This window comes from Streptomyces sp. NPDC002669 (genome assembly GCF_042889165.1).
GTDB lineage: Bacteria > Actinomycetota > Actinomycetes > Streptomycetales > Streptomycetaceae > Streptomyces.
The window spans coordinates 194,660-308,949 of record NZ_JBIAQQ010000002.1 but is presented as its reverse complement, the minus strand read 5'-3'; the positions used below and the strand labels follow the sequence as shown (position 1 = coordinate 308,949).

The 114,290-nt window shown below is 71.5% G+C and carries 93 protein-coding genes and 11 pseudogenes (2 of these 104 running past the window's edge); 47 read left to right on the top strand and 57 right to left on the bottom strand.

The features are described 5' to 3' along the window. Together ACFYW1_RS03830 and ACFYW1_RS03825 are read left to right on the top strand one after the other, a co-directional pair. Nucleotides 1-423: pseudogene (locus ACFYW1_RS03830) on the top strand (transposase) (its annotated part extends 49 nt beyond the left edge of the window); the annotation flags it as partial. A 211-nt stretch (nt 424-634) separates the two neighbouring features. Beyond that, nucleotides 635-1,219: a DinB family protein gene (locus ACFYW1_RS03825; RefSeq protein ID WP_388986501.1), complete on the top strand. Its 585-nt coding sequence runs from the start codon at nt 635-637 to the stop codon at nt 1,217-1,219. Nucleotides 1,220-1,499: 280 nt separating this feature from the next. Here ACFYW1_RS03825 and ACFYW1_RS03820 read toward each other — a convergent pair whose 3' ends face one another. The 4 genes from ACFYW1_RS03820 to ACFYW1_RS03805 are packed head-to-tail and all read right to left on the bottom strand — an operon-like array spanning nt 1,500 to nt 5,956. Next, nucleotides 1,500-2,984, bottom strand: a complete 1,485-nt coding sequence (locus tag ACFYW1_RS03820) for an AMP-binding protein (RefSeq protein ID WP_388986498.1) — start codon at nt 2,982-2,984, stop codon at nt 1,500-1,502. Then, nucleotides 2,981-4,207, bottom strand: coding sequence for a thiolase family protein (locus tag ACFYW1_RS03815; protein ID WP_388986496.1), 1,227 nt, complete (start codon nt 4,205-4,207; stop codon nt 2,981-2,983). Before ACFYW1_RS03815 ends, ACFYW1_RS03820 begins: the two co-directional genes overlap by 4 nt. Then, entirely contained in the window at nt 4,204-5,136 is a 933-nt protein-coding gene (locus ACFYW1_RS03810; protein ID WP_388986493.1) for a fumarylacetoacetate hydrolase family protein, read from the bottom strand. The genes ACFYW1_RS03815 and ACFYW1_RS03810 overlap by 4 nt, the downstream gene beginning before the upstream one ends. A gap of 28 nt (nt 5,137-5,164) precedes the next feature. Further along, nucleotides 5,165-5,956 (bottom strand): cyclase family protein, encoded by a 792-nt coding sequence (locus ACFYW1_RS03805; protein WP_388986490.1) that lies wholly within the window; start codon nt 5,954-5,956, stop codon nt 5,165-5,167. A 141-nt stretch (nt 5,957-6,097) separates the two neighbouring features. Here ACFYW1_RS03805 and ACFYW1_RS03800 point away from each other — a divergent pair, with 141 nt between their 5' ends. Next, nucleotides 6,098-6,682, top strand: coding sequence for a TetR/AcrR family transcriptional regulator (locus ACFYW1_RS03800; RefSeq protein WP_388986488.1), 585 nt, complete (start codon nt 6,098-6,100; stop codon nt 6,680-6,682). A gap of 122 nt (nt 6,683-6,804) precedes the next feature. On the opposite strand, the pseudogene ACFYW1_RS03795 reads toward ACFYW1_RS03800, so the two are convergent. Both ACFYW1_RS03795 and ACFYW1_RS03790 read right to left on the bottom strand, forming a co-directional pair. Continuing rightward, a pseudogene (locus ACFYW1_RS03795) lies at nt 6,805-7,180 on the bottom strand (transposase family protein); the annotation flags it as partial. A 126-nt stretch (nt 7,181-7,306) separates the two neighbouring features. After that, nucleotides 7,307-8,188, bottom strand: coding sequence for an NAD(P)-dependent oxidoreductase (locus tag ACFYW1_RS03790; RefSeq protein ID WP_388986485.1), 882 nt, complete (start codon nt 8,186-8,188; stop codon nt 7,307-7,309). A gap of 96 nt (nt 8,189-8,284) precedes the next feature. Between ACFYW1_RS03790 and ACFYW1_RS03785 the strand changes: the two genes are divergently transcribed. Further along, complete coding sequence (locus tag ACFYW1_RS03785; protein ID WP_388986482.1) at nt 8,285-8,659, top strand: winged helix-turn-helix transcriptional regulator; 375 nt, start codon at nt 8,285-8,287, stop codon at nt 8,657-8,659. A gap of 170 nt (nt 8,660-8,829) precedes the next feature. Here the strand turns inward: ACFYW1_RS03785 and ACFYW1_RS03780 are convergent. The 3 genes and pseudogenes from ACFYW1_RS03780 to ACFYW1_RS03770 all read right to left on the bottom strand — a co-directional run bounded on the left by ACFYW1_RS03780 (nt 8,830) and on the right by ACFYW1_RS03770 (nt 10,365). Continuing rightward, nucleotides 8,830-9,375: pseudogene (locus ACFYW1_RS03780) on the bottom strand (YciI family protein). Between the two features lie 131 nt (nt 9,376-9,506). Next, nucleotides 9,507-9,593, bottom strand: a pseudogene (locus tag ACFYW1_RS03775) (TetR family transcriptional regulator); the annotation flags it as partial. A gap of 121 nt (nt 9,594-9,714) precedes the next feature. Next, nucleotides 9,715-10,365: a TIGR03086 family metal-binding protein gene (locus tag ACFYW1_RS03770; RefSeq protein ID WP_388986479.1), complete on the bottom strand. Its 651-nt coding sequence runs from the start codon at nt 10,363-10,365 to the stop codon at nt 9,715-9,717. A gap of 310 nt (nt 10,366-10,675) precedes the next feature. On the opposite strand from ACFYW1_RS03770, the gene ACFYW1_RS03765 reads away from it, so the two are divergent. After that, complete coding sequence (locus tag ACFYW1_RS03765; RefSeq protein ID WP_388986477.1) at nt 10,676-11,107, top strand: HIT family protein; 432 nt, start codon at nt 10,676-10,678, stop codon at nt 11,105-11,107. A gap of 635 nt (nt 11,108-11,742) precedes the next feature. Here the strand turns inward: ACFYW1_RS03765 and ACFYW1_RS03760 are convergent. Further along, nucleotides 11,743-11,991 (bottom strand): hypothetical protein, encoded by a 249-nt coding sequence (locus ACFYW1_RS03760; protein ID WP_388986474.1) that lies wholly within the window; start codon nt 11,989-11,991, stop codon nt 11,743-11,745. Between the two features lie 267 nt (nt 11,992-12,258). Between ACFYW1_RS03760 and ACFYW1_RS03755 the strand changes: the two genes are divergently transcribed. Continuing rightward, nucleotides 12,259-12,786, top strand: a complete 528-nt coding sequence (locus ACFYW1_RS03755; protein WP_388986471.1) for a helix-turn-helix domain-containing protein — start codon at nt 12,259-12,261, stop codon at nt 12,784-12,786. Between the two features lie 181 nt (nt 12,787-12,967). Here ACFYW1_RS03755 and ACFYW1_RS03750 read toward each other — a convergent pair whose 3' ends face one another. Beyond that, nucleotides 12,968-14,170, bottom strand: a complete 1,203-nt coding sequence (locus tag ACFYW1_RS03750) for an MFS transporter (RefSeq protein ID WP_388986469.1) — start codon at nt 14,168-14,170, stop codon at nt 12,968-12,970. Then, on the bottom strand, nt 14,167-15,054 hold the full coding sequence (locus ACFYW1_RS03745; protein ID WP_388986466.1) for an NAD(P)-dependent oxidoreductase: 888 nt from the start codon (nt 15,052-15,054) through the stop codon (nt 14,167-14,169). The genes ACFYW1_RS03750 and ACFYW1_RS03745 overlap by 4 nt, the downstream gene beginning before the upstream one ends. Nucleotides 15,055-15,137: 83 nt before the next feature. Here ACFYW1_RS03745 and ACFYW1_RS03740 point away from each other — a divergent pair, with 83 nt between their 5' ends. The 3 genes from ACFYW1_RS03740 to ACFYW1_RS03730 all read left to right on the top strand — a co-directional run bounded on the left by ACFYW1_RS03740 (nt 15,138) and on the right by ACFYW1_RS03730 (nt 18,054). Beyond that, nucleotides 15,138-15,740: a CGNR zinc finger domain-containing protein gene (locus ACFYW1_RS03740; RefSeq protein ID WP_388986463.1), complete on the top strand. Its 603-nt coding sequence runs from the start codon at nt 15,138-15,140 to the stop codon at nt 15,738-15,740. A 716-nt stretch (nt 15,741-16,456) separates the two neighbouring features. Then, nucleotides 16,457-16,972: a roadblock/LC7 domain-containing protein gene (locus tag ACFYW1_RS03735; protein WP_388986460.1), complete on the top strand. Its 516-nt coding sequence runs from the start codon at nt 16,457-16,459 to the stop codon at nt 16,970-16,972. A gap of 599 nt (nt 16,973-17,571) precedes the next feature. Continuing rightward, nucleotides 17,572-18,054, top strand: a complete 483-nt coding sequence (locus ACFYW1_RS03730) for a GNAT family N-acetyltransferase (RefSeq protein ID WP_388986457.1) — start codon at nt 17,572-17,574, stop codon at nt 18,052-18,054. A 467-nt stretch (nt 18,055-18,521) separates the two neighbouring features. Here ACFYW1_RS03730 and ACFYW1_RS03725 read toward each other — a convergent pair whose 3' ends face one another. Both ACFYW1_RS03725 and ACFYW1_RS03720 read right to left on the bottom strand, forming a co-directional pair. Beyond that, on the bottom strand, nt 18,522-18,863 hold the full coding sequence (locus ACFYW1_RS03725) for a hypothetical protein (RefSeq protein WP_388986454.1): 342 nt from the start codon (nt 18,861-18,863) through the stop codon (nt 18,522-18,524). Nucleotides 18,864-19,300: 437 nt separating this feature from the next. Next, nucleotides 19,301-19,891 carry a DNA-binding protein gene (locus ACFYW1_RS03720; protein ID WP_388986452.1) on the bottom strand — a complete coding sequence of 197 codons (591 nt, stop codon included), beginning with the start codon at nt 19,889-19,891 and terminating at the stop codon, nt 19,301-19,303. Nucleotides 19,892-19,993: 102 nt separating this feature from the next. Here ACFYW1_RS03720 and ACFYW1_RS03715 point away from each other — a divergent pair, with 102 nt between their 5' ends. Together ACFYW1_RS03715 and ACFYW1_RS03710 are read left to right on the top strand one after the other, a co-directional pair. Further along, the gene (locus ACFYW1_RS03715) at nt 19,994-20,446 is read left to right on the top strand and encodes a hypothetical protein (RefSeq protein WP_388986449.1); all 453 of its coding nucleotides are present in this window, start codon (nt 19,994-19,996) and stop codon (nt 20,444-20,446) included. A gap of 43 nt (nt 20,447-20,489) precedes the next feature. Continuing rightward, nucleotides 20,490-21,617, top strand: coding sequence for a serine/threonine-protein kinase (locus tag ACFYW1_RS03710; protein WP_388986446.1), 1,128 nt, complete (start codon nt 20,490-20,492; stop codon nt 21,615-21,617). 43 nt (nt 21,618-21,660) lie between these two features. On the opposite strand, the gene ACFYW1_RS03705 is transcribed toward ACFYW1_RS03710, so the two are convergent. Beyond that, complete coding sequence (locus ACFYW1_RS03705; protein ID WP_388986443.1) at nt 21,661-22,383, bottom strand: DUF4232 domain-containing protein; 723 nt, start codon at nt 22,381-22,383, stop codon at nt 21,661-21,663. Between the two features lie 717 nt (nt 22,384-23,100). Between ACFYW1_RS03705 and ACFYW1_RS03700 the strand changes: the two genes are divergently transcribed. Then, nucleotides 23,101-24,399 (top strand): sensor histidine kinase, encoded by a 1,299-nt coding sequence (locus ACFYW1_RS03700; RefSeq protein ID WP_388986440.1) that lies wholly within the window; start codon nt 23,101-23,103, stop codon nt 24,397-24,399. A gap of 25 nt (nt 24,400-24,424) precedes the next feature. Beyond that, nucleotides 24,425-25,138 (top strand): response regulator, encoded by a 714-nt coding sequence (locus ACFYW1_RS03695; protein WP_388986437.1) that lies wholly within the window; start codon nt 24,425-24,427, stop codon nt 25,136-25,138. Between the two features lie 550 nt (nt 25,139-25,688). Here ACFYW1_RS03695 and ACFYW1_RS03690 read toward each other — a convergent pair. Next, entirely contained in the window at nt 25,689-26,402 is a 714-nt protein-coding gene (locus ACFYW1_RS03690; RefSeq protein ID WP_388986434.1) for a hypothetical protein, read from the bottom strand. Nucleotides 26,403-26,479: 77 nt separating this feature from the next. Continuing rightward, entirely contained in the window at nt 26,480-27,370 is an 891-nt protein-coding gene (locus ACFYW1_RS03685; protein ID WP_388986431.1) for a hypothetical protein, read from the bottom strand. A 137-nt stretch (nt 27,371-27,507) separates the two neighbouring features. On the opposite strand from ACFYW1_RS03685, the gene ACFYW1_RS03680 reads away from it, so the two are divergent. Beyond that, nucleotides 27,508-29,823, top strand: coding sequence for an ATP-binding protein (locus ACFYW1_RS03680; RefSeq protein ID WP_388986428.1), 2,316 nt, complete (start codon nt 27,508-27,510; stop codon nt 29,821-29,823). A 367-nt stretch (nt 29,824-30,190) separates the two neighbouring features. Here the strand turns inward: ACFYW1_RS03680 and ACFYW1_RS03675 are convergent, their stop codons facing one another. Beyond that, nucleotides 30,191-31,207 carry a CorA family divalent cation transporter gene (locus ACFYW1_RS03675; RefSeq protein ID WP_388986425.1) on the bottom strand — a complete coding sequence of 339 codons (1,017 nt, stop codon included), beginning with the start codon at nt 31,205-31,207 and terminating at the stop codon, nt 30,191-30,193. A gap of 449 nt (nt 31,208-31,656) precedes the next feature. Between ACFYW1_RS03675 and ACFYW1_RS03670 the strand changes: the two genes are divergently transcribed. After that, nucleotides 31,657-32,100, top strand: a complete 444-nt coding sequence (locus tag ACFYW1_RS03670) for a hypothetical protein (RefSeq protein ID WP_388986422.1) — start codon at nt 31,657-31,659, stop codon at nt 32,098-32,100. A 310-nt stretch (nt 32,101-32,410) separates the two neighbouring features. Here the strand turns inward: ACFYW1_RS03670 and ACFYW1_RS03665 are convergent. From ACFYW1_RS03665 to ACFYW1_RS03650, 4 genes and pseudogenes are all read right to left on the bottom strand, one after another. Next, nucleotides 32,411-32,992: pseudogene (locus ACFYW1_RS03665) on the bottom strand (class I SAM-dependent methyltransferase); the annotation flags it as partial. Between the two features lie 200 nt (nt 32,993-33,192). After that, the gene (locus ACFYW1_RS03660) at nt 33,193-33,972 is read right to left on the bottom strand and encodes a response regulator transcription factor (RefSeq protein WP_388986419.1); all 780 of its coding nucleotides are present in this window, start codon (nt 33,970-33,972) and stop codon (nt 33,193-33,195) included. A gap of 31 nt (nt 33,973-34,003) precedes the next feature. Beyond that, on the bottom strand, nt 34,004-35,707 hold the full coding sequence (locus ACFYW1_RS03655; RefSeq protein WP_388986416.1) for an amidohydrolase: 1,704 nt from the start codon (nt 35,705-35,707) through the stop codon (nt 34,004-34,006). A gap of 479 nt (nt 35,708-36,186) precedes the next feature. After that, nucleotides 36,187-36,453, bottom strand: a complete 267-nt coding sequence (locus ACFYW1_RS03650; RefSeq protein ID WP_388986413.1) for a hypothetical protein — start codon at nt 36,451-36,453, stop codon at nt 36,187-36,189. 149 nt (nt 36,454-36,602) lie between these two features. Between ACFYW1_RS03650 and ACFYW1_RS03645 the strand changes: the two genes are divergently transcribed. The 3 genes from ACFYW1_RS03645 (at nt 36,603) to ACFYW1_RS03635 (ending at nt 41,327) form a co-directional block, all read left to right on the top strand. Then, on the top strand, nt 36,603-37,934 hold the full coding sequence (locus ACFYW1_RS03645) for a PP2C family protein-serine/threonine phosphatase (RefSeq protein WP_388986410.1): 1,332 nt from the start codon (nt 36,603-36,605) through the stop codon (nt 37,932-37,934). A 351-nt stretch (nt 37,935-38,285) separates the two neighbouring features. Then, complete coding sequence (locus tag ACFYW1_RS03640; RefSeq protein WP_388986407.1) at nt 38,286-39,833, top strand: hypothetical protein; 1,548 nt, start codon at nt 38,286-38,288, stop codon at nt 39,831-39,833. A gap of 606 nt (nt 39,834-40,439) precedes the next feature. Next, nucleotides 40,440-41,327 carry a septum formation family protein gene (locus ACFYW1_RS03635; protein WP_388986404.1) on the top strand — a complete coding sequence of 296 codons (888 nt, stop codon included), beginning with the start codon at nt 40,440-40,442 and terminating at the stop codon, nt 41,325-41,327. Between the two features lie 270 nt (nt 41,328-41,597). On the opposite strand, the gene ACFYW1_RS03630 is transcribed toward ACFYW1_RS03635, so the two are convergent. Then, nucleotides 41,598-42,548 carry an SDR family NAD(P)-dependent oxidoreductase gene (locus ACFYW1_RS03630; RefSeq protein ID WP_388986401.1) on the bottom strand — a complete coding sequence of 317 codons (951 nt, stop codon included), beginning with the start codon at nt 42,546-42,548 and terminating at the stop codon, nt 41,598-41,600. A gap of 302 nt (nt 42,549-42,850) precedes the next feature. On the opposite strand from ACFYW1_RS03630, the gene ACFYW1_RS03625 reads away from it, so the two are divergent. From ACFYW1_RS03625 to ACFYW1_RS03615, 3 genes are all read left to right on the top strand, one after another. Beyond that, nucleotides 42,851-43,495: an ABC transporter ATP-binding protein gene (locus ACFYW1_RS03625; protein WP_388986398.1), complete on the top strand. Its 645-nt coding sequence runs from the start codon at nt 42,851-42,853 to the stop codon at nt 43,493-43,495. After that, nucleotides 43,492-45,168: a hypothetical protein gene (locus tag ACFYW1_RS03620; RefSeq protein ID WP_388986396.1), complete on the top strand. Its 1,677-nt coding sequence runs from the start codon at nt 43,492-43,494 to the stop codon at nt 45,166-45,168. Before ACFYW1_RS03625 ends, ACFYW1_RS03620 begins: the two co-directional genes overlap by 4 nt. A 286-nt stretch (nt 45,169-45,454) precedes the next feature. Beyond that, entirely contained in the window at nt 45,455-46,600 is a 1,146-nt protein-coding gene (locus ACFYW1_RS03615; protein ID WP_388986393.1) for a serine hydrolase domain-containing protein, read from the top strand. 330 nt (nt 46,601-46,930) lie between these two features. Here ACFYW1_RS03615 and ACFYW1_RS03610 read toward each other — a convergent pair whose 3' ends face one another. Continuing rightward, nucleotides 46,931-47,542, bottom strand: a complete 612-nt coding sequence (locus ACFYW1_RS03610; RefSeq protein WP_388986390.1) for a TetR/AcrR family transcriptional regulator — start codon at nt 47,540-47,542, stop codon at nt 46,931-46,933. An 83-nt stretch (nt 47,543-47,625) separates the two neighbouring features. Between ACFYW1_RS03610 and ACFYW1_RS03605 the strand changes: the two genes are divergently transcribed. After that, nucleotides 47,626-49,131: a carboxylesterase/lipase family protein gene (locus ACFYW1_RS03605; RefSeq protein ID WP_388986387.1), complete on the top strand. Its 1,506-nt coding sequence runs from the start codon at nt 47,626-47,628 to the stop codon at nt 49,129-49,131. Between the two features lie 196 nt (nt 49,132-49,327). On the opposite strand, the gene ACFYW1_RS03600 is transcribed toward ACFYW1_RS03605, so the two are convergent. Next, on the bottom strand, nt 49,328-50,512 hold the full coding sequence (locus ACFYW1_RS03600) for a cytochrome P450 (RefSeq protein ID WP_388986384.1): 1,185 nt from the start codon (nt 50,510-50,512) through the stop codon (nt 49,328-49,330). Nucleotides 50,513-50,798: 286 nt separating this feature from the next. On the opposite strand from ACFYW1_RS03600, the gene ACFYW1_RS03595 reads away from it, so the two are divergent. The 6 genes from ACFYW1_RS03595 to ACFYW1_RS03570 are packed head-to-tail and all read left to right on the top strand — an operon-like array spanning nt 50,799 to nt 56,916. Continuing rightward, nucleotides 50,799-51,827 (top strand): 3-oxoacyl-ACP synthase III family protein, encoded by a 1,029-nt coding sequence (locus tag ACFYW1_RS03595; protein ID WP_388986381.1) that lies wholly within the window; start codon nt 50,799-50,801, stop codon nt 51,825-51,827. After that, nucleotides 51,824-52,564 (top strand): glycosyltransferase family 2 protein, encoded by a 741-nt coding sequence (locus tag ACFYW1_RS03590; RefSeq protein WP_388986378.1) that lies wholly within the window; start codon nt 51,824-51,826, stop codon nt 52,562-52,564. The genes ACFYW1_RS03595 and ACFYW1_RS03590 overlap by 4 nt, the downstream gene beginning before the upstream one ends. Further along, nucleotides 52,564-54,042, top strand: a complete 1,479-nt coding sequence (locus tag ACFYW1_RS03585) for a class I adenylate-forming enzyme family protein (RefSeq protein WP_388986375.1) — start codon at nt 52,564-52,566, stop codon at nt 54,040-54,042. Before ACFYW1_RS03590 ends, ACFYW1_RS03585 begins: the two co-directional genes overlap by 1 nt. Beyond that, a complete protein-coding gene (locus ACFYW1_RS03580; RefSeq protein ID WP_388986372.1) occupies nt 54,039-54,815 on the top strand; it encodes a glycosyltransferase family 2 protein in 777 nt (258 codons plus the stop codon). Before ACFYW1_RS03585 ends, ACFYW1_RS03580 begins: the two co-directional genes overlap by 4 nt. Beyond that, complete coding sequence (locus tag ACFYW1_RS03575) at nt 54,812-55,948, top strand: cytochrome P450 (RefSeq protein WP_388986369.1); 1,137 nt, start codon at nt 54,812-54,814, stop codon at nt 55,946-55,948. The genes ACFYW1_RS03580 and ACFYW1_RS03575 overlap by 4 nt, the downstream gene beginning before the upstream one ends. After that, entirely contained in the window at nt 55,945-56,916 is a 972-nt protein-coding gene (locus ACFYW1_RS03570; protein WP_388986366.1) for an NAD-dependent epimerase/dehydratase family protein, read from the top strand. The genes ACFYW1_RS03575 and ACFYW1_RS03570 overlap by 4 nt, the downstream gene beginning before the upstream one ends. Nucleotides 56,917-57,312: 396 nt before the next feature. On the opposite strand, the gene ACFYW1_RS03565 is transcribed toward ACFYW1_RS03570, so the two are convergent. The 4 genes from ACFYW1_RS03565 to ACFYW1_RS03550 all read right to left on the bottom strand — a co-directional run bounded on the left by ACFYW1_RS03565 (nt 57,313) and on the right by ACFYW1_RS03550 (nt 64,490). After that, nucleotides 57,313-58,977 carry an ADP-ribosyltransferase domain-containing protein gene (locus ACFYW1_RS03565; RefSeq protein ID WP_388986363.1) on the bottom strand — a complete coding sequence of 555 codons (1,665 nt, stop codon included), beginning with the start codon at nt 58,975-58,977 and terminating at the stop codon, nt 57,313-57,315. A 124-nt stretch (nt 58,978-59,101) separates the two neighbouring features. After that, nucleotides 59,102-59,770, bottom strand: coding sequence for a macro domain-containing protein (locus ACFYW1_RS03560; RefSeq protein ID WP_388986360.1), 669 nt, complete (start codon nt 59,768-59,770; stop codon nt 59,102-59,104). 150 nt (nt 59,771-59,920) lie between these two features. Continuing rightward, nucleotides 59,921-62,179, bottom strand: coding sequence for a PQQ-binding-like beta-propeller repeat protein (locus ACFYW1_RS03555; RefSeq protein ID WP_388986358.1), 2,259 nt, complete (start codon nt 62,177-62,179; stop codon nt 59,921-59,923). A 49-nt stretch (nt 62,180-62,228) separates the two neighbouring features. Next, nucleotides 62,229-64,490, bottom strand: coding sequence for a PQQ-binding-like beta-propeller repeat protein (locus tag ACFYW1_RS03550; protein WP_388986355.1), 2,262 nt, complete (start codon nt 64,488-64,490; stop codon nt 62,229-62,231). Between the two features lie 363 nt (nt 64,491-64,853). Here ACFYW1_RS03550 and ACFYW1_RS03545 point away from each other — a divergent pair, with 363 nt between their 5' ends. The 3 genes from ACFYW1_RS03545 (at nt 64,854) to ACFYW1_RS03535 (ending at nt 66,024) form a co-directional block, all read left to right on the top strand. Continuing rightward, entirely contained in the window at nt 64,854-65,147 is a 294-nt protein-coding gene (locus ACFYW1_RS03545) for a hypothetical protein (RefSeq protein ID WP_388986352.1), read from the top strand. After that, nucleotides 65,144-65,329, top strand: a complete 186-nt coding sequence (locus tag ACFYW1_RS03540; protein ID WP_388986349.1) for a hypothetical protein — start codon at nt 65,144-65,146, stop codon at nt 65,327-65,329. The genes ACFYW1_RS03545 and ACFYW1_RS03540 overlap by 4 nt, the downstream gene beginning before the upstream one ends. Before the next feature lie 71 nt (nt 65,330-65,400). Further along, nucleotides 65,401-66,024, top strand: coding sequence for a hypothetical protein (locus tag ACFYW1_RS03535; RefSeq protein ID WP_388986346.1), 624 nt, complete (start codon nt 65,401-65,403; stop codon nt 66,022-66,024). 38 nt (nt 66,025-66,062) lie between these two features. On the opposite strand, the gene ACFYW1_RS03530 is transcribed toward ACFYW1_RS03535, so the two are convergent. Both ACFYW1_RS03530 and ACFYW1_RS03525 read right to left on the bottom strand, forming a co-directional pair. After that, on the bottom strand, nt 66,063-66,539 hold the full coding sequence (locus ACFYW1_RS03530) for a hypothetical protein (RefSeq protein WP_388986344.1): 477 nt from the start codon (nt 66,537-66,539) through the stop codon (nt 66,063-66,065). Between the two features lie 236 nt (nt 66,540-66,775). Next, nucleotides 66,776-67,645 (bottom strand): annotated as a pseudogene (locus ACFYW1_RS03525) (MFS transporter); the annotation flags it as partial. Between the two features lie 528 nt (nt 67,646-68,173). Between ACFYW1_RS03525 and ACFYW1_RS03520 the strand changes: the two are divergent. Then, complete coding sequence (locus tag ACFYW1_RS03520; RefSeq protein WP_388986341.1) at nt 68,174-68,707, top strand: DinB family protein; 534 nt, start codon at nt 68,174-68,176, stop codon at nt 68,705-68,707. Between the two features lie 101 nt (nt 68,708-68,808). On the opposite strand, the gene ACFYW1_RS03515 is transcribed toward ACFYW1_RS03520, so the two are convergent. The 5 genes from ACFYW1_RS03515 to ACFYW1_RS03495 all read right to left on the bottom strand — a co-directional run bounded on the left by ACFYW1_RS03515 (nt 68,809) and on the right by ACFYW1_RS03495 (nt 74,994). Further along, the gene (locus ACFYW1_RS03515; protein WP_388987001.1) at nt 68,809-69,789 is read right to left on the bottom strand and encodes a phosphotransferase; all 981 of its coding nucleotides are present in this window, start codon (nt 69,787-69,789) and stop codon (nt 68,809-68,811) included. Between the two features lie 445 nt (nt 69,790-70,234). Further along, the gene (locus ACFYW1_RS03510; protein ID WP_388986338.1) at nt 70,235-71,863 is read right to left on the bottom strand and encodes an ABC-F family ATP-binding cassette domain-containing protein; all 1,629 of its coding nucleotides are present in this window, start codon (nt 71,861-71,863) and stop codon (nt 70,235-70,237) included. Between the two features lie 373 nt (nt 71,864-72,236). Further along, a complete protein-coding gene (locus ACFYW1_RS03505; protein ID WP_388986335.1) occupies nt 72,237-73,532 on the bottom strand; it encodes an MFS transporter in 1,296 nt (431 codons plus the stop codon). Continuing rightward, nucleotides 73,529-74,068: an ArsR/SmtB family transcription factor gene (locus tag ACFYW1_RS03500; protein WP_388986332.1), complete on the bottom strand. Its 540-nt coding sequence runs from the start codon at nt 74,066-74,068 to the stop codon at nt 73,529-73,531. Before ACFYW1_RS03500 ends, ACFYW1_RS03505 begins: the two co-directional genes overlap by 4 nt. A gap of 149 nt (nt 74,069-74,217) precedes the next feature. Next, the gene (locus ACFYW1_RS03495; RefSeq protein WP_388986329.1) at nt 74,218-74,994 is read right to left on the bottom strand and encodes an AraC family transcriptional regulator; all 777 of its coding nucleotides are present in this window, start codon (nt 74,992-74,994) and stop codon (nt 74,218-74,220) included. Between the two features lie 98 nt (nt 74,995-75,092). Here ACFYW1_RS03495 and ACFYW1_RS03490 point away from each other — a divergent pair, with 98 nt between their 5' ends. Beyond that, entirely contained in the window at nt 75,093-75,899 is an 807-nt protein-coding gene (locus tag ACFYW1_RS03490; RefSeq protein WP_388986326.1) for a sulfite exporter TauE/SafE family protein, read from the top strand. Between the two features lie 337 nt (nt 75,900-76,236). Here the strand turns inward: ACFYW1_RS03490 and ACFYW1_RS03485 are convergent, their stop codons facing one another. Both ACFYW1_RS03485 and ACFYW1_RS03480 read right to left on the bottom strand, forming a co-directional pair. Continuing rightward, nucleotides 76,237-77,220 carry a GNAT family N-acetyltransferase gene (locus ACFYW1_RS03485; protein ID WP_283856081.1) on the bottom strand — a complete coding sequence of 328 codons (984 nt, stop codon included), beginning with the start codon at nt 77,218-77,220 and terminating at the stop codon, nt 76,237-76,239. Nucleotides 77,221-77,281: 61 nt separating this feature from the next. After that, nucleotides 77,282-78,517: pseudogene (locus tag ACFYW1_RS03480) on the bottom strand (IS256 family transposase); the annotation flags it as partial. A 436-nt stretch (nt 78,518-78,953) separates the two neighbouring features. Between ACFYW1_RS03480 and ACFYW1_RS03475 the strand changes: the two are divergent. The 3 genes and pseudogenes from ACFYW1_RS03475 to ACFYW1_RS03465 all read left to right on the top strand — a co-directional run bounded on the left by ACFYW1_RS03475 (nt 78,954) and on the right by ACFYW1_RS03465 (nt 81,290). Next, entirely contained in the window at nt 78,954-80,012 is a 1,059-nt protein-coding gene (locus ACFYW1_RS03475) for a helix-turn-helix domain-containing protein (protein WP_388986322.1), read from the top strand. A 210-nt stretch (nt 80,013-80,222) separates the two neighbouring features. Next, a pseudogene (locus tag ACFYW1_RS03470) lies at nt 80,223-80,354 on the top strand (histidine kinase); the annotation flags it as partial. A gap of 255 nt (nt 80,355-80,609) precedes the next feature. Beyond that, nucleotides 80,610-81,290: an alpha/beta hydrolase gene (locus tag ACFYW1_RS03465; RefSeq protein WP_388987028.1), complete on the top strand. Its 681-nt coding sequence runs from the start codon at nt 80,610-80,612 to the stop codon at nt 81,288-81,290. Nucleotides 81,291-82,354: 1,064 nt separating this feature from the next. Here the strand turns inward: ACFYW1_RS03465 and ACFYW1_RS03460 are convergent. After that, complete coding sequence (locus tag ACFYW1_RS03460) at nt 82,355-83,011, bottom strand: TetR/AcrR family transcriptional regulator (protein WP_388986319.1); 657 nt, start codon at nt 83,009-83,011, stop codon at nt 82,355-82,357. Between the two features lie 75 nt (nt 83,012-83,086). Between ACFYW1_RS03460 and ACFYW1_RS03455 the strand changes: the two are divergent. Beyond that, nucleotides 83,087-83,311: pseudogene (locus ACFYW1_RS03455) on the top strand (NAD(P)H-binding protein); the annotation flags it as partial. Nucleotides 83,312-83,419: 108 nt separating this feature from the next. Here the strand turns inward: ACFYW1_RS03455 and ACFYW1_RS03450 are convergent. Together ACFYW1_RS03450 and ACFYW1_RS03445 are read right to left on the bottom strand one after the other, a co-directional pair. Then, nucleotides 83,420-84,382: a hypothetical protein gene (locus ACFYW1_RS03450; RefSeq protein ID WP_388987025.1), complete on the bottom strand. Its 963-nt coding sequence runs from the start codon at nt 84,380-84,382 to the stop codon at nt 83,420-83,422. Between the two features lie 144 nt (nt 84,383-84,526). Further along, complete coding sequence (locus ACFYW1_RS03445) at nt 84,527-84,985, bottom strand: hypothetical protein (protein ID WP_388986316.1); 459 nt, start codon at nt 84,983-84,985, stop codon at nt 84,527-84,529. A gap of 552 nt (nt 84,986-85,537) precedes the next feature. Between ACFYW1_RS03445 and ACFYW1_RS03440 the strand changes: the two genes are divergently transcribed. From ACFYW1_RS03440 to ACFYW1_RS03430, 3 genes and pseudogenes are all read left to right on the top strand, one after another. Continuing rightward, on the top strand, nt 85,538-85,732 hold the full coding sequence (locus ACFYW1_RS03440; protein ID WP_388986313.1) for a hypothetical protein: 195 nt from the start codon (nt 85,538-85,540) through the stop codon (nt 85,730-85,732). 294 nt (nt 85,733-86,026) lie between these two features. Further along, a pseudogene (locus ACFYW1_RS03435) lies at nt 86,027-86,491 on the top strand (transposase family protein); the annotation flags it as partial. Between the two features lie 434 nt (nt 86,492-86,925). Beyond that, on the top strand, nt 86,926-87,522 hold the full coding sequence (locus ACFYW1_RS03430; RefSeq protein WP_388986310.1) for a hypothetical protein: 597 nt from the start codon (nt 86,926-86,928) through the stop codon (nt 87,520-87,522). A gap of 51 nt (nt 87,523-87,573) precedes the next feature. Here ACFYW1_RS03430 and ACFYW1_RS03425 read toward each other — a convergent pair. The 6 genes and pseudogenes from ACFYW1_RS03425 to ACFYW1_RS03400 all read right to left on the bottom strand — a co-directional run. Then, a pseudogene (locus ACFYW1_RS03425) lies at nt 87,574-87,906 on the bottom strand (IS256 family transposase); the annotation flags it as partial. Between the two features lie 172 nt (nt 87,907-88,078). After that, complete coding sequence (locus ACFYW1_RS03420) at nt 88,079-89,455, bottom strand: B12-binding domain-containing radical SAM protein (RefSeq protein WP_388986307.1); 1,377 nt, start codon at nt 89,453-89,455, stop codon at nt 88,079-88,081. Between the two features lie 138 nt (nt 89,456-89,593). After that, a complete protein-coding gene (locus ACFYW1_RS03415; RefSeq protein WP_388986304.1) occupies nt 89,594-90,247 on the bottom strand; it encodes a hypothetical protein in 654 nt (217 codons plus the stop codon). A 685-nt stretch (nt 90,248-90,932) separates the two neighbouring features. Further along, nucleotides 90,933-92,243, bottom strand: a complete 1,311-nt coding sequence (locus tag ACFYW1_RS03410; protein WP_388986301.1) for an NtaA/DmoA family FMN-dependent monooxygenase — start codon at nt 92,241-92,243, stop codon at nt 90,933-90,935. 55 nt (nt 92,244-92,298) lie between these two features. Further along, a complete protein-coding gene (locus ACFYW1_RS03405; RefSeq protein ID WP_388986298.1) occupies nt 92,299-93,357 on the bottom strand; it encodes an LLM class flavin-dependent oxidoreductase in 1,059 nt (352 codons plus the stop codon). A gap of 329 nt (nt 93,358-93,686) precedes the next feature. After that, nucleotides 93,687-94,157, bottom strand: a complete 471-nt coding sequence (locus ACFYW1_RS03400; protein ID WP_388986296.1) for a nucleoside 2-deoxyribosyltransferase domain-containing protein — start codon at nt 94,155-94,157, stop codon at nt 93,687-93,689. 483 nt (nt 94,158-94,640) lie between these two features. Here ACFYW1_RS03400 and ACFYW1_RS03395 point away from each other — a divergent pair, with 483 nt between their 5' ends. The 3 genes from ACFYW1_RS03395 to ACFYW1_RS03385 are packed head-to-tail and all read left to right on the top strand — an operon-like array spanning nt 94,641 to nt 97,559. Continuing rightward, the gene (locus ACFYW1_RS03395; protein ID WP_388986293.1) at nt 94,641-95,987 is read left to right on the top strand and encodes a hypothetical protein; all 1,347 of its coding nucleotides are present in this window, start codon (nt 94,641-94,643) and stop codon (nt 95,985-95,987) included. Between the two features lie 34 nt (nt 95,988-96,021). Continuing rightward, nucleotides 96,022-96,540, top strand: coding sequence for a nucleoside 2-deoxyribosyltransferase domain-containing protein (locus ACFYW1_RS03390; protein WP_388986290.1), 519 nt, complete (start codon nt 96,022-96,024; stop codon nt 96,538-96,540). Between the two features lie 47 nt (nt 96,541-96,587). Then, on the top strand, nt 96,588-97,559 hold the full coding sequence (locus ACFYW1_RS03385) for a JmjC domain-containing protein (RefSeq protein WP_388986287.1): 972 nt from the start codon (nt 96,588-96,590) through the stop codon (nt 97,557-97,559). Between the two features lie 365 nt (nt 97,560-97,924). On the opposite strand, the gene ACFYW1_RS03380 is transcribed toward ACFYW1_RS03385, so the two are convergent. The 7 genes from ACFYW1_RS03380 to ACFYW1_RS03350 form a co-directional block, all read right to left on the bottom strand. Beyond that, on the bottom strand, nt 97,925-98,278 hold the full coding sequence (locus ACFYW1_RS03380; protein ID WP_388986284.1) for a hypothetical protein: 354 nt from the start codon (nt 98,276-98,278) through the stop codon (nt 97,925-97,927). 137 nt (nt 98,279-98,415) lie between these two features. After that, nucleotides 98,416-101,517: an ATP-binding cassette domain-containing protein gene (locus ACFYW1_RS03375; RefSeq protein ID WP_388986281.1), complete on the bottom strand. Its 3,102-nt coding sequence runs from the start codon at nt 101,515-101,517 to the stop codon at nt 98,416-98,418. Next, a complete protein-coding gene (locus ACFYW1_RS03370; protein ID WP_388986278.1) occupies nt 101,514-103,706 on the bottom strand; it encodes an NHLP family bacteriocin export ABC transporter peptidase/permease/ATPase subunit in 2,193 nt (730 codons plus the stop codon). The genes ACFYW1_RS03375 and ACFYW1_RS03370 overlap by 4 nt, the downstream gene beginning before the upstream one ends. Further along, entirely contained in the window at nt 103,703-104,281 is a 579-nt protein-coding gene (locus ACFYW1_RS03365; protein WP_388986275.1) for a hypothetical protein, read from the bottom strand. The genes ACFYW1_RS03370 and ACFYW1_RS03365 overlap by 4 nt, the downstream gene beginning before the upstream one ends. Beyond that, nucleotides 104,278-105,747 carry a SagB family peptide dehydrogenase gene (locus ACFYW1_RS03360; protein WP_388986273.1) on the bottom strand — a complete coding sequence of 490 codons (1,470 nt, stop codon included), beginning with the start codon at nt 105,745-105,747 and terminating at the stop codon, nt 104,278-104,280. Before ACFYW1_RS03360 ends, ACFYW1_RS03365 begins: the two co-directional genes overlap by 4 nt. Before the next feature lie 222 nt (nt 105,748-105,969). Then, nucleotides 105,970-106,719, bottom strand: coding sequence for a MerR family transcriptional regulator (locus tag ACFYW1_RS03355; protein WP_388986270.1), 750 nt, complete (start codon nt 106,717-106,719; stop codon nt 105,970-105,972). 427 nt (nt 106,720-107,146) lie between these two features. Further along, nucleotides 107,147-107,332: a hypothetical protein gene (locus tag ACFYW1_RS03350; protein WP_388986267.1), complete on the bottom strand. Its 186-nt coding sequence runs from the start codon at nt 107,330-107,332 to the stop codon at nt 107,147-107,149. A gap of 1,324 nt (nt 107,333-108,656) precedes the next feature. Here ACFYW1_RS03350 and ACFYW1_RS03345 point away from each other — a divergent pair. The 3 genes from ACFYW1_RS03345 (at nt 108,657) to ACFYW1_RS03335 (ending at nt 111,391) form a co-directional block, all read left to right on the top strand. After that, entirely contained in the window at nt 108,657-109,610 is a 954-nt protein-coding gene (locus ACFYW1_RS03345; RefSeq protein WP_388986265.1) for a hypothetical protein, read from the top strand. Between the two features lie 40 nt (nt 109,611-109,650). After that, complete coding sequence (locus ACFYW1_RS03340; protein ID WP_388986262.1) at nt 109,651-110,646, top strand: TauD/TfdA family dioxygenase; 996 nt, start codon at nt 109,651-109,653, stop codon at nt 110,644-110,646. A 223-nt stretch (nt 110,647-110,869) separates the two neighbouring features. Continuing rightward, nucleotides 110,870-111,391, top strand: a complete 522-nt coding sequence (locus tag ACFYW1_RS03335; RefSeq protein WP_388986259.1) for a ricin-type beta-trefoil lectin domain protein — start codon at nt 110,870-110,872, stop codon at nt 111,389-111,391. A 119-nt stretch (nt 111,392-111,510) separates the two neighbouring features. On the opposite strand, the gene ACFYW1_RS03330 is transcribed toward ACFYW1_RS03335, so the two are convergent. The 3 genes from ACFYW1_RS03330 to ACFYW1_RS03320 form a co-directional block, all read right to left on the bottom strand. Further along, entirely contained in the window at nt 111,511-112,362 is an 852-nt protein-coding gene (locus tag ACFYW1_RS03330) for an IS5 family transposase (RefSeq protein ID WP_388986256.1), read from the bottom strand. 103 nt (nt 112,363-112,465) lie between these two features. Further along, on the bottom strand, nt 112,466-113,125 hold the full coding sequence (locus tag ACFYW1_RS03325) for a DedA family protein (RefSeq protein WP_388986253.1): 660 nt from the start codon (nt 113,123-113,125) through the stop codon (nt 112,466-112,468). Next, nucleotides 113,122-113,865, bottom strand: a complete 744-nt coding sequence (locus ACFYW1_RS03320; RefSeq protein ID WP_388986250.1) for a class I SAM-dependent methyltransferase — start codon at nt 113,863-113,865, stop codon at nt 113,122-113,124. Before ACFYW1_RS03320 ends, ACFYW1_RS03325 begins: the two co-directional genes overlap by 4 nt. 133 nt (nt 113,866-113,998) lie before the next feature. Here ACFYW1_RS03320 and ACFYW1_RS03315 point away from each other — a divergent pair, with 133 nt between their 5' ends. Continuing rightward, nucleotides 113,999-114,290: the beginning of a sensor histidine kinase gene (locus tag ACFYW1_RS03315; protein WP_388986247.1), read on the top strand. The gene runs 863 nt beyond the window's last position; only the first 292 of its 1,155 coding nucleotides appear in the window; the start codon lies at nt 113,999-114,001; its stop codon lies off the right edge, out of view.

The window sequence follows — 114,290 nt, the reverse complement described above, 5'->3', positions numbered from 1 at the left end:
CCCTGTTCGTCATGGTCACCCCGGCCGACATGACCGACCGCAACGCGGCCAGGGAAGTGCTGTTCCGGCTGCGGCTGATGCACCCCGAGATCACCATCGTCTGGGCCTACTCCGCCTATGCCGGACAGCTCCTCGACTGGGCGAAGATCTCCCTGAACCTGACGATCAAGACCGTCAGCCGACCGAAGAACGTCCCCGGGTTCGTCGTCCTGCCCCAACGCTGGGTCGTCGAACGCTCACACGCCTGGGTCATGCACGCCCGCAGGCACCCGCGGGACTACGAACGGCTCGTCCAGCACTCGGAATCGCTCATCACCTGGGCCGCGATCACCCTGATGACCAGGCGAATCACCCGCCGAAACTCCCGCAGGAGCGGACAGCCGGCCTCCCGCGAGGCCCACCGCGACCGATCCTCTCGGCACTGACGGTCAGCAGTGCCACCCAGAGGTCACCGGCCCTCAGGTCCACCCAATTCTTTCACCACCACGGCGACTTCATCAGCGCAACCAGCACCATCGAGACCGGTGCCCTGTTGCCCGGAAAACCCAGGTCGCGCTGCCGGACGGCATGGCCGGAGTCGCCCTGCGGCCACCAGGTCGGCACGCTCTGCTCGACGGGTCTGTAGTGTGCCGAAATGACAAGAAGCAAGCGGCTCGCGGAGCAGTTGGACTGGTACTGGCGCAAGAACCTGCGGCCGCGGCTGGACGGTCTTACCGATGAGGAGTACTTCTGGGAGCCGGTGCACGGCTGCTGGAGCATCCGCCCACGTGGTACGTCGGCCGCACCGATGTCGGCAGGTTCGGGGAAGTGGACGATGGACTCCGCGTCCCCTGACCCGGTGCCGGCGCCGGTGACCACGATTGCCTGGCGGCTGGCGCACATCGTCGTCTCGTGCCTGGGCTATCGGGTCGGATGGTACTTCGGCGGCCAGGACGTCGACTCCCAGACATTCCCCTATGCGGGGACCGCTGACGAGGCGCTGAAACAGCTCGACGAGATGTATGGGAGATGGAACGCGGGGGTCCGCGAGCTCTCGGATGCCGACCTGGAGAATCCGCCCACGGTGGGTCCCGAGCGGTTTCCCATGGAGGGGATCGTCCTGCACGTCAACAGGGAGCTGATCCATCACGGCGCCGAGATTTCCCTGCTGCGCGACCTCTATCGCGGGCAGGACCGAGGAGCCGCCCCCGCCACCCAAACCCCGCCGTTCGAATTCTGAGCTGGGCAAATGCCCAGACACCACGGATGCCCACATCATGCCCGGCTCAGAAGCAGGCGCTTTGGCAGGTCACCCGCCGTCCGAACGCTGCCGGTATGCCCCGGTCGGCCGGGCCGAGAGCCTGAGCGTCTACGAGCGGAGGGGAACGCCCCCCTTCTTCCTGCGCGGCCGGGTGACGCGAGGCTCTGGAGGACCTGTCGTTCCCGGGACAGTCCTTCACGGTGTCGCCGGTCGGCCGTCGTCGGAGGAGGCGGGGGCGGCCTGCACTCCCGAGCCCCGTTCAGGGCTGGTTGCGGAGTTCCTTCTTGTCGATCTTGCCCAGGGCGGTGAGGGGCAACGAATCGGCGAACCGGAGCAGTTTCGGGGCCCAGAGTGCGCCCTTGCGGGCACGGACATGCTCCGTCAGGTCGGCCGGGGTGGCCTGCCGTCCGGGGCGCAGGACCACGGTGGCGGTGACGGCTTCGCCCCAGTGCGGGTCGGGTGTGCCGTAGACGGCGCTGGCGGCGACGGCCGGGTGTGTGGCGAGGGCGTCCTCGACCTCGCGCGGGTAGACGTTGAACCCGCCGGTGATGATGGTGTCCTTGATCCGGTCGATGATCGTGATCAGGCCGGTGTCGTCCCGGCGGGCGACATCACCGGTGTGCAGCCAGCCTCCGTCGAGCGCGATCGCGGTCTGCTCGGGCTTGTTCCAGTAGCCGTCCATCACGAGCGGTCCCCGGACGCACAGCTCACCGGGTTCGCCTGCCGGTACGTGCCGGCCGTGCGGGTCGAGCAGGGCGATCTCCACGCCGGGCATGGGCCGGCCGCAGCTTCCCAGGACGTGCGGGTCGTCGCGGTGCTGGGCCGGGTCCAGGACGGTCAGGGCGTTGGGGGCCTCGGCCTGGCCGTAGTGCTGGCTGAGCACGGGGCCGAGGAGCCGGTGCGCCTGGGCGAGGCGGGCGGGGTCGGCGGGTGCGGCGCCGTAGAGGACCCAGTTCAGCCCCGACAGGTCGGCCGCGGGGAGGCGGGGGTGGTCGAGCAGGGCGTACAGCATCGTGGGGACGACGAACGTGGCGCTCACGCCGTCGCGTTCGATCGCGTCGATGACGCGGTCCGGGTCGAAGGAGGGGTGGAGTTCGAAGCCGGCGCCGTGGAGCAGGCCGGGTGCGACGAGGAGCCCGGCGGCGTGCGACATGGGGGTGGTGATCAGGAAGTGGGTGTCCGGTGGCCAGGCCCAGGTGGAGGAGGCCCAGGCGTTGGCGAGCAGTGAGCGGTCGCGCAGCATCACGCCCTTGGGTTCGCCGGTCGTGCCACCGGTGTAGAAGAGGTGGAGCGCGGGGCCGCGCGGGTCGTTCGGACCGGGAGGTGTGTCGGCGGCGAGGCGGTCGAGTTCGGCGAGGGTGATCGCCTTGGTGCCGTCGGGGCGGGCGCGGGCGGCGAAGCGGGTGTCGTCCACGACCAGGCAGTCGGACGCGCTGTCGCGCAGAATGGTCCGGTCGGTGTCCGCGGTGGCGAGCGGGTGAAGGGCGGTGTAGCGCAGTCCGGCCAGGCAGGCGGCGGCCATGACGGTGAACGCCTGCGGGTTCGGGCCGCACAGCAGGGCGATCCCGTCGCCGGGCGTGAGGCCCAGCCGTCCGAACGCGGCCGCGGTGCGTTCGATCCGTTCCGCGGTCTCGCCGTAGGTCCAGGTCTGTTTTGTCCTGTTGTCGCCGGTGAAGCGGAAGGCGGTGCGCTCGGGCCGCCTGCGCAGCGCCGACAGGATCAGGTCCGCGTATCCGGGTGTCATCGTGTTCTCCCCAGGATGGTCACGGCGGCCACCGCCTCCTCGATTCCGTAGAGGCCGCCGCCGTTCTCGGCAACGGCGATGCGCGCGTCGGATACCTGACGCGCGCCCGCCCGGCCGCGCAGTTGCGTGACCAGTTCGTGGATCTGCGCCAGTCCGGTGGCGGACACCGGGTGGCCGCGCGATTCGAGTCCTCCGGACGGATTCACCGGGAGGGCGCCACCGAGTGCTCCGGCGCCGGAGGCCGACCACGGGCCGCCGTCGCCGATCGGGCAGAATCCCAGGTTCTCCACCTGCTGGATCTCGCCGAAGGCGGTGGCGTCATGGACCTCCGCCACGTCGACGTCCTGCGGGCCGACGCCGGCCTTCTCGTAGGCGGCGAGCGCGGCCCGGCACCCGATGTGCCGCCCGGCGTCGTCCACCGCCCGGTCGGTACCCGACAGCAGAACGCTGCTCAGCACCGCCACGGCCGACTCGTCGCGGGTGAAGTCGGCCCGCGTCACGACGACGGCGGCGGCCCCGTCGCTGACCGGTGAGCACATCGGCACCGTCAGCGGCCATGCCACCCGTCGCGCCGTCAGGATCTCCTCCGCGGTGAAAGCCCGGCGGAAATGGGCCCGGGGGTTGTGGACGGAGTGGGCGTGGTTCTTCGCCGAGACCGCGGCCAGATGGGCTTCGGTGGTGCCGAAGCGCTGCATGTGGGCGCGGGCCAGGGAGGCGTAGATCTCCATGAACACCGACCGGTCGCCGTCCACGGTCAATTCGGGCGGCAGCGGGTCGGTCAGGGCGGTGAGCGCGGCCAGGGTCTCCTCGCGGTGGGCGATGTCCATGGCTCCGTCGAACACCGCCAGTCCCCGGGCGGGGTCGGCGCAGACGAGCTTGTCCACGCCGACGGCCAGGGCGACGTCCGACAAGCCCGCCCGCACGTGGGCGATCGCCAGCCACAGGGCCGTGGCGCCGCCCGCGCAGGCGTTCTCCACATTCACCACGGGCATCCCGGCGAACCCGTGCGGGCGCAGGGCGACCTGTCCGGGAATCATGTGCTGGCCGTCGATCGCCTTCTGGCTGACGGTGGCGTGGAAGACGGCGCCGACATCGGCCGGAGCGAGCCCGGCGTCGCGCAGCGCCTCGTGCGCGGCCCGGCCGGCGAGATCGCCGGCGGAGCGGTCGGGGTGGCGGCCGAAGGGGGTGGCGCCGACGCCGAGGACGAGTGCTTCGCGGTTCATGACACCACCCGGTTGCGCAGCACGCCCAGGCCGGAGACTTCGAGTTCCACGGTGTCGCCGGGTTCCAGGAAGCGGCCGTGCTCCAGTCCGCAGCCGGTGGGGACGGTGCCCGAGCACAGGACCTCTCCGGCATACAGCCGGGTCGACCGGGAGGCGAAGGCGATCATGTCGGCGAAGGTGTGGTGCATGTCGGCGGACGTGCCCCGGCTGACCTCCTCGCCGTTGATGCGGGCGGTCATCGTGAGCCGGTACGGGTCGCCCAGTTCGTCGGCGGTGACGATCCACGGGCCCAGGACGTTCGAGTCGGTGAAGTCCTTGCTCTTGCTCAGGCCCAGCCCGGTGGCGATCTCCTCCAGCTGGGTGTCGCGGGCGCTGAAGTCGTTGAAGATCGTGTAGCCGAAGATGTGCGACTGGGCGTCCGCCTCGGGGATGTCCGTGCCGTCGCGGCCCAGCACACAGGCGAACTCCAGCTCGTAGTCCCGCACCGAGGAGTACGTGGGCCAGTGGATGTCGCTGTCGTGGCCGGTCACGGAGAGCCGGTTGGTCACGTAGTACAGCGGGCGTTCGAGCATGACGGCGGGAAGTTCGACCTGGTCGGCCGGGATGCCCTGGATCCGGGAGCGGGCGTTGCGGAAGTGATCCATGAAACTGCCGAAGTCCCGGATCTGCACGGGTCTGGGCAACGGGGACAGCCAGCGCACCTCGGACGCGGTGACGACCGCTTCGGGCGGGGCCTGTTCGGCGAGCCGCCGCAGGGTCTGCCGCACGGGTTCGCCGCCGTCGATGATCGTCTGCATGGTGGTCAGCGCGGGGGCGTGCTCGCCGGTCACCAGGCGGTGGGCGCGGTCGAGCAGCAGGAGGCGCTCGCCCTGGTCGAGTACGAGCGCGGTCCGCTCGACGCGGTCGTGCTCCACGGTTGCGAGTTTCACGGTCGGTTCCTCTTCTCAGCAGGGGGCGTCAGACGAAGGCCACGACGCGGGCCGGGGCGGCGCTCGCGCGGGCGATCTTGATCGGGAAGAACGCCACCCGGAACCCCGACGGGGGCAGCGCGGCGAGGTTCGTCAACTGCTGGACGATGAAGACCTCCCGCTCGCGGCCGGCCCGGTGGCCGTCCCACAGCACGGAGTTGTCGCCGCTGTCGCGGAACTTGCGTGCCATCACGGAGAAGCTCAGGTCCCAGCCCGCGGCGTCGGTGCCCAGGACCTTCGCCCCGAGATCGGCCAGGAACAGCGTCGACTCGCGGCTCATGCCCGGGTAGCGGAAGAACTCGGGGTCGGACAGCCCGTACCGCTCCTGGCCGGTGCGCAGCAGGACCGCTCCGCCGGCCGGGACCGGGGCGCCGTTGTCGGCGAGAGCGGACTCCAGCGCCCCGACGGTGATCGGGGCGTCGGGTTCGCACCGGCCGCGCAGGTCCAGCACGAGCGCCTCGCACCACAGCTCGTCCAGGGCGATGTCGGTGATGGTGCGGGCGGGCCTGCCCTCGCAGGTCGAGCCGTAGTGCAGCGGGGCGTCGACGTGGGTGCCGAGGTGGGAGTTGAAGTCGGTGAGCAGTTCCGCCCCCCAGCCCTCGCCGTCGGGCAGGTCCTCGACGCCGCAGTGCATGGCGGCGGCGAACTGCTCCCGGCCCTCGCCCGTCGGATGCGCGTAGGCCACGGCGGGCGCAATCACCGGGGCGAGGGGGCGCAGCTGCTCGGGGAGCCGTTCGCGGTCGGCGGGGTCCAGCGTCCTCGTGAGGTCGATCAGTTCCATGACGAGCCCTCCTCAGTTATTGGACGCTCAGCATAGAACTGGACGGCTATCATAGACAAGGGCTCGCCGGCCCCGGCGCCGCCCGGTCGGCGTGACAGAATCGGCCGCGTCAAGCCGCCGCAGCGTTGGGAAGGACACCCCGTGGGTGCGACCCGCAAGCAGGAGATCTCCGCCGAGACCCGGCGTCGGCTGGTGGCCGCCGCGTGGGAACTCGCCGCCGAGGGCGGGGCCGCCGCCGCGTCCGTCCAGGCCGTGGCGGACCGCTCCGGCATCAGCCGGGGCTCCGTGGCCTGGCACTTCGGCTCGAAGGACGGGCTGCTGAAGGCGGTGATCGAGGAAGCGTTCCGGTGGGGCACGGACTTCATGCGCGAACGGCTGACCTCCGCCGGGCCGGAGGCCGGAATCGAGGCGCTGATCGAGGCGAACTTCGCCCTGATGTCCCGCCCCGAGGCGCACATCTTCTCGACGCTCCTGATCGAAGCGGTGAGCCGCGAGTCCGCCCTGCGCACGACGTACGCCGAGGAGTACGCCAAGATCCGCGCCCTGTACGCCGACCACCTGCGCACGACCGGCACGCACATCACCGACCCGGAGGCCGCCGCGACGGCACTGCTCGGCGGCACCCTGGGCATCAACATCCAGCACCGCCTGGACCCGGCCCTGGACCGCCGACGGGCCGTGACCGCGATGGCGGACATCTACACCGACGCGCTGACCGGCACCTGATGGTTCGGGGCGCGGCGGGCGGCGCCTTCCACCGGTGCGGACAGGCGTCGGCCGGCTTCGCGGAACAGGACTTTGTCGTACAGGTTCTGCCACAGATGCCGGCGGTCGCCGGCCTGCACCGTGTGAGGGCGGCGCAGGGCGAAGCCATCGGCCCCGGTCAGCCGCGGGATCCGCACCGTCGGCGGGGGGGGGGATTGCCCACAGCGCCCGCAGGGCGGTGGCGAGCGAGACGGGCACGGCCGGTATCCGGGTGAGCCTGGCGGCCGCCAGGCCGCACAACACCTCGACCGCCCCGGAGCCCTGGCTGGTCAGAGGCTCGGTGCGGTGCTGAAGGCGCTCGATCAGCCCAGGGACCTGCTCGCGGGAGGTCCGCGGCCGGCAACCCGGGACCGGGCAAGCCAGACGTCGCGCCCGGACGTTGACCACGACCCGGCGGCCATCGACCGGCACATCCGCAACCGTCCGGACGTGGTATCCGCGCACCCTCCTCGTCGGCACCACCGACCATGGAACGGAGTCGAACGTTCGGCAGTCCCCGTGTCGTGGCGGTGCCGGTCACGGCGTCCTGCCGAGGACTCCGTGACCGGCCCTTCCACTTCGCTCCGTGGTGGCAGAGGTGGTCGGTCAGCGCACCAGCAGATCGATCACGCCTGTCAGGTCTTCCTCACCACTGCCTTCGGCCAGGCGGCGGCGCATCAACCCGAAGTAAGGGCTGAGCAGTTCCGGGCTCACGCCCTGCTGCTCAGCCGTACTCAGGAAAGTAGGCGTCCCGGCCACCTGCATGGCAAGGTTGGAAACAACACCCTTCGTGTAATCGCCGCTTCGCAGTTGGTCGGCGGTCTGGTGAACTGCCGGGGCCATCGCGACGAGCCAGTCGGCGAGCAGCGGGGCGAGTGACGCGGGGTCGATGTTCTCTTTGCGGATCAGGGCGAAGGCGTGCGCGGCACCGGCGAACATTCCGTACATGGCGCTGAGGAGGGCCACGTCGTGCAGGGCCGCGAAGCCCGCGTCCTCGCCGACGTAGGCGGTCCCGACCGGGACGTTCAGGGTTTTCCGGTGCCGCTCGAACAGGTCATGTGCGCCGCTGTAGAAGACGTAGCCGCCGGCTTCCGGGATGCCGATCATCGGAGGGACGGCCATGATCCCGCCGTCCAGGTAGCGGGCACCGCGTTCGCGGGCCCATTCAGCACGGGCACGGGCCTGGGCAGGGGTACTGGTGGTCAGGTTGACCAGGTCCTTGCCGGTCAGGTCGGTGTCGGCCAGCGCTTCGTCGACCGAGGTGTCGTCCAACAGGCAAACGACGATCAGGGTGTTCGCCGCGACTGCTCCGGCGGCGGTGTCAGCGACCTTCGCCCCTTCGGGGGCGAGTGCCTCGGCGCGGGCCGGGGTGCGGTTCCAGACGGTGAGCGGGTGGTCGGCGGCAAGCCAGGCGCGAGCCAGCGCGGTACCCATTGCGCCCAGGCCCAGCATTGTGACGGGAGTCTTCTCAACGGTGTTCTGTGTCATGCCGATCAGCCTGGTCACAGGGGTGGAGATGATCAAGTACGCACTTCGTGGTGGGTGGTTACCCTGGGGTGAGCAAGCACGTCGGAAGGGTGGGGCATGACAACGCTGAATCGGCCAGGTGCACCGGACGGGCATGTGTGCGGGATCGACACCGCGATGGAAGTGATCGGTGGCAAGTGGAAGGTGCTGATTCTCTGGGCGCTGCACGAGCGTCCCTGTCGTCGTTTCGGTGAGCTGCGTCGGCTGCTTCCGGGGGTCACTGAGAAGGTGCTTGCCTCTCACCTGCGTGAGCTGGAGGCGGACGGGGTCGTGCACCGTGTCTCCTATGACGAGGTGCCGCCCCGTGTGGAGTACTCGCTGACCGAGGACGGCAAGCGCCTCAACGACGCGCTCCAGCCGCTGGCTGCCTGGGGTCGTGAGCGGCCGGTCGCTCGTGGGCTGGAGGAGAGGACGGGCCAGGGGTCGTTGTGAACGTGCTGTTCACCGTTGCTTGTTGCTCCTGGTGTTGTGGTTTCCGGGCCTGGTACACCCCGTGATTCCACCGGCCGCCCGTCTGTGGGGCCGTCTACATCGTCATTGCCGCCGTTCCTGTGCCGGCTCGATGTGGTTCGGGGATGGCATCGGCCCGGTGCTTTCGGGGTTCATCGGCACCCGCCGAACTCCCAGGTGTGGACCTCGATGGCCGCGTACCGTCCGGGTCAGGATGGCGCGTGCCGTGTCCGGGTTCGGGGTCCTGAGCAGTGCGGCCGTGCCGATCCAGGTGTCGCCGTCGTCGGACAACAGGGGTCCGTAGGCGGTCGGTTCGTTCCGGTCGGGCGGTGGGGCGAGGTCTGCGGCCGGACCCTCGCCGAGGCCGAGCACCAGGTACCGGTTGCCGCCGCTTCGGCCGCCGGGGAAGGCCCACATGGTGCGCCCCCAGCTGGTTGTGCCATCGGCGCAGCAGTACGTCCCGGTATGCGCCGGCCCGGTGGTTGGGCTCGTCGAAGGCGAACGTGCGAGCGGCGGCGGGGTCGGGACGGTCGACGATGCGCATGCTCCCGGTGAGGGTCTCGCCCTCGTCGGTGAAGGGGGCCGCGGACGATCAGCTGCTTCGCCTACTGGTCCGTGTACGACCAGCGCTTCTCCCGTAGCTCCTGGCGCAACGCGAGGGAGCCGGGTCGGTCTCGGTGGTAGTAGAAGTACTCCATGGTCACAGCCCCTCCCTCCCCGAGGGCGGCATCTCAACCGGCTTTGTCGCCGGGGTCTCTGTGTTCCGGGCGGAGCGGTGTTCTGTCGGATGGTGCAGTCATTGTGGCCGCGTGGTCTCGGCCAGGGCGTGTCAGACCGTGGCGAGTCGGACCACCAGGAGTTTCGTTCTCGGTTCGGTGTCTTCTGGTGGCAGCCGCCCCGAGCGGGTCAGGGTTGCCGCTGCACCCCGGTGAACAGCCCGGACCGGCTCCCCCGCTGCTGCGCGGCCCTGGCCTGTCTGCTGATGCATGTCGGCTCGGGCGCGGGCTGTGGACGTGTGCGGGTACGCCGGTGGGTGGCTAGACCTGGCGGCCGAGGAAGGCCGGCAGTCGCGCATGCGGCGGCGCGGATTGGGGGGCCGGCTCCTGTGGCCCGAACATGCCGGGTTGACGGAAGGCGTCCATGTCCATCTGCCGCATGCGGGCGAGCAGGCCCTCGCACAGCTGCTGGTCGACCAGATCGGTCCGGTTGACCGCGATCGCCAGGTCGACGCCGTGGACAAGTACTTCGGTGAGGTGGATCAGTGCCGCCAGCGGTCCCGGGACGGGCCCGAATCCGAGGCGGACTGTGGCCTTGGCCAGGTCGGCTTCGGTGGGGGCCACGTGATGCCAGGCCGCGTGGTCGGCCTCGGCGGCTGCCTGGTAGGCGCCGGTGGGGTCCGTGCCGAGCCAGTCGTCGTGGTGCCGGCCTCCGGGGTCGGTGCCGGTCAGTTCTGCGGTGAAGATCCGCATGCCGCCGACGAGGTGGTTGAGCGTGGTCCGCGCGTCCCATTCCGGGCAGGGGGTGGGAATCGCCCAGGCGTCGCCGTCGTCGACCGCCTGGACCACCGAGCCCGTCATGGCCAGTGCCCGTTCGATGCGGCCGATCACCGCGGGGCGGCCGGCCATCATCCGGTCAGGCCAGTCGTGGCTGCAGAACGCCTGCGGGTTGTCGGTGCCCCCGGCGGGCATGCCGTGCCCGATCGCCCGCTTGAGGACGGGTGCAGCCGCGGCCGTGTCGAGGGTGGGGTCGTGAACCGCCCGAAGTCGGCGCCGCTGCAGGCGATGTGTCCGGGTATCGGCGGGGTCTCGTACCGGAACGAGGAGTTGTCGGGGACGAAGGTCGGTTTCACCAGAAGCTCCTAACGCAGCGAATGACAGCTTTAGCGCGACCGCACCCCCGACACCCGAACAAACGCAAGATTTCACTGCGTCAAGCTGGCTGCCGCGCTCGTGAGGTTCGGCTCGGGCGCCGGGGTGGGCCGTGGCAGAGTGGTGCGGCATGGACTGCGTCTTTTGCCGCCTCATCCGTGAGGACACCGCCCGTTGGGTGGCCCGGGAACCCGAGGTCTGCGCCTTCGCCCCGCTGGATCCGCTCGCGCCGGGGCACACACTGGTGGTTCCCACCCGCCATCACCCCGATGTGTTCGACACCCCGCCCGACGTCCTGGCCGCGTCGGCGGTGCTGGTCCAGCGCGTGGCGGCGGCCATGCGCACGGGGCTGGGCGCTTCGGGGGTCAACGTCCTGAGCGCGAGCGGGCCCGGCTCGGAGCAGTCCGTTGCCCATCTGCATTTCCATGTCGTCCCGCGGTGGGCGGACGACGGGATCTCCACATGGCCCACCGGCCGGTCCCGCCACCGCATTCCCGGCGACCCGGTCGCCCGCCTGGCCGGGGAACTCGACCACGACCGGCCGCCCCATCAAGGAAGTTGACCCCACAGCCGCCCGGTTTTTCCCCGGCCCGCACCCGCGCGCTCAGCCCGCGGGTGCGGATGTCGCGGCGCGTTCGGCGGCGCTGCGCAGGACACAGAACTCATTGCCCTCGGGGCCTCCGAACACACCGTTCCAGGAGTTCTGGAGCGGTGCCGGGAGATGGCAACAAAGCCGCTGGTCAGCGCAGGTGTGCGATCGAATCGCTCGGTAGCGCGCGTGAACACCGGCCAACTGCGCGCACTGTCCGCGCTCCGACTCAGCGTCCTCACGGACGAGACGACCAGCCCCGAGCGCCAGAGCGAGCAGCGAACGAGGGGGCAGCCAGCGCCATCGACGCAGAGACCATCGGGGAGGGGGAAGCTGTCGACCTGGGGGCGAGCGCCAGCAAGACCACTCCGCTTGAGCGGCCCGAGCTTCGTTCCTGGCTTGGCCGGAGCATGACCTGTGGTCCGACTTTGCCGACGCAGCACCGGACAGCGAGCAGAACGCCGACCGGTCACCCCGCCGACCGCAGAGAGGTGCGCGAGGCCCTGCGCAGGCCGGCCGACCTGGACAAGCCAGAGGCGTAATCAGCACCCCGCCCCGTACCCGCCACCTACCTGGTGGCCGGTACGGGGCTTTTCGAGTTTGTACAGCTACTTCCCGCTGTTGCCATTCTCCGGGTTGTCGCCATCCGATCTCATGGGCTCGCCAACTTTGGTCTTCAGAATCTCTTTCGACTCGTCGGCCACTGCTTCGCGGGCTGCTCTTCGAGCGTCCAAGGTGCGTTTCACAGCGGCTGCACCCCCAACTGCCGCTAGTGCGCCAGCCACTCCCAGCCGGACACCCTTACCGAACGCCTTTGACGCGGCAGCTTTTTCGATGCTGCTGATCAGCTTGTCCACGCCCCCCGCTTTGCCTGCTGCTGTCGTGAATTCCTCATACAGACCAAGGTTCCCCGCCATACGCCCTCCCTTGAACTTGCGCCCATTCCTGGCACGGAGCACCGATCATGCCCCCTCGACAGCCGGACGCGAACCCGGCTTGACCTAACGGAGTTGCTCCGCTACGGCGAGTGCGCACCCCGGGAACCGAGGTGAGTGCCGATGTCCGCAGGGTTGGCAGACCACGTCCGCGAGTACCGGCGCCGGCGAGGATGAAGCCAAGAGCGGTTGGCCGAAGAGTCCGGCCTCTCGCTGAGCACCGTGCGCAAGGTCGAGCAGGGCGGGCACGTCAGCATGGACACCCTTGCCTCCCTCGCGGCTGCGCTGGGGGTGTCGACATCCGACCTGTTCGCCGGCGAGGCGCCACAGCCGGTACTCGGGCAGCAGGATGAAGCGAACCGCAGGCAGGAACCGTACACCCGCCCCGGCCGGCTCCCGCAGCCCGGGCAGCGAGCCTCGACCGTCCGGGATCCGGCACCGACCCGGATCACGTCGCCGTCGTCCTGCACCGGCACCACCCTGATCTCCGGAGCCGACAGGAAGAGCAGCTCTTCCAACTGGAGCAGTGCCTCTCGCACAGCCCAGAACCATCAGCCCGAACGCCGCCGTCACCGGCCGTTTCCAGACGATCCCGGGAGATGCTCCGGCGAGATCAACGGTCACAGAGAGCAGGCGCACCACAGGAGTTGGACCAGAACCGACCCTGCTCGCCCAGGTGTCCGAAGCCCACCACCGGCTGGAACTCGTCTGGACTGACGGAGGCTGCACCGGCAGCCTCGTCGAGCTCGCCTCGGCGGATCTTCTTCGTCAGCCGGAGCGCTCCGAGTCCGTCGAGTCGGCGGGTCAGGGTCTGCATCGTGACGCCGGGCAGGACCCCGGCCTGCGGCCGGACCACGGACTGCCCGTCCCGGAACGCCCGGTTCCAGGGGTGGGCATGTCAGGTTTCTGCGTGCGTAGCCGGGAACGCCTGCGTTCGGGCGACGACGACGAGGAACGCTGCGATGGTCAGGCCGAGTGCGGTCCAGGCCAGGGCGGGGGCACTCGCGTGGGTGGCCAGGATCGCGCCGCCCACGATGCCGCCCCCGGCTACCGCCAGGTTGAACACGGTCACGAATACGGACTGGGCGGCGTCGGTGTGCTCGCCGGCCCGGTCGGCCAGGGCGGTCTGCAGCAGCGCGGGCGCGCCGCCGAAACTGAAGCCCCAGACCGCGATCGCGACAGCGATGAACACGGCTCCAAGGACCGGGGTGGCCAGGGCGAGGCCGGCTGTGGCCATGAGGGTGAGCACGCCGAGCACGGTTGCTCGTAGTGCCCGGTCGATGACCAGGCCGGTGGCGGTGATCCCGACGAAGGAGGCGATGCCGAAGATCGCGAGCCCGATATCGAGGCGCAGCCCGGTCGGGCCGAGCAGGGGCGCGATGTAGGTGTAGAGGATGTTGTGCGCAAGCACCCACACGAGTGCGACGGCCAGCACCGCCCGGATACCGGGCAGCAGGACCACCCGCCGCAGCGGCAGATGCGCCGACGGCTCCTGGCCGGGCACATCGGGCACGGCGGCGCCGATCCACGCGGCCAGGCCGGCCGCGGCCAGCGAGATCGCGGCGAATACCCACCGCCAATCCACGAGCGAGCCGGCGAGTGCCCCCAGCGGGATTCCGGCGGCCAGCGCGATGGGTTGGCCGATCCCGGTGATGGTGAGCGCGCGCCCTTGCTGGGCGGGCGGGACAAGGCGGCGGGCGTACCCGGCCAGCACACCCCACACGAGCGCGGCGGCCGCACCGGCGATGAACCGGGCCACCAGGATCAGTGGGTACCCGGGCGCGAGCGCAGTCACGGTATTGAACGCCAGCAGCGTGAGCACCGCGGCCAGCAGCACCTTCTTCCGGCTCGCCCGTCGGGTCGCGGCCACGAGCGGGATCGCAGCGAGCACCGACCCGATCGCGTACAGCGTGACCAGTTGCCCTGCTGCGGACTCAGAGACCCCCAGCCCCGTCGAAAGCTGTGGGAGGAGTCCGGCGGGGATGGTCTCGGTGAAGATCGCGAGGAACCCCGCCGCGGCCAGCGCCAGCAGCGCCGCCCACGGCAACCTCGCGTGTCGAGCGTGTTCGGACGTGGTGGTCGCGTGTGTTCCGGTGGTCACCGGCCGGCCTCGACGAGGGCGCGGTGGCGCTGCATATCGGCCAGCGAGGCCCAGTCATCCTGCCCGTGCCCGGCCTCGATCGCGTCGGTGAGCAGTTCGGAGAGCAGATCGGCCACCGGGAGCCCGAGCCCGGTCGACGCGGCCTGGCTGCGGGCCAGGTCGATGTCCTTGCGTCCCAGTACCGGGGTGAACCCGGCCGGGGAGTATGCCCGGCGAGCGATGAGCCCGCCATAGTTCGTGTACACCGGGCCCGGCGTGATCGTCGAAGTGAACAGCTCCACCAGAGTCTTGGCGTCGACATCGCCCCGCTCACCCATAGCAACGGCTTCGGCCATCGACTGGATCGCCGAGGCGATGAGCACCTGGCCGGCGAGCTTGACCACGTTCGCCCGCTGGGGCGCATCACCGACCGGCCACACACGGGCACTGACCGCCTCCAGTAGCGGGCGCACCCGCTCGGCCGGCTCGGACGCCCCCGCACTGACGATATTGAGCTTGCCCGCCACGGCGACCGGCACCCCACCGAACATCGGCGCGGCCACATAGCCGACCCCCTTGCCCGCATGGACCGCCGCTGCCTCCTCCGCCAGCGCCGGGCTGATCGTCGCGAGATTCACATGCACCACCCCCGACGGCGCAGCGTCGAGCACGCCGCTGTCGAAAAACACCTCCCTCACCGCGGCATCGTCGGCAAGCACCGAGAACACAACCGGCGAGGAGAACATCTCGACCGGCTGCTCCAGCCCCACCACCCCCGCATCCACCAGTGGTTCGAGCCGGGCGCGGTCCCGGTTCCACGCCGCCACCCGGTATCCGGCCCGCACCAGATTCCGGGCAATCGCCGCCCCCATACCGCCGGTACCGACCACGGTCACATCAGTCATCACGTCCGCCTTCCAACTTGGAACCGTCTGAAGCGGTTCCACCATACATGCCGCCCCATACTGGAACCACCTAAAGTGGTTCCATGACCGATCCCGCCGCCCCGAGCACCACCACCGCGAGCCGCCCGATGTTCCGGCTCGACAACGAGCAACTCGCGTTCCGCTTCACCGCCACCCTCAGCGATCGGTACGGCGCCCCGGTGGAGCGGCTGCCCGATCCGGGCCGGCTGGATGACTGGCTCGCCGCCAACGAGATCGTCGTCGGCAGCGAACACTCCACCCCGGCAGACCTCTACCTGGCCCAGCGGCTCCGTGAGGCGATCCACCGCATCGGCACCGCGGTCGCCCACGACGAGGCGACGACCGAGACGGATCGAGCAGTGCTCAACCGGCTCCTGCGCGACGAACAGCTCTGCCCCGAACTCACCAGGACCGGACTGCGCTGGCAGCCCGTCACCGGACACCATGTGCGCGGCGCGCTCAGCCGCATCGCCCACGACGCCGTCACCCTCCTCGGCGGTCCCCGACGCGGCCAGGTGAAGACCTGCCAGAACCCCGACTGCCGGGGCCTCTACGTCGACACCAGCCAGGGCCAGAACCGTCGCTGGTGCTCGATGAACATCTGCGGCAACCGCGCAAAGAAAGCCCGCTTCCGCAGCCCACGCACCACCGTCGGCAGCGACTGAACCCCCTACACGCAGGCCCTGTCCGCGCCGACACGAAGCAGCCGCGGCGTGCCGACCTCCTTCGCCGAGAAGTCGTGCCCCAGAACAGCACTCGCCGGTGTTCTCGCCACCGGGGGCTGCATGATCGGACTGCACAGCCTGATCGGCTGACCGGACGGGCGGGCAGGGAGACCCTGCCCGCCCATCCCAGGCTCTCGGACGCCGGGCTGCGCCGAACTCGTGGGCGAGACCGTCGCCACCGCTCCGTCCACCGCGGATCGTCCAGGACGGATTCGGGGGCGGCGATGTCGGCGCCATCGAGGAACACGACCGGGTCGTGGTCCCTGCAGACGGTGCCGAGGACCTCGTCCCGGCCGCTGCTGCGCACGGTGCCCCGCCGACCTCCCGGGATGGAGGGCCGGTACACGACGATCGGCGCGTCGGCCACGCCTCCCGACGTGCCCCGGCTCCGTCGGGGAAGCGAGTCGGGCCGAGCTCTTCGGGCGACGCGCGCCACGAGGGTGGTGGCGTTTTGTCCGCGGAACACCTCCGCGCCCCGGCGCACGCCCTTGCGTACACCCGTGCCCCGGAGCATGTGCCGGTGGAATTTGCCCCAACCCCTATTCGGGGGATGTGCGATGCGTAATCTCATGCTCACACCGAACCCCGGTCCGGGAAGGGAACCCACCTGCCCTCGGATGCCCTTCCGGTCCGGTTCGAACCCATGGGAGGTTTTTGTGATCCGAGCACTCAGGCTGCGCGCCGGGACGAAGCGGCCGCCGGTTCCCGAATCCGGCCCGCGTGACGTGCTGGCCGAACTCCGTCGATTACGCACCGGACTGCCGCTCGTGTCCGGTTCCCTGGTCGCCGGTACGGACGGCCTCGTCCTGGCCCATGACGCCCCCGAGATAGAGCCCGACACCGTCGCGGCCCTGGCCGCGAGCGCCCTCGACGTGGCAACCCTGATGACAAAAGCGGCCGACCGGGGCGGTTTCGGAGAGTTCCTCGTACGCGGCGAAACCGGATGCCTGGCCACGTACGCGGCGGGCGACTCGGCCGTGCTCACTCTGTTCGCCGAGGACCGGATCGACATCGGCCGCCTCCGCGCCGAGGGCCGCCGGGCAGCTGCCCGGATCGGCGCTCTGATCGATGCCCCGGCGTCCCGCGCCCACTGCCCGCCTCCGGCCGCCCCTTCGGCCCCCTCGGTGCCCTCCCCCCGACATCTGCCCCCGCAGCAGCCGCCCCGGCCGTGAGCTGTGAGCCGTAGGCCGCGTGGGGCCGACCGGCCCGGTGCCCCGGCCGCCCGCGTCCTGAAGGGCGGCCGGGGCTGCCCGGTTCTGGCAGTGCTCGCACAGGTCCGAGTGCGGCTCACGCGGCTGTGTCCAGCCGCGGTGGTCGGCGTGCTCCCAGCGGTCACCGGTGGACTTCTGCCCGCAGTCCGCGCATACCGGGCGCCGTACCTCCCGCTCCGCGCGGCGTCGTTCCTCTTCCCGGGCGGCCTGACGGCGGGCGAGGCAGGCATCCCGGCGCGGGTTGCCGACCGCGTTCAGCAGTGGCCGGCGGCGACGTCAGGGTCGACGGTCGTGGGCGTCGGCGTCGCGTCCCGGTCAGGGGCCGGCTTCCACGGGGAAGAAGGCGTCGAGCCGCGGTGTGCCGATCCTCGCCCCGGGCTCTGTGACGGTGGGCTCGCCCCCGGGCTTCGTCCATGCCGCCCAGGATCGCAACCACCACTGACACACCCGAGAGCCCCTGCGAGAACAGCAGTATCGGTGTTGTGGCTGAGCGCGGTGGCAAGGGCCGGGGGCTCGGAAACCAGTGGCGCTGGTGCAAGTGACCGGTTGAAGATGACGGGATGGACACGCAGCAGGTGACCTTGCGGAAGATGACGCCGGCGGAGTACCACGCGGCGGCTGAGCACCGTGAAGCGGAGTCGGTTCATGTGCTCAGCAAGTTCATGCCGGAAGAGCCGGCACGCGAGCGGGTCAGGCACGGCACGGCCCATTTCCTCCCCGACGGCCCCGACACGGCCGGTCATCATCTCGTGATGGCGGAGAACGGATCGGGCGAGGTGGTGGGGAACGCGTGGATCGGTCCGGATCCGGGCCAGGCGTCGGGCACCGCCGACTCCGCGTGGCTGTACGACATCAATGTCTTCGAGCCGTTTCGACGCCATGGATACGGATCCGCCATCCTCGCCGCAGCCGAGGAGCTCGTCGCTCGCGAGGGCAGGACAGCGCTCGCCCTGGATGTCGTCGGAAGCAACGAGGCAGCCATCGCACTGTATCGCCGCAGTGGTTACGAAGTTTCCTCGATGTCCATGCGCAAGAACTTGTAGTGGCAAGAACAGGTCGGCGACGTCCCACGGGTGACCGATTTCCTTGCTGGACAGCGGTGGGCCAGGTGACGAGCCAGGGTTGTCCTCCGGGCGCCGGGAAACCCGTGGACCGGAGCATCGAGCGTTTTGGTCATGCCGCCACCACGCCGTCGATCCGCCCGTCGACTCGCACCGAGTGGGCGCGGTTGCCGAACGGTCATCGGGTCGACGCCGGCCCGGCGCGGCCAGGTCTCCTGCCGGACGTCCCCGGCGTCGGTGGTGGGGCCGGGCATCTCGTAGACGACGGTGAACAGCAGGTCGCGGTGCGCGACGCACGCCCCGGTGGCCACGTCGACCGCCCTCGCCGCCGCCGGAGCATCCCTTCCCCGCCCTCGTGCGAAGCTCGCCGGGCCCCGCCGGACCCACCTTCCGGGAGTGGCTCGACGCCCGGCCCCACCCGTGCTCCGGCCTGACCCGAACGAAAGACCCTAGGAGATCGAGCGGATGAGCACCTCGCAGTCGGTGCCGAACTTCCACCAGCCGCTCTTCTTGTGGGTCCAGGTCATCTTCCCCTTCGAGCCGCCGAACGTGCACACGTAGGAGCCCTTGAACGTCTTGCCCTTCGGTACGTAGAGGGCGTCCAGGTCCTCGTCGGTGTCCGTGCCACGGGTTCGGCCGGGCTTCACGTACGACGTGCGGCCGGACTTGCAGGCCGCCTTCTTCTGGTATGCCTGATTGGTGCCGTCCTTGCCCCAGGCTTCGCAGATCTTGACGCGGGTCTTGGCCTCATTGCCGACGGTGCCGCACCAGAGGAGAGTGCATCCGCCCATGAGCCGGACATCTTCCCCTGTGCCGACGGGCCCGGCCTGGTTCACCGCGCCGACGGGTCCGGGTCGGCTCGCCGCGTCGGCGGGCTGGGATGCAGCGGGTCCCGCGACGGCCAGCGCCATGATTCCGGTACCGGCCACTGCGACGAGAAGTCGTCGTGCACGCATCCGTCTTCCCCGATTCCGCGCCGTTTCCCCGGGGCGGCGCATTTCCCCGTACAACAGGTCGCCACTCACCATGGAGGACGACCACCCCGCTCCGCGCTCTGTTTCGGCCGTGCCCGAAACAGCACGCCCAAAAGCACGCGGGTTCTCCGAGTCCTGCTCCTCGCACCCGGGGAGACGGCGGGAGCCCGGCCGCCGTCAGTGGCTTCGTGGCCGGCGCGATCCGCGCGTCGACGGCCCGCTCGAAGCGCGGGGCCTCAGTCGGCGGTTCTCCTTCAAGGGCGGGTGCGGCGGCTGTTGCGGACGAGGTTCACGGCCTCGTCGGTCCTTCCCGCGCCGCAGGTGCGAAGGAGGTCGGCGAGGCCGGGGTGGTCGGGTTCGAGGAGGGCCGCGGCTGCCAGGATCTCCGCTGCGCCGGCACGGGAGTTGAGCAGATCACGCAGCCGCAGGGCGAACCGTGTGTCCGGGTCCGGACCCTGGGCCGGGTCGTGGGCGGGGGCCGGTGCCGGGTGGGGAGGGGCGGGCGGGAGCGAGGCGGTGCCCAGTGAGTCCTGGCCGGGGGTTCGGCTGGTCCTGATGGTCGCCAGCGTCTCGCGTGCGGTCGCGGCCGGTACGGTACCGGCGCGGACGTCGTGGGCGAGGCGGAGCACCGCCGAGAGGCGGGCTGCGGCGTCGGGGTTGGCGATCCGGGCGCGCTGGGCGCGCATGACGAGGCTGAGCATGGCCGGTGAGACCCCGAGGATCTCCGCGAGGCCGGACTGGGTCACCGCGAACAGGGTGCACAGGTCCCGGCAGAGTTCACCGAGCGGAGCGCCGTACCACTGGCGCTGGAGTTCTTGGTTGCGCGTCATGGCGGCCTGGTCCATGGGGACACCCTACGAGCGGTTTTTACACTTGTCAAAGGAGGTTTTCATGTGTCAATCTCTCGTCCGGAAGCCCGACCGCTCTCGAACTGACGGGATGTCATCATGTCCTGGACGCGCACCACTTCGCTCGCCGCCGTCGCCGCCCTCGCCGTCTTCGGCCTGACCGCCTGCGGCAACGACGGCGACGAGGCCGAGGTCTCCGGCAAGCCCGCCGTCTCCGCCCCCGCAGCTGCGGACGACGCCACCGCCGGCGATACGGACGCCTCTTCGGACGACGCCACCGCCTCCGGCGTGAAGGCCCCGGACGACCTGCCCGCCGGCCTGCCGCTGCCGAAGGGGGAACTCACCTCCGTGACCGGGAGCAAGAACGCGTACGTCCTGACCTACCGTACGGACGACCCCGAGGCCACGCTCGACGCCTACCGGTCCTCCCTCGAAGGCGCCCAGTACACCGTGGTCGACATCGGCGGCACGTTCACCGCGAGCTCGGGCACGACCGCCGTACAGATCACCACCACCGCCGACACCGTGATCCTCACGCTCGCCGGCGCCTGACACCGGCGTACCGGCGCACCCCTGCGCCGGTACGCTACGGCGCATGGAAGCAGGGGCGATGCTCGCCGACCGGTACCGGCTGCTCGCGCCGATCGCGCGCGGCGCGCAGGGCACGGTCTGGCGGGCCGTGGACACGCGTCGCGGTGAGGACGTGGCGGTGAAGGTCACCGGCGGTGCCGACATCGAGTCGCTGCTGCGGCTCGTGTGCGAGCAGTCGGTACGCATCGGACACCCCCATGTCCTCGCCCCCGTCGACTGGTTCGTCCGCGACGGCGAGGCATGGCTGGTGCTGCCCCTGGTCCGCGGCGGCACGCTCGCCGGGCTCCTCGCCGACTACGGCGAACTGCCGCCCGCCGTGGGCCTGCTCCTGGCCGAACAGCTCCTGGACGCGCTCGTCGCGGTACATGCCGCCGGCCTCGTGCACCGTGACGTCAAGCCCTCGAACGTCCTCCTCGCCGCGACCGGGACCGCCCGCCCCCACGCCTGCCTCGGCGACTTCGGCATCGCCCGCGTCCTGCCCCACCTCCAGCTCACCGCTCCCGCCTTCGTCCCGGGCACGCCCGACTACCTCGCCCCCGAGGTCCGGGCCGGGGCCGACAGCTCCCCCGCCCAGGACGTCTACGCCGCCGGACTCGTACTGCGCGCTCTGGGCGCACCGCCGGCGCTGCTCGCCGCCATGACCGCGGAGCGGCCCGAGCACCGGCCCACCGCCGCGGCGGCCCGCGACGCGATCGCCGCCGCCCGCCTCGCCCTCGGGCCCGAGAGCTGGCCCCTGCAGTGGCAGGACGAGACCTTCATCGTCCCCGACCAGCTCGGCGACGCGCCCCTTCCCGCCGCCGACCGGTCCTCCCACCGCCGGCGCCCATGGCCGGCCCTCGCCGCCGGGGCCGTGCTCCTCGCGGGCCTCGCCACGACGGCAGTACTGCTCAGCGGCGGTTCCGGCGGCCCGACCACACCCGGCGGGAACAGCCCGTCGGGCGCCCCCACCCGCGCCGTTCCCCCCGACGCCGAGCGCGGTCCCGCCGATCCCGAAGGGCCTTCCGCCTTCACCTCCTGCCCCGCGGACCAGGAGTACGGTGTCGCCTTCAGCCCCGAGGGCTACGCCCTGTCGTGCGCGCACGTTCCCGACACACGACGCTACGAATGGCAGCCGCTCATTCCCGAGGACTGACCACGGCCGTTCCTTCCCGGCCCCGTGAGCAGGGGCGTGGGGATCACTCGGCGAGCGACTGCTTCACGGCCAGGTCCTCGCTGCCGGTCCAGTACGTGACCTCGGGGTCCTTGTCGATGTTCACGAAACCCGCTCCACCGGGCAGCGGGACGTTCTGCTCGTAACCCTCCAGGGAGAGGCTGACGCCCATCTTCTTCACCGCGGTCGTCGGCGCGTCGGTCCGGAAGAGGCGGACGCCCGCGTACGCCTTCTTGCCCGGCTGTACCAGGAACTCCTCCAGCTGGGACTTCATGACGCTCGCCTGATGGTTCGCGTCCTCGAAGACCACCGCGGGATATCCGCCCAGGACGCACGCCTTGTCGCCGGTGTTGGTGGCGGCGAGAAGGATGTGCTGGAGCGAGTCGTGCGGGGAGGTCGAGGCGGTGATCGTGAAGTTGTCGTCGGTGCACGGGGGGCCGGGGACGCCGTCGCCACCGACGTCGCCCCCGCCGTCACCACCGTCACCGCCCTTGTCGCTCGATCCGCCGGAGTTTCCGGATCCGGTGGTCGCCCCCTGCGGACCGCCGCTGCCGGGTGCGGTGGCGTCGGGTGCGGCGGTGGGGGTCACGCTCGCGCTTTTGCCGGGGTTCGCGCTCGCGGTGCCGGACGGTGTGCTCCCCGTGCCCTCGGCCCCGGAGTCGGGGCCGCAGGCGGCGGTCGAGAGCAGCGCGGCGACGGCCGCGGCTCCCAGGGCGCAGTTCCTCAAGGTCTTGCGTGCGGTACGCATGGTGGTTCCCCCGTGTGCGGTTGCGTGATTGCCGTTGCGTGATGCGGCACGCCCCGTCGAGGGCATGCCGGCGGCGACTTCCCCCGGTTCGTTTCCGATCGCGGCGCCGGTGGCCCTCCGGGGCGTCGTGATCTCAGAAGATACGGACCGCCGCCTGAGCCGACGTCCCACACGGGGTTGAACTTCCGCGCCAACTTCTGCCGTACCCCCGCGGTGCGCCGGTCCGGCGCCGTCACCCTCAGGTTGACCGCTGCCGCCCCTGGCACGGTCGGGGTGCCGTGCTGGTCGACCTTCGTGGGCCGGACTACTCCGGAAGTCGACGGGGCCGGTGAACCGCTGCCGGATGCCCGCCACGTCCGCCTTCTCTATGGTCGGCGTACCGGATGGACGGGGAGGGCGAGGGGATGGCGCCCTGGCCGTTCCACCGGGCCGGTCCGCTCGGCGGGGGGGGAGGTTCGGGCACGCCGGGCCACGGCTCGACACGTGCCGACCCGCGAAGGAGGCCGGCGACGGTACGGGCGGCAGGAGCGGCGACGGGGGGCGCTCCTGCCGCCCACGACCGGGCGGGCACCGGCACCTGCCGATGCCCGCGGTCCGTCGAAGGCGCCGGTGCCCGTGCCGACGCCGAGTGCGGCGCCCGTCACCGGCGAGGCCGGTGACCACTTTCGACTCACCCTGAGGAACGAGCAGTTGGGGACCCTCATCTACCATGTCCGGATGCCCGCGCTGCAGGCCCTCCGCCCACGGTCGGCCCCGGTGGCCCTGGCCGTCGGTTTCGCCGTCGCCGGCTGTCTGATCGGCACCTTCTACCACCCGGAGCCGTGGCGGCCGTTCGGCCCGGGGGCGTACCTGCTCACCCTGCTGATCGCCCTGCCTCTCGCACTCCGGGAGAAGCGGGCGTCCGGCGTGCTCGTGGTCACGGCGGCGGGATTCGCCGGATATCTGCTCCTGGGGTATCAGCCCTCGCTCAACTTCTGGTGCCCGACGATCGCGTTCGTCTCCGTCTGCGCCAGGGAACGGCGCGGCCGTGTCGTCCACGGTGCGGTGCTGCTGGCCGCGGTCATCGCTCTCAGCGGAATATGCGGCCGGCTGCCCTGGCCCGTGACGGTCGTACAGGCGTTGATCGTTCCCGCCGTGGCCTGCGCCGTAGGGCTCACCCAGCGCCGACTTGCCCAGCGCAACGCGGAGTTGAGACGGCTCACCGTCCTGCTCGACGAGCAGCAGCGCCAGGAGGCCCGTCGGGCGGTGCTCGACGAGCGTTTCCGGATCGCGCGCGAGCTCCACGACACGATCTCGCAGCACATGACCATCGTCACCCTGCAGACGGGCCTCGCCCAGTACACCTTCCACTCCGATCCCGCCGCCGCCCACCGGGCGCTCGGCATCGCCGCCACGGCCGGGCGGGACACCCTGGACGACCTGCGCCGGCTCCTGGTCGTGCTGCGTACGTACGATCTCGGCGGCGCGACGGGCGAGCAGGACCCGTCCGCGCCGATCCCCGACGACCTGCTCGCCGGCATCGACCGCATCCCCGCGCTCGCCGAACGCCTGGAGGCGGCCGGTCTGCGCGTCGTCGTGCACTTCTCCGGGGCGCGCCGCCCCCTGCACCCGGGCGTCGAGCTGTGCGCCTACCGCGTCGTCCAGGAGGCGCTCACCAACGTCGCGAAGCACTCCACGGCCCATGCCGCAGACGTCACCGTCGACTATCTGGACCAGGAACTGCGCGTGACGGTTCTGGACGAGGGGGCGCCGGATGCCGCCCCGGGGGCGTTCGCGAACACCCCCGGATCCGGGCACGGCTTGATCGGAATGCGGGAACGGGCGAAGATTTGGCACGGCTCGCTGACCGCCGGAGCACGCCCCGGGGGTGGATTCCAGGTACGCCTCCGCATCCCACTGGGGGAGGAAGTCTCCTCCCCCGTCCCAAAGGAGGACACGCTCCGGGGTCGGACCCGGGTTCAGGAGCCGGACCCGGATTCAGGATCGGGATCGGGGCAGCGGCCGACCATGACGTGAGCAACACCCGAGGGCGAGGAGCGCTGTGGCCCGCATCCTGGTGGTGGACGACCAGCACCTCATCCGTGCCGGCATCGTCACACTGCTGCGCACGGTGGACGGGCTGGGTCCGATCGTGGAGGCATCGGACGGCGAGGAGGCCGTCGCCGCGGCCCGCGAACACCGCCCCGATCTCATCCTGATGGACATCTACATGCCCCGTCTCAGCGGCCTCGCCGCCGCCGAGCAGATCCTCGCCCTCGGTCTCGCGCCGGCTCCGCGGATCGTCGTCCTCACCACCTTCGACGAAGACGAGTTCGTCTACGCCGCCCTGCGCACCGGCTGCAGTGGTTTCCTGTTGAAGGACATGCCTCCCGAGCAGCTGATCGGCGCCGTCAACGCGACCCTCTCCGCCGATCTCCTGGTCGCCCCGGCCCGCATCCGTCGCCTCGTCCAGAAGCATGCCGTCCAGGTTCAGCAGCCTCAACAGGCGGTCCTGTCCAGGTCCGACGCGACGAGCCTGCTCACGGGACGCGAGATCGAGGTGCTCGGTCTGGTCGCCCGGGGCCTGGCGAACGAGGAGATCGCCGAGCGCCTGTGCGTCAGCGATTCCACCGTCAAGACCCACCTCCACCGGCTGATGGCCAAGCTGAATCTCCGCAGCCGCGCCCAGGCGGTGGTGTTCGCGTACGAGTCGGGCATCGCGCGCGTCGGGGAAGGCCACGTGCTGCCGGACGGGCCGGGCGGACCAGGGGTGTGACATCGCCGCGCGGCGGTGCCGACTCGGTCATGTGCCGGTCGCCGGGCGGGCGCGTACCGACCGGATATCGGGCCGGGGCGACCAGCATTTCGCCGGTTCGGGCGCCCGGTGGGGTGAGGCACGGCAAAGGGTCGGCCGGTACCGCCCCGATGGCCGCCCCCGTCCGATATCGAGGCGTCGGCCGAAGCGCTGCTGGAGGATCCCGCCGACCGCCGTCCCACTCCGTCGCGGGCCGCCCGGGTCATGGCGCCCGTCTGCCGACTGCCCTCCGGTACGGGCGTCCCGCTGTCGCACCGGTCGTCCCCGGGGCGGCCCGTGCGGTCGTGGCCCGGGGCAGCACCACCTCGGTATCGGCGTCCACGGCCAACCGCCGCGCACCGTCCGGTACGTCATCGGCGCCGATGGGGAACCTTCGGCCGCTCCCCCGGGCAGGCGGGAACTCGCGCACCGCGGAAACGATCATGCCGCGGAACGCTTCGGGGCGTCCGGGACGTACGTGTGCCTCGCTCGCCCTGACGATCGCGCGTGGGGGGCGGGCATGTGGGTGTGTTCAGCGGTGAGCCCGGCCCCGTACGTAGGCGACGACCAGGGTGATCGCGGTGATCGCGCACGCCATCATGGCGAAGACCAGGAACATGATGCCCGTTTCACCGATGCCCGGTTCCGTGGTGACGTCCGTCAGGCCGCCGGCCAGGTGGTGGGTGCGGCGTTCGCCGGTCGCGTGGGTCGCCATGTAGACGATCATGGCGATGATCGCTGCCGTACAGGCCGCCGCGCCCGCCAGGAGCCAGGCTCCTGCCTTGGCGTACCGGGGGACGCGGGGTTTCAGTGCGATGTGCGGGCACCGCAGGAGCAGGACGCGTCCCAGCTCGGCGGCGTGCCGCGCGAGGCCGTCGGTGCGGAGGCGGGTGCCGTCGTCGAAGGTGATCTCGATGCGGTAGCCGTTGCCGAGGCGGGCGGCCAGGGCGTTCACGGCGTCGCCCTCGATGTGGAGGGAGGTGACGCGGTGCCAGGGCTGGCCGGTGGCGCCCCGGTGGGATCCGTGGACCAGGCCCTCTTCGTGTGTCTCGAAGTACTCGCCCCGCTCGCCGCGCAGGGCCCGGACGGTCTGGGTCACTGCGATGATCACCGCGCCCAGGGCGAGGCCGAGGAGGAGGCCGACCGCCTTGTTGCTGCCGGGTGTGCCCTCGCCGGTCGCGGACAGGCTCCATGCGCCGAGCCAGCCCGACGGAACGGCCACGAGCAGTGCGCAACCCGCGTTCACCCATCGTCTTCGGTGGTCCACCGGGTGCCGCCCGATCACCGGGCCGAGGTCGGGAAGCCTGTTCTCCCCCGGCCCGGTCACCGGTCGGCCGGGGCGGAGCCGTGGGCGAGAACGATGCCCAGTGCCGCGTAGTCCGATCCGGGGCGGCGGACGGGCGTGAAGACGTCCAGGCGGTCGCCTTCCGTGCTGTAGCCGGCCCTGGTCGCGCGGGGCTTCAGGGCCGGGCTGCCGACGTGTCCGGACAGGTCTCGTACGTCGAGGCGGACGCCGTTGTCCGGGCCGGCGGACACGAGGGCGATGCGGGACCAGTCCAGCAGGCCCGGGAAGGGCTTGAGCGTCAGGCCCTCACGGGTGAACGTCAGGGCGCCCCAGCGCAGCTCGCCGCCCGCGGCCAGTTCCTCCAGGTGCAGCGCCGCGACGATTTCGGCCACTTCCCGGGAGGCGCGTGTGGTGAACGGCCGGGCGTTGTCGACCGGGCCCAGGGTGGCCAGGCGCCAGAATCCGGATTCCTGACGGACCTTGACGTAGTCCAGGTCCCTGAGACGGATCGGGCGGCCCTCGTACGGGCGGAGGACGGTCTTGACCACGTCGTGGGAGTGGCTGAAGTTGATGCGGACGGACACCTTGGTCGTCTCGACGGAGGCGATCTCGTCCCAGGTGTGGCACAGCGTGCGGCGTCCGGGGCGGCGGAACTCGAAGCCGTGCTCGTGTTCGTGGAGCCGGATGCGGGTGTGCCGGACGCTGAGCGCGGCGCACCCGGCGGCCGCCAGGGGGATCGCCCAGAGGGCGAGGCGGAAGGAGCCCTCGTCGTAGTGGTCGTCGGCGATGGTGCACATCACGATGAACACGATGACGAGCGGGACGAACACGGTCAGGGGGCGCCTGGACACCGCTCCCTGGTAGGTCCACACCCGCTCCCCCAGCCGTCCGGCCCCCTCGCCGCGCCTCGCCGCCGCGTCTGCTGTCAACGCACACCTCACATGATCGTCCGGTTCCACGTCGTCGAGTGTCGGACCGGTGTGCGTGCGGGGATACGGGAGAACTACTCAATTGTGCCCGCTGGTCGTCCGGTTCCGGTCTTCGTACGACCGTAAAATGACTGCCCATGGGGACGGGGGAAGGCGAGCTGACGTCGTTGATCGGGCGGCGGACGGAGACGACGCGGATCACGAAGCTGCTGTCCGGTGCCCGCCTGGTGACGCTCACCGGGGTCGGTGGTGTGGGCAAGACGCGGCTGGCGCTGCGGGTGGCCTCGGACGTGGCGGGTTCGTTCCCCGACGGGGTGCATGTCGCCGAGCTGGCCGATCTGCGGGATCCCGAGCTGCTCGCGACGAGTGTTCTGGGGGTCCTGGACGTGGCCCGTCCGGGGCTCCCGGGTGCCGATGCGACGGCCGCACTGGTGGCCCGGCTGGGCGAGCGGCGGGTCCTGCTCGTCCTGGACAACTGCGAGCACCTGGTCGACGCCTGCGCCCGGCTCGCCGACACCCTGCTGCGCGGCGCCCCCGGGCTGCGCGTGCTGGCAACGAGTCGGCAGCCGCTCGGGATCGCGGGCGAGCAGGTGTTTCCGGTGGAGCCGCTGCCCGTGCCGGAGGCGGGTGACCTCGCGGGCGCGGGGCGCCGGATGCGTGCGCTGAGCGGCAATCCGGCGGTCGCGCTGTTCGTCGAGCGGGCCGCCGCCGTGCTGCCCGGTTTCGCGATGACGGAGGCCGACACCGCCATCGCCGTCGCCGTCGCCGAGCTGGTGCGCCGCCTGGACGGGCTGCCCTTCGCGATCGAGCTGGCCGCGGCGCGGGTCCGGAGCCTGACGCCGCGGGAGATCCTGGAGCGGCTCACGGACCGGTTCGCGCTGCTGACCGGGGGCAGTCGGGTCGCCGCCGACCGGCAGCGCACCCTGCGCGCGCTGATCGACTGGAGCCACGAGCTCTGCACGGAGCGCGAGCGGCTGCTGTGGGCGCGAGCCTCCGTGTTCCGGGGCGGTTTCGATCTCGACGGGCTGGAGCGGGTCTGCGCGGACGCCGGGCTGCCGGCGGCTGCGCTGCTCGACACACTCGACGCCCTGGTGGCCAGGTCGATCGTCAACTGCCGCCAGGAGAACGGCCGTTCGCTTTACCACATGCTGGAGACGGTACGGGAGTACGGGCACGAGCGGCTGGTCGCTTCGGGCTCGCTCGACGTGCTCCGCGCCCGCCACCGGGACCACTACGCGGAGCTGACGGCGCGGGCCGGGCAGGAGTGGTTCGGGGCCCGCCAGGTCGACTGGTTCACGCGGCTGCGGCTGGATCATCCGAACCTGCGCGCGGCCCTGGAGTTCTGTCTGGAGCGGCCCGGGCAGGCGCGGGCCGGGCTGGCCCTGGCCGTGTCGCCCCGGCACTACTGGCTCACGGCGGGGCTGCTGTCCGAGGGGCGCCGCTGGTTGTCGCTGCTGCTCGCCGCCGACCGGGCGCACGGCGGCCCGGACACGGATGTGCGGGTCCGGGCACTGGTCACCGACATGTATCTGGGCATTCTGCAGGGCGCCCCGGAGGCCGAGGTGCGAAGTGCGCTCGCCGCGTGCGAGGAGGCGGCACGGGCCGGCAGCCATCGGCGGGAGATGGCGTGGGTGTGGCATCACCACGGGATCCTCGCCGTCTGGCGCGAGGACTTCGCGGACGCCGTCGGGCTGTTCGCGCGGGCGTGCGACGAGTTCCGTGTGCAGGGGTGTTTCGACGCGGCGTTCGAGTGCCGGGTCAAGTTCGCCATCTCGCACGCCTACGGAGGTGACGTCGAGGAGGCCGCCGAGGCGTGCGACGAGGTCGAGGAGGCCGCGCGGACGCGGGGCGAGTCGTGGCTGCGCGGGATGGCGCTGCTCGCCCGTGCCCTGCTGGCACGGCGCGCGGACGCGCCCGCGGAAGCGATCGGACACGCCCGGGCGGCCATCGGCCTGCTGCGGCCGTTCGAGGACTGGTGGGACGTGGCCATGTGCGTGGAGGTGATCGCGTGGAGCACGCGGGACGCCCCGCGGCGCGCGGCCCGGCTGCTGGGTGTGCTGCACCTGTTGTGGGAGGCGCTGGGCGGGCGGCTCGGCTCGGCGCCGTTCATGCGCGGGCAGCACCTGCGCTTCGAGGCGGAGGTGCGGAAGTCGTTGCCGGGAGCGGTCTTCGAGCGGGAGTTCCGGCGCGGGGCGCGGGCGACGGTGGACGAGGCGATGGCATACGTGCTGGAGGACCCGGCCGGGAGGCCGGGCCTGACACGGCGTGAGAGCCAGGTCGCCGAGCTGGTCGCCGCAGGACTCACGAACAAGGACATCGCGGTGCGGCTGACGATCGCACAGCGCACCGCGGAGAACCATGTCGAGCGCATCCTCGGCAAGCTGGGGCTCACATCGCGTACGCAGCTGGCGGTGTGGACGTACGAGCAGCGTGACGTGACCACCGGGAACTGACAACGCGCGGCACCGGCCCGTCGGGCTCGCCGATCCGTAACAGCTGCACGGAGTACGAGCCAAAACTCGAACTCGCGGAGAAATGCTGTCCCTTGAAGTGAAGTGAACGAAGCCAGATGTCGGACGCGCAGGCGTCACCGTGACCGACGGCGAGCCGGGCGACGGGCGAGCGTGTCGGCGAGCGCGTCGGGGACGTGCTCGACGGTGCCGAGGTGGGCTCGTGGGCGAGGTGGGCCTCTCCCGCGCCGCATGGCAGGACCACCTGTTGGCGTTCGTAACCCGCGCCCACGCCCACGGCGAAGGTGCTGGGGAGGCAGTCGGCCGAGGCATGTCGGCGTGTCCCGGTCGGACACGTGACAAAGCCCTGCTATTGGAAGTCGGTACTGCCGTCATCGCGCAGTCTCCGCCAGAGCCGGGTGCGGTGCAGCGCGTAGAGGGCGATGAAAAGGGATACCGCCTGCAGTCCCACGGCGAGCAGCCAGAAGATGCTCCTGCTCTCCAACTCGTCGGTCAGGTAGGTGAAGTTCATGCCGAAGAAGCCGGTCAGGAAGGTCAGGGGCAGGAAGATCGTCGACACGATCGCCAACCGGTTGATCACGTTGTTCTGCTCGCCGGACACCAGGGAGGAGTAACTGGCGAAGGCACGACGGGCGGCGTTCTGGAGGGACTCGATGTCCGTGAGCACCAGCCGCGCCGTGTGCTGGTAGTCACGGGCGAGTTTCTGGCGCTCCTCGGGGAAGCCGGGGTTCATCATCCGGCGGGTGAAGATCTCGTCCGTCACCTGGAGGTAGGGCAGGAGCGCGTGGTGCAGGAGCGCCCCGCGCCGTCGCAGCCGGGCCAGCCGGTAGACCTGCTGGGGGTCCCGGTGCTGGAACATCTCGTCCTCCAGGTCCTCCACCTCCAGCAGTGCCTCCACCGCGGATCGGCGGAAGGTGGCCAGGGCCTCCTCCAGCAGCAGGAACAGCATGGCCACGCTGTCGGGGGGCCTTTCGTGCGGCAGTCCGGCGATGAGGCTCCTGATCGGCCCGGCCGGTCCCCGGTGCACCGTGATCAGGTAGTGCTCGGTCACGAAGGCGTGAACGTGTGTGATCCGGGCCCCCTGGAGCATGGGTACGACGAACGCGGCGCTGTCCCCGAGGAACTCGGCCCGCGCCGATTCGTCTTCCCTGCCGAGCCAGGCCACGCCCTTGGCCTCCAGTCCGAGAAGGTGGGCGAGCGGTTGCTCGGGTTCGGCGGGCCGCTCTGCTCCGGACGGTCTCCCGTCAGATGGTGGGCCCTCCTCTGGCAGTTCGATGTCCACGAGCAGGAAACGGGACGCCGCCAGATGCCTGCGTGCCTCCGACAGGTGGGTGCGAGTGACCGTTCCTTCCGGCATCGACACCATCGATACGATCATCATCCCCGCCATGGGTCACTGAGGCCGTCCACGGCCACCTTGTACGCCTCGCCGCCCGAGGCCGTGCCGGAATCCATCTTCACGGCGCAAGCACCGTGAACCGGACATACGCGCCGACCTCGGGGATTTTGAGACCGAGAGGGCCGTACAACGAACGCCCGCCCAGGCGGGTACGGCCGGTGCGGCGGCTGCACTCCGGGCAGGGACCCCGAAATGCCCCCTTACCGGCCCCATCAGATGACAAGGCCGTGGACGGGGTGGTCAATCGTCCGGCGGTGGGAGCCAGGGGCCGACCGGTCGCAGCAGCCCCTCGCGTAGGCCCGGGGCCGCATGCCCCGCCCCCTTCGCCGGCCTCCGGCCGTTCCTCCGCTCCTCCCCTCCTCCGACGGAACGCAGACCGGATGGCCCAACCGACGCGTTCCGGCACACTGCTTCGAGTGACCTTTCGATTGATGCCCGGCACCGGGCTCGTCCTCCCCGCGAACGCGGGCGTCCTGCGATTCGGCATGACCGAGCATGCGGCGCAGTGGACGGCGTCGACCCTGGCGGACATCCGCGCCGCCGGGTGGATGTGTGGAGTGCGCTGGACCTTCTTCTTCGTTCACTGCGACATCCTGGTCACGGCCTATGCCTGCACGGCTTGCACCGAACAGACCATGGGGCACTTGACCGTCGAGCGAACCGAGCGCGTCCCGGACCGGGCCGCCGACGTGCCGGTCGCCTTCGGCGACTTCGACCTCTTCGGCTACCCCATCCATGAACTGACCGAGGTCCTCGAACCGTCGGACCGCAAACTCCTGCTGTCCGCGGACGTCAACCCTCGGAGCACGCACTACCTGTCCGCCGTACGCCTCGACGCCTGTGAAGGCGACCGCCGCTAGGTCGTGCCTTGTCGAGCATTGGTCGAGCCGGATCAGGGTGCCGCGGTGGGGCAGCGATCGGGGCGTTTGTCGTGGCGGAGGGCGATGCCGACGCCACAGCACCGGTCGGCCCGCTTCACAGCGCCACGGCGTACGCGGCGCACACCGCGGACGTGTACAGCCGGGATCGCCTGCGGGCCGCAGAACGCCTCCACGCACGTCCTCGCACCCCGGGTGCGCGGTGCGCTCGCCCTCGGCGGCGACCTGGACAAGACGTTCCGAGGCCGGCTGACGCCCGCCCTCCCGCCCCGGGAGGTGGGGTCATCCACTCACCGGCACGGGCCACGAGCAGTGGTTGGAAGAAGCCCGTCTCCTGCGGCATCCGCCACTCGGGGTCGACGAACCCGGCCTCGGCCGCGAGGCCGGCCAGCCGGTCCCGGCCGAGTGCCCAGTAAGTGGTACGACGGACCTGGACGCGCCATTCTCCGGCTGCCGGAAGGAGCTGGAAGTGCTCCAGGCCGTAGTGCTCGCCGTCGTCGTGCCAGTGCCAGAGCTGGAAGGTGACGGTTCGTTCTTCACCGTCGGCGCAGACGACCGTGTCGAACCGACCATCAGGGAACGGGAGGCGTCACATGTCGGCCGCGGCCGTGCGCAGGTCCAGGTTCCGGAGGGCGGCCTCACGGGCGACGCGGGGGCTGAGATCGGTCCCGGTGACCCGGTGCCCGTGCAGCGCCAGGCCGATGGCCCGCGTACCGATGCCGCAGGAGCAGTCGAGGACCGTCGAGCGGTCCTGGCCGATCAGGGCGGCCAGGGCGTCTCCCTGCCGACGAATGCTCGCGTCCCAGTCCGAATAGATCAGGTGGTAGTCGTCAGCCAGTTCGTCGTAGAAGTGCACCACTGAGGTCTCGGACATGGTCCGAGATCACTGTGCCCGCTTCCCCCGAGGCACTGCTCGTTCCCGTGGAGGGAGGGGGGTACGAGGAGTTCTCCGGTGAAGGGTTGTTGGCCATGTCCGTGGCCGGGCGGCATGGGTGACGAGCGGCAGGTGCCCGCCCGTGCACCGGAGCGGCTCGGGGGTCCGAGGGGCTGCGCGGCCTTCCTGCGGCGTGCGCGTCAGCGGGCGGGTTCGATTCCCCAGGCGGCGGCTCGGGCGGCGGCAGCCGCGCGGTTGGGAAGAGTGAGCTTTGCGAGGATGTGCTCGATATGGGTCCCCACGGTCCGCGGTGTGATGTGCAGCCGCTCGGCGATCTCCCGGTTGGTGCGGCCCGCGCTCACTTCGGCCAGCACCTGGAGTTCCCTCGGCGAGAGTCCGCCGGGCCGTCGTGCGGGCGGGGGCGGTGTGTCCGTATCGGGGCCGGGCGTGGCGGCCTCCTCGGGCGGCGGGCCCGTGCGGGGATCGACGGCCGCGGCGAGTGCCTCGGTGAGCAGGGTGATCGCGGCGCGGGCCGGATCGGGGGCGTACCGCGGCCGACGGGCGCTGACGTTCAGCATGCCGACGTACCGGCCGTCGGCGGCGAACAGGCACTGGGCCACGCCGTCCTTGATCCCGAGGGGGGACAGCACCTCCTGGAAGCCCGGCGATGACGCCAGGAGGTGCCGGGGGACGTCCCCGAGCCAGAGGCCGCCCCGGGCCGGGCCGCGGAGCACGTGGAACACCGGGTCGCGGTGGAGGCGGCCCTCGATGTACGACGTGGCGTCCTCCGGATAACTCCCGGCCAGGGTGGTGTGGCGCCGCCTCTGTGGATCCCACCGGGAGAGGGAGGCGTGGTCGTACTCCACCACCTGCGACAGCGCCGTCAGGACCGTGCCGATGCCGCTCCCGCCGCGTCTGGCGGCCTCACGGACCTGCACCGCCGCGTCCAGGATGTCCGCTGTGCTTCGCCGTGCTGCCATGGCCCAAGGATGATCAAACGTCCGGAATACGTCAATCGCGGAGCGTGTCGTGCACGATCTGCCCGTCCATGACGGTGAGGACGACGGGCATCTCCGGGATGTCATGGGGGTCGGCCGTGAGCAGGTCCCCGTCGAGCACGCAGAGGTCGGCGGCCTTGCCCGGCTCCAGGGAGCCCTTCCAGTCGTCGGCGAAGTCCTGCCAGGCCGCGCCGATCGTGTACGTACGGATCGCCTCGGCGAGGGCGATGCGTTGCTCCGGGCCGCTGACCCGGCCAGCGGCCTTCGACTCGCGCAGCACCATGGTGGCGACGCCCTGGCGCCAGTCCGGATACGTGACGGGGGCGTCGGAGCCGCTGGCGACCCGTACCCCGGCGTCGATGGCGTCGCGGTAGGGCCACGCGTACGCGGCCCGTTCGGCGCCGACGAATTCCTCCTCCATGTCGGCGACGGTCCACTTGATGGTGGGGTTCATGTTGACGCCGAAGCCGTGCGCGGCCAGCACCTTCATGCTGTGCGCGGTGAGGAAGTCGCCGTGGATGACGTAGTGCCGGGCGTCGGGCCGCGGATGCTCGGACACGGCTGCGGCGAAGGCGTCCGCGACGGTGTCTATCGCCCGGTCACCGGTGACGTGGACGCCCAACTGGTGCCCGGCGGCGTGGGCGTGCCGGATCATGTTGTGTATCTCGGTGATCCGTTCGCCGTCGGTCCCGCCCCCGACGCAGAGGGAGCCGCAGCCGCCGCCGACGTACGGTTCGTGCATCCAGGCCGTCTTGTTGGGGACGATGCCGTCGGCGAAGATCTTCACCCCGTGGATCGCGAGGCGGCGCGGATCGGCTTCGCCGGTCTCGCCAGTCTCGGCGAGGGCACGCGCGAACTCCTCCGAGGTGCTCGCCATGCCGGTGGGCAGGAGCAGGACTCCGACGCGGGCGGTCAGTTCGCCGTCGGCCAGCAGCCGGCGGTAGACGTCGAGGGTCTCCGCGCCGAGCGCGCCCCGCATGATGCCGTCGCCGCCGGGGCCGAGGCCGGGCTCGGTGTAGCTGGTCACGCCGAGCCGGGCCAGCGTGGCGAGAGCCGACCTGACCGCGTCGGTCCGTTCCTGCCGGCTGAGCGGCGGCAGCGCGTTCTGGACGAGGGCCTGGGCTCCCTCGTGGAGCAGCCCGGTCGGCTCCCCGGACTCGTCCGCGACAATGGCCCCGCCGGGCGGCGCGACGGTGTGCCGGTCGATCCCGATGAGTTCCAGCGCCTTGGAATTGATCCAGGTGGCGTGCCCGGAGAAGGAGTACAGGACGACGGGGTGGTCGGGGCTGATGACGTCGAGGTCGTGCCGCGAGGGCAGCCGCGACGGATCGGCGAGGCACTCGTCGAGGTAACCGGTGTCCCAGCCGTGCCCCGTGATCCACTGCCCGGCCGGTACTCGCTCGACGGCCTCCCGTACCGTCTCGGCCACGTCCGCGAGGGACGACACGGTGGGGTGGCCGACGTCGAGGGAGAGCGGCGGTGTCGCCATGCCGAAGGCGCACGCGTGCAGGTGGGAATCGTTGATGCCGGGAAGCAGCGTCGCCCCCCGCAGGTCGATGACACGGGTGTCGGGTCCGACGAGCGGCGCGACGTCGTCCCGTCCACCGACGGCACTGATGATCCCGCCGGTCACCGCCAGGGCCGAGGCGACGGAGAACTCCGCGTCGACCGTGACCACCCGACCACCGAGGAATACCAGATCCGCATGCGTGCCCACAGAAGGTCCTTTCGACAGGCGGGCGTACTCGGACTGCCCGCGAACGATCTCCCGAGGACTATGGCTGTGCGTCCGGCCTCCGCACATCGGTCATCCCACCGATACGCCCACGTTCGGGGAAGGCGGGACGGCCGTCTCCCTCCTGAAAGGGGCGGCCGCCCGGTGGGGCCCGGGACCCGGAGGACCCCAGCACGGTCCGGCCCCGGCTCGATGCCGGCATCGGCCGGGGCGGCCCGGACTGCTGGACTTCCGGAACTCCGTCGCGGTCATGCTTGCAGGAGCCGCCCGAGGGCGAAGCCGTGGTCGCGCTTTGGTTGCGGGGCCCGGGCGGGGTCGCCGGAGAGCATCGCCTCGTGGACGTGCTCAGCGCTCAGAAACACGGCGTCGGTCCCGCCCGCGCGTCGGTGTGTCCGTCGGCGTATCGAAGAAGTGGTCGTACAGCCCCCAGGCGAACACCTCGGTGAATACGTTCACGAGCATCAGGTCGAACGCGTCGGCCCAGTCGGGTGCGACCGGGCCGATGCCCGGTCCGTCGCCGCCAGAGGCCGGCCGGCGCAGTCGAGGGAGCCGCCCTCGGCCGCTCCTCGGTCCGGTGAGCGCAGTACCGCGGCCCGCACGATCTCGTGGGCAACGCGCCCGGCCACGAAGGCGGTGATCCGGGCGAAGACCTCCGGCCTGGCCGCGCCGTCCGGCCCGGTGGGGCGCAGGACGGCGGGCTCCCCCTGCCGACGGGGGCGTGCTGCCACGGGAGTAATGGCCGGGGTGGACCACCTCGCCATGTCACGCTGGGACCTTGTCCGATGACGGGGGGTCAGGAGGCCGGTGTGTACCGCTCGTGCGAGTGGCTGGGTGAGTCGACGCGGGACCGCGGTGCGGCTGCGGTGGCCGGGCGGTCATGATGACGGGACAGCAGGAGGAACCCGAACGGTCCCACCCCGACCTGACCCTGCAACTGGATCGTCAGCTGGACCGGATCGCCGCCCAGCTGCGGGAACTGGCCACCGCCAAGGACCGGCTGCAGGGGTTGCTGAACGCGGTGCTGGCGATCAGTCAGGAGGTGGATCTGCCCGCGGTTCTGTACCGCATCGTGGCCACCGCCAGGGGCCTGGTCGGCGCCCGCTACGGCGCGCTGGGCGTGCTGGACGAGTCCGGCGAGCAACTGGAGCAGTTCATCACGGCGGGCCTGTCGGAGTCCGAGCGCGACGACCTGGCCGGGATCGAGTTCCCCCATGGGCACGGTGTTCTCGGACATCTGATCCACCATCCCGAGCCCCTGCGCGTCGAGGACATCCGTGCCCATCCCGCCTCGGCCGGGTTCCCACCGGGCCACCCGCACATGCGCACCCTCCTGGGCGTCGCCATCAGTGTCCGCGGCACCATCTACGGCGACCTCTACCTGTCCGAACGCCGTGACGGGCAGCCCTTCGACCGTGACGACGAGGACATCGTCGTCGCCCTGGCCGGCGCCGCCGGCATCGCCATCGAGAACGTCAGCCTGCTCGAACAGGTCCGCAGCAGCGCCGAACACTTCCAGCGCCTCCTGCTGCCCGCCCTGCCCGACCTGCATCCCTTCACCGGCGCCGCCATCTACCGCCCGGCTTCCAGCCCCGGCCATCTCGGCGGGGACTGGTACGACGTCCTGTGGCTGCCCGACAACACGTGCGCCGTCGTGATCGGCGACGTCGTCGGCCACGACCTGCGCGCGGCCGCCGCCATGGCCCAGACCCGCAACATGCTGCGAGCCCTGCTCTACGACCGGCTCGCCCCGCCCAGTTCTGTCCTCGCCCAGCTCGACCGCACCCTGAACGACATCACCGATCTGCCCGTCACCACCGCCTGCCTGGCCCGTATCGAACCCGCAGAAGACGGCTGGAGGCTGCACTGGAGCACGGCCGGTCACCTTCCCCCGCTGCTGATCGGCCCCGACGGGCACGCGGAGTATCTGGATGCCGAGCCGGGCCTGCCGCTCGCGGTCGACACCGACCAGGACCGTCCCGACCACACCCGTCCGGTGCCCGCCGGGGCCACGGTGGTCTTCTTCACCGACGGGCTCGTCGAACATCCCCGCCACTCCATCGACCACGGTCTGGCCCGACTCGCCGAACACGCCGCCGGCCATGTCCACCTGCCTTTGGACGACTTCGTGCGCCTCCTCGCCGACCACCACCCCAGCGACGGCCACGACGATCTGGCCATCCTCGCCCTGCGCACCCCGCCCGCCGTCTGACGGGCCCACACCGACGCGAACGGCCGGGGCCGACACGGTCCGGGGCGCCGGGACTCGTCCTGCGCATCGGCCGCTCGGGGGGATGCGCGGGGTGGCGGGACGCACCGTCCCGGGGCCGGACACCGGAGCGGGCCGACGGCTGCTCCGGCCCGGACCGCCGCGCCCTGTACGGACGAAAAACGCCTGGCCCGGGGCGGATACCGGCCATACGACGCGCGCATTATCGCCGCATGCCGGGAAACAGGGCAAGTTCGCCGGTTTTCTCCCCTGCGCCCGCATACGGTGGACTCGCCGCCCGTACACCGCCCGGTCGGCGGGAAGCGGCGGCAGGTATCGAGGCCAGGAAGCAGGATGAGGAAGGCCCCAGTGAGCGAGTTGGACGAGCGATTGTCGGGACGCCGGTGGACGGTGCGGCTGGACCCCGTCGGCCGGGGCGGCGCGGTGGTGCGCGTCTCGTGCAGCCGCCCCGCCTGTGCCGAGCAGCGTCTTCCCTCGGCCGCCGCCGGCCGTGCGGCCGCCGTCGCCCACCTCAAGGCCCATCTGCGTGCCGCCTCCGCCCCCAGGCCCGGGGCGCACTGCGCGTGCCGGGCCGAGGGCTGCCACGCCCACCTGCCCGACACCGACCGCCGCGCACCCGCCGAAACCTGGCGGTGCGGCGGGCCGGTCGTCCTGGCCGTGGCGACCGACCGCGAAGGCCGCTGGTGGCAGGCCATGGAGTGCTGCTCGCGGTGCGCGGCCGCCACCCCGGGAACGAGGACCGCGGCCACCTCCCGGGCCCCTGAGCCCCGGCCCGCCGACCGCCCGGTCCCCGCAGCGGCAACGGCGGGCGCGGGTGTGCCGCAGTTCTCCCATGCCGGAACCGGTCCGGCCGGCCCGGCTCCGGTCGGCCCGGTTCCGGCTCCTCGCTCCGCGCCGGGGCGGCGTCGCCCCCGGCAGGTGAAGATCGCCCAGCGGGTCATCCCGCGCACCCTGCGGCCCATCGCCCTGCGGGACGAACTCGTCGAACTCGGCAACCTCTTCCGCGCCTACCAACAACGCGAGCAACCCGACCTGGTGCTCCTGGCCGACCTCCACAGCCGCAAGGCGAGCGCCTTCGCGGCCTGGGCCGAGACCACCGGCGACCCGAGCCTGCACCTGGACGCCCAGCGTGCCGAGCAGGCCGCCGCCACCATCCTTCTCCAGCACCAGCAGCGCACCGGCCAGGGCGCGAGCAGCGGCACCCCGGCCGTGACCCGCCTGCTGACCCGCCCCGGCCAGTGGGACTGCGCCCGGTCCGTCCTGGCCCACGTCACCGAAACCGCCCCGTTGCCCGGGCCGGAGGCGCGCCTGCTGATGGTGATGCTGACGCTGCGCGCCGCGCACACCGGCACGGGCAACCTCGTCGGTCAGGACCTCACCGGCCTGGGCCTGGAGGAGCCGGCAGAGCTGGTGACGCAACTGGTCGACTCCGGCTGGCTCCGCCTCCCCTGCACCATCGCCGACCTGCTCGCCTCCCGGCCCGAAAACCCCACCGCCGTCACCATCCCCTCCCTGGTTCCCGATGAGGACGGCTCGGGACCGCTCGCGTTCGGCAGGAAACTGCGGCCCAAGCTCTCCGGGTGGGCCCAGAGAACCGTCTCGGACAAGAAGCTCCGCAAGGCGAAGGCCCCTGCCGCCACCCGGCTGCTCGCCCTGGTCCTGGCCACTCACAGCAGCGTCGACGGCTGCCTGGGCCCCGACGGCCAGGGCATCGATCTGGACCGGCTCTTCTCCTGGTGCGCCATCGGCCCCGGAGAACTGCCGCCCCTGACCGACCAGCTGACCGCAACGGACTGGCTCGCCGAAGTCGCCGTCACCCCCACCCGTCTCACCGGCCGGCTGTCCGAACGGGTCCTGCCGCTCACCTGCCCCCTCACCTAAGGGCTGTCCCGTAATCCCCGGTGGATCAGCGCGCGGCGTCAGATGCGGTGCATCGCAAGGCGGAGGGGCGTCCGCATACTGGATGTATTCGGACGTTCCGACAACGCGGCGAGGAGTGGGGGCTCCCCTGCTCGAGCGCAGCCGAGAGCTTGGGGAAGTAGCTGTCGTCGTGCGCCCGCCGGGGATTACGGGACAGCCCTTAGGTTCTTCCGGTTCGGATCGGGCCGGACCGGGAAACGGGTTCCGGCGTGTGCGGCCGCAAGGCGGAGAAAGGGGGCGGGTGACGCCCCTCTTGGTCGAGCGGGACCGAGAGCTCGGGGAAAGGCCGGGGCGCGCGAGCCCCGCATGATCCAGTCGAAGCCGGGCGCCCGGGCGCCGCATGTGCCGCGGTTAGGCCGCCCGAAGTCGGAGCGACCCTCGGGAGGCCGTCCCGCCGCTCTCGGTTGCGGGGTCGGGCCATCCGTGAGCAACCCGGATACAACCTTCGCGGCCCGCAGCGAGTCAGAGACACCGCGATGAGGCGGGGCCTCCGCACAGCGGCGTCACAGGAATGGCATATGATGCGCGCAATCTCCATAAAGATCAGTTAAAGAGGATGTACACGTCATGGCTATCCCTGCTCGTCATCGCACCCTTCGCGGCATATCCGCCATAGTCGCCCTGCTCGCGATCGGTGCAGTGGGATGCTCGGACGTCTCCGACGCCGTCGACAGCGCCAAGGACGGCGCGAAGAAGGTCGCCCGTCAGCGCTCGGTGTTCTCGCTGGACATCGGCGACTGCTACAACCCCAACGGCAAGGCCGAGGGAATGGCGTACGCCGTCGAGATCGTGCCCTGCGAGGAGGCGCACCAGGGCCAGGTCGTCGGCGAGTTCGCGATCGACAAGGACAAGAAGTACCCCGGCGAGGACGGGGTCTCGGCCATCGCTGACGAGCGCTGCCCCGTCGAGGCGCAGAAGTACGCCCCGGACACCTGGGCGCTCCCCAAGGGCGTCGCCCTCTTCTACTACACCCCGACCAAGGAGAGCTGGACGACGGGCGACCGCTCGGTCAGCTGCACCTACACCTCGGAGAAGGGCACCTTCAGCGGCTCGATGAGCACCGCGAAGTCCCTCAAGCCCGAGCAGGTCACGTACCTCAAGGGTTCGAACGCGGTCTACGAGGCCCTGTGGGCGAACCAGTCCGAGAAGGACGCCGTCGAGGACGACCTGGCCGGCTACAAGGCTCAGGCCAAAGCCGTCGCGGCCGCCCTCGACGCACACCTCAAGGGCCTGAACGACATCAAGGGCGCCGAGGTCGGCAAGCTCCGCACGACGCTGACGAAGGCGGCCGGGAGCTGGAAGAAGGCCGCGAACGCCGCCGACGCCGACGCGTTCTACCTCGCCTACGACCCGGCGTTCAGCGGCATCGACCCGAACAAGTCGGTCGCCGCCCGCAAGGAACTGGGTCTGGCCACCACCGTCCCGGCCGACGAGGCCGAGGTCTGGGCGGGCTGACGCCCCGTCGGAGCAGTGCGGCCGGGCCCGTCGCGGGTCCGGCCGTCCGGACGACGCCGGGACCGCCGCCGCCATGGGCGGCCGTCCTCATGACCGGATCCCGATCCCGCGGCCCGGTCCCTTCAGCCCCTGCGGGAGAGCCGCGCCACCGCCCCGGGGACGGTCAAAACCCTCGTGGCGCCTCCGCCGTCCCTCCACAGCCCGTCGACGCGGTCACGTTCACCGGGGCCCCGCCGCGAAGGCCGCGGACAGAGCGCGCATGCGCCTGGGCTATCCGGAGACCGGGCCGGGGTCGGCGCCGGTCAGATCGCGGCTCGCGTCCCACAGCCGCCCCGAGACGGAGGGGTCGGCGAGGTGGTTCCACACCGGTTCGCGCCGGGGCTCGCCACGCAGGCCGAAAACGCGCGGCCCCCACAACTGGCCTCCCCGCACGGCCGGGTCCAGCACCGCTCGGACCGCGGGCCAGGCGCCGGCGTGCTTGCCCTGGACGAGGAGGGCCGCGGGTGCCGCCCTCAGCCGTGCGCCGTTGGTGCGCACGTGGACCGGCGGCCGGGACGGGGTGAGGGAGTCCAGCGCGCCGCCGGGATGGACCACCACGCTTGCCACCGTGCTGCCGGCAGCACGCAGGCGGCGGTCGAGTTCGACGCCGAAGTACATCTGCGCCAGCTTCGAGCGGCCGTAGGTGCGTTTGGGCCGGTAGTCCTTCCGGGACTGCAGGTCGTCCAGGTCGAGCCGCTCGGACTTTGCCGCGAAGCTTCCCACGGTCACGACACGGGCCGCCGGCGCAGCCGACAGCAGCGGCATCAGCCACTGGGTCAGGGCGAAGTGGCCGAGGTGATTCGTCCCGAACATCAGCTCGTGACCGTCTCCGGTCTCCTCGCGCGGCAGGTGGTCGAGCGCGACGCCGGCGTTGTGGACCACCGCGTCAAGGCGTTCCACCTCCAGCGATTCCACCGCCGCGGGGAGCGACGGGAGCTCGGCGAGGTCCAGCCGCACGGCCCGTACCCGCGCACCGGGGACACGAACGCGGATCGAGGCCAGGGCGGCTTCGGCCTTGGCGGGATTCCGGCTGCCGAGCACGACAGTGGCTCCGGTCGCCGACAGCTGCTCCGCGACGAAGTACCCGATGCCGGCGTTGCCGCCGGTGACCAGGAAGACGCGACCGTCAGCGCCGGGCAGCTGTTGGACGCTCCAGGGCGAGGTGGAGGACACGGGCGACATGGGGACGGAGGCTCCCTTGCGGTTGAAGGCGACTACGGCTGTTCCCTCGGACAACCGGCACCCACGGTTCCAGCGGCCACCGACACATCGCCCACAAGTCACCGACAGTACTGCCGGACGGCCGACATCCCGCCGTGGTCGGTGGCCGCCCGGACGGCTGCCATATCCTTCCGCCGTGGCGAACGGCGGTACGGGGCAGGAGCCGGGCAGGGGAAGAGTCGCGGGTTCGGGTCCCGTCCCGGCGAGGAACGTCCACGAAAGGAGTCGCGAGGGTGCGAGCCCCCTTGTTGGCAGTCACGGGTGTGAGCCGTACCTTCGGCGAGCGCGAGGCTCTGCGGGCCGTCGATCTGGAGGTCGCCGCGGGCGAGTGTGTGGCGTTGCTCGGCCCCAACGGTTCGGGCAAGTCGACGCTGCTGCGCATCGCATGCGGCCGGGACCGCCCCACCACCGGCGAGGTCAGGTTCGACGGCGAGCCGATGACCGAGGACGAGGTGCGGGTGCGCGCCCGGGTGGCGGTCGTCGGTGACGCCCTCGACCACTATCCCGACCTGACGGTACGTCAGCACCTCGAACTGGTCTCCGTGGCACACGGGGTCCCCAGGGACCGGATCGACGCGCTCCTGCGTGAGCAGCGGCTGACCGGTCATGCGGGCTCCCTGCCCGGCGCGCTGTCCTCCGGGCAGCTCCAGGCGATGATGCTCGCGTCGGCCCTGCTGCGCCCCCGCGACCTGTTGGTCCTCGACGAGCCGGAGCAGCGGCTCGATCCCCGCGCCCGCGGTCGTCTCGCGGACGTGCTGCGAGGGGAGGGCGACCGGGGCGGGGCGGTGCTGTTCGCCACGCATCAGCCCGAATTGGCGCGGGTCGCGCAGCGTGTGATCGCTCTGGAGGACGGCTCCGTGGTCGCGGACGGCACCCCGGACGAGGTCCTGGCGGAGGCAGGGGCGTGAGCCGTACGGCGTGGGAGGCCGGGGCCGGCGCGGACGAGGGGGCGCGGAAGGGCGGCGCCGCGGACCGGACGGCCGAGACGTTGCAGTGGTTGCGCAACCGCCGCGGCGCCGGCCGCATCCGCCGGTTCGCCTATGCGGCGTACGTCGTCCTGGTCCTGCTGATCGGCTGGTACGGCCTGTTCGTCATCGGACTCTTCCAGGAGATCGGCAACCGTCGGCCATCGGCGGACAGTGCTGCTGCCGTCGCCCACGTGCTGCCGTCCGCCCTGGTCCTCACGGCGCTGGCGGGGTTCTTCCTCACGGCGCGCGACGCGTTGTGGCGCGGGCCGGTGATCCTGCCGCGGCCCGATGCCGACTGGCTGCTCGCGCTGCCCGTCCGGCGCCGCCCGGTGCTGCTTCCCTGGTTCGCCCTGTCGGCGGGAGTCTGGACGCTCGCCGCCCTGTTGCTGGGCTTCGTGGGCGCGCTGCTCATCGCGGCGGCCGGCCTCGGCCGGATCGGTCTCCTGGTCCCGGCCTGCTTGGGTCCCGCAGTCTGCCTGGCCCTGCTGGCCGTGGCCGGGGCGGCCATGGTGGAACGGTCCCGAAAGGCCACCGAGCGGCTCCATCGGGCCACCCCCGTTCTGCTGATCGCTCTCCTGCTCGGCGCCGTGCAGGTGACGGCCGCAGCCCGGGGGCACCGCTCCGAGGCGCTGGAGACCGTCGAGTTGTGGTCCGGCCCGTGGGGCTGGGCGGCGCAGCCCGTCCTCGCGGCGGCGGGCCGCCCCGGCCCCCTGTGGCCGGTGGCGCTCGCCCTGCTGCCGGCGGTCACGGCAGCCGCCCTGACGCACGCCTGGAAGGTCTTCGCCGAGGTGCCCGCCGAGGTGCTGCGGTCACGGGCCCGGGCGTCCGGTGGGGTGCTGGCCGGCCTCCTCGCCGTGGACATGCGCTCGGCCCGGCTCTCCGTGGCCGGCAGCCTGGAGCCCCGGGGCCGGGGCCGGGCCCAGCGGTGGGCCGCCCGGCTGTCCCCGCCCCGCTCGCCCGGCCTGCTGGTCGCCTGGCGCGACGCGGTGGCCCTGGTCATGGCACCCGGGCGGACCGGCCTCATGGTCCTGCTGCTCGTACCGGCCGGAGCGGTCGCCCACGTGGCCGCCGGGCTCGGGGGCCCGGGGAGATACCTCGCCGCGGCACTGGCCGCGCTGCTCGGCTGCTTCGCCGCGTCGCAGTTGCTGGAACCGGCCAGGCTGGACGCCGACGACGTACGACGCACGGCATGGTCGCCCCGACCCTACGAGCGCCTGGCGCTCGAACACGCGCTGGTGCCCACCCTCGTGCTGGTCGTCGCCGGCTGCCTGCTCGCTCTGCCGGCCCACCCCGTCGTGCTCCTGGCCGTACCGGCCGCCGCACCGGTGCTGGTCGCCGCCGGGCTGCTGAGCGCGTACCGGTCACCCGCGCCCGTGTGGGTGCTGTACGGCGGTTCCGCGCTCGGCGACACCGGCCCGATCCTGACGGTGCTGTGGTACGCCATCGGCCCGATGGCCGGGACCGCGGGACTCACGGTACTGCTCGCCGCGCCCTTCCCGTCCGGCCTCCCGCAAGCGGCAGAACCACTGGGCCGCCCGGCCGCGTGCTGGCTCCTCGCCCTGCTGATGTTGCGCTGGGTACGGGGCCGCGCACGCAAGCGGGCGCGCCCGTAGGGGGACGGGTGCGGCAAAGGCGGAGAATCCGGGAAAGGCCGGGATGCGGTGGGCCGTCGGCCGCCGAGAAGGCCGGGAACAACCCGCTGGTGGCTCGCGCCGACCTGCGGCAGTGCCGACGGGACGGTTCGCGCGGGCCCGACCGACCCGCGTCGGGTCGCTCCCGCACCCGACCGATCCCGCGAACGGCTGAAAGCGGCTCAACCGTCACGACCGGACTCAACCCGCCACTCGTCTCCCCCGGTCCCTTCCCGTGACCGCAGTTCACGATCACGGGAGTCCGCACATGTCAGCCGTACGTACCGTCCGTACCCTCCTCGCCGCCGGGCTCGTCGTCGGGATCACCGCCACCGCGCTCGCCGCGCCCGCCATCGCGTCGTCGCCGGCCGAGCCGTCCCACGCCGCCACCCGGCAGGCCCTGGAGGCGGCCGTCGCCGAGGGCGTGCCCGGGGCCGTCGCGCAGGCCCGTGACGGAAGGGCCCGCTGGGCCGACACCGCGGGGAAGCGGAAGAAGGCCGATCGGTTCCGGGTCGGATCCATCACCAAGACCTTCACCGCCACCGTCCTGCTCCAGCTCCAGGCCGAGGGCCGGCTCGACCTCGACGACCCGGTCGAGAAGTGGCTGCCCACCGTGGTGCGCGGGCACGGGCACGACGGGCGGAAGATCACCGTCCGTCAGCTCCTCAACCACACCAGCGGCATCTACAGCTACACCGAGGACCCCGGCTTCCAGAAGAAGGTCTTCGGTCCCGGCTTCCTGCAGCATCGTTACGACACCTGGGCCCCGAAGCAGCTCGTCGCCGTCGCGATGGCGCACGAGCCCGACTTCGCCCCCGGGACGGACTGGAACTATTCCAACACCAACTTCGTGCTGGCCGGGATGGTCGTGGAGAAGGTGACCGGACGTCCTTACGGCAAGGCGATCGAGAACCGGATCATCAAGCCGCTCAAGCTGCGCGCCACGTCCGTGCCCGGGACCGGCTCCCGGATGCCCGAGCCGAACTCCCGCGCCTACTCCACGCTCTCCCAGGAGGCCGGCGGGCCCGTCCACGACGTCACCGAGCTCAATCCGAGCATCGCCGGTGCCGCCGGCGAGATGGTCTCCGACGCGAACGACCTGCAGACCTTCTACCGTGCGCTGCTCAAGGGCCGGCTGCTCCCGAGGGCCGAGATGAAGGAGATGACCGATACCGTCCAGGTCTCCCCCGACCTGCCCACCGTCGGTTACGGGCTCGGCCTCATGCGGCAGAAGCTGAGCTGTGGCAAGGAGGTCTGGGGGCACGGCGGCGGCATCCACGGGTCCCAGTCCGAGGCCCAGGCCACCCGGGACGGGGAGCACTCCCTCGCCGCGAACTTCAACGCCGACTGGACCGGTGACACCCAGAAGCTGATCGAGGCGGAGTTCTGCGGCACGGTCCCGGCGAAGCGGTAGCCGTCAGCGGGGCAGGACGACCGCACGGGTGGCCGGCCGGCGGTCACGCCGCTGCTCCTCGGACGTGAACCGTCCCGCCCCGCCCCTCCACATGTGATCGTCCGAAGCCCCGGCCGGGTGGCAACGGCGGCACAGGGCCGTCTCACGCCCCCTCACCGGGGGCGGTGCCGGTCATGCTCGTGCCCACGACCACCGGCACGGACCCGCGCACCGTCCTCGTCAACTCCGGGGGAGTCCGGTCGGATGCGGCGCCCGTCGCACGGCGGGCGCCGCATCCGGTGGCCCGGCCCGGAGCAGCGGCTCTCCGGCAGCGGTCGGGATCGCCCCGGGTCAGGCGTTGCGGGTGGTCGTGCCGAACAGCCTGTCCAGGTGCAGATCGATCGCGGTGAGTGCGTCCTGCGGCCCGATCACGTCCAGTTCGATCAGAGGGGTGAAGCCGGTGAGGGCGAGGAGCAGGTTGGTCTCGGTCGCCGGATCTCGCTCGGAGTCGATGTGTCCGTCGGCAACCGCCTGGCGGACCAGCTGCTCGACGAGGGCCCGTCCCTGTACGAGGCCGTGGCGCGCCTGCTCGTGGACGGCCTCGTCGTGCAGTGCCTCCAGGACGTAGGCGGCGCTCATCCGACTGGTCGCGCGGGCGTCGGCGTGCAGGGGGAGCATTTCCGCGAGCGTCAGTCGCAGCACGTCACGCGGGTGCGGGCGGTCGCCGAGCTTCTTGAGTCCCTGTTCGACGCGTAGCGCCGTCCGTTCGGACGCGAAGTCCACGGCGAAGGAGAGCATGGCGGCCCGGGAGGCGAAGTAGTGCTGCAACTGCCCCAGGGAGATGCCCGCCTCCTGTGCGACCACACGCATCGTCAGATGCGAGACACCGCGTTGCTCCACCACTCGCCACAGTGCGCGGGCGATCGTTTCGCGGCGTTCGCGGTGATCCACCTGTTTCGGCATCTCCGGCCTCCCTGCCTTCCTCGGCGACCCGAAGCCTTTCCCATACAGTTGACATAATACAGCTGACCTAAGAATCTGGGGTCATGCCTGGACAACTGCCCGAGCGGCCGAGGGTTCGAACCACAGAAGGTGTCGTGCAGGGGCGCCGGCGACAGGGACACGCGGTGTTCCGCGGCATCCCCTACGCCCGGCCCCCGGTGGGAGCGTTCCGCTTCGCCGCGCCCGCCCCGCCGCACCGCTGGGAGGGGACGAGGCAGGTGGCGGAGTTCGGTCCCCTGGTGCCGCTGTCCCTGCCGGTCGAGGCGGGCCCGTCACGGGGCACGGACTGGCTGACGCTGGACGTCTGCACCCCGGATACGGGCGCGGCGGGACTGCCGGTGCTGGTGTGGATCCCGGTGGGCGGCTACGTCTCGGCGGCATCGAGCGACCCGATGTACGACCCGGCGGCACTGGCCGGGGCGGGACTCGTCGTGGTGACCGTCAACTGCCGCGTGGGCGTCGAGGGTTTCGCGTTCCTGGACGACGCGCCGCCCAACCGCGGCTTTCTCGACCAGGTCGCGGCCCTGCGGTGGGTGCAGGGGAACATCGCCGCCTTCGGGGGCGACCCCGACCGGGTCACCGTGGGCGGACAGTCCGCCGGGGCGGGATCGGTCGCCGCCCTGCTCGCGATGGAGTCGGCGCGCGGCCTGTTCCGGCGGGCCATCGCCCATTCGGTGCCGGGGCTGCACAGCACCCCCGCGCTGGCACGGCAGGTCACCGCCGCGCTCGCACACCGGCTCGGCGTGGCGGCCCCCACCGCGGCGGCCCTGCGGGAGACCGACCCCTGGCACCTGGCCGCGGGGCTCACCGCGTTCAACGCCGGACTCCACGCGCACCGGGAGAGCTGGGGGCGGCTCACGAAGACCGGCACCGCCCTGTGTCCCGTCGTCGACGGCGAGGTCCTCCCCGAAACGCCCTGGTCCGCGCTGGCCGGTGGGCGCGCGAGCGGGATCGAGCTGCTCGTCGGCCACACCCGGGACGAATTCCGGCTGTTCAGTGTCATGGCCGGGCGGCGGGGCACCTTCACCGAGCAGGACGCCCGTGCGGCCTTGGAGCTGCTCGCCCCGCAGCCGCACGGCGCGGAGGCGTACCGTGCCGCGTTTCCCCGGGCCGACCCGGAGGAGTTGGTGGAGACGGTGTACGCGGACGCCCTCTTCCGTATGCCGTCGCAGAAGCTGGCCGAGGCGAACGCCGCAGCCGGTGGCACCTCGTACCTGTTCGAGCTCGGCTGGAGCGCCCCGGTGCTCGGCGGCGCCCTGGGCGCCTGCCACAGCCTCGATGTCCCCCTGGCGTTCGGTACGTTGGACAGCCCCGTGGGGGTCCAGCTCGTCGGAGACGAGCCCACCCCCGAGGCCGTCGCGCTCTCCGACGAGCTCAGGGAGGCATGGATCCGCTTCGTCACCACCGGGGACGCGGGCTGGGCCGCCCACCGGCCCGACCAGCGGCTCACCCGCGTCCTGGACGCCGAGTCGGAGACCCGGCCCTACCCCGAACATGCCTCCCGCCGGATCTGGGAGGGCCACCCCATCGCCCCCTTCGACCTCTCGTAGCGGCCCACGCCGTCCGGTACCGGATCCGTCGCCCCGCCTCCGGTGAGGCCGCGGCCGGCACTCGGCGCGTCGGCGGGGAGCCACCGGCAGGAGCTGTGCCCCCGGGCCGGCCGGGCACCGCACCGGCGGGCCGACTGCCGGGTCATGGGCACCCGTACGTCTCCTGACCGCCGTGGGGCACCTCGGCGGTCGCCCTTCACCAGGCCGCGGGCAGGTGAAGAGGGCTGCGGCTGACAGCACCGCGCCGCCACACGATGTCGTCGACGGTGAGGGTGAGGCGCAGGTCGGGCAGCCGGCCGGCGAGGCGCTGGAGGGCGAGTTGGAGCTCGGCCCGGGCGAGCCAGGTTCCCAGGCAGTAGTGCCGGCCCGCGCCGAAAACGAGCGAGGGCTTCGGCAAGGGTGTGAACAGGTCGTCGTGAGGGTTGCCCGGGAAGGCCGCCGGGTCACGGTTGGCGGCGACACGGTCGGCCGCGACGAGGTCACCGGAGCGGATCGTCACACCGCCGATTCGGACGTCCGCGGTGGCGGCGAGCAGACGGCCGAGGCGTTCGTCGTGGTCGTTGAGGGGAATCAGGTGGAGCAGTCGCTCGGTGAGGACCGCGGCGGCCTGTTCGTCGCCGGTCAACCGGCCCCAGGCAGCGGGCTGTTCGGTCAGCAGATAGAGCAGGGAGTTGCTGAGCATGGTCATGGTGGTGTCGTGGCCGCCGGCGATCATGGTGGCGATCAGATTGACCAGCGCGGCCTCGGGGATGCCGCCTTCGCTCTCGGCGGCCCGGACGACGGAACTGACCACGTCGTCACCGGGAGCGCCGCGCCGCTCGGTGATCAACGCAGCGGCGAACGCGGTCAGTTCGGATCGGGCGCGGTCGCCCTCCTCCGGCGTCGCGACGGCTCCGGCGAAGGCGTGCTCGGCCCAGTGCAGCAGCTGCTCGATGGGAACGTCGTCCACGGCCAGCAGCCGGTGAATCACCGTGCAGGGCAGGGGCAGCGCGTAGTCGGTGACGAGATCGGCGGGCGGTCCCTTCTCGACGAGGTTGTCCAGGAGCCCGTCGACGACCGCGGCCACCCACGGTCGCATGTGCTCCACCGAGCGCGGGCTGAAGGCCCGTCCGACGGCCCGCCGCAGGCGCAGGTGCGCGTCGCCGTCCTGCTGGCCGATGGCTTCGCGGCTGTCCAGCAGGCTGGGGCTGTCGACGACCGGCGAGGTATCGGGCTCGTGGACGGGTGAGCGCCCGAAGCGGGGGTCGGTGAGGACCTGGTGCACGTCGTCGTACCGGGTGACGAGCCAGACGGGTGTGCCGTTCGGCAGCTCGACGAGCCGGGGCGGCCCGGGCACCGGGGCTTCCGCCCGGTGCAGGGGGACGGTGGGGGCGACGGACACGGTGTTCCTCCTGGTTTCCGCTGCAACGACGGCCCGGAGGGCCGGGCACGCCTCGACACCCGACCAACGACAGAACTCCGATCCAGGTCATTGGGTGATTCCGGAACTTTCCATGGGCCGGTCGGGGCCCCGACCGGGGCGGAACGGCGGCTCTCGTTCGAGATCCGTCCCGTAGAAGAGAGCGGGGCCGGGAGAACACTGTTGTTTCTCCGCGTGGCTGATCACCCAGGCGAGTTGAGTACCGGCACTCAGGTCGACCGGCCGGACCGCTCATAGCGTTCGGGCCATGCTCATAAACCACGCTGCCCGCGGCCCCGTGCGCCGGGCGGGCATCACCGCTGTGGCCTCCTGCCTGCCGGAGCGCGAGGTGACGTCCCGGCAGCTCCAGGCGGACGTCGCCGCCGCCTCCGGACTGTCCCTGCCCGCTCGGATGCTCGAACGGGCCACCGGCATCGTCTCGCGGCGGGCGGCCGCGCGGGACGAGTACGCCTCGACACTCGCGGTGCGGGCCGGCCGTGTCGCCCTGGCCAGGGCCGGGCTCACCCCGTGCGACGTGGATCTGCTGGTGTTCGCCTCGGCCACGCGGGACGTGGCCGAACCGGCGACCGCGCACATCGTCCAGGCCGAACTCGGCTCCCGGGCACACGCGTTGGACGTGACGAACGCCTGCAACAGTTTCGTCAACGGCATCGACACGGCACGCGCGATGATCCTCTCCGGCCGTGCCCGCCGGGCCCTGGTCGTCACCGGGGAGACCCCCAGCCGTGCCGTGCGGCACGCCCCCTCCGGCCCCGGGCAGCTGCGGGACGGGTTCGCGGGGTACACCTTCGGGGACGCCGGGGCCGCGGTCGTCCTGGAGCCGGTGGAGCGGGGCGGCATCCTCGACGTGGACACCGAGACGCACTCCGAGCACTGGGCGGTCGGGGGGATCCTCGGGGGTGGTTCGCGCCACCCGCGGGGGGACGAGTACACGTACTTCCACGGGGACGGCGGCGAGCTGCGCGAGGTGTTCGAGAAGGTCGGCGTGTCGGCGCTCGACCGGATGCGGCAGCGTACCGGCCTGGTGTGGGGCGATTTCCGGCACATACTGGTGCACCAGGTCACCGTGCCGTACCTGGAGCGGTTCGTGGAGCTCACCGGTGTTCCCCGGGACCGGCTCGTCGTCACCGTGCCCGAGCTGGGCAACATGGCCAGTGCCACGCTCGGTGTGCAGCTCGACCTCGTCCACGAGGGGCTGGAGGCCGGCGACCGGGTCCTCTTCGTGGGGCTGGGCGGCGGCGTGAGCATCATGACGATGGTGTGGGAGCAGTCGTGAGTGCCCTGTGGGTGGTGGTGCCCGCCCACCAGGAGGCGGCGCGCATCGGCGCCACGCTGGAGGCGCTCGCGGGCCAGCGCGACCGTGACTTCACCCTCGTCGTCGTGGACAACGCCTCCAGCGACGGCACCGCCGCGATCGCATGCGCCTTCGCCCGCCGGGCGCCCTTCCCGGTCCATGTCCTGTCCGAGCCGGACAAGGGCGTGGGCTGTGCGGTGGACACCGGATTCCGGTACGCGATCGAGCACGGTGCGACGCTGCTGGCCCGCACCGACGCCGACTGCCTGCCGCGCCCCGGCTGGACGGCCGGTGCCCGCGACGCCCTGCGCCACGGTGCGGGTCTGGTGTGCGGACGCATCGACGCGCGCCGTGACGAGCACGGGCCGCTCGGGCGGGCCGCTTTCCGCGCGCTGGTCCGCGTCGCCGCGTTCTTCGGCCGGATACGCCCCGCCCACCACCGCCGGCACGGCTACCTCGCCCCCTACCGGATGCACGCGGGCAACAACATGGCCATCACCACGGCGTTGTACGAGGCCGTCGGCGGCATGCCGCGCCGTCCTTCCCCCACCGACCGCCTGTTCCTGAACCGGGTGCGCCGCCACACCACCGCGATCGTCCACGCCCGCGACATGGTCGTGGAGAACTCCACTCGCCGGCTGAGCGCCTACGGCCTCGTCGGCACCGCCCGCTGGTACCTCGACAAGGGCCCGGGCCGTCACGGGGAGGACCCGCGCTGATGCTCGACACCCTTGCCCACACCCTGCGGCGCCACCCCGAACGGCCCGCCGTCCTCGGCACCACCCGCACCGGGGCCGTACGCACCAGGGCCACCTGCGGGGACCTCGTCGACCTCGCCGACCGGTACACCGCCGCCCTCCACGCGCGGGGCGTCGCACGCGGCGGCACCGTCGGTGTCGCCGTACGGCCGGGGCCCCGGGCCCTGGCCGTGATGCTCGCGGTGCACCGGCTGGGTGCCAGGGCCGCGGTGCTCGACCCGGGCGCCGGGCCGGACGTGCTGCGCGCCCGGCTCGCCCTGGCCCGCCCCGACGTCGTCCTCGCCGACGCGACCGCCCAGGCGGTCGCCGGATGGGCCCGCCCGCTCGCCCGCCGGGCCCGTCTGGCCCTGCCGGACCTGGCGCGGCTGGGGCCGGTGGCCACGGTCGGGCCGAGGCTGCCCGGGTGCGCCCCCGCGCTGGGCGCGGACGTCCGGGCCGTACCGCTGCCGTCCCCGGTGGACGAGGACGGGGACGCGGTCATCGTGTTCACCTCGGGCACCACCTCGCGGCCCCGCGCGGTGGTCCACAGCCGGTCCTCGCTCGCCGCCGGCATGACGACGGTGACCGAGTTGGTACGGCCCGGGGCGGGACGGCCCGTCCTCGGCGGCACCTTCTTCGTCCTCCTGCCGTCGCTGGCGAGCGGGGCGCCGGTCGCGCTGCCCGCCCGCTCCGCGCCCGTGCTGGCCCGGCAGCTGCGCCGTCTCGACCCGCAGGCCACCTATCTGACGCCGCCGCAGCTGAGACGGCTGCTGGCACAGGGCGCCCGCTTCCACGGGCGGGTGTGGACCGGGTCGGCTCCCGCGAGTGCCGAGCTGCTCACCCGCGTCAGGCGCGCGGGCGCGGACGAGGCGTGGGGCGTGTACGCGCTGACCGAGCTGTTCCCCGCCGCGGCGGTCGAACAGGCCGACAAGGCCGCCTTCACCGGCGAGGGGGACCTGGTCGGTGCGCCCCTTCCCGGGGTCGTGGCCAGGACCGGTGCCGCCGGGGAGCTGCTGCTGTCGGGCCCGGCGGCCCGGGACCGCTACCTGGGCGAGGACCCCGACCCGTGGGTAGCCACCGGCGACCGGGCACGTCTCGACGGCGGCCGGATCGTGCTGGAGGGCCGCCGCAAGGACATGGTCCTGCGGCACGCGGAGAACATCTACCCCGGCCTGTACGAGCCGGCGCTCCATGTGCCGGGCGTCGAACTGGCCCTGCTCGTGGGCGTACCGGCGGGCGACGGCGACGAACGCCTGGTCGCCGTCGTCCAGCCCGGACGCGGGGCCGGCCGGGCGGAGCTGCGGGCGGCCCTGGCCGGGCCGCTGGAGCGCATGGGTGCCGCCCGGCCGGACGCGGTGCTGCTCGCCGACATCCCGCTGTCCGGGCGTTCCCGCAAGCCCGACCGCGCCGCCACCGCTCGCCTCGCCGCCCGGCGCCTGGCCGAACGGAGCCGGGGATGACCGTGCCCGGTGGCGCGCCGGCGCTGTGGGCCGTGGTGCCCGCCTACAACGAGGAGGCCGGGATCGGGGCGACCCTCGCCGCTCTCGCCTCGCAGACCGATACCGGCTTCGCCCTCGTCGTCGTGGACAACGCCTCCACCGACGCGACCGCCGTCGTCGTGCGCCGCTTCGCCGCCGGTGCGCCCTTCCCCGTGCACCTGGTCCACGAGGAGGAGCGGGGCACCGGCGCCGCCGTCGACACCGGCTTCCGGTACGCGATCGAGCGCGGCGCCGCGCTGCTCGTACGTACGGACGCCGACTGTCTGCCCGCCGCGGACTGGGTGGCCACGGCGCGCCGGGAGCTGGCCCGGGGCGCGGAGATGGTCTGCGGCCGCAGCCTTCCGCGCCGCGACGAGTCGCCGTCACCGGCCGAGCGGTATCTGCTGCCGGCAGTCGTCAGGATCACCGCGCTGTACGGGCGTTACCGCGCCCGGCACCGGCACCCGCGCTACCGCGCACCCCACGTGCTCTGTCACGGCCACAACATCGCCCTCACGGCCGGGCTCTACCTGCGTTGCGGAGGCGCGCCCCGTATCCCGTTGGAGGGGCCGCCCGAGGATGTCGTCCTCCTCAACCGGGCGCGCGAGCACAGCGACCGGATCGTCCGGGCCGAACGGATGGTCGTGCGCGCCAGCCTGCGCCGTCTGCGGGCCTGGGGTGCCCGCCGGACCCTGCTGTGGTGCTGGGACCGCCGCTATCGACCCGCCGACCCGAAGCAGGTGCATGTCCGTTGACCGGCCGATCGTCCTTTGCCCCGGCCCGCGCCCGCCGCCGCGACCGGCGCGTGTACACCCGTTCCCACCCCGTGCTGTTCGCGCTCCTGGCCCTCGGCCGGCGCCGCGCCGTCACCCGCGTCGGCGGGGCGGTCCTGGTGCACGGCACCGAGCCCTACCGGCAGGCCCTCACCAGGATCCCGCTGGACCGCACCGCGGACGGCACCACCGGCGGCGCCGCCCGCCGGCTGTCCGCGGGCGGCACGCTGTTCGACCAGGAGGGCGCCGGGCACCGGGCCACCCGGCGTGCCGTCGCCGACGGTCTCGGCGCGGCGGGGGTGGAGCGGCTGCGCCCGGTGTGGCGGGACGTGCTGGACCGTCGTTTCGCCCCGCTCGCCACGGGCCGCGAGGTCGACCTCGTGCCGGCGGCCCGCGAACTGGCCGGGGCCACCGTCCGCGCGCTGCTGGACGCCGTCGGCGCCCCGGAGGACATCGCCTCGGCGGCGGCCGGGGCAGCGGCCGCCGCGGTACGTGACCACCTGCCCGGCCCCCGGCCGCCCGGTACGGCGCGTGCGGCCGCCGCGGCGACCGCACGGCTGGAGGCGCTGCTCGCCCCCGTCTCCGGCGAGGCGGCCGGGTCCGCGCTGCGGGCCGTGCTCGCGGTCGCCGCCGTCAACACCACCGTCGCCGCGCTCCCACGCGCCGCCGCCTGGTGTGCCGACGCGGGTTTCTGGGACCAGGCGGCCGACGACCGGCTGCGCCCGGCGCTGGTGGACGAGCTGCTGCGGGTGATCGCCCCTTCTCCGTTGCTGCCCCGCGCGGCGGCGGCCGACGCGGAGTTGGGCGGTTGCCCGGTCCGGGCCGGGGACCGCCTGCTTCTGGTCGCGCGGCACGCCGTGCGGGCCCACGACCGGCTGCCCGACGCCCACCGTCCGGTTCCGCCCGCCGTGGCCCGGCTCGTCTTCGGCGCGGGCGGCCATGCCTGCCCCGGCGCGCGCCTGGCCCTCGCGCAGCTCGACGATGTCCTCGCCGCGCTCGCTCCCCACCGCCCCGTCGTCGTACGCGCCCGGGTCGACCGGGGCGCGGCCCTGCCCGGCTGGCGCTCCCTCACCGTCCGGGCGGCCGACGCCCGTCCTCCCCTGGAGAACCGATGACCACGATCGCCGTCACCGGTGCGAGCGGCTTCTGCGGCTCGCACGTCGCCGCCACGGCCGCCGCCCGCGGCGCCGACGTGCTGTGTGTCGGGCGGCGGCCCGGCCCGGTCGGCCGGCACGTTTCCTGGGACGCCGCGTGCGAGGTCCCGGACCTGTCCGGGGCCGACCTCGTCGTGCACTGCGCGGCGGCGGTCGGCGACCCGGTGCCCGGCTCCCCGGCCGAGGCCGCCATGCACGCGGTCAACGTCGACGGCACGGCGCGGCTGCTCCGGGCGGCCGGCGACCGGCCGGTGGTGTGGGTGAGCAGTGCCAGCGTCTACGCGCCCGGCCCCGGACGTTCCCGCGTCACCGAGGACCATCCGGTACGCGGGCACCTGAACGCCTACGGCCGTACCAAGGCCGCCGGTGAGGCCCTGGCCCTCGCCGCGGGCGCCGTGGTGCTGCGGCCGCGCGCGGTCTACGGCGCCGGGGATCCGCACCTGGTGCCCCGGTTGCTGTCCCGCATCCGCCGCGGGCTGCTCCTGCTGCCGGGGCCCAGCGTCCTCCTCAGTCTGACCGCCGTCGAGAACCTCACCGACGCCTGCCTCGCGGCTGCCGGCTGGCCGCCGGGTGCGTACAACATCGCCGATCCGGTGCCCTACGACCGGGACGAGGCGATCCGGACGGTCCTGCGCGCCCATCGCGTACGGGCACGCATCGGCCACGTCCCCCTGTCCGTCGCCCGCGCCACGGTGGGCGGTGCCGGGAGGGCTGCCCGGTTGCTCGGTCGCACGGAGCCGTCGCTCACCCGCTACGCCGTCGACCAACTGGCCCATTCGGTCGTCCTGGACGTGTCCAGGGCCAGGGCTCAGGGGTGGGTGGCCGGCCGCGCTCTGCGGGACTACGCACCTGCCGTGCCGGGTGCGCCGGGCGGGGTGTCCGGGTGTGCCGAAGAGGGCGCCGGGGAGGCGGCCGCGCCGCAGGGGTGACCAAACTCCTTCGGCCGGGTCGCGGCACCCGACTACAAGGGCTGCTCCCCCGAACGCCCCTGGAGACCGGCGCGGGCTTCCGCGTCACCGGCTCGGCCCCGCCCCCCTACACCTTCGTCGGCCGGGTCGCCGTGAACGAGTACCGGGCCGCCGGGGCCGGACAGCCCGTTCGGCCATCCGCTGTCCAGCTGCCCGATCGACGGCATCGGCGCCCTGACCACGCCGATCACCTGAACCGGTCGAAGCGGCCCGATGGGCCTCCGCCGAACCGTGAGCCGGACGGCAAGGGCCCCACCGGGCCGGACGCGGGCAGGATGCATCACCGGGAGTCGCACCCGTGCCCGCGCGCGGTGGGGGCCGAAGGACCGTGCGCACCGGGCATCCGGCCCGGGAACGTCACGACACCAGGCCGGCCCCCTCCAGCTCGGTCAGCCGCACGGTGCACAGCCCGCCGCGCTCGGCCTTCACCTCCGTCACCTTCAGCTGCGTCCCCGGCGCGAGGATGTACTCCTCCTCACCCGTGAACGCGGAGAACCGCCGGATTCCCACCGCCCGCGCGGGCGTCACCTCGAACAGCGTCCGTCGGCCGCGTCCGCCGAGGAACGCGCGGGCCACTCCCAGCTCGGACGTGCACGACGACACGCCCCACCACGTCACCGTCCGCCCCAGCGGGTACTGGGACCGGAGGTCCAGCGCCACCCCGCGCCACAGCGGGCGCGTCTGCGCCGGCAGCGCCTCCATCGCCGAGAACAGCAGCCGCAGGTACGGCAGGTACGGCACCACGCGCTCGCGGTCCGAGGAGCGCAGCACGGCGTTGAGTTCGCGGTAGAAGCCCGACTCGCACGTGTACAGGTAGAGGGCCGAGATCGCGTCGGCCGACAGGGCGCCCACGGCGTCCTCGGGCAGCACGCCCTCGACCGCCGCCCCCGCGGCCTTCGTCTCTCCGAAACGGCTCGACAGGTCGATGTGCCGGTCCAGGTTCCCGAGCACCTGCGAGACCGGCTCGACGGCCTTCCGGAAGTCCATCAGCGGCGTGTCGAACACCCCGGTGACGGGCGGCAGGACGAGGCCCTCGTCCTTGACGCTGGTGAGCCGCTCCAGATACAGCTGGTGCAGCTCCATCGTGGACGCGATGAACGCCCCCATCCGCTGCGCGACGGCACCGTCCTCCGGCCCGCCGGCCCCGCCCGCCCCCTGGTCCCAGCCCTTCTGCGGCAGCCAGTCCACCGGCTCGGCCCCCACCGCCGCCAGGGCGTCGTTCACCTGGGCGAAGTGGTCGCCCTCGCAGAACAGGTCCCCCTGTGCGGCCGGGTTGGCGTGGTCCAGGTGCCGGACCTCCACTCCCGGGTACTTCTTCTCCAGCCGTTGGACGACCTTCTTCAGGCTCCGGGCGTGGGCGCCCCACCAGGCGAACACCACCCCCCGGTCGTCCTCCTCCGCCGCGTCCTGCTTCGCCCGGAGGATCTCCTCGACGATCTGTTCGGCCACGGGGCGCCAGAACGACGTGTGCCGGTCGGTGGGCATCGCCCCGTCCGCACTCGCCGTGAGGGAGGCGTTCAGCAGCAGCACGCCCTGGGTGAGCATCGCCTGGAACCACTCGGGCGGCTGAACCGTGTCCTGCTTCTTCAGCAGGGCGCGGACGTCGGCGATCGGGGTCTTCTTGACGATGCCGTGCTTCCACATCGCGGCCGCCTTGATGAGGCAGCGGATGCTCACGACCCGGCCGAACTGGCTGTCCTTCCAGTCGTTGAAGGTGTTGTCGAACATCGCGATGCCGGTCGCGCTCTCCGCCCGCGGATAGGGGTTCTGTCCGAAGACGACCACCTTCCACTTCTCCGGCGGATGCGGCTTCAACGCCTGGAACGTCAGCTCGCGCACCGGAACGACCTCCGGGCTGCGCTTCGGGCCGATGAAGTCGGCGGCTCCCGGCTGCGCCTCGATCACCGGTTTGAGCAGCGGCAGCCACGGCTCGCCGCCGCCGGTGAACAGGTCGGCCAGTCCCAACGGGTCCCCGGCCTGGGAACCGGCATCGCCCGCGCCCGTCACGTCGACATCATTCACGAGAGTGGAACTCCCCATACTCGAACCGGGCGCCTCCGCGGGCGCCCCGGCATGCTGAACGGCTGCGGTGGGTTCGTCGCCGGTGCCGGCGCCCTGGGCGGCACCGGTCTGCGAGGTCTTCGGGTCAGTGACGAAAGGAAGGCCGCTGCGGCACGTTGATCCGGACCCGCCGTGCGGACCCCGCTCCCTCGATGTCGTCGAGCTGCCCCAGCACGGTGGCCCGCAACTCGTCGTAGTCCGTGAAATCGTGGTCCTGGAAGAGGGTGTAGCCCGTCCACATCAAGTTGGCGCACACCTTCGCGGGCACCTTCCCGGTCTGCGCGCCCATCCCGACCAGGGCCACCGACCGGATGCTGCCCGGCTTCGCCCGGTTCTGCAGATGCACCGCCTGGAAGGCGGCCGCGCAGGCCAGGGCCACGTTCATCGTGTCGCTGACGTTCTGCGACGACTGGCGCATGGTGGGCGTCGAAATCAGGTACCGGGGTGTGTCGGCCCCGGACGGGACGCACACCGCGCTGCCCACCGGCAGCCGTCCGCCGAACCGGTCACGGATCGCCCGCTGCACCCGCACCTGGATGCCCGCCCCGAGGTACCGCTTGACGACGGCGTCGACCCCACCGTCCATCCGGCCACGCTCGTTGGTGGGGGAGACCCAGGCGTCGGCGTCCACGTCGAGCAGGGAGCCCCGTCTGATCTCGACCTCCGGCGTATCCGCGAACGCGGACCGCCAAGCCCTCACCACCCCGTCGTTGACGTCCACCAGGACGACGCTCAACGCATGCCTGACACTCACGAATTCACCCTTCTCGCCCCGTGATCCCGAACAACTCCGAAACTACCGTGCGCCACTGACAACGCCGTTCGACGGAGTGGTCCGAGCGGGAGGGACGAGGGAACGGGGGATGGAGCGCCGGCCGGCGGGCCGGAGGTGCCCGGTCGTTCCTCACTTCTCGGTGAGGGAGATCCTTCCCGCGTGCAGGCGGCCGTCGCCGCCGTCGAAGTACACCCGGTCGCCGACGACGGCCGCGTCGGGGTTGTCCGGCGACAGACGGGTCCGGGCCGGGGACTTGCCGGTGCGGGCGTCCGCGGCGTGCAGTGTGCCGGTTTCCGTGCTGAAGAGCACCGATCCGTCCAGCAGACCGTGCAGTTCGGGTTCGCCCTCCGTGTGCGTGGTCCAGAGCGGTTTGCCGGAGCCGGCGGCGACCGCGTGCACGTCTCCGGGGCTCCTCGTGCTGTCGTTCTCTCCGGTGCCTCCGAGGATCACGCCGTCGGTGACCAGGAGCGGTTCGAGCCACTTCCTGCTCTGGACGTCCGGTTCGTAGGTCCACAGCCGGGTGCCCCGCCGGGCGTCGACGGCGTGGAGCTCGCCCCGGCTGTCGCCGGCGTAGACCGTGTCTCCCGACACCTTGATCGCCGTCACCTCGGTGCCGTATTCGTCCTGCGTGCGGTATCGCCAGCGCTGGTCCCCGGTCTTCGCGTCCAGGGCGTAGAAGTAGGAGCCGTCCTTCCCCCACATCCCGCCGTAGAGCACCCCGTCCACCACCGTGAGCGCGTCGGACAGGCCGTACTCGACCGGTCGGGTCCACTTCAGCCGTCCGGTGGCCGCGTCCAGTGCCGACACGGCGTACCTGCCGGAAGGTTTCGACCCCGCGGGGAGGTCGTACAGGGCATTCACGTAGACGGTCCCGTCGACCACCACGATCCGCAGGTAGAGGTGGAACGTCGTGCCGGGTGCCGTGTGCGCCCGCGCGTCCACGCTCCAGACCTGCTTGCCGCTGTCCAGGGAGATGCCCTGGATCGTGCCCCGCTCGTTGCCGGAGGCCACCACCAGACCGTCGCTCACTCCCTCCAGGGACGACGCGGTCGGGTCGTCGTACGTCCACGCGGTGTCGCCGCTGTCGGTGTGCACCGCGTGCAGCAGACCGTCCTGGCCCTCGCCGACCACCTTGCCGCCGGCGACCACCGGATGCCACAGGTCCTCGTCGGACGGCCACTCCTCCCGCACCTTCAGCTGTTTCGTGACGGCCGTGGGGGCGGCGGTGCTCCCGCTGCCGTTGCCGCGCGACGAGCCGGAGAAGGCGCGGGGCAGGAGCAGCCCGGCGACGACGGCGAGGACGACGAGCGTGCCCGCCGCGGCGAGAACGGCCGTACGCCGCTGCCGGATCCACTCACCCGGGCGGGCGGCGGACGAAGGCCGCCCCGGCGGCCCGCCGAGCCGTGCGGTGGCAACGTCGGTGTGCGCCGGGCCGACCGTGGGCAGGTCCGCGCCCGTGGGCAGGTCCGCGCTCGCCTCCTCCGGCAGCGGGTCCGTGCGCAGCGCCATGACGTCGTCGGCGACCGGCGCGGGCAGCCAGGCGGCGCCGGTGAACGTGGACCGGGCCCCGCCATCCCCTTCCCACCGGCCCAGCTCCGCGACGAGTTCCGGCACCCCGGGCCGCCGCAGCGGGTCCTTGGCGAGGCACCGGCCGACCACCCCGGCGAGTTCGCCGGGCAGCCCCGACAGGTCCGGCTCCTCGTGGACGACGCGGTAGCTGACGCCGTGCGCGTGCCCGCCCCCGAACGCGTTGGTGCCGGTCGCGGCGTACACCATCAGCGCGCCGAGCGCGAACACATCGCCCGCGGGCCCCACTTCACGGCCGATCAGCTGCTCGGGCGGAAGGTAACCGGGGCTGCCGACCATGGCCCCGGTGGCCGTCAGCTTGGTGTCGTCGGCGGCCACCGAGATCCCGAAGTCGATCACCCTGGGGCCGTCCGGCGCCAGCAGCACGTTCGACGGCTTCAGATCACGGTGCACCACCCGGGCCCGGTGGATCGCCTCCAGGGCCTCCGCCAGTCCGGATCCCAGCGCCCGTACGGACCGCTCGGGCCAGGCACCGTGCCGGGCGACCGCCGCCCCCAGCGAGAGACCCGGCACGTGGGCGGTGGCCAGCCACGGCACTTCCGCGTCCGGGTCCGCGTCGACCAGGGGCGCGGTGAAGGGGCCCGTCACCCGCCGCGCCGCCGTCACCTCCCTCCGGAAGCGGGTACGGAAGGACGGGTCCTCGGCCAGTTCGTCGTGCACCACCTTCACCGCGGTCGCCCGGCCGCCCGGCGACCGGGCGAGGTACACCCGGCCCATCCCGCCCGAGCCGAGCCTTCCGACGAGCCGGTACGGGCCGATCCGTGCGGGGTCCCCCGCCTCCAGCGGCGCGAACGCCTGCACTGGCTCCTCCTCGTTCGTCATTTTCCGGCCGTGCGTACGACGCGGTGGGTCAGGTCGCGGCCCGGTAGGCGGTCAGCCGGCCGTCCAGCTCGACGAACACGGTGTTCCCGACGATCCCGAAGTCCGCGTCGTCGTCCACGTCGACCGGTTCCCGCCACCGGGTCCTTCCGTTGCCGGCGTCCAGCGCGCTCAGGTACCCCTCCGAGTCGTGGACGAGGAGGGTGCCGTCCACGGCCGTCAGGGACGTCACCTCGTCGGCTTTCTGCTTCTTCCGCCACAGCACCCGACCGGTGTCCGCGTCGAAGGCCGACACATAGCCGTCGTTCTCGAAGTAGACGTTCCCGTCGGTCACTTCGGGCCCGCCGGCTCCCCCGCCGAGCCGCCCGTCCCACAGCTCCCCCTCGAAGGTGCCGCGCCACACCTCGTCGCCCGACGCGGCGTCGACGGCGTACAGGGCACCGTCCTTGGTACCGAAGTAGACCTTGCCGCCCGCTGCCACGAGCGCCGTCTCCACCTCGCTGTCGGCCTCGTAGGACCACGTCTCCTTGCGCGTGCGGGTGTCGACCGCGATCAGTTTCTTCTTGCCGTACGTGAGGAGCGCGTCGTCGGTGACGGAGGCGTCGTCGGACGTCAGACCGTTGAACGAGTGCCTCCACAACTCGCGCCCCGTGCGCGGGTCGAGAACGTAGAAGAAGGCGTTCATGTGCGCGTAGGCGGCGCCGCCCACGACCACCGGGGAGGGGTGGAAGGAGTCGTCCATGTGCTTCCAGAGCGGATCGCCGCTGTCCGCGTCCAGCGCATACAGGTACTGGCCGCTGCCGTAGTACAGCAGGCCGCCCGAGACGGCGGTGATCTCGATGTCGTCGCCCACCGTGTTCTTCACGTAGTCGCTCTCCTCGGAGACGTCGGAGATCTTGACCCGGCGGGCCCAGCGATCGGATCCGTCGGCGACGGACAGGGCACTGATCTCGTGGCGGTCCTTGTTCTCCAGGTAGACCGTCCGCTCCGCCGTCATGGCCATGGTCTGTCCCTCGTCCAGTGACCGGGACCAGAGTTCCCGGACGTTCGCGGGGGCGGCGGGCGGGGAGTCGTCCTTCCCCCCGTCCGCGGACACCTGCCACACGACGACGCCGGTCACGATGACGGCCAGGGCGGTCGCCGTGGCGAGAGCCGTCCGCAGCCGGCGGCGCCGGGCGGGCGGAGGCGTGCCGGGCAAAGGCTCCGGGCTGTCGTCGGTGGGAACTTCCGGGACTGTGTCCTCCGGCCGGGGCATGGGCTCGGTGGGCACCTCGGCCCGCATCCGGGTGGCGGATTCGACCACCGGGCCGGGCATCCATCCGGCCGTCGCGAGGCCCCCGTCGTCCTCCTCGCCCCGGTCCGGTGCCGGGGCGGCCCGGTGCGGGTGCCGATCGCCGTGGGCGGGTTCCGGGCGGCCCAACTCGTCCAGCAGCCACGGCACCGTGGGCCGCTCCCCGGGGTCCTTCGCCAGACACCGGGCCACCACCGCCGCGAGGCCGGGCGTCAGGCCCCTCAGGTCGGGGCTCTGGTGGACCACCCGGTAGTTGACCGCTTGGGACGCGCCGCCACCGAACGGGCCGACGCCCGCGGCCGCGTACGCCAGCACCGCCCCCAGCGCGAACACGTCACCGGCCGGACCGACACCCTCATGGCGCAGTTGCTCGGGCGGGATGAAACCGGGGGTGCCGATCACCGTTCCGGTCTCGGTGAGCGCGGTGTCGTCGGCGGCCAGCGAGATCCCGAAGTCGATCACCCTGGGGCCGTCCGGCGCCAGCAGCACGTTCGACGGCTTCAGATCGCGGTGCACCAGGCCCGCCGCGTGCACGGCGGCGAGCGCCTCGGCCAGGGCGGCGCCCAGGCCGCGCACCGCCTGCTCCGGCCACACCCCGTGCCGGGCCACCGCCTCCTGGAGCGACAGGCCGGGGACGTACTCCGTGGCCAGCCAGGCCGGGTTCCCCGACGGATCGGCGTCGACGACCGCGGCGGTGCAGAAGCCCGTCACCCGTCGTGCGGCCTCGACCTCGCGTGCGAAGCGCCGCCGGAACCCCTCGTCCCACAGCAGTGCTTGCCGCACCACCTTCACCGCCACCGCGCGTCCTGCGGGCGAACGGCCCAGGTACACCCGGCCCATGCCGCCCTGGCCCAGCCTGGCCAGCAGCCGGTACCGGCCCACCTTCACCGGGTCACCCGCCGTCAACGGTACCGCCGCCACCGCCCACCTCTCCCGCCGCCCACGCCCCTGCCGGCCCGCCGCCCCGGCGAACTCCGGGCAGCGGCCCCGTGGTTCCAGCATGCCGCAGATGGGACCCGCGTCGCAGGCCGTCGCTCACGGAGCGGACGTGCTTCGCGGTGTCGAGGCCGCCCGCACCTGGTCGTTCCCACCCCTACTCCGGTGAGGGGCCGCTTCGAGGGCCGGGGTCCCACCGGGCTGCCGGGTCAGGGCACTTGCAGGTCCCAGTCGAGTTCCCAACGCCGTACCGCCCCGCCCGTATCGGGAGCGGTGCGATCACCTTCGCCCGGCATGCGCCGAAGCTCCGCCGTCGCGTGCGACAGTCGCACGGCCGCCGTCGTTGTGCGGAACGGCCGGAGCGGCCGGAACGGCCGAAACTTCCGGAACGACGGCCGCGCCCCGTCGCGACGCTCGTAGGATGCCTGGATGCCCAAGCCGATACGGATGAACCGCCGCTCGTGGGTTGCCGCGTGGGTGGTGCTGTGCGCGGCCGGCCTCGCCGCCACCGCCGGACTGAACACCTCCTCGACACCGGACCCGCGGCCCGAAGAGCCCGTCAGCGCCGAGTGTGCCGAGCTCATCGCGGACATCGAGACGCAACTGGCCGAGGCCGGGCAGGAGGACAAGGGGAACGGCGTGCTGGCCTTCTCCCGGATCCGGACCGGCGCCGGGGACGACTGCCGTGACGCTCTCCGCGACCGCTTCCGGGGCGATCGGTGAGCCGCGGTGCCCGGCTCGCCGCGACGGCGGGCGTGGCCTTCGTCGTTGCCGCGGTGGTCATTGCGGTGGGTGCCGCGCCGGAACCGGAGCAGCGGCCCGCGCCGCCGCGGGTGTACTCCTCCTGCCTGGCGGCCGACACCGAGCAGATACCGGCGGGCGGCGATCCGTGCGAAGGCCGCTGAATTGGACATCAACCCACGTGGTAATCAGGGTAGTTGAGGGAGAATCAGTGAGCAGGAGGCCGCAGTTGTGGGTGGTCGGCGCCATGCTGGGCGTCGCCGCTTCGGTGCTGATGTGCGGGCTGACCGTGGTGGCCGTGGTGCTGGTTCCCGTTTGGTGGCCGCATCCGGCGGTGGTGGGCATTGCGGTGCTGATGATCTTCGGCGCCGGGTTCGCGTCGATCCACGCGTGCTTCGTTCGACTCGATCCCTGGCACTTCGGGGTGGCCGCGATCGTGGAGGTTCTGCTGGCTCTGGGGTTGTTGGGGTTTCTCGACCAGGCCGTGCTGGATGTGTGGGGCGGGCCGGTGGACACCGTCGTCACGAAGTCCGTGCGGCACGAGAAGAAGTCTCCCACGGGGAGTGTCACCGGCTTCTGGTGGGAGTGCTCGCTGGAACGGCTCGACGGTACGGAACTCGAGCGGAATCTGCGGCAGTCGGACTTCGTCCCGCTCGGGAAGTCGTGTCCCGCCGATGCGAAGGCGGGAGACCGGCTCGTGGTGTACGCGGTACCAGGAGGCTTCGCCGCGCCGCAGCTGAACGCCCCCGTCGGCGGTGTGTGGCCGGTCATCACGTTCACCGCCGCTGCCACCGCGACGGCGGCGGCGTTCACGGCTGTCGGCATGGCTCGTGCGGGTGCGTCCAGGAAACCTTCGTAGGCCCCGCGGCCTCGTACCGGTCGCTCTCCCCTACGGGGTCAGTCCCCGTCGTCGAACCACTTCCCGCCACAGCGTCGGCAGCGCTCGCCCCACCACGGGTCCTCCCAGTCGTGCTCGGTGACCACGTGGTTGTCCATCTTGCCGCAGCGCCGGCAGATCTGCACGTGGTCGCAGGGCGTGGCCCTGTGGTAGTAGGTGACGTAGTTCGGCCGCTGTGCCGCCGGGAGGCTGTCCACCGGGACGAGGTCGTTCGCGTGCCGGACGTATGCGCGCTCATGGCCGCAACGGACACAGACGACGATGTTCCGGCACGGGTCGGCCGTGGTTTGCTCACGCCCGTACTGGTGCAGCACGTCGGACCGTCGAAGCCGGTCGCAGAACGCGCACCGCCATTCGTGAAGGCACGGGGTGGCGGGGCTGCCGAGCTCGTCGGGCGCGAAGCACCGGTCCTTGTGGAGTCCGCGCCGGCACAGCATGCGCCGTACGGCCCCGGAATGCCGGAGGGGCGAGGTCATCCGTGCGGCGCTCCCCAGGTTCGCAACCACGGCGATCGGCACACCGACCAGCCCCTCGTACGCATGGTAGGACGCGATCGCACGACAGCGAACACCTCGGCGACGATGCGGTCCTGACGGTCTTCGAGCAGCCGCGGCGTCCCGCCCCCGGACGAGCTGATGACGATGCCCGCCCGGGCGCCGCCCTCACCGGGGGTGTCGCTGCCGCCGCGTCGGCGTCTCGCGGGCCGTGGGGTTCATCTGCGGTGGGCGGTGGCAACGACGGCGGGCAGGAGGGCGAGGGAGAGGACGCCGCCAGTGAGGGCGAGGACGGGGTAGCTGGTGGCGGCGACCATGATGCCGGAGGCCATGCCGCCGGTGGCACCGGCGAGGGCGATGGAGACGTCGACCAGGCCCTGGGTCCTGGCGCGGGTGGCGAGGGGGACGGTGTCGGTGATGATCGCGGTGCCGGAGACGAGGCCGAAGTTCCAGCCGAGGCCGAGCAGGGCGAGGGCGAGCGCGAGGAGGAGGACGGAGTCGCCGGGTGCTGCGGCGGCGAGGATTCCGGCGGCCAGCAGGGTGATCCCGGAGGCGGCGGCGATCTTCATGCGGCCGTGGCGGTCGACGAGCCGGCCGGTGAGCGGTGAGGGCAGGTACATGGCGCCGATGTGGATGGCGATGACGAGGCCGGAGGCGGCGGTGCCGTGGCCGTGGTCGTGCATGTGGACCGGTGTCATCGTCATGATCGCGACCATGACGAGCTGGGTGAGGACCATGACGAGGGTGCCGAGGGCGACGCCCCTGCGGCCCTCGTCGGGGGCGGCCGGGGTGGTCGTGGCTGTTGCGGTGCGGTCCTCTTCCGGCCGGGCGAGGCTGCGTGCGAGGAGCAGCGGGTCGGGCCGGAGCCATACGGCGAGGACGACGGCTGCCAGGGCGTAGGCGAGGCCGGAGAGGATGAAGGGGCCGGCGAGGATGAAGGGGCCGGCGAGGATGAAGGGGCCGGCGAGGGCGGGGATGCCGAGGTGTTCGGCGAGGGTGCCGGTGGGGGCGGCGAGGTTAGGGCCGGCGACGCCGCCGAGGGTGGTGGCGACCAGGACGGTGGAGACGGCGCGGGCGCGGTGGCCGGGGCCGCGAGGTCCAGATCTCCTTCGAAGCGGTCTGGAACGCCGACTCCCCGCTCGCCCCGGATCTGCTCCACCTGGCCGACAGCCTCGCCGCCGCCCGCCGCTAGGCATACACATTGCTTATGGTCCGATTCAGCGAAATCCTCTACCGGGCAACCGTATGGACACCTAACTTTGCCGGCAGATCGCGGCACCCACCGCACCGCGTGTTCCCTGCCGATCGAACGAGACATAACCATGACGTATCTTCAGGGCACGCCATGGTTCGCCCCGACCGGCCGCGTCACGGCTGCGGGCAGGTACGAAGGACATCTCCGGCAGGGACGGGTACGGGAAGGACGAGCAGCCGTTCCTGGGCGCCGTCCCGGGCGCTTTCGGCAAGGAGCGCATCCTCCGCGACGCGGACGTCCGGGCTCCGCGGTTTCGCGACAGCGGCCGACGCGAGGGTCCACCCGGCGAGCGACCTGTCGCCACCACGGCTGGAAGCAGCCCCCGACATCCACCCCCACGACGCAGCCCGAGGGAAGCAACATGCACGAGATCACCGCACTTCTGCGCGAGTACGACCGCGCCCGCGCCTACACCGACGAGCTGTGGAAGGACCTCACCCCGGACGAGGTCACCTGGCGCCCGCACGAGGACTCCAGCGCCATCGGCTGGCACCTGGGCCACCAGGCGCACGTCGCCCACTTCATGATCCGCAACCTCACCGCCGCCGAGCCCAGCCCCGACCCGGAACTGGACGGGATCATGGACTCGGCGAACCCGGAGAAGTTCCGCGGCGCGTTGCCGACCGTCGAACGGCTCACCGCCTTCCGCGACACCGTCGCCGAACGCGTCCACGCCCGCATCGGCGACATCGCCGCCGGCCGGGTCGGCGCCCCCACCCAGCTGACCGTCGTCGCCAACCACCTGCTGCTCGCGCTCATCAACCACGAGTACCAGCACGACCAGTGGATCGGCGAGGTCCGGGCCGACAGCCTCGGCCACGCGCTTCCCCCGGATCCCGCCTCGGACTGGCTCAGCCGCGTCGACGGCTACCTCGTCTGCAACCCCTGCGCCTGACCCCCGGACCACCGGGCACCCCCCTGTCCGGGCCGCCCACACGTCACAGGAGCACCACACCACCACCTCCCCCGCTCGGCACGGACGTGTGGGGCGCGTTCTCAACTCGCCGTGGCCATCGCCAGCGCCTCGTTCAGGTGGTGCTCGGCGATCCCTCGCATGAACTCCCGGTCGGGGAAGTCCCCGTCGAGCAGGCGCAGCGGGCCCGCTGTCAGTGACAGGTGCTGGGTGAGTCCGTAGAGCGCGAGGCGGTCCTCGTCGAGGCCGTCCGCCGTCAGTTGCCGGTACTGGTCGGCGGTATGGCGGAGGCGCAGGAACACGTGCTCCCACTCGACGTCGAAATACAGCAGGTTCTCGATGTCGATCATGACGGGACGGCCGTTCCGGTCGACCATGACGTGGTCCAGGCCCAGCTCGCCGTGGACGACGGAGTACTCCGCGCGCGGTCGCACCGCCGCGGTCAGCCGACGCAGCCGTTCCTCCAGCCGAACGCGGGCGTCGGCGATCCTGTGGTCGCGTGCGGCCGCCTCGGCGAGGCAGCGCAGTGCGAATACGAGTGCTGCCTGCTCGCACGAGGCCGACCGTGACGTGCCGCCGCCGTCGACCAGGGCCACCTTGCCGAAGGACGGTGCCCGGTGGGCACGCATCGTCGCCAGGCTCTCGGCGAGGCGCCTCATGGTCGGCTCCGCGGCGCGCGGGTCGCGGTTGCGCAGGTCCATCAGCTTCTCGCCGGGCACGTCCTCGACGATCGCGAGGTCGGCCGGGTGGTGGGTGCGATCGCGGTCGACCAGGTGAATCTTGAGGACCCGGAGTCCCAGCGCCTCCAGCCGGGCGTGCGCGGCCTCGAACAGGTCGAGCCCGGTGCCGGACGAGAACGGGTCGGCGAGGTCGCCGTCGTGCTCGGTGGCCGGCCAGTAGTTTTCGGAGTCGTCCCACAGGTAGGCGATCGCCGTCATGGTGTCGTCCATCGTGAGCCGGTAGACGCCCTTCGTGGTCCCGCCCGCGAGTCGCTCGACCGCCTCCAGCCGTCGCCCGCCGCCCAGCGCGGCCCGCGCCGCGCCCGCCAACTGATTCCGCGTCACTTCTTTCGGTGCCACGCCCGTAACCCGCCTTCGGCCTCGATGACCGGGGCACCTTACGCGATTTGTCATTCAACGCCGAACGAGTTGTTCCGTAAGTTTCACGGGTGATTCGAGAACGGGCGACGGGCGGCGTTCCGCCCCGTGCGCCGGCGTCGTTCATCGGGTTGGCGACAAGGGCTGCGTGGTGAGCGAGGCCCGGTCCGTGCCGTCCAGGAGCTCCTGGTGGTGAGGGAGCTCGGCGGACCGAGAGCTTTCGGGCCAGGTGTCGCGGTGGGTCACGGGCTGGGGCCATGGCGTCGTCGGTGTCGGTCGTGCTCGCACCGGTCCGGTTCGGGGCGTTCCCGGGAAAGGCGGGTGGTGGGCACGGTCGCCCTTCACGGAAGGAATCCCGTCGCCTTCCCTGCCGAGCCCCCTGCCCACCACCCACCGCCTGCCTCGTCCCGCCTCAGCCGGTCGTGGCGCCCACCGCCTCCGGTGTGGTCTCCGTCAGTTCTCCCTCCTCCAGCAGCAGCCACCGGGTGATGCCCAGCGAGTCGAGGAAGGGAAGGTCGTGGCTGGCCACCAGCAGCGCGCCCCGGTACGACGCCAGGGCCGTGGTGAGCTGCCGGACGCTCGCCATGTCCAGGTTGTTCGTCGGCTCGTCCAGCATCAGCAGTTGGGGTGCCGGATCGGCCAGCATCAGCGCGGCCAGCGCCGCCCGGAACCGCTCGCCGCCGGACAGCGCCGCCGCCTTCCGGTCGGCGACGGCGCCCCGGAACAGGAAGCGGGCCAGCCGCGACCTGATCAGGTTGTTGGTGGCGCCCGGTGCGAAACGGGCCACGTTCTCCGCGACGCTCAGTTCCCCGTCGAGGATGTCCAGCCGCTGCGGCAGGAACCGGGCCGGCACGTGCACCGTCGCCTCCCCCGACACCGGAGCCAGTTCCCCGGCGATGGTGCGCAGCAGCGTCGTCTTGCCCGCGCCGTTGCGTCCGACCAGTGCGACGCGCTCGGGACCGTACAGGTCGTACCCGCCGCTCACGCGCGCGCCGTGCGCCATCTCCAGTTCGCGCAGCGTCAGCACCGACCGGCCCGGCGGCACGGCGGTGCACGGCAGGTCGACGCGGATCTCGTCGTCGTCCCGTACGGCCTCCACCGCGTCGTCGAGGCGTTCCCTGGCCTCGGCCAGTCTCTCCTCGTGCAGCATGTGGTGCTTGCCCGCGGACTCCTGCGCCGCGCGCATGCGCAGCCCCATGACCATTTTCGGTTCGCGCTTCTGGTCCCACATCTTCTGGCCGTACCGCTTGCGGCGGGCCAATTTGACCTGGGCGTCGACCAGTTCGCGCTTCTGCCTGCGCAGGTCGGCCTCCGCGACGCGGACCATGCGCTCGGCGGCCTCCTGCTCGACGGCGAGGGCCTCCTCGTACGCCGAGAAGGTGCCGCCGAACCAGGTGATGCCGCCCGCGCGCAGGTCGGCGATCTGGTCCACGAGTTCCAACAGCTCCCGGTCGTGGCTGACCACGATCAGGACACCCGGCCAGGAGGCGACGGCGGCGTGGAGCCGCCGCCGCGCGTACAGGTCGAGGTTGTTGGTCGGTTCGTCCAACAGCAGGACGTCCGGGCGGCGCAGCAGCAGTGCCGCGAGCCGGAGCAGCACGGATTCGCCGCCGGACACCTCGCCGACGGTGCGGTCGAGTCCGATGTGCCCGAGGCCGAGTTCCCCGAGGGCGGCCAGGGCGCGTTCCTCGACGTCCCAGTCGTCGCCGACGGTCTCGAAGTGTTCCTCGGTCACGTCGCCGGCTTCGATGGCGTGCAGCGCGGCCCGCCGGTCGGCGATGCCGAGTGCCTCGTCCACCCGCATGTCGGTGTCGAGCGTGATGCTCTGCGGGAGGTAGCCGATGGTGCCGGCCACGCGGACGGTGCCGTCGACCGGGGCGAGCCGGCCGGCGATCAGTTTCAACAGGGTTGATTTACCCGATCCGTTGACGCCGACGAGCCCGGTTCTGCCGGGGCCGAAGGAGGCGTCGAGTCCTTCGAGGACGCAGGTGCCGTCGGGCCAGGCGAAGGACAGAGAGGTACAGGTGACGGAATGAGTCATACGGGGTCTCCGCGGTTGCGTGATGTGTTCAGGGCAAACGCGTATCGAGACACCGGGAGGCGGCGACCTGCCGTCGGCGGAAGACCGACAGGGGACCGGCAGGAGCGAGGTGACGTCCGGGGAGCGCGGGAGAACGCAAAAGCCCTGCTCCGCAAGGACGGCTCTGACGCCGAGGTCGCACGCGGCATCCCCACACGTACAGGGGGACACGGTGTCTCAGGACCTCAGACGTACAACGTCCTTCTCCAATCGGCGGCAGCAGAAGCCCGTACAACGTAGCAGGGTGCCGGCCGGCACGGTCAACGGCTTTTTCGCCGCCCCGGTGCCGGGGCGGCGAGCGCCGGACCGGCACCGGCCAACGGCCTCGCGGAGCCTAGACGGCACTCTTCCGAACGGAATCCCGGGGGCCCGAGCGATCCGGGACGGCCTGGTCAGCGGCCGGGGCGGCCGCACGCAGCGCCGCTTCGACCCGGCGGTTGCCGGTCATGGTCGACGTGACGGCGGTCATGGTGAGGAGGAGGCCGGCGGCGGCGTAGAGGGGGGTGCGTACGTCATGGGCGGTGGCCAGCCAGCCGCCGAGGAAGGCGCCGAACGGGGCGGCGCACATGGCGAGCATGCGGGAGGTGGAGGCGACCCGGCCCATCAGATGGGCGGGGACGATCGCCTGCCGGAGGGAGGGGCCGAGCACCATCGTGGCGCCCATGCCCGCTCCGCAGACGGCGAGCGCGAGGCCGGCGACGTACGGGTTCGAGGCGGTGGCCAGGCCCAGGATGGCGAGTCCCTCGACCGCGGCCGTGCAGGTCAGCGCGGTGCCGGTGCCGAGTCGTCGGCCGAGGAAGGAGGCGATGCCCGCGCCGAGCAGACCACCGGTGGCCTCCGCCGTGAGGAGCAGGCCGAAGCCGAAGGTGCCGATGCCGAGACGGTCGTGCGCGAAGAGGGCGAGTACGGTCTCCACGGCGAGGAAGGCGATGTTCCCGACCGCCGGACGCAGCGCGAGCCCGAGCAGCAGCCGGTCCCGGAAGACGTACGAGGCACCGGCCCGCGCCTGCCGCAGCAGCGACTCACGGGCCTGCGGTACGGGCCGGGGTGCGGCGGGCAACGCCCGTACGAGCAGTGCGGAGAGCGCGAACGACACCGCGTCGGCGAGCAGCGGAAACGTCCGCCCGAGCGCGAGCAGGGCGCTGCCCGCCGGCGGCCCCGCGAAGCCGGACGCGGCGGTCTGGGCGCCGCGCAGGCGGGAGTTGGCGCGTTCCAGGAGTGCGGGGTCGCGGCCGAGCAGGTCCGGCAGGTAAGCCGTGGCGGCCGTGTCGAAGAAGAGTCCGCCGAGGCCGAGCAGGAAGGCGACGGCCGCGAGCAGGGGGATGCTCAGCACGTCGAGGGCGGCCGCTGCCGCCGGTATCGCGAGCAGCGCCGCGCGTACCGCGTCCGTGACCCACATCGTGCGCCGACGGTCCCAGCGGTCCACCAGCGCCCCGCCGAGCACCCCGAAGAGCAGCCACGGCAGCGTTCCGGCGGCCGTGACGACGGCGAGTGCCATCGGATCCCGCGTCAGCGTCAGTGCGAGCAGGGGCAGCGCGGCGTGTGACACCCCGTCACCGAGCGAGGAGATCGTCTGCGCGGTCCAGAGCCGTCCGAACCCGGTCGGCAACTTCCTTGCGTTCGAGGTCACTCGGCGCCCCCTTCGGTCTGCTTGCGCGGTGCGGGGTGGAACAGTGCGAAGACCAGCGACGCGTCCGGCAGCGAGGGGTCGGACAGCTTCCGGTACTCGTCCGCCAGCGCCTGGAGCCGTGCCCCCAGCTCCGCGAACTGCTCCTCGGTGAGCCGCAGATGCGCCATCCGTACGTGCCGTTCGCTTTCCGCCGGCGCGGCCTCCAGGTCCGCCACCGCGTGCCGCATCAGCACGTCCGGCCCGCCCTCGCCCGGATCCGGCAGCACGATCGAGCGCGCGGCCATCGCGTAGTACCGCTCGGTGACCCCCCGGACCTTCCGCGTCCGCACCACCTTCACCAGCCCGGCCCGTTCGAGCAGCCGTACGTGGTAGCTGGAACTTCCTTTCGCGAGGCCCACCCGCTCGGCGATCTGCGTGATCGTCGCGGGCTCGAAGCGGAGCACGGCCATGATCCGGTGACGGGTGAGGTTGGAGACGGCGCGCAGCTGTTCGTCGGTGGTGACGTGGAACGCCTCGGGGAGGTCTTCAGCAGCCATGCCCTCAATGGTCAACATTTCTTGACCATTGGGCAAGGGGTTTCGCCGGGACTTCCGGAACCGACTGTCCGGCACGCGGGGTCCCACGGAGCCTTCGCCCGTACCCCTCCCGGGTCATCCGCGTCGTCCGGCACGCCTTCCCCGTACGGTCACCCGGCCTGTCCGGCGGCCCGGTAGGCGCTCGGCGGGCGGCCCAGCAGGGTGCGGAAAGCGGTGGTGAACGCCGCCGGGCTGTCGTAGCCGAGGTCGGCCGCGATGCGGGTGACCGGCGTACCGGCGGCCAGGTGCCGCAGGGAGTGCACGATGCAGGCCCGCTGCCGCCACTGCGCGAAGTTCAGCCCGGTGGCGCCGCGGAACCGCCGGCCCAGGGTGCGTTCGCTGACACCCAGGGCGGCGGCCCAACGGGCGGGCGGATCGTGGACGTCGGGGCGGCGCAGGAACGCGTCGCACAGCCGCCGAAGTCCCGGGTCGGCGGGCAGCGGGATGTCCAGGGGCAGCGGTGCCAGGTCGGCCAGTTCGTGCAGGAGCAGGCCGACCAGGGCCGCGTCGCGGCCGTGCTCCGGGTAGAGCGGCTTCATGTCGACGGCTGCCAGGAGGAGTTCGCGCAGCAGCGGGGAGACCTCGACGACCCGGCAGCGGGCGGGGAACCACGGCACGGCGGCGGGTTCGATGTAGAGGCTGCGGGTGCTGACCCCGGGCATGGCGACCTGGTGCCGGGTCCCGGCCGGAATCAGCACCGCACGGTCGATGGGCACCGTCCACGTGCCCTCCGCCGTCGCCAGCTCCATGACGCCGGTCGCGGCGTACAGCACCTGGGCCCGGCGGTGCTCGTGGTACGGCAGCAGGTGGCCGGGCGGGTAGTCGGTGCCGATGGCCAGGACGGCACGGTCGATGGCATCGACCTCGTCGATGGGGACGTTGCGCACACCGCCAGACTAGGTCCCGGCTCCGCTGTCGGATCGGCGAAGGTATCTGGCGTTCATTCGATTGCCCGCCAGGTGGCCGGATCCGTAGCGTCGTGGCAGTGCTGACCTCATATCTCGTGCTTCTTCTGTTCGGCTGCCTGACCGGGATCACCACGGTGCTCTTCGGGTTCGGCGGCGGCTTCGTCACCGTTCCCGTCGTCCACGGCCTCTGGAGCGTCACGACGCACTCCGGCGCCGACGACGGCGCGATGCACGTGGCGGTGGCGACGTCGACGGCGGTCATGGTCGTCAACTCGGTCTTCGCCACTCTGACGCAGTGGCGCCAGGGTCGGCTGCGCCGGGAGTACATCTGGCCGATGGCCGCGTTCGTCCTGGTCGGCGCGGCGGCCGGGTCGTTCGCGGCGACCCGGATCGGCGACACTCCGCTGCGGGTGCTGTTCGCCGCTTACCTGCTGGTGACGATCGCCGACAGCCTGTTGCGCAAGGGCTTCCTGTCCGCCCCGCAGGATCGGGAGCCGCGCCCGCCGAGCCGCCCGGTCAGGACGCTGGGCGGGGTCGGGATCGGCGCGGTCGCCGCCTGCCTGGGCGTGGGCGGCAGCGTCATGACCGTGCCCCTGCTGCGCCGCCGGGGCCTGCCGATGGCCGAGGCCACGGCGATGGCCAACCCGCTCAGCGTGCCCGTCGCCGTGGTCGGCACCGTCGTCTACGCCCTCGCCGCCCCCGCCGTGCACGCCCGGGCCGGGCTGCTCGGCCACATCGACCTGTTCGCCTGTGCCGCGCTGCTCGGCGGCTCGCTGCCCACCATCGCCCTGGCCCGCCGCGCCGCGACCCGTGTCCCGGACCGGGTGCACTCCGTCGCCTACGTCACCCTGTTGGTGATCGTCCTGCTCGCCATGGGGATCTGAACGACAGGTCGAGGGTCGCCTCGTCCTCGTCGACGAGGAGCCGGTCGAGCTCCCGCCGCCAGGAACTGGCGGGCGCCGCGCGACGCGGGGTGCGGGTCGCGCCGGGTGGCGCGGCCGGCGAGTCAGGTGCGAAGCCTGCTGGACTCTGCGCATGTCCCCATCGAAGGGGCACGCCCCGGTGGTCGCAGTCGGCTACGGCGGGCCCAGGGACACCGAGGGTCCGCCTCCCGGGCTGAAGAGCGGTCCAGCGCCGTGGGCGGAACCAGTACGCCGTGGCGTCGCGGCAGGAGCTATTGTCAAATCCTGTGGATGACCGGACAGCCCGATGGCCGGTCGATCAAGCAAGCGGCTTGCGGTAGCGGACGTATTCGTTCTGCCGCCGGAACCCCACGCTCTCGTAGAGGTCGTAGGACCGGTGTGGATTTGCCGTGCCCGTGAACAGCCGGGCGATCGTTGCACCCTGTTCGCGAAGGCTTTGCAGCCCGTCCAGTAGCAGGGCCCGGCCGATTCCGAGGCGTCGCTGGTCCGTCCGGATACTCAGCTCTTCTACCTCGCCCACGGTGTGGTCGTGACGGCGGATGGAGCAGAGGGCGACGCCGACCATGTCCTGCCCGTTCCAGGCAGCCCTCCAGCATGCCGGGTCGGCGGTGTCGACGAAGTCCTGGAACGGCCATCTCTGAGTGAAGCCGCTGTCCGCGTACGAATCGACGACCGTCCTCCAGGCTGCACGGTAGTGGCTTGTCCCGATCGGCCCCGTCCGTATCCCGGCCGGCAGTTCGTCGCCCGGCTCGGGCATCTGCTGCAGATCGCCCAGCTCCAGCTCGACCAGACTGAAGACACGTCGGTAGCCGGCTGCGCGCAGAAGTGCCGTGGCATCCTGCTCGGAGGTCATGGCGTTCGCGCCGATCACTGCCGTCCGCGCCGTTCCATGCTGTTTGACGAGCCGGCGGATCCGCTCTTCGGCCCAGCTCAGCATCTCTGAGCCGATGCCCTGGCCGCGATGCTCGGGCAAGAGGTAGCCGCGGTGCAGGTACAGCCACGTATCGTCCCGCTCCTGCCACCACCGGATCGTCGAGTAGCCGACGACGCTCCCGTCGCACACCACCAGGATCTGGTTCTTGGACGGCTCCTCCAACTTGGCAGAAGCTTCCGCGATCTCGGCTGCTGTCGGGAGCCCTTCCACAACCGACTGGGCATCGACCCGGTCCCGTTCAGCACACCCCCGCCGCACCGCAGCCATGGCGCCGTGGTCTTCGTCGCCGCGATACGGCCGGAACCCGAAGCCGACCGGAAGGTCCTGTCCTGCCGTGCCATCCAACATGACCGGATGATCTCGAACTTCGAGGCAGGCCCGCCACCCTATTCACGCCGCGGTCGTCTGCGGGCCGTTCAACGAGCTGGCCGCGTTCGAAACAGGCCCCGGCGCGGACGAGGGCAACGAGGTGGGGCGCATTCACGGCTCGCCAGCGGGCCTGGGCGGCCTCGACGAGCTTGAAGACCATCGCCGGGGCGGCGGCCCGGGATCCGGCACCCTTGGTGACCTTGGTCCGCAGACGGACGGTCGCGAAGGTCGACTCGACGGGGTTGGTTGTCCGCAGGTGGATCCAGTGCTCGGCGGGGAAGTCGTAGAACGCCAACAGTTCGTCCTCGTCATCGACGATCTTCTTGACAGCCTTGGGGAACTTCGCGCTGTACTGCTTGGCGAACGTCTTGACCGCGGCGGCCGCGTGCTCGCGGTCCTCGGCGTTGTAGATGTCCTGGATGGCCTTCTTCGCCGCGGGTTGAGCTGACTTCGGGAGGCTGTCGAGGCAGTTGGCCGTTTTGTGAACCCAGCACCTTTGGTGGCGGGTTTCGGGGAAGACTTCGTTCAGCGCGTTCCAGAAGCCGAGGGCGCCGTCGCCGACGGCGAGGACGGGAGCGCGCATGCCGCGCCGCTGACAGTCCCGCAGCAGGCCGGCCCAGGACTCCGCCGATTCGCGGTAGCCGTCGGTCATCGCGATCAGCTCCTTGGTTCCGTCCGCGCGCACGCCCATGACGACCAGGACCGCTGCCTTCGCCTCCTCCAGCCGGATGCGCAGGTGGATACCGTCGGCCCAGACGTAGACGTAGTCCGTGGCCGACAGGTCGCGCTCGCTGAACGCCTGATGGTCGGCCTGCCACTGGGTGGTCAGCCGGGTGACGGTGGCCGGGGACAGGCCTGCCGAGGAGCCGAGGAACTGCTCAAGCGCGGGCACGAAGTCCCCGCTGGACAGGCCGTGGAGGTAGAGGAGCGGCAGCACCTCGCTGATCTTCGGGGACTTGCGGCACCACGGCGGCAGGATCGCAGAGGAGAACCGTTTGCGCTCGCCGGTTGCCTCGTTGATGCGCTTGTCGTTGATGCGTGGAGCCTTCACCTCGATCACCCCGGCCGCGGTGGTGACCTTCCGGGGCTGGTGGTAGCCGTTGCGGACCACCAGGCGGCGCCCGTTCTCGTCTCGTTGGTCGGCCAACTCGGCTATGCAGGAGTTGACTTCAGCCTCCAGGGCGGCGGCCAGCATCCGCCTCGCGCCCTCACGGACGATGTCGTCGATCAGGGAGCCGGTCTCGGTCGTTCCATCGGCATTCACTACGCTCAGCACGGGGCGCCTTCCCGACCGACGGTGCAACGTCGGCCCACTCGATGACCAGAAGTCGATCACTCGGGAAGGTACGCCCTTCGCGTCCAACCCGAGGCCGATCCACAGGTCATGAGCATTGCTCACACATCGTCCCGTCCCGCTTGCGTGACATGCCCCGGACCGGCCCATTCGGTCAGCTGGTCGTACGTCGCCATCGAAAGATCCTCTCCCGTCGGCTGGGGCCCTGACCCCATCGAGCCGGCCTCAGTCACGGCACGGCCGTACTTGCGGGACAGCCCTTGGGGCGCGGCGGTAGTCGAAGACGAGAAGCCGGGCGTGCATTCACCACCCGATCGAGCTTGCCACGCTCCTACGCCCTGGCAGCAGCACAAAGCCGACTGTGTTCCCTGGCTTGGAGACAGCCCCGGCATTCAGGCCCGCCCGGTGAACCAGCAGAATGCTCAACGTCCCGGCTCTGTCGAGTCCGGCAGGAGGAATCGAACGATGGGGGATTTCGGTGTGGCAGGGAGTCACGGCGGCAGAAGTTCCGGCCCATGACAGGCTCGACTGGTTCGTGGAGACAGTCTCCAGCGCCTTGATGCCATCGAAGTTCACTGCACATAAGCCAGCTGCATTTGAAGCAGAGGGTGCCTTCCTGGAATTCGGTTCCGTGCAACTGTCGAGGTTCTCGTACTCGCCCCTTCGTTCACGGCGTACCCCGGCCTTGATCCGTCGCGGGGATCCTGAGCAGTACCAGCTTGGGTTGGTGACCCGGGGGTCGGCCTGGTACGCGCAGGGTGGCGGTGAGGCCGAGCTGCACGGCGGAGACATGCTGGTGTGGGATACCTCCCTGCCGTACGAATCGGGTTCAGGACTCGACGGCAAGGATGTCGAGGTCCTCGTTCTGCACATGCCCAAGGAGCACAAACTGCTGGGCTCCCAGCAGGTCTGGCCTCTCCTGGGCCGGTGTCTGGACAGTCGCACCGGAATAGGGGCGGTCCTATCCCAGTTCCTGCTCTCGGTGGCTGCCAACGGGTCTCACTGCGGACCTCAGGAGCTGAGTAGCCTTGGACACGTGGCGATGGAATTGGCCACATCGTGTCTGGTCCAGCAGTCGGGCGCTGAGGCAGAGCTGCCGGAACTGGCCCGGGCGCATGTTCTGCTGCGTCAGATCTACGCGTACATCGGACAGAATCTGGCTGACCCCGGTCTGTCCCCTCGCGCGATCGCGGAGCGGCATCACATCTCGCTGCGCAGTCTGTACACGCTGTTCAGGGACCACGCCGAAGACCATGGCCAAGGAGAGGGAGTGGCGGCGGTGATTCGCCGGCACCGGCTGGAGCGCTGCCGGGCGGATCTGGTCAGCCCGCACATGCGTCGACACCCGGTCCACGTCATCGCTGCCCGGTGGGGGTTCACCAATGCGTCCACGTTCAGCCGAAGCTTTCGTGCCGCCTACGGCATCACCCCCCAGGACTATCGCTTCCAGTCGGAGAGGGTGGATTCACACGACTGAAGCACCCGACGAACGCGGCAGTAGCCCGCGGCCCAGAGGAAGGGACACCTGACATACACACCCTCTGGCCTTCGACAGAGCACCGGGAGGGCTGTGAGTACGCACCCCGGCTGAGCATGCGAGACGGTGCCACTTCTGTCAGGCACCCGTCCTGCCGCCCGGCCCACCGTGACCGCCCCGCTCCTGGCGGGCGAACGTGCAGGGGCGGGTATGTCCCCGGAGATCCACGACACGCTCGCCCAGGGCATTACCAGCGTGCTGATGCTGATCCAGGCCGTGGACGCCGAACTGGCGCACGACGTGCCGTCGGCCCGTCACCATCTCGCGCTCATGGCCGACACCGCACGGCACACCTCGCGAAGGCCGTCGCCCTGGTCATGGGTGGGGCCTCGGCCGGTCTGGACGGCACTTCGCGGCCCGAGCTCTGCGCCGCCACGCCTCCCGGTACGCCCCATAGGTACGGATCACCGTGCTCCGGTAGGTCTTGCCCCCCTCCTCGGTGACATTTGTCCCGAGCATTACCGGATAGGCGGCTCTGCCGCTGTCCCCACGCCTGCTGCGAACGTGGTGTCACCACCGAGAGACGCGGGAGACACGATGTTCAGCAAGCGCGCACAACTCATTGCCCACCAGGTTCCGACCGACGCCAAGGGCGCTGTTCTGGTCCTGCCCGGTGGCTCGATGAAGAGCAAGGGGCGATACTTCAGCATCGTCGAACTCGGCCTGCGCCCCCTGCTCGCACGGCTTGCCGAACAGGAGGGTCTGGCCGTCTACCTGCTGCGCTATCGCGTCCGCGGTTGGAATGGCGACGACGCCGACAGCCTCGCCGACACGCGCTGGGCCCTTGACGAGATCGTCCGCCTGCACGGCCAGGTTCCGGTCGCCCTGGTCGGCAACTCCCTGGGCGGCCGCGCCGCCTACCATGCCGCAGGTCACCCCAGTGTCGTCAGCGTCACCGGCATCGCCCCCGCGCTCCCGAGCGACGACCCCGTCACCCAACTGGCCGGCCGCCAGTGTCTGATCCTCCACGGCGACAAAGACCACAGCGAAGCGAGCGCCGCGATGTCCCTGGCCTACGCCCGCCGAGCCCACGCCATCACCACATTGGCCCGCTTCGAGATCCCCGGCGCCGGCCACTTCCTCCTCCGAGGCTCCCGAGAGTGCTACATGGCGACCACGGAATTCGTCACCGCCACCCTCGCCCGCACCCCACTCCCACCACTGATCGCGCAGGCTCAGTCCGGTGACCTGTGTTCCCCGCTTCCTCTGGACGTCTGAGGTGGCGCATGGCCACCTGAAGTGGCGACTCACCGGCCGTCCCCCGACAAGCTCAGCTCTTCGGCGGCACGCAGGGCGCCCGGCGGTCCCGATCCTCGCAAGGCCCGCCGCGAGTACGAGAACCGCGTCAACGCCCTCCGGGCGCCACAGCCGGACCACGATCAATGTCAGCGGTGCTTTCTGTACTCAACTACTCGCACAAGTCGTGAGTCCGCAGTGCAAGGTACTCGTACATCGCTCCGAGGGGCCCTGGGGCACGGGGTGTTTTCGTCCTCAGGGCGCTTGTCTCTTCATGAGTCGATCAGGGCGATGCCGTGGTCGCTGCATCGGGCTCCCCGGGCCCCGGTGTCGGGGACGGCGTCGTCGATGGTGCCGAGGTCGGTGACGGTCAGGTGGAGGTCGAGGGCGGCGAGGTTGTCGCGCAGGCGGGGGCGGCGGGAGCTGCCGGGGATGGGGATGACGTCGCTGCCGCGGGTGAGGAAGCCAGGCGAGGGCGATTTGGGCGGGGGTGGCGCTCTTGGCGGTGGCGAGGCGGGTGATGGCGTCGGCGATGGCCGGGTTGGCTTTGAGGTCGTCGCCGTTGTAGCGGAGACGGTGGCGCGGAAGTCGCCGGGTTCGTAGCGCGTGGCGGCACGGACGGCGTCGGTGAGCAGGCCGCGGCCGAGCGGGCTGTAGGCGATCAGGGTGGCGTCGAGGCTGCGGATCGTGGGCAGGATGCCGATTTCGACATGGCGTTCCTACAGCGAGTACTCGGTCTGGACGGCGCTGATCGGGTGGATGGCGTGGGCGCGACGGAGGGTTGTGGCCGAGACTTCGGCCGCATCGCCTTCCTGCCGCCGGCCCCGTTCGCCGAGCGGGCCGCCCATGCCCGCGCCGTCGCAGAAGCCGCAGGCCGCCGCATCGGCCGCCCCGTAGCCCACCCCTCCGACAAGATCGAGTACGCGCGCCTGTTCAAGAACCAGGGCAGCAAGCCGCTACGGGGCGATCAGCACCAAGACCGGCATCCCGAAAACCTCCCTGCACCGCTACCCACAGGGGTGGCCGCACCGGAGTTGCTGAGGTGGTCAAGACCGGACGGCGCCTCCACCGGAGGTCGGCGAGCCCCGACGGCCTGCTCCGGTGGCTGCCCGGGTGCGCGGTTTCGGGGCCAGTGCCGCGCGGAGCGCCGGGGTGAGGATGTGGCGGGTCTGGGCCGGGGTGAGCGCGGCGGGGGTGGGGAGGGGGTTGAGGTAGCGGGTGTAGATGAGGCCGCCGAGGATCGTCACCACGGCGGTCGCGCGGGCGGTCGCGTCCCGGCCGCCGAGGAATTCAACAAGCCGGGCCAGCAGTTCGCGTTCCAGGTATTCGCGGATCACCTCGGCGGCCTCGTCGCCCTGCGCGGTGAGTTGCCGGAAGTCGGCGTCCTCCCACAGGTCCGTCACCGCGTCGACCAGCCGCCCCGGCAGCGTGGCCGGGTCACCGCCCAGGACCTCGTCCACCGCCAGCGCGTTGGCGCACTGGAACTGCATCACGTCCGCGAACAGGCCCTTCTTCGAGCCGAAGTGGTACGCGATAAGCGCCGGGTCGACCCCGGCGGCCCCGGCGACCGCGCGCAGGGTCGTGGCCCGGTAGCCGTGCTCCAGGAACAGCGCACGCGCCACCGGGACGATCGACTCGCGGGTCGGCGGATTGCCGCGGGGGCGACCTCGGGTGCGGGCGGGGGCAGGCGCGGCGTTATTCATCAGCGTTGAGCTTGCGTTTCGCGATCGGCACAGTCAAGGGCGTTCCCACCACCGCCACACGAAGGACCAGCTGCGATGCGTATCGCAGTCTTCGGCGCCAACGGACCGACCGGCCGCCACCTCATCCAGCAGGCCCTCGCAGCCGGGCACGAGGTCGTCGCCGTGACCCGCCGTCCCGGCTCCCTGCCGGCTCGCCCCGGCCTCACCGTGGCCGTCGCCACCGACCCGACGGCCGTCGATGCCGCGGCCGCCGGAACGGACGCCGTCCTGTCCGCGCTGGGCGCCCGCTTCAGCAAGGAGACCATGCTCGGACCAGTGGGGAACGGTGTCCACATCTGGGGGGGCTGCGATGGCATGACCCAGCGCACCCACGGCCGCCATGTGCCCGGAACGCGCCGGTCTTCCGCTTCACTTGGCGGCTTCGAGAAGACGCCTGGCTGCTCTCACCTCACGCGTCCGCGCCTGCTGTGCCTCGTGCAGGCTCAAGCTATCCCTTTCGATATACGCTTGTTGGTAAGCGGCCGTCACCATCGTCACGGTCTGCAGATAGGCGGTCTTTCGCTTGCACTTGACGTCCTGGACAGCGACTTCGATCTCTGCGGGAGAGGGTGGGGGAAGCGTCGCCCCTGCCGGAATCGGCAAGCCGCGGCCCAGCAACGACCTGTCGTGGGCGGGCTTCAGGGGATCCGGGTAGGCGAAGCCCGAATCCTTCATGCAGGCGCTCCACCTCGATTGGGCGTGCTTGACGCGGCTGTCACCGTTGGCTGCGCTGAGAGACTGCGCCGTGAGCTGTTGAATGATCATGAAGAGGGGGGTCTGGTTCCCGCCCCTCAGCTTCTTTCGGGCTTCGCTCTCGCAGCCGGTCCGGCCGGACTTGGGGTCATCGAAGTAGGCTCGCGAGACTGCCGGGGAGATCTTTTGCCGAGGCTCTGGCCTGGATGTGGAGTTCGCGGGCGGGACCGGCTCCCTGTAGCCGAATTCCTTGACGGCCGCCAAGTCGATCACGCCGAAGAGTACATAGGGCGGCGGCGACTGCGGTCCTGACGTCAGCTTCAGAGTGGGCGGAAGCGTCAGACCCTTGGCGCGCATGCACTTCTCCGCGAGAACGGTTTCCCCTTTGACGAGCACCGTCTCGTCCTCCGGGGATTCGTACGCGTCGAGCGGCAACGTCACGGAACCGTCCGGGCGGACCACCGCGCCGCCGCCGCGGAAGGACACCGGCTTGGACGGATCGCCCTCCATGCCCGTCGACAGCGCGGGAATCGAAGGTTCGGGCCCCCGGCTCTCCGCAGTACCCTTCGCGCCTGTTACGCCCTCGGAGCTACTGCACCCAACGACCGCTGCCAAAACCGTCAGCGATGCTCCAGCCACCCACAGTAGCCTCGATCTGCGCATCCCTTTTCACCTTCCGCCTCAATGTGACCATCGAGCATGTACTGCGGGGCCGCATCGATTCGTGCGGCAGACGTCGAGGGGGGCCTGCGGTGTACTTCCGGCAGGCCCTGCCCCCGCCCCTTAGCGCCAGCGCTGGTTCGAGTTGTTCCAGTCAGTGCTGTTGGCGTAGATGTTGCCGTAGCCGTCATCGTCCAGGACGTAGCCGGTCTGCCTGTTCTGGAGCTTCCAGCCCGAAGAGGTGGAGATTTCCCACCACCGCTGCCACCAGTTGGTCGCGTCGCTCTGCCCGCTGGAGCAGGGCTCGGTGTATACCGATCGGTAATAACCGGTCAGGCAACCGCGTCCGGGAGACCACTCGTTGTAACTGCCGTCGCTGTTCGCTATGTCGACCCAGGTCGCGTTATCGGTGCGGTTGGAGTCCCCCCTCACGCCATCGTCGGTCGCCGTGAGGTACTTGTTGGTTCTCTTGTTCTGCCAGGTGATGTATCCGTCGGCAGACGCGGGGCTGGATATCGCCAACGTGAGCGCCGGAATGGTCATGGCTATGAGCAGTGGCCTGATGATGGTCTGCCGTTTCACGGAAACTCCTCGGGTTTGGCGAGAAAATGGGCGGCGCCGGGCTTGGCCCCTGGCCCCGCCGTCGCCTTCTCAATGGGAACGACGTATCGCCAACTCGTTAGTGGCGCCCGGTGATCGTAACCAGACCGGGCATGCCCGATGCGCAGGGAAAGCCCGTTGGCGCTCACCGTGCACGCATCGCAAAGAAGGGCTGCACGCTTTGCATACTCCGCCCGCCAGGCCGACTCGGAGGGCAACAGCTCGTGGGCGACGCGGAATCGGGCCGGTCGAGGCGCCGGGCGGTCGGCCCTGCCCCGGCCCGCCCCTTGCGGCCCTGCCCGATCCTCCGCAACCGCCGATCACCACGCTGTCCGGCCCTTGAAGAAGAATCCGGCGCAGGTCGCGCACCAGGACACTCCGCGGCCGGACTTCCCACAGTCGCGGGCACGTCACGAGGCCCCAAACGCCAGAGGACGGTGATCGTCCTCCTTCCGCTATCTCGATATGCCGGCTGCACCGAATCGCTCAGTCTCCGGATCCTCGATTTCCCCGACCGCAGTTATCCGTGTGGCGGTGTCACATGTCGACGCGCGTGACGGTGCGATCAACCGCACCACCTGGAACACCAAGGCGTGGAAGCCCGCGCTCGCCGGCTCCGGAGCCATCCCGCCGGTGTCCGAACAGCAGCCCGACAAGAAGCCGTCGCGAGTCTCGGAACCCGGTCGCGCGTACGCCTTTTACGTCCTGCTCATACATATGCTTCGGTGATGCCCGAAGCCGGAGAGTCGATCGTGGCGCTCGCGAAGTGGCTGGGGCACTCCGATCCGGCGTTCACACTCCGGGCCTGCCCTGAGCTGTTTCCAACCTATCGGCGGTGTCCGTCAGTTGGGCGGCTCCGCATCGCGACGAAGCTCCTGGCAGGAGGTGTCACGACCAAGATCCACCGTGCCCCGCCAGGAGTCTCAATGACGAAGTCAAGTCTCCTGCGCGACGGGCGGGACGAGGGTGAACAGCCTGTCGTCGCGCAGGAGAGCCCAGAACACGCTGGCCCGGCGCCGGGCCAAGGCGTTCGCGGTCCTGGACGGCACCCTCCTGCCGATCGACCGCACCGCCGCCGACACCCCGTACCACTCAGGGAAACACAAGCGCCACGGTATGAACGTCCAGGTCCTCACCGATCCGTCCGGGCGGCTGCTGTGGGCGTCACCCGCCCTGCCCGGCTCCGCCCACGACCTGACCGCCGCACGGACCCACGGGACCATCGACGCACTCGCCGCGGCCGAGCTGAAGTGCTGGGCGGACAAGGCCTACCAGGGAGCCGGCCACCCCGTCCGCGTCCCGTTCCGAAGCCGTCGCCTCAAGCGGTGGCAGCATCGGCACAACAGCACACACGCCCAGATCCGCTGCCTCGGCGAGCAGGCCATGGCCACTCTGAAGGGCCGGCGCCCTCTGCGGAAGCCCCGCTGCAGCACCAACCGCATCACCGCGTTCGTCCAGGCCGTTCTCGTCCTTCACCACGCGTCAACGCGAGGTTGGAAAAGGCTCACTGTCCCCCATACACCTGCTATCCACCCCTCCTTGCCAAGTCGGCGAACAGCATGATCGCACGCTGTCGACCACGTGCCGCAGCCGCAGTTCAGGGCACTCGCCGGCCTCGCTGAACAGGGTGGTGCGATCAGCTGGGCCCTCCACCGCGGACCGTGAGCGCCGATCACGCGGCTGCCGCGGGCCGAGGGCCGGGGCCCGGGCAGCAGGAGCACGGAGACGGTGGGAGTAGGCACCCACCGCCGCCTGCTCCCCTCGGGGGCCATGGAGCAATTGCCAAGAGTGGTGGGTCAGGTGGGGCATGAGGAAGCTTGATGAAAGCCTTGTGCTCGACCCCGGCATGCCGGCCTGGGAGGACTTGTCGACCGGACGTGGGGCTTTGTGGCCCCGACGGTGGTGTCTCATATGCTCGGTCCATGAGAGAGCCTCATCCCGTCGAGCTATCAGGAAGGTTCGTCAACAAGGGCGACGATCGTTGGCGCGATGATCGGTGGTACGGGCGGTACCGGTTGCGGTTTCCTCAGGTGTCGCCGTGGCCCGACTTGCACTGGACGTTTGTTCGAGTGCGTCCGGGATGGCGGTCTTCGGTCGAGGAGACGCTCTCGGTGGCGGCCACCGAGGTTCCCGGGCAGAAAACCTGGCCGGTCCATCTGCTCAACCAGAAGGTTCATGGGCGAGACCGGGGCTTCGACCTGGGCCCACCGGAGGCTGACTACCTCGGCCTGGAGATGCTGTCGGACATCTGCTACATCGACATGCGCAACCTTCACCAGCTCATCGATCTCCTGGCACCGGCCATGGAGGACGCGCACTTCTTCGTCCATTCGTGGGGCGACGGCTTCGACCGGTGGGTCGACGAAGTGCGCATCCGTGACGGGCGCAGCAGCGTTGCCAGGTGGACCGTCGAGGGAGAGTCCTGGCTTGATTTCCCTGCGTTTTGCGCGGAGCTCGCCGGTGATCGTACCGGGGACGATGCCTTCGGTCGCTTCGTCACTCTCCTGAACGGTCAGTGAGCCCAGCCGCGGATCCCCTCACGCGGCAGTGTTCTCCAAGCGTTCGACGAAGACCTTGGGCGACTTGCGGCACCACGGCGGAAGGATCTTCGAGGAGAACCGCATCCGCTCGCCGGTGGACGCATCCATCCGCTCGTCGTTCACTCGCGGGGCTGTGACCTCGACGGGACCTGCGGCGGCGGTCACGGTGCGGGGCCGGTGGTGCCCGTTGCGGACCACCGGACGACGCCCGGCTCCGTCCGTCTCGGCGGCCAACTCGGCTGTGTACTGGTTGACTTCGGCCTCCAGCGCGGCGGCGAGCATCCACCGGGTGCCCTCGCGGACAATCTCGTCGGCCAAAGAGCCGGGCTCGGTCGAACCGTCGGCGTTCACTACGCCGAGCACGGGCGCGCCCTCCCGACCCGCGTTGCGAACGCGGGCCTCCACTCGGTGACCATCACAGGATCATTCGGGAAGGTACGCCCTTCGCGTCCTGTCCCGAAGACCGATCCAGAGCTCCTGAGCATTGCTCCGGCCATGAGGGTTTGCCGCCTTCGCCCCGTTCGCGAACTTACGGTCACAGGAGGAAGTGCTCCAGGTAGTCATCGCCCACGGCTGCCGATTGGCGCAACCTTCCGATCTCCCGCTTCCGTACGACAGCCGGATTGATCGTGTGGAACTTCTCAAGTTCCCCGACCACCCATCGCCGACGGTCGGGGTCCCCCTGCCATACGCGGTTCGCCTGAAAAGTCGACGTGCGCGCCCAGTCCTCGGTGGGGACCTGATCGTAGGAGTTCTCCTCCGGGAACACGGTGTCGAACAACTCCGTGCCTGGATAGGGCATGTAAAAGTGGTGGGACTGATAAGAACCTCTGGTCTTGACGTCCAGTAGATTTTCCGCCAGCTCCAGCGTCGCCTTCGCCTGCGCATCACTCTCTTCGGGCAGGTCGTGGATGAAGCTCATCTGGACCTCTATTTCAGCCCGGTCGAGCGCCATCACCGCCTGATGGTGAAAGCTGGCCGTGGCGCTCTTCTTGAGCGATTTCAACTGCTCGTCGTCGCCGGACTCGATGCCGATGAATATTTTCCGGAATCCGGCGGCCCGAAGTCGATCCAGGGGAATGATCTTCTCGATTTCCAGCACATCACGGGATCGCATGTTGCACAGGATGGGAACGCGGCTTCCGGCCAGGATCAATGCCTCCGCCAGGGCCGCGACCCGGGCCGGCTGACTGGAGATGTTGGGGTCGACGAACGAGATCATCCTGGGGTGGTAGAGGTCGTCGAGCCGCTTCATGTCCTGGACGACGCGCTCGACCGAGAAGCCCCTCCAGCGGCGCAGGCTGTGAGCGGGTTCCGCGCAGAACGTGCAGGCGTACGGGCACCCGTAGGAACTGATGTACTGAAGGGTCTGTCTGCCCGGCACGTAGTACTTGGGCACCTCGACGAAGCTGTAGTCCATGGGCGGAAGCTCGTCCAGGAAATCTATCTTCGTTCGCCGGTTCTGCTTCACTTTCCCATTTTCGTCCCGGTAGGACACATTGGGAATGTCACCTATGTCGGTCTTCCCTGCCAAGTGATCGAGGATGCCGATGAGCGCGTGCTCCCCGTATCCCTGGACCACGAAATCGGCCCACCCCTCGCCGATGATCTTCCGATTGGCCAACGTGCCGTGGTATCCACCCCAGACGACCGGCTTCCGGATGCCCCTTTTCCGCAACTCCTTCAGCAGGACCAGTACGGCGTTGATCGAGGGCCCCGTATAGCTGGAGACGCCCACGGCATCCGCCTGCCCGGCAAGGGCCACACACCGGTCGAGCCACTGTGCGTCGACCTGTCCGTCGACGATGTCGGCCTGGTGCCCGCAAGCCTTCGCGTAGGTGGCGAGCGCCAGAAGATTCAGGGGGAGGTACGGTTCCGGCCCTTTGATGTTGCTGAACAAAAGGATGCGCATGAGTGAACTCCGATAGAGGTTTCAGCCTACTGAGCCGCCTCAGCAGATCTATTCGTCCAGAACTTCAGCACGGGCCCGTAAGGCTTCGCGTTCCCACGCCTCTTCACCAGTACGCCGACAAGTGCGATGCGGGGGGACTCAGCCGTTCGTCGACAGCTGTTCCAGGAATTTTGACGCATCGGCCGGCCGGTGCAGAAGAGCAACTTCGTCAGGAAGTTGGAGGCGCGGATCGGTCTGCCCGCTGTCCAGCAGCTTTCGGAATGGAGTGCCGGGCCGGGCCCACAGGACCGCGGTGACGTACGGGTTCGCCATGAGCGTCGGGCATTCCACCCGCTGCCAGGTGTTCCCTTTCCTGACGACGTCGCCGAAAATGATCCTCACCTCACCCCTCGCGGCTTCGGAAAATCCCACGGAAGCGTTTCTCCAGAAGGCCGCCGCTCTTTCGGAGTAGTCGGAGTAGTACGGGGTCGACAGGTTGAGGCTTTCGATCAGCATCATCATCGTCTGCCCGCCGTACTTCTTGGCAGTGGCCTTCGCCGACTCCTCGACCGGCTTCCCCCCGTAGGTGCCGCAGTAGTACCAGAGTGCGGTGGGGTCGCCTTGTTTCACGGCGTTCCGCATCTGTTTCCTCGTCACCCATTGGGAGAAGTCGTCCGTCTGCCCGGGCAGAACGATGCCGCCGCCGTTGGTCGGCCCCTCGTCCGCCCATGGAACCGACTCGCCGATCGGTTCGGCCCTGATGGCCGCGGCAGGACCGACCAGTGGGATCGACGGTTTCGGGTGGATGTCCATGGCAGCAAGTCCGGTTCTCGACAGTGCCTCCCCGCGGGCGTCCGGTGGTCAGGGAGGCGCGGGACCGGCCGGGTGCCGGCGGCAGGCGGCGGCACCCGGCCGAGGAGTGGACGTCAGATGACCTCGAGGCCACCCGAGATGGTCTCCAGCTCCTCGTCGCCGATCTCGGCGGCGAACTCGTCGGCACCGGTCTCCGGCGTGACGTCCTGGGTGTCGCTCATGATTCCTCCAGAGGGGTTTCGATTGAATTCCGACGGAAGCCGTTTCGGTGAAATACCGTCCGGGCCCTGCCGGAATGCGCTGCCTCTCGGCGAGACACTTCGAACCTAGGGGCCCCGGGCCGGGGGTCACAATAAATTCCCGACGCTTCCTCGGGAGCATGTACGGCCGGGTCCGGACCGTTTCACCGATTCGTGCCGCGGTCGTCGTGACCGTCGGAATTCGACGCCGACGCAGCGGTGCGCGCAGCGAGCGGCCCGTCTCCGTCCCGCCTCTTCCCCTCCCCCACTTCTGCCGACGTCTCCCGGGCCGGCCCGGTCGGAACACGCTTCGGAACGCGAAGACGCCCCGGCCTGTTCGGAGGACCGGGGCGTCTTGTCGGGGTGGCGGGCCGCGGTGCCGGCTCAAGAGAAGTCGGCGGACCCGGCCCGAGTGCGGGCGGCGCACGTCGCGGGGCGGGGGCTGGTCAGGGGCGGGGCGTCGGGGGCAGGCCGAGGTGGTCGCGGAGGGTCTCGCCGGGGTAGGCGGTTCGGTAGCTGCCGAGTTGCTGGAGTTCGGGGACGACCCGGTCGACGAATTCGTCCAGGCCACCGGGGGCGTACGCGGGCACCAGGACGAACCCGTCCGCGCCGCCCGAGCGGACGTAGTCGGTCATCTGCCGCGCCACTCCGGACGGGGTGCCGATGAAGGGCTTCCCGGCGGTCAGCCTCATCACGAGTTCCCTGATGCCGAGGCCGTGCCGGGAGGCGTAGGCCCGCCACTTGTGCGCCCGGCGCAACCGGACCGGGGCCGCGGAAAGCCGGGGCCACTCGTCCGGATCCGGTTCGGGATCGGGATCGACGTCGGGCAGCGGCCCGTCGGGGTCGTGGTCGGTCAGTATCCGTCCCCAGGTCCGTTCCAGGTACCAGATCGCCAACTCGGGGCTGACCGCCTGCGCTTGGGCGGCGCGCGCGTTGTCGTGGGCCTCCTGGTCGGTGTCGCCGAGGGCGAAGGAGACCCCGGGCATGACCTTCACGTGTTCGGGGTTGCGTCCGTGGCGGGCCACCCGGTCGCGGATGTCCGCGGTGAAGTCCAGGCCGGCCGCGCCGAGGTGGCGGCTGTAGACCACGTCCGCGTGCGAGGCGGCGAACTCCCGGCCCTGCTCGGAATCGCCGGCCTGGACGGTCGGCGGGGAGCCCTGGGGGCCGGGCGGGACGGTGAAGTGCCCCTGGAGGCGGAACTGGGGACCCTCGTGCCGGAAGCGGGTGGGGCCGTCCGCCGTCCAGCCGGCCCACATGGTCCGGGCGGCGTCGACGAACTCGGTCGCCCGCCGGTAGCGGTCGGCGTGCGGGAGGTAGCCGCCGCGGCGGAAGTTCTCACCGGTCCAGGCGTTCGAGGTGGTGACGACGTTCCACCCGCACCGGCCACCGGAGAAGTGGTCCAGGGTGGCCAGTCTCCGGGCCACCTCGAAGGGTTCGTTGAAGGTCGCGTTGACGGTGGCGACCAGCCCGATCCGTTCGGTGACCGCACTGAGCGCCGACAGCACGGTGGTCTGGTCGAGTTCGCCGGCGATACCGACGTCGGAGACCGTGCCGCGGTGCTCGGTCAGCCGGGGGTAGTCGGCGAGGAGGAAGAAGTCGAACAGACCTCGCTGCGCGGTGTGGGCCAGGCCGGCGAAGGTGGCGAAGTCGTTGTGGTCGCCGGACCTGGGGTCGCGCCAGACGGCCGTGTGCCTGGCGGGGAAGAGCGCTGCCAGATGCATCTGCTTGCCGGTCGTGCTCGTGCCGGTCGTGATCATCGCACTCGTCCTGCTCTCGTGCCGGTCGTGTCCGTCTTCCTCGTACCGGTCGTGTTCATCGTGCGAGTGCCGCCTTCCGGACCGGGAACGCGTTCGGCCTCGGGGCGGGCAGAGCGAGCCGCTCGCGCAGCGAACCGCCCGCAGGACCGGGGCGGGCCGGACGGTACCGGCGCAGGAGCGGGACGACCTCCTGGACGAGGCGCTCGACCGTCCCGGGGAGCGCGGCGGGCCGCAGGTGGAATCCGTCCACGGGCTCGCGCGCGGACACCGCTTCGAGGGTCGCGGCGAGTTCGGCGGCGCTCCCGGTGAACCGGAAGCGGTCCGTGGCGCCCGGCCGCTCGGACCGCCCGTCCGCTCCGTCGCCGTCGAGTCGCACCTCGACCTCGGCGATGACCCGGGCATCGGTTCCGACGCGGGCGCGTACCCTCCGCGTGTCCTGGACCTCGGTGAACACCAGGTCGGCGCCCTGGACGTCGGTGAGCGGGGAGTGCGGGCCGAGCCGGGTCGCGAGCACCGGGTGGCCCTGCGGGGGGCGGGGCACGACGGCCGGGCCCTTGATCCGGAAGTGTGCCCCCACGTGGTCGATGGGACGTACCTTGGCGCGGTCCAGGAAGCGGCCGCTCGCGGTGTCACGGATGACGGCGTCGTCCTGCCAGCTGTCCCACAGCGCGGTGACGACCTCGGTGAACTCGGCCGACTCCGCCCGGAGCCGGTCGGTCCCGGCCAGGGGTTCGGGGCCGAAGTGCGCCGCTTCGGCCGCCGATGCCGCCACCCGTGGACACCAGCCCGCCCGGCCGCGGCTGATGTGGTCGAGGGTGGCCAGCGCCCGGGCCACGTGGAACGGCTCGGCGTATGTGGTCGTGACCGTCGCCACCAGGCCGATGGTCCGGGTCACCGGTGCGAGCGCGGCCAGGGCGGTCACCGCGTGCGGCCGCCCAGGGCCCGGTGGGGTCACCGGGGCCATGGAGTCGTCCAGCGTGACGAAGTCCAGATCGCCCCGCTCGGCCTCCGACGCGAGCCGCCGGAGCCGGCCGGCGTCCATCGGGTCGGGCGGCGACGCCTGCCGGGTGTCCGGATCCCATCCGGTGCCGCCGATAGCCAGGCCGAGCAACATCCAGGTTCCTTTCGGGGATTACGCACGGAGGACCGAGCCGCCCGTACCGGGGAGGCCGGGCCGTCCGCGTCGCGGAGGCCGAGCCGTCCACACCGCGAAGAGCGATCCGTCGCGTGCCCCGGGGGTCGTCCGGTCCGCAGCCTAGGTCCGCAGGACGGCGTCGGTGCGGCGCCGAACGCGAACGGCACCGCTCCCGGCCGTCGCCGCGCGCACACTTGCACGGATGCGTGCCACGGATACGCCGAGGCCGGTGTCCGGCCCCCGGTCAGGACGGTCGCGGGCGCGTTCCCACCGGGGTGGTCCGGTGTTCTTCCGGCGCACGGTCCGGGTCACTCCGCGGTGCCGGTGCGGCTCTGCTCCAGCAGCGTCCGGGCGGCCCGGACGGTGTCGGACAGGTGCCGGTGCACGGGCAGTCCCGGTCGGGCGAGCAAGAGCTGGATCCTGAGGTCGCGCCCGCGGACGTAGTCCGGGTCGGCGCCCACCGCGATCGGGACGTCCCGCCCGCTGTGCATCCCGAGCTCGTACAGCGCGATCGGCTGCACGCTGCCCACGCTCCGGGGAAACCAGAACAGCACGACGGCGGCCCGGTGCAGGTGTCGGTACTCCCAGGTGATCTGCTCGGTGACCGGGATCGGCGCGACCGACGTGCTCCGCCGGGGGTTGAGCACCGCGACGTCGTCGTCGGTGAACATCCGGGCCGCCTCGGTCTGCCAGTCGGGGCAGCCGGTGATGCCGCCCGCCAGGAACACGGCGGGCCGGGCACCGGGGCGGTACTCGGCGGGGGCCTCGAAGTATTCCATCGGATGCTCCCTTTCTCGTCGGACCGATCCGGAAGCGGCCCGGGGCGGCTCATTTTCCGGGCGACGCGGAAGGAACGTCCAGGGCGGCGCAGCCCGTGAACGACCGCGGCACGAATCGGTGAAACGGTCCGGACCCGGCCGTACACGCTCCCGAGGAAGCGTCGGGAATTTATTGTGACCCCCGGCCCGGGGCCCCTAGGTTCGAAGTGTCTCGCCGAGAGGCAGCGCATTCCGGCAGGGCCCGGACGGTATTTCACCGAAGCGGCTTCCGCCGGAATTCAATCGAAACCCCTCTGGAGGAATCATGAGCGACACCCAGGACGTCACGCCGGAGACCGGTGCCGACGAGTTCGCCGCCGAGATCGGCGACGAGGAGCTGGAGACCATCTCGGGTGGCCTCGAGGTCATCTGACGTCCACTCCTCGGCCGGGTGCCGCCGCCTGCCGCCGGCACCCGGCCGGTCGTTCACACGGAGGAATTGCGTTGAACCTGCCCAGCGATCTGGCACACGACTTCCGGCAACTGCGCGAGCGCATCACGCGCAAGGCGTCGTCCGCATGGTTCCTGGAAAAACGCCGGGAGATCGAGAGCCTGGCACCGTACGACCCCGAGCAGGGGCGCGAGCGCCTCGATCACCTGCTGGCCACCGCCGCGGAACGGGCACCGTACTACCGCGCCCTGCGCGGCCGCGAGCGGTTGAGCCTGCGCGACTTCCCCCGGACGCGCAAGAGCGACCTGCGCGAGCGCTTCATCGACTTCGTCAGCCGCGACGCGACCGGCCGGATGGCGTCCGGCGCGTTCTTCCTGACCCAGACCAGCGGCAGCACCGGGCAGCCCGTCACCCTGCTGTCCACGGCGGAGACCGGCGGACTGCTGACCCATGTGGTCCGGGAGCGGTTCAGCGCCTTCCTCGGCCTGCCGGACAGCGGCACCGTCCTCAACGTCGGGCTGCTCTTCCCCGACACCCCGCTGTTCCAGCCGGTGATGCTGCCCCGCCCCTACGTCAAGTGCAACCTGCGCGGATACGGCCCCGACGCGCCCGACATCGTCGCCGACTACGAGGCCGTGGTCGGCCGCTTCCCGGTCGACCTGATCACCGGCTCCTCCAGCCGCGTCATCACCCTGGCCCGCTACTGCCTGGAGCGCGGCATCGTCCTGCGCCCGAACGGTGTCGTCGCCACCTACGAGCACATGCCCGACAGCGGTCGCCGCCTGATCGAGGAAGCGTTCGGCCGCCCGGTGACCATGCTGTACACGACCGCGGAGACCGGTTACGCGGCCTTCGAGTGCGGGCGGCAACGGATGCACTTCCAGGACGACTTCGTCCTGCCCGAGATCGAGGCGGCCGGCGACGGGGCGGGAGAGATCGTCCTGACCTCCCTGTTGTCCACCCCCATGCCGGTCATCCGCTACGTCACGGGCGACCTCGCGCACCGTCCGGTCGACTGCGACTGCGGTCTGCCCGGCACCGTCACCGCAGGGCTCGTGGGCCGGGCCCGCTGCAGTCTGGTCGGCCGCGACGGGGCCGCCTACTCGCCCTACGCCCTGCTCGCCGCGCTCGCCGCCGCCGGTCTCCCGGACTACCAGGTCGTCCAGGACGAACCGGGCACGCTCGATCTGATCACCGTCGGCCCGACGGCACCCGCCGCGGCCTGCGTCGACGACCTCAACACCCGCCTCGACACACACTTCGGCGCCCGGCAGGGCTTCCGGCTGCGCCACCGTCCGGACCGGGACTTCCATTTCACCGCCGGCGGCAAGCGCAACCCCGTGGTCCAGCACCTGCAACTGCCGGACACTCCCCAACGCTCGGCGTATCTACAGTCCTGAACCTCCGCGAGCCCCGAACGACAAGGAATGGCGCATGACGACGACCCAGCGGGTGCGGGTGATCGAATCCCTGGAGGAATGCGTTCCCCGCCCGGGAGAAGCGAAGGTCTTCCTCGCCGGGGGGATGCACAACTGCCCCGACTGGCGGGCCGACGCCATTGCCGCGTTCGAGCGGAGCCGGCCCGACGGACGCCCCCTGGTGCTGTTCAGCCCCCGCCGGAGCGTCTCCGGCTCCTCCGGGTTCGACGAGGCGATGGTGGGCTGGGAACACCGCCATCTGTCCCGCGCCGACCTGGTGCTCTTCTGGTTCCCCGCAGGCAACGCGCACCGACCCGAACAGCCCATCGCGCTCTATGAGCTGGGTGCCGCCGCGGCCTCCGGGCGGCCGATCGCCGTCGGCGCCGAGCACGGCTACCGCCGCCGCCCGGACGTGATCGCCCAGCTCCGGTACGCCCGCCCGGAACTGCCGGTCCACCACGACCTGGGCTCCACCGTCCGCGCGGCAACGCGCGTGCTCGGCAGCGGGACGTACCCGTTGCGCGACGCCTCGTAGGCACGACCCCGGCGCCCCCGACCTGTCACAGAAGGCCACCGATCCCGATGGATACCCTCCGCTCCCTGGTGGGCGAGCCCGAACCGTTCCTGACCACGACGTGGCGACGCCGTGCCCGGCTCCTGCGCCCGCCCGTACCGTCCGCACCACCGGTCACCCTGGCCGACGTGGACGCCGCGCTGGCCTCGGGTCTGCTCCGCCGCCCGTACCTCGAACTCGTCTCCCGCGGAAAGAACCTGGAACCGGGTGAGTACACCGCCGCGCGCACCGTCGGCGACCAGGTCTTCGGCGGCTATGCCGACCCCGCCGAGGTGCTGCGGCGGCTCGCCCCCGGTGCCACCCTGCTGATGCGCAACATCGAGCACTGGCACCCCGGGGCGGCCGCCCTCACGGCGCGGCTCGGCGTCGAACTGGGCCGCCGCGTCGAGGCGTTCCTCTTCCTCACCCCGCCCGGTGGGCAGGGGCTGGGCTCGCACCGCGACGACGCGGACGTCTTCGTGCTGCAGCTGCACGGCAGCAAGCGGTGGCGGGTGCACGCGATCCCCGAGGACGGACACTGGCGGATCGGCTACGAGCCGGACCCGGGGCCGGTGGAACTGGAGAGCACGACGGGCGCGGGAGAGGTGTTCTACATCCCCCGCGGCGCACCGCATTCGGCCGTCGGCCACGCGGACGGCCTCTCCGTCCACCTGTCGCTGACCGTACGGCAGCCCGGCACCGCCGACCTGCGCGCGGCGCTGGCCCGCCACCTCGACGACGGGCTCCGCCTGCCACCCCGCCCGGTGGGCCGGGCCGAGTTGCACCGTGCCGCGGCCGAGCTGCTCGACCACCATCGCCGACGGCTGGCCGGGCTGACTCCGGAGGACCTGTGCGCGGCGGTGGAGACCGTTTCCGAGCCCGAGGACGGGACCGGTACCGGGTCCGGGTCCGATATCGGTGACGCCTCGCTTTCGCCGGATTCCGCCCGTACGGTGGCGGATCTCGCGGCGGCACTGCGGAACGGGGCGAACGGCGCCTGAGCGGGGCGCGTCCGAGGGGCCCGGCCGATGTCGGCCGGGCCCCTCGGGCGTGCCCGGGCCGCCGGTATCGACGCGGGCGCGGATGCGGGCGGGAACGGGGTACGACGCTACTCGTCGCCCGCGATGTTCAGGCCCTTGATGCCGGCCACAAGGGCCTCCAGGTCGTCGTCCGACAAATCAGCCGCATAGGTCTCGTCGTCCTCGTTCACGGTTTTCCCTTTCCTTTTTCTGCGGGCTTTCACGTCGGGTGGTGGACGATGCACCGCACTCTCGTCCGCAAGAGGAATCTAGGCGTCACACTTTCCGGCAACAAGCCTTTCCCGACCGTGGCACCGATGAATGCCACGGTCGGGTTTCCAGGTCCGTCATCGGGGAGTTCCCAGGAATTCCGGAACGCCGGTACCGGCCACCAGGGCGTCCATTTCCTCCTCGGTGAGATCCCGCGCGTCGAAGCGGTCGGGACGGGGCACGAACAGCGTGAGCCGGCCCCGGGCGGCCGCCTCCTCCCAGGACCGGATCTGGACCTCCACCACCTCCGGCGCGGCCGGCAGGTCCCGGACGACGTCGACGGCCGTACCGGCCGGCACCCCGATGCCGTGCTCGGCGAGCAGGACGCGTGGTTCCTCGGTCAGGAGCCGTTCCCGGCTCGGGTCGGACCAGACGGCTGCCACCATCGCGCTGTAGCCGGCGGCGAAGGCGGTGCGTTCGGCGGAGTACATGGTTCGCTCCTCTGCTCTGTGGACGGGCTCTGTGAACGGGCTCTGTGGGTGAGCTCTGTGGACGGGCTCTGTGGGCGGCCGCGAGCGGTTCGGGAGGAACGGTCCGGGGCGCGGGGCGGGGCATGCCCCGCCCCGCCTCAGGAACGGACCGGGTCCTCGACGGTGGCCGGCTGCTCCCACAACTGCCGCCGGGCGAGCTGGTGGAACAACCCGCCGGTGTCCGCGAGCAGCTCCTCGTAGGTGCCGCGCTGGACGATCCGGCCCTCGTCCATGACCAGGATGAGGTCCGCGTTGACCACGGTGGAGAGCCGGTGGGCGATGACGATCCGGGTGGCGGCGAGCTGGTGGGTGCTGGCGGTGACCACTTCCTGGGTGTGGTTGTCCAGCGCGCTGGTCGCCTCGTCGAAGAAGAGGACGCGCGGCTTGGCGATCAGCGCCCGGGCGATCAGTACCCGCTGCCGCTGCCCGACGGAGAGCGTGCCGCCGCCGAAGGACAGCAGACTGTTGAGGCCCATCGGCATCCGCCGGATATCCTCGTCGAGTCCGGCCATGGCCGCGGCCTCCCAGACCTGGTCGAGGGAGTACGGGTGGGCGCCGCAGATGTTCTCGCGGATGGTGCCGCTGAACAGCCTGCTGTCCTGGAGCACCACCCCGCACTGCCGGCGCACGGCCTGCACGTCCAGTTCGGCGAGGTCCTGGCCGTCGTAGAGGACGGAACCGCTGCGCGGGCGTTCGAATCCGAGCAGGAGCCTCAGCAGGGTGGACTTGCCGGAGCCGCTCGGCCCGACGACGGCGACGAACTGCCCCGGGCGCGCGTGGAGGGAGACCCGGTCGAGGGTGGGGGCGTCCTGGCCGGGATAGCCGAAGGAGGCGTTGACGATCTCGATCTCGCCGTGCAGCTCCACGGGCTGGACGTGGCCGGGCTCCCGTTCGGTGCGTGCCGTGATCACCTCGGACAGGCCGTTCAGCCTCGGCAGCACGGCGACGAACTCGGTTCCCGTCGTGACCAGTTGGATCATCGCCTGGAGTTGCAGGGCGAAGGCGGCGTTGAGCGTGAAGAAGTCACCGGCGGGCACCTGTCCCCGCAGTGGTCCGGCCAGCACCGCGAAGAGGACCAGCTGTCCGGCCACCGGCACCGTGACGGCCACCGCCGCCATCGCCGCCTGAACCCGGTGCACCCGTTGCAGGCCCGCGCGGGCGGCGACGGCGGCCTGGGCCCAGCGGCTGAACATCGCGTTCTCCGCGGCCGCGAGCTTGATCTTCACGATGCCGCCGAACAGTTCGTTGGTCACCGCGGCCGCGTGGTGCTCGGCGGGCAGTGCCTGACGCTGACGCCGTACCACCACGACGCCGAACAGGACCCCCAGCCCGGAGGTCGCCGCGAGCAGGGCCAGCGCGTACAGGCCCATGACCGGGCTGATCCACACGGTCAGCGCCAGTCCCGCGACGGCGGTCAGCAGGGCCAGGATGGTCCGGGTGGCGAGCCCGTTGAGCGCCTGCCGGGCGTAGGCGGTGCCCAGCATCTTGTTCGCCAGGACCCCACTGGTGGTCCGGGTGAAGAAGTCGGACGGCAGGCGGACGAGCCGGTCCCACAGGGCCAGCTGGATCCCGGACTCCAGCCGGTCCTCCAGCCGCAGCGCACGCAGGTTCAGGATGACGGTGAAAAGGGCCGCCACCACCGCACTCGCCAGATAGAGCCCGGTGGCCCAGGACAGGTCCCGCGCGCCGCCGGTGGCCAGCGAGCTCAGCGCCCATCCGATGAGGAGCGGGGTCGTGAGGCCGAGCGCCGCCACGACCACTCCGTTGAGCAGCGTCGAGCGCAGTTCCGAGCCCGTTCCGGACGCCCCGAGGCGCAGGAGCTGCCACAGGCTGCCGGCCGAGGGCAGCGGGAGCTGGACGAGGGTGGCGTTGCGCGTGCAGGCCGCCGCCAGGCGCCGGTCCACGGGGGTACGGGCCCGGGTGTACGGGTTGACCATCCAGTAGCGGCCCCGGGCGAACAGCAGCGGCACCGGTACCGGCCGGGCCTTCTCCCCGTCGTGGGCGGTCTCCGGGCCGGCCCCGGGCACCTGCGCCGGGGTGGCGGAGGCCATCACGTCGGTGGGGTCGCACCACCCGATGAGCGGTCCGACGTCATCGCGCCACCAGTCCTTCGGGAGCCGGACCTGCCGCAGGTGGAGCCGGGAGCTCTGGGCCACCGCGCGCAGCTCGTCGGCCGGATCGGTGGTGCCGGGGATGTGGACCGGCGGCTCGGTGACGGTGACTTCCGCGCCCTCGGTGACCACCCGCAGGGTTTCGACCGCCCAGGCCCGGGCGTCCTGGGTACCGTTCGCCGTCAGGTGCCCGCTCCGGGCACCGTCGGTGCCCAGTACCCGCAGCGCCCCGCGGGCACTGGCCGCCACCAGCTGATCGGCGGCGTGCCGACGGGCGTCGAGCGAGCGCAGGAACGCCGCGTCGGCGGCCTGGATCCGGTCGGTGAGCGAGCGCACCAGGTGGGCCATCTGCTGGTCGACGGCTTCGAACAGGGCGCCCGACCGCAGCAGGTCCGGGGTGCTGAGCAGTTCCGCCAGGCAGTCGCTCTCCACCCGGGTCCAGTCGCGCACTCCGAGGAACAGTGCCTCGCGGCCCGCCGACACGGTGTGTTCCGTCAGGCCGTTCTTGCTCATCCGGCCGTCCGCGAGCCGCAGCCAGCAGGGCCGCCCGCTGCCGACGACCGTTCGGCCGCGCGCGAGCGAGACGATCTGGCGCGGGCGCAGCACCTCGGCGTCGCGCGGCGCGGTGGTGGTGCGCGACGCGTCCGCGACCGCCTGCAGCGCGCGGTCGAGGGCGTCGCTGATCGCTCCGGCGACCCGCTCGCCGTGCTCCGGCGGCTGGGTGCGGTGCCGTTCCGGGGACCGGGCGGAGTCGGATTCGCCGCGCTGGACCATGAGTTGCAGCCGGGAGAGCTGGTCGTGGTCGACGTCGCGCAGCCGACCCCCGGGCAGCGGGACGACGGTGAGCTGCCACTCGCCGGTGGCGGTCGAGGAGGGGATGGCGCTGTGAGCCGGGCAGCGGGCGACGAAGTGCTGGCGGGAGGTGCCGCCGCCGGGGGTGGGGCGGGTGGCGAAGATGTCGGCCGGTCCGCCGTCGAGCAGGTAGACGGTGTGCCGTCCGTCGAGCCGGCGGGCGGTTTTGGTGGCGGAGCCCGGTGCCGCGAGGCGGGCGAGCAGTTCCCAGTCCCGGGGCGGAGCAGGGGTGTTCACGAGGTTTCCTTCCCGGGGTTCTGGTGGTGGCGGATCAGTGCCGCGTACGAGCCGTCGCGGGCGAGCAGCTCGTCGTGGGTGCCGCGTTCGACCTCCCGGCCGTGGTCCAGCACCACGATCAGGTCGCAGTCGCGGATCGTGGAAAGGCGGTGCGCGATGATCAGGCAGGTGGCGCCGCGGCGGCGCAGGTTGGTGTCGATCAGCCGCTCGGTCTCGGTGTCCAGGGCGCTGGTGGCCTCGTCGAGGATCAGCAGGCGCGGGTTGCGGACCAGGGCGCGGGCGATCTCCAGCCGTTGGCGCTGGCCGCCGGAGAAGTTCCGCCCGCCCTCGTGCACCGGGCTGGCCAGGCCGCCCGGGCGGGCCGCCACCTCCTGGTGGATGCAGGCGTCCCGGAGTGCCTGGACGACGTCCTCGTCGGGGACGGTCGGGTCCCACAGGGTGGTGTTGTCCCGTACGGTGCCTTCGAACATGGCCCGGTCCTGGTCGACCATGGCCGCGGTGGCGGCCCACAGCGCGGGGTCGAGGTCGGTGATCTCCCGGCCGTCGACGGTGATCCGGCCGCTCCACGGCCGGTGCAGCCCGGCGACCAGTCGGCCGACGGTGGACTTGCCGCTGCCCGAGCCGCCGACCAGGGCGACCCGGGTGCCGGGGGGCAGGTCGAGCGAGAACTCGTCGAGCAGCGGCGGGACCAGCGGGTTGTGGCCGAAGGTGACCTTGTCCAGCACCACGTGTCCCTCCGGCGGGGAGACCGGGTGGGCGGCGGTCCGCACCGGTGGCAGCGGGTAGCGCTCGACGTCCTGGAGTCGCTGGAGGTCGGCGCCGATCTCCTCCACCTGGGCGCTGACCGCGGCGAGGCTGGTGACGGGCCGGTTCATCGCGACGGCCAGGCCCTGCATGGCGATGATGACGCCGACGCTGAGCGTTCCGGCCACCACCAGGTGGCTGCCCAGGGCGATCAGTACGACCGTGTTGAGCGCGGCGAGCAGGGCGGGGACCGCCGCGACGATGGCGGCCGGCACACCGGCCTGCTGCTGTCCGCTGGTGACCGCGGCCTGCCGGGCGGCGAACTGCTGGTAGCTCAGCTCCTCCTGTCCGCTGGCCTTGACCGTCTCGATCATCGAGATGGTGGTGCAGACGGCGCCGTAGAGCCGGCCCCGCTCGGCCTGGAGCCCGGCGATCGCGGTCGCGCGCATGGTGGAGAGCCAGCGCAGCACGGCGACGTTGAGTCCGGAGAACAGCAGGGCGCTCAGGCCCAGGATCAGGTCGTACTGGCACAGCAGGCCGGCGTAGGACAGCACCAGCATCATGTCGACCGCGACGGAGGCCAGGCGCCGGGTGAAGATGTCGGCCACGACATCGTTGGTGCGTACCCGGCGGGCGAGGTCGGCGGCCATCCGCTGGTTGAAGAAGTCCAGGGGCAGTCGCAGCATGTGCCGCAGCAGGCGGGCCGCGCTGCCCAGGGCGACCGCGGTCTCGGCCCGGACCAGCAGGCGTTGTTGGAGCCAGCCGGCGACGAAGGTGACCGCCGTGGCCACGGCCAGGGCCGCCACCAGTCCGGTCAGCGTTCCGGAGTCGGAGCCGAGCAGCGTCCGGTCGACGAAGACCCGGGTGAGCGCGGGCACCGCCATGCCGACGAGGGCGACGAGGATGCCGAGCAGCACCGTCTGCGCGACCACGGAGCCCAAATTGCGCCAGCGTTCCCGCAGCGCACGCGGCAGACTGAAGCGGGTGCCCCCGGCTTCGAACTCCGGGCCGGGTTCGAGGGCGATCAGGATGCCGGTGTACGCGTCGTCGAACTCTTCCCAGCTCACCGAACGCGGGCCGGTGGCCGGGTCGTTGAGCCAGACCTTGCGGCCCATTCCTTCGAGCACCAGGAAGTGTTCGAACTTCCAGTACAGGATGGCGGGCAGCGGCACCGAGCCGAGGTCGGCGATCGGGCTCTGTCGTCCGCGCGCCGTCAGCCCGTAGCGTCTGGCCGACTTCGCGACGCTGGCCGCGGTGGAGCCGTCCCGGCTCACTCCGCAGGACTGGCGCAGTTCCTCCAGGGGGACGTGGCGGCCGTAGTGGGCGAGCACGATGCCCAGGGACGCGGCTCCGCACTCGGTGGCCTCCATCTGGATGACTGTCGGGGTGCGGACCCGTCTGCTTCTGGGGCGGGCGGCGGAACGTCCGGGGAGGGTGAGGCTCATCGTTTCACCAGCCAGTTGATGGGGTGTTCGGCGGAGACGTCGAGGACGGCGGTCACCGGGCTCATGGGTCCGAGCGCGAAGGCGGGGCCGGAGCGCGACCACTTCAGCCCGGTGGGCGACTGCGGGTCGGTGGCCAGGCGGATGGTGACCGCGGTGACCGGGCCGGATCCGAGATACGGGGCGAGGTCGTGGTCGGCGCCGAGCCGGGCCCGCAGGGACTGCTCGGTCTCGGGGGCGGAGGCGATGGCGGTGACCGTCCCGGACAGGGTTCCGGCCGAGGCGGCGGGGGCGGCCGCGGCCGACAGCCGGACGGCCTGACCGGGGTGCAGCAGGGACGCGGTCGGTACCGGCGCGTAGACCACGGCCTCGGGCCGCTCGTCGCTCGCACCGACCAGGACCCCGGGTGCCGAGACGGTCTCGGTGACGGTCGCGAGGGCGGACCAGCCGCCGACGGTGAGGACCACCACGGACAGTGCCAGGGTGGTCAGCCAGCCGGGTACCGAGGTCAGCCGGGCGATCTCGTCGAGCTGTTCGGGCGATTCCAGTTTCCGCACGGCCTGTTTGCGAAATCTCATGACTGCTCCTCGGCTTCGGTCGGGCGGGAGCCGAGGGTGAACTCGGCGATGGCGGGTTCGGCCAGCGGGTCCAGGCCGGTCAGGGCGGCGAAGGAGGCGGCGTCACCGGCGCCGAGGGCACAGGGCGCCAGGTCCATGTCGGTGGCCACCAGGTACATCCAGGCGGTCAGGATTCCCGCGTCCTTGAGTGCCAGGGCGTAGGGGATCCCCTCGTACTTGCGCATCAGAGGGCCGACCCGGGCGGTGATCACGAACAGCACCTGCGGCGGGCCCGGCATGGTGGCCGTCGCCCGGGCGAACGACAGCATCCGTTCGGTCTCCGTCCCGGGCGCCGCGACGGTGGTCAGGCGGTGGTGCGCCGAGTCGTAGTGGTAGAGGCCGCTGCGCAGGCCCGCGCAGCGCGAGACCAGGGCGTAGACCTCCAGTTCACCGAGGCCGCCCGCGCCCGGGTAGGGCCGGACGCCGTTCGCCCCGCCGTCGCGGCCTCGCGGTTCGAACCGCTGGACCCGGTGGAGGAACTCGCCGAGCTGGGCGACGGTCAGCGGCCGGGTGTCGTCGTGCCGGCGCACGCTGCGGCGCCGGGACATCACCGCCGACAGCGAGTCGGACGGCCGGTCCCGCAGGCCGGCGGTGCCGGGCTCGGGCAGCGCGATCGAGGGCCGGGCGGAGCCGGACACCGTCTCCGTGATCCCCGGCTCCGGCTCCGGCAGGTCGCGGAACCGGTCGGTGGCGCCGATCGGGGCGGCGTGCCGCTCCGGCCGGGTACGGTCGTGGAGCCAGAGCTCTTCCGCCGACCAGAGGGCCAGCGGCGCCGTCCGGGTCTCGGCCTCGGCCTCCTGCGGGGTGAGCAGGAGGCGGGCGGAGAGCAACTCGTTCAGCAGCAGCTCTGCCGTGCTCTCGTCGAGTCCCAGTTCCCCGGCCACCTCGCCGAGACCGACGGATTCGCCGCACGCCCGGGCGAGCACTGCGGTCAGCCGGGGCTCCGGGCAGCTGATCCCGACCGTGCTGAGCGGCGAGTACACCACCATCCGGCTCTGTTCCGCCCGCAGCACCGCGAACCTGGACAGGCGGTACGCCGCCCCGGCGCCGTGGCGGTGTCGGGGCGGCATGCTGTGGGCGCCGATCCGGCGCGGCACCACGTCGAGCAGGGCGCGGGTGCCGAGGGAGATCCGGCGTTCGAGCCAGGAGTGCAGCACCAGCCGTCGGACCAGCAGCTGGGCCTGCAGGAGCCGGGAGTCGCTGTCCAGGCCGGTGACGAGCTGGGCGATCTGCAGGTCGCCCAGCCAGTTCTCCGCCATCCGCAGCAGCAGAGCACGGCGTCCTGCCTCCAGGCCGGGCAGGCGCAGTCGGTAGCGGGACTGTTCGAGGACGAGGCAGCCCCCCGGTTCCTCGGTCAACCGCGCGTCGGCGCGGAGGCGGTAGCTCTCGGTCTTGACGGCGCCGTGCAGGAGAGGAGTGCGGTTCACTGGCTTTCATGCTTCCGGTACTGGGGCGTCCGTGCGGCGCATGGGCGGGAACTGTTGGCAGCGCGTACGCGCACGGCAACTGGACTACTGCCGATGTGTTTTGACCGTAGTACCGGTGGGACGTCCGGTACGCGGAAGGAACGACCCCGTGCCCGGCAGCTGTTCGACCGTTGCACGAAAGCGTGCCGTCGACGGGGTGTTGCGGACGGGGCCGGGACCCGCTCAGCCGTTCTCGACCACCAGGTGTTCCTCGATCCAGGCATCGGAACCGCCGTCCGCCATGAGGAGGTCCGTGACCAGTTCCCGGCAGCGTTCCTCCGCGGCGGCGCGGAAGGTGTTCACCAAGAGGTCCACCAGTCCCTCGGTGAACCGGTCGGTCGGCGGGGCACCGACCGGCTGGGCGGCCGGGTGCTGCGCGAACCCGGTTGTGACGGCCATGAGTTCCGCGCTGGAGGAGGTGACCAGCTCCTCGGCGGCGTTGGCGATCCGGTCCAGCAGCCGCGCCAGGCAGCGCAGTACGGCCGTCGGCGGGATTCCGGTCCGCACGAGTTCCATCGCCGCCCGCTGCACCCCGGGCCGCGAGATCGTCACCGTGCCGTCGGCCTCCCACCCGAGCATGCCGTGCCGGTTCAGGCAGTGGAACACTCCGGGTTGGTCACGCACCGCGCGGTTGACCGCGGCGGCGAGCCGGCCCTCCTCGTTGCCGTGGCCCTCGACACCGAGGAAGGCGGCGATGGAGACCAGGTTGAAGCCCTGCCGCTGCAGGGACACGATGTGCTGGAGGCGGCGGACATGGGTCTCGTCGTAGTAACCGATCCGTCCCTTGCGAGTCGGTGGCTGGAGCAGCTTGCGCGACTGGTGTGCCCGGATGTTCCGCGGTGACATCCCGACCAGTCTGGAGATCTCGTCAACCGTGTAGTGGGCGTTCGAATGGTCCGGGTGGATAGCGGGCAGCGGCAAAGGCGACGTCATGTGTAACTCCCTCATGGTCATGGGGCGCTGCGGTGGCATCAGCGACGCTGCGCTGCGAGGTGTCACCGGAACCCGTGCCCCGCCTCGAATCCTGTTCGAGGAGCCTGTCGGTGATGTGGTGGCCGGCGAGGCAGGCGGTGTACTGCCCGTGTTCGTGGGCGCGCCCGGTGATCCGGTGCGGCCCTTTGACGCGGTGGGCCCTGCTCGGTCCGGCCCTCCCCGGCCCCGGTGTTCACGGCGTCTCCCCCGCCACGCTGCCGAAACCGGGCGGGGTCCGGCGGAGGCAGGTCGGTCACCGTGCCTCCGCCGGTACGGCAGTGCCGCTTCATCGAATCGCCGGGGACGCGTGTGGTTCCGTCCGGCCCGATCGGCCTGCCCGAACGTGTTGGCCGGGCCGGACGGTGTTTCGGTCAGTGCGGTGTTGTGGTCAGTACGGCGTTTCGGTCAGTACGGTTCGGGAGCCGTGGGCCGGGGCACAGGTGGCGAGGCCGTATTCGCGGATGACGGTGCCGACGCCTTCCTCGCAGTGGCTGAGCGTCTGGGCCGGGGTGGCGGCCGGAACCGTGCCTGCGGTGACCGCGGCGGTGGGGAGGGCAGCCCGGATTCTCTTCATTGCGGGTCTCTCTGCGCTTGAGCTTATGCTGTCCCGCTCGGGCCGGGCCGGATCCTGCTCCGGCCGATCGGAAGCCCCACCCTGTAGGCGGCAACTGACGTTTTACTGACGTTCCACTGATCTCGATCCTTCGCGACGGTCCACCGGTTTCCCGGTGGACCGTTCCGGTCGTTCGGGCTGGTGGTGGGCATGATGACGGCCGGGCTGTCGCGTCGGCCGCCGCCGGGACCGCCTCGTCGAGTCCGCTTCCGCCCACCCCGAAACGGCGTGCGCACCGTCACCGCCGGTCTGTCCACCGAGGACGGCATCGCCGAACCGCGCCGTCGCAGCGCCCACTTCGGCGGCCTGTGGGAGTCGGGCACCGTCGGCGAGCACACGTCCGCCCGCAAGTCCGTCGGCCATCCGGGTGCCGGTGCCCCGACCCTGGACCGCGACGTCCTCGGCGTCGTCGGCGGCGACCTGCGCGTCATGGTCTGCCCGACCCGCCACCGGAGACGCCGATCGCCGGGTGCTGCTTTCCGCGACGGGGCGCGACGCTCACCGGATGACCGCTCAGGGCCGAGGCGGTGGGCCCGGTGGTGGAGGGGCCGACGGCGGGGGTGGGAACCGCGGTCGGGGCGGGGCCTCGGTGGCGGGCGGTGGTGGTGGCGGTGGTGCGCCCCACCGAGGACGGTCGGGCCGCCTGGGCCGGGCCCGCGACGGGGCCGGGGGCGGGCCCGGTGGCGGAGGCGGAGGCGGGTCCACCGCCGGCAGCAGCGGACCGCCCGCGCGCAGCCGGGCAATGGTCAGTTCGGCGCGACGGCGCGCGATCGGGCCGTCGTCGCGTTCGTAAGCAAGTCGGATACCGAGCTGCCCGAGATTCTCTGCCGCTAGGTTCCGTCCGGCGGATCTTGATGCCCCTCAGGGCGCTATAGCGCCCGTACCGGGGACGACACCCTGGCCGTGGCCGGACCCAAGGCACTGACGGCGATCCGCCGCGCTCGGGCCGAAGTCCGCGAGAGAGTCTGGCGGTTGGCCTGCGAGGCGGCCCCGGACGTGGGCGGCGAGGTGATCGTGGACATCAACGGTGTGCCACCTCGCTCAACTTCATTGTCCTGCGGAGGAATCGACTCTCCGGGCGGGGTTTCTATTGGCATGTTCCTGGTCAACTATTCCAACTATGGGCTTATCGCTGATTGCCGGTCATCCTCCCGTCGCCGTCTTCCGTACGCCCCGGGGCGGCCAACCCGTCGCGGAGTTGGGCCCGCGAGTCGCCGGCTCTGCGCAGCGCGCCGCGAGCGTGCTGGCCGCCGTCGCCTCGCACGCCCGACCGATCCAGCGGACAGTGTCGGTGCGACAGGCGGCCGCGGCGGTCGGCGAGTTGGTCGGTGCGCTGTCGGCTCCGGCTCCGGCCGTGGTCGGTGAGGACGTGCCGGCGGAGTCGGCCAGCCAGTCGTACTTCCGGGTCCGCGAAGTGGAGCTGTCGGATCAACAGGCCGCCCTGCACGGCGCCCTGGTCGTCCACCGCGGTCTGGAAGACCTCTGCGACGCTCCGCTGTCGGGCGCCGACCTGGCACTGGAAGCGGCTGGGATGCGGCAGGCGGTGCTCGACATCACCGGCGCGTTGCCGGACGCCGGCCCCGAGTCCGCGCTACCGGTGCCCGTCCCGCAGCCCCGCGCGGGGGTGCCCTTGGAGCAAGCGTGGAGTGCTCGGTGGCTCATCGGGCACCAGGTCCACGTCCTGTTCAACGTCTGCGCCGCCGTCGCCGTGGCCGACACCGCCCACCACCTGCGCCACGGCGACACCGACGCCGCACTGGACCGGCTGGCCGCTGCGACGGTGTACGTGCGCGGCTTCCCAGCGGCGATGAACCACGCCAGTACGATCCCCACCGACTACTACATGACGGCGATCCGCCAGACCATGGCGCCGCCGTCGACGGACATCCCGTTGAGCGGGCGTCAGCACCGCGGGTACAAGCTGTTCCGGGCCGCGATGAAGGACCTGCTGTCGCTGCTTCCCGACTCCTACGAGCAGTTGGCCGCCCGTGCTCCCGAACTCGCGGAGGCACGGGGCGCGCTCCTGGAGGCCGATCTCGTGGACGCCGAACGGCACGTCACCCTGGCGTACTCGATGGTGCACCTGCGCCGTTCCATCGCCCAACGGCCCGAGGGCCCCGACAACGCCGTCGCGGAGCTGCGGCTGATGCGCCACCGCCGAGCGGCCCAGTACGCCTCCCTGGTCCGCTTCGGGGACCACTACATCGCCGACGCCGTGGCCGACTTGCGCCATTCGTGACTCCACCCGCCCACCGTCCGCACTTCCGGCAGGAGCCCTGATGCCCGGCACCGCACCCGGCAAGACCGTCGCAGCCGACTGGACCCTGGACCCGACCGACGCCGACGCCTGCGAACGGCTGGCCCGCGCCCTGTGCACCGACGGGCGTGACCAGGTGGACAGTCCCGAGTGGGTGGCACGGGCCCGGGACGCCTGGGACGAACTCCCGCTGCAACTGCGACGCGCGATACGCCGCTTCCGCCGGCACTCCGGCCCGCACGGCACCCTGGTGATCGGCGGCCTGCCCGTCGACCAGGCGAGTCTGCCTCCGACACCGGCCGTACCCGGCTCGGTCCAGCGCCAGGCCACCGTCCCGGCCGCGCTGCTCACGATGGTGGCCTGCGGGCTCGGTGACCCCCTCGCCTACCTGGCCGAGAAGTCCGGCGCCCTGGTGCAGGACGTGGTGCCCGTGCCCGGGCAGGAGACCTTCCACGGCAACGCCGGATCGGCGCCGCTGTCCTTCCACACCGAGAACGGCTTCCACCCCCACCCGCCCGACTACGTCGTCTTCCTGTGCCTGCGAGCCGACCACGACCGCACCGCCGGCATGCGCGTCGCGGGCATCCGCCAGGCGCTGGCGCTCCTCACCCCGGCAGACCGCGAGACCCTGTTCGCACCGGAGTTCATCACCACGCCACCCCCCTCCTTCGGCCCCGACACCGCGAGCGGGGCCGCGGCCGAGCCCCGGCCGGTGCTCTCCGGAGCGGTCGAGGACCCCGACATCCGCATGGCCCAGCTCGTCACCACCCCGCTCACCCCTCGGGCCACCGCCGCGCTGGCCGAGTTCGGACGAGCCTGTGGGGCTACCGCCCGGTCCCTGCGCCTGGTCCCCGGCGACCTGGTCGTCATCGACAACCGGGTCACCGTCCACGGCCGCACCGCATTCCAGCCCCGCTACGACGGAGCCGACCGCTGGCTCCAACGCACCTACGTCAGCAGCGACCTGCGCCGCTCCCGCGACCACCGGCCCCACGACGGCCACGTACTCGCCCGCTGACCCTTGCCTCGACGGCCGGCCCGGCAACCGGCTCGATCGTTCCCTTCAAACCCCATGTCGCCCCAAGAGATGAACATGGTTCGTACCCGGGCGTGTCGCAGCTGACCTCTGCGAACCTCTTCCATGCCAGGCAGGTATGCCAACTGCGCTTTCCGGCAGGGCCTGGCCACGTCCGACCATCCCACCGAGCCGACACCCGTCGGCGCACTTGCGGAGGTACCCCATGTCCCGTTCCATTACCGCGCTGGCCGGCCTGGCCGCCGCCGGCCTGATTGTCGTGACCGCACCCGCAGCTGCCGTCGCCTCGCCCCGCGCGGCCAGCACCATGTGCCTGGACGTGGGCGGGTCCCGCAACAACGGCGACTGGGTCAAGATCTGGGAGTGCCAGAACCCCGGCTTCGGCAACCAGGACTTCGTCGTGGACCGGGGCCAGATCAAGGTCAGGGACACCATCGGCAGCGGCCGAGAGATGTGCCTGGACGTCGGCGGGTCCCGCAACAACGGCGACCGGGTCAAGATCTGGCAGTGCCAGAACCCCGGCTTCGGCAACCAGGACTTCGTCATCGACAGCGGCCAGCTCAAGGTCAAGGACACCATCGGCAGCGGCCGAGAGATGTGCCTGGACGTCGGCGGGTCCCGCAACAACGGCGACCGGGTCAAGATCTGGCAGTGCCAGAACCCCGGCTTCGGCAACCAGGACTTCGTCATCGACAGCGGCCAGCTCAAGGTCAAGGACACGATCTGACAAATCGGCGGAGGCGAGTCGACGACCTCGCCTCGTTGAGGACGGGTCGGCCCCGTACGCACCGGCCTCCGGAAGGTTCCTGGCCCAATGCCGTTGCTTTAGACCGACCGGCAAATGGATCACTTGAGGCGTCGGGTGGTGGGGCGGCCCTGCCAGCGGTAGTGGCTTGTGGAGCGTCGGATGAGCATGCGGAGCGTGACGAGAGCGGCAGCGAGGTAGAGGTAGAAGTCCACGACCGCGCCGCTTCTCTCGGTGCAGCGCCGCAGCTTGCCGTAGTCGTTCATCCACGAGTGGGTGCGCTCGACCACCCAGCGTTTGGCGGCCTGGATCGGGGCGGGCACGCCCTTGCGGGCGACCTCGGCCGTGAAGCCCAACTCGGCTATAAGCAGACGGGATTTGTTGCTGTCGTAGCCGCGGTCGAGGTTGATATTGGCGGTCTCTGGCATCGCGCCGACCTGTGCCCTGGCCGCGTCCAGGGTGGAGCCGAGCAGCAGTGAGTCGTGCCGGTTGGCCCCAGCGGCGACAACTGCGAGGGGGACGCCGCAGGCGTCGGTGGCGACGGAGCGTTTCAGCCCTTGCTTACCCTGGTCAACCGGCGAGCGACCGGTCTTCCTGCCGCTGGACGGGGCCTTGGTGATGCACCCGTCTGCCGAGATCTCGCCGAGCCCGAGGCCGATCATGCGGTCGTAGGCTTCCAGGGCGAGAGCATGCACGGCCTGCGAAATCCCTTGCTCGGCCCACTCTTTGACGCGTCGGCGGATGGTGCGGTCGGAGCATCCGGGGGTGGAGATGCGCTCGTAGCCCGAGCCGTGGACCAGAGCGAGGACCACATGCTCGAAGACCGTACGGTCAGGCACCCTGCGCCTGTGGCAGCCCAGTGGATGGCCTGCCGCGAACTCTTCCCGTGCGGGCAGAAGGGCGGCGAACTGAGCCCACAACGGTTCGAGCAGGCTGGATGGCAGCGCGGGCACAGCCCGTTCCCTTCCTGATCACTGGGGCTTTCCCCGTCGTGATGACGCCGGGATCGTGTTGAGGATGAGTGTGGCGGACGCGTGGGTCTCGCGGCAGGGGCGGTCAGCGCACCGGGGCCTCGTCCTTACGGCCCGGGTGACCGCGCGGGATGGTTGCGGCACCTCGTGCGGAGCGCCGGGAGCGCCGCCACCAGAGGGTGGTGGCGAGGGCGGTCAGGGCGACCGCGGCGAGGGCCGGGCCGCCGACGGTGAGAATCTGCTGGAGGGAGGTTGCGGCGCTGTAGCCGATGCCGGCTTCGGCGGCGGCCCACAGGACGGCTGCGGTGGCGCTGTAGGGGGCGATGCGGCGGTAGGGCAGGCGGGTGGCGCCGGCCAGGTGGGGGGTGAGGGTGCGGACCACGGGCAGGAAGCGGCCGATGAAGACGGACCGGCCGGCGTGGCGGGTCATGAGTGTCTCGGCCTGCTGCCAGGCTCCGGCGGGGATTTGGCGGCCGAGGCGGCCGGTGCGCAGGCGCTCGCCCAGGAGGTGGCCGGTCCAGTGGGCGAGGCGGTCGCCCGCGACGGCCGCGGCGGTGGCGGCCGCGATCACCGGCAGGAGGTGCACGGCGCCGGTGCGGGCCATGGCTCCGGCCGTCAGCAGCAGGGCGAGGGTGGGGGTGAACGTGCCCAGCAGGAGCACGGATTCGGCGAAGACGGCCAGGGCCAGGACCGTGTAGACGGCGGTCGGCGGCAGGTGGGCGAGGGCGTCGGTGAGGTGGTTCACTGCTCGGCGCCTGGCAGGAGGGGCAGCGGGTGCGGCGGGGTGTCGGTGGTGGCTGCGGGGCGGTGCAGTTCCCAGACGTGGGCGGGCGGCAGGTTGGCGAGGACCGTCCAGCGGGCGGTGGCGTAGCGGCGCTGGTAGGCGCCCACGACCTGGTCGACGGCGGCGTGGCGGCGGGCTTCGGCACGGGGGGCGAGCAGGGTGCGGGCGCGGCGGGTGCCGAGGTAGGCGAAGTAGGTGAGGGTGCCGCCGGGGTGGAGCAGGTCCAGGTAGCGGGCCATGATGCGGTCGACCTGTTCGGGGGTGAAGTTGGTCAGCGGCAGGCCGGAGACGATGACGTCGTAGCGTCGGCTGGTGTCGAGTTCTTCAACGTACGCCTGGTGGACTTTTGCGCGGACGTGTCGGCTGACCGGGGCGGGGTGGTGGTCGACGAGGCGGTGCAGGCGTTCGGTGAAGCGCGGGTTGGCTTCGACGATGTCGAGGTGGCTGCCGCGCGGGAGGCGGGAGAGCAGGGCGCGGGTGACGGCTCCGGTGCCGGCGCCCGCCTCCAGGACGGACAGCGGGCGGGGGCCGCGGGTGGTCACCGGGTCGGTCAGGGTGCGGGCCAGGGCCCGGCTGCTGGGCGCGACGGCGCCGGTGGTGCGCAGGTCGCGGGCGGCTTCGCGCAGGAACGTCCAGCTCTCGGCGGCCTGCCGGGCGGCGGCGTTCCGGGGAATTCGGGGGGAGGGGGTCTGGTGGTCCATGCTTTCGACGCTAGGAATCCAGGACGCCCTTCGGACCTGCCGTTGTGCGACGGTCCTCCCCGACGAAAGTAGGGGGTTGGGCGTCGCATTTCGTACCGCCCCCGCGTGCGGCGGGCTGCCTAGCATGGTGAGGGTGAAGTGGTGGAGGAGCCCGCGGTGGGCCGCGGTGGGCCGGGCGGCGTTCCTGGCGTTCCTGGTCTGGACGGCCTACCAGAACGGCACCGCGACGGCCGGGGCCCGGTTCGGAGTGCCGGTGCTGATCGCGGCCGCGGTGTGCGCGGTCGTCCTGGCGGTGCCCCGGTGGCGCCTGTCGGTGGCGCCGGTGGCCGTCACCGTCGCCACTGCCTGGTGGGGGTGGGTCGTCGACCCGTTCCTGGCCGTGGTCCTGTTCGACCTGGCAGTGGCCCGTCGCGCCCGCACCGCCC

Coding starts and splice junctions, on each gene's coding strand:
- ACFYW1_RS03825 (WP_388986501.1), top strand. CDS start 635: ATGACAAGAAGCAAGCGGCTCGCGGAGCAGTTGGACTGGTACTGGCGC.
- ACFYW1_RS03820 (WP_388986498.1), bottom strand. CDS start 2,984: ATGACACCCGGATACGCGGACCTGATCCTGTCGGCGCTGCGCAGGCGG.
- ACFYW1_RS03815 (WP_388986496.1), bottom strand. CDS start 4,207: ATGAACCGCGAAGCACTCGTCCTCGGCGTCGGCGCCACCCCCTTCGGC.
- ACFYW1_RS03805 (WP_388986490.1), bottom strand. CDS start 5,956: ATGGAACTGATCGACCTCACGAGGACGCTGGACCCCGCCGACCGCGAA.
- ACFYW1_RS03790 (WP_388986485.1), bottom strand. CDS start 8,188: ATGACACAGAACACCGTTGAGAAGACTCCCGTCACAATGCTGGGCCTG.
- ACFYW1_RS03785 (WP_388986482.1), top strand. CDS start 8,285: ATGACAACGCTGAATCGGCCAGGTGCACCGGACGGGCATGTGTGCGGG.
- ACFYW1_RS03770 (WP_388986479.1), bottom strand. CDS start 10,365: ATGCCCGCCGGGGGCACCGACAACCCGCAGGCGTTCTGCAGCCACGAC.
- ACFYW1_RS03765 (WP_388986477.1), top strand. CDS start 10,676: ATGGACTGCGTCTTTTGCCGCCTCATCCGTGAGGACACCGCCCGTTGG.
- ACFYW1_RS03745 (WP_388986466.1), bottom strand. CDS start 15,054: ATGACTGATGTGACCGTGGTCGGTACCGGCGGTATGGGGGCGGCGATT.
- ACFYW1_RS03740 (WP_388986463.1), top strand. CDS start 15,138: ATGACCGATCCCGCCGCCCCGAGCACCACCACCGCGAGCCGCCCGATG.
- ACFYW1_RS03730 (WP_388986457.1), top strand. CDS start 17,572: ATGGACACGCAGCAGGTGACCTTGCGGAAGATGACGCCGGCGGAGTAC.
- ACFYW1_RS03725 (WP_388986454.1), bottom strand. CDS start 18,863: ATGGGCGGATGCACTCTCCTCTGGTGCGGCACCGTCGGCAATGAGGCC.
- ACFYW1_RS03720 (WP_388986452.1), bottom strand. CDS start 19,891: ATGGACCAGGCCGCCATGACGCGCAACCAAGAACTCCAGCGCCAGTGG.
- ACFYW1_RS03715 (WP_388986449.1), top strand. CDS start 19,994: ATGTCCTGGACGCGCACCACTTCGCTCGCCGCCGTCGCCGCCCTCGCC.
- ACFYW1_RS03710 (WP_388986446.1), top strand. CDS start 20,490: ATGGAAGCAGGGGCGATGCTCGCCGACCGGTACCGGCTGCTCGCGCCG.
- ACFYW1_RS03705 (WP_388986443.1), bottom strand. CDS start 22,383: ATGCGTACCGCACGCAAGACCTTGAGGAACTGCGCCCTGGGAGCCGCG.
- ACFYW1_RS03700 (WP_388986440.1), top strand. CDS start 23,101: ATGCCCGCGCTGCAGGCCCTCCGCCCACGGTCGGCCCCGGTGGCCCTG.
- ACFYW1_RS03680 (WP_388986428.1), top strand. CDS start 27,508: ATGGGGACGGGGGAAGGCGAGCTGACGTCGTTGATCGGGCGGCGGACG.
- ACFYW1_RS03675 (WP_388986425.1), bottom strand. CDS start 31,207: ATGGTGTCGATGCCGGAAGGAACGGTCACTCGCACCCACCTGTCGGAG.
- ACFYW1_RS03660 (WP_388986419.1), bottom strand. CDS start 33,972: ATGGCAGCACGGCGAAGCACAGCGGACATCCTGGACGCGGCGGTGCAG.
- ACFYW1_RS03645 (WP_388986410.1), top strand. CDS start 36,603: ATGATGACGGGACAGCAGGAGGAACCCGAACGGTCCCACCCCGACCTG.
- ACFYW1_RS03640 (WP_388986407.1), top strand. CDS start 38,286: ATGAGGAAGGCCCCAGTGAGCGAGTTGGACGAGCGATTGTCGGGACGC.
- ACFYW1_RS03635 (WP_388986404.1), top strand. CDS start 40,440: ATGGCTATCCCTGCTCGTCATCGCACCCTTCGCGGCATATCCGCCATA.
- ACFYW1_RS03630 (WP_388986401.1), bottom strand. CDS start 42,548: ATGTCGCCCGTGTCCTCCACCTCGCCCTGGAGCGTCCAACAGCTGCCC.
- ACFYW1_RS03615 (WP_388986393.1), top strand. CDS start 45,455: ATGTCAGCCGTACGTACCGTCCGTACCCTCCTCGCCGCCGGGCTCGTC.
- ACFYW1_RS03610 (WP_388986390.1), bottom strand. CDS start 47,542: ATGCCGAAACAGGTGGATCACCGCGAACGCCGCGAAACGATCGCCCGC.
- ACFYW1_RS03605 (WP_388986387.1), top strand. CDS start 47,626: ATGCCTGGACAACTGCCCGAGCGGCCGAGGGTTCGAACCACAGAAGGT.
- ACFYW1_RS03595 (WP_388986381.1), top strand. CDS start 50,799: ATGCTCATAAACCACGCTGCCCGCGGCCCCGTGCGCCGGGCGGGCATC.
- ACFYW1_RS03585 (WP_388986375.1), top strand. CDS start 52,564: ATGCTCGACACCCTTGCCCACACCCTGCGGCGCCACCCCGAACGGCCC.
- ACFYW1_RS03580 (WP_388986372.1), top strand. CDS start 54,039: ATGACCGTGCCCGGTGGCGCGCCGGCGCTGTGGGCCGTGGTGCCCGCC.
- ACFYW1_RS03570 (WP_388986366.1), top strand. CDS start 55,945: ATGACCACGATCGCCGTCACCGGTGCGAGCGGCTTCTGCGGCTCGCAC.
- ACFYW1_RS03550 (WP_388986355.1), bottom strand. CDS start 64,490: ATGCTGGAACCACGGGGCCGCTGCCCGGAGTTCGCCGGGGCGGCGGGC.
- ACFYW1_RS03545 (WP_388986352.1), top strand. CDS start 64,854: ATGCCCAAGCCGATACGGATGAACCGCCGCTCGTGGGTTGCCGCGTGG.
- ACFYW1_RS03530 (WP_388986344.1), bottom strand. CDS start 66,539: ATGACCTCGCCCCTCCGGCATTCCGGGGCCGTACGGCGCATGCTGTGC.
- ACFYW1_RS03520 (WP_388986341.1), top strand. CDS start 68,174: ATGCACGAGATCACCGCACTTCTGCGCGAGTACGACCGCGCCCGCGCC.
- ACFYW1_RS03510 (WP_388986338.1), bottom strand. CDS start 71,863: ATGACTCATTCCGTCACCTGTACCTCTCTGTCCTTCGCCTGGCCCGAC.
- ACFYW1_RS03500 (WP_388986332.1), bottom strand. CDS start 74,068: ATGGCTGCTGAAGACCTCCCCGAGGCGTTCCACGTCACCACCGACGAA.
- ACFYW1_RS03485 (WP_283856081.1), bottom strand. CDS start 77,220: ATGTTGGATGGCACGGCAGGACAGGACCTTCCGGTCGGCTTCGGGTTC.
- ACFYW1_RS03475 (WP_388986322.1), top strand. CDS start 78,954: ATGCTCAACGTCCCGGCTCTGTCGAGTCCGGCAGGAGGAATCGAACGA.
- ACFYW1_RS03465 (WP_388987028.1), top strand. CDS start 80,610: ATGTTCAGCAAGCGCGCACAACTCATTGCCCACCAGGTTCCGACCGAC.
- ACFYW1_RS03460 (WP_388986319.1), bottom strand. CDS start 83,011: ATGAATAACGCCGCGCCTGCCCCCGCCCGCACCCGAGGTCGCCCCCGC.
- ACFYW1_RS03430 (WP_388986310.1), top strand. CDS start 86,926: ATGAGAGAGCCTCATCCCGTCGAGCTATCAGGAAGGTTCGTCAACAAG.
- ACFYW1_RS03420 (WP_388986307.1), bottom strand. CDS start 89,455: ATGCGCATCCTTTTGTTCAGCAACATCAAAGGGCCGGAACCGTACCTC.
- ACFYW1_RS03415 (WP_388986304.1), bottom strand. CDS start 90,247: ATGGACATCCACCCGAAACCGTCGATCCCACTGGTCGGTCCTGCCGCG.
- ACFYW1_RS03410 (WP_388986301.1), bottom strand. CDS start 92,243: ATGATCACGACCGGCACGAGCACGACCGGCAAGCAGATGCATCTGGCA.
- ACFYW1_RS03405 (WP_388986298.1), bottom strand. CDS start 93,357: ATGTTGCTCGGCCTGGCTATCGGCGGCACCGGATGGGATCCGGACACC.
- ACFYW1_RS03400 (WP_388986296.1), bottom strand. CDS start 94,157: ATGGAATACTTCGAGGCCCCCGCCGAGTACCGCCCCGGTGCCCGGCCC.
- ACFYW1_RS03390 (WP_388986290.1), top strand. CDS start 96,022: ATGACGACGACCCAGCGGGTGCGGGTGATCGAATCCCTGGAGGAATGC.
- ACFYW1_RS03385 (WP_388986287.1), top strand. CDS start 96,588: ATGGATACCCTCCGCTCCCTGGTGGGCGAGCCCGAACCGTTCCTGACC.
- ACFYW1_RS03380 (WP_388986284.1), bottom strand. CDS start 98,278: ATGTACTCCGCCGAACGCACCGCCTTCGCCGCCGGCTACAGCGCGATG.
- ACFYW1_RS03370 (WP_388986278.1), bottom strand. CDS start 103,706: ATGAGCCTCACCCTCCCCGGACGTTCCGCCGCCCGCCCCAGAAGCAGA.
- ACFYW1_RS03365 (WP_388986275.1), bottom strand. CDS start 104,281: ATGAGATTTCGCAAACAGGCCGTGCGGAAACTGGAATCGCCCGAACAG.
- ACFYW1_RS03355 (WP_388986270.1), bottom strand. CDS start 106,719: ATGACGTCGCCTTTGCCGCTGCCCGCTATCCACCCGGACCATTCGAAC.
- ACFYW1_RS03350 (WP_388986267.1), bottom strand. CDS start 107,332: ATGAAGAGAATCCGGGCTGCCCTCCCCACCGCCGCGGTCACCGCAGGC.
- ACFYW1_RS03340 (WP_388986262.1), top strand. CDS start 109,651: ATGCCCGGCACCGCACCCGGCAAGACCGTCGCAGCCGACTGGACCCTG.
- ACFYW1_RS03335 (WP_388986259.1), top strand. CDS start 110,870: ATGTCCCGTTCCATTACCGCGCTGGCCGGCCTGGCCGCCGCCGGCCTG.
- ACFYW1_RS03320 (WP_388986250.1), bottom strand. CDS start 113,865: ATGGACCACCAGACCCCCTCCCCCCGAATTCCCCGGAACGCCGCCGCC.